Raw genomic sequence first — 112,813 nt, 5'->3', positions numbered from 1 at the left:
TGGAGTCATAGAGATTGGAGTTGAAATACTGGGTACCGTACGCCATGTCGTAGGTCATCAGATTGATGTAGTTCAGATAGGGCGCGATAGCCTTAACGTCTACCCATTCCTGCGGACTTTTGACGTTAGCCCCGACGGCGATGGTCAGCAGTTTTTCTTTACCCAACGCCTGATGCAGTTCGCTCAGTAGGGAGGTGAAATTGGCTCTGTCAGTGGGCTGGCTTTCCACCAATCCCCAGGCACCGTTAACCGGGTATTCCCAATCCAGATCGATACCATCTAGCTGATACTTGGCAATCACCTCCTGCACCGAACGAATAAACACCGCCCGGCTTTCCGGTGTGGCTGCCGCGCCGGAGAACCCACGAGCTCCCCATCCGCCAACGGACAGCAAAACCTTCAGCGCCGGATTTTGCAGGCGCAATTCGGGTAATAGCTTTAAGTCTGCTTCGACTTTAGGGGAGAGATAGATTTGGTGTAGGCGGGAGGGATCTTTCAGTGCCGGGTTGGTTTCCTCTTTTTCAGCGTTATAAATCAGGCCAAAAGAGTAGTTGAGGTGGGTGATCTGGCTGACGTCAAGCTGGTTGATATCACCGCCCGGCCCGGCGGTTACGTCGCCACCGCCGTTGAAGTAGCCGACAGAGAGATAAGGTGCCGCGTGAGCCATGCCCACGCCAGCCACACCGAGTTGCACCGCTACCAGCAAGGGTAGCAGTTTACGGGTTAAAGCCATGTTGTCTCCTTTGGTCAGCAAGGCCGACCTGAACCGCCTGGGGCGGTATCAATAAAGCCGGGCTCGGTAGGCCCCGGATGCGTATAACTTATTGATGCCTATGCATCAGAAGCCATAACAGCAAAAGAGACGGGAGGGGACAAGGTGAGCGCGCAGAAGAATGGTGAGAATGTGAGCAGCGTCGAAAATAAAGCGGTTGGCAGAGGATATGGGGCGCTGAGGTCAAGCAGCCCCAAAAACCGTTAGCGTTGAGTAAACTGTGACAGTGTAACTAACTGTGCGCCAGCCGACTGCATTTCTGCCAACGCCTGCTCGCTGTCATCGGGGCTTAAATTGACACCGCGGCAGCCATCGATGATGACCTGGGTCTGATAACCTAAACGCAAGGCATCTAACACGCTGAACTTGACGCAATAATCGGTGGCCAGCCCCATCACGGCGAGATGAGTGATGCCTCGTTCCTTCAGCCAGCCATCGAGCGCCGTTTGTGCCCGGTGGCCATTATCAAAGAAAGCACTATAGCTATCGATATCCGGGTTCTCGCCCTTACGGAATATCGCTGCGATGGGTTGCTTATCAAGCTGAGGATGAAGTTCTGCGCCAGGGGTACCCTGAACGCAGTGCTCCGGCCACCAAACCTGAGGCAGGCCTTCCAGTTCTCCAAGCGTACCAATCTGCGCGTTGGAGTTAATCGCAAAACTGCGATGATCCGCCGGGTGCCAGTCCTGGCTGGCAATCACCGTTTCGTTACGGGCCAGGCTGGCTGCGATAGCCTGATTGGCGACGTCAATGGTGGCATCACCTTCTGCCACGCCTAAGGCGCCGCCGGGGCAAAAGTCGTTTTGTAAATCAATCAGCAACAGAGCAGTTTTCATCAGAGTTCCCACTTCGGATTAGCCCGCAGCGCTTAATTCGCCACGCAGGTCTTGTTGCATCAGGCTGCGGATCTCTTCTGAGGTTAACGGCTGGCTCAACAGGTAATGCAGCTTGGTCAGCGCGGCTTCCACCGTCATATCAAAACCGCTGATGACGCCGGCATGAGCCAGGGCATTACCGGTCGCATAGCCCTCCATATTGACCCGGCCAGAGATACATTGTGTCAGGTTGACCACTACGATGCCACGCTCGGAGGCATCACGCAATTCATCCACCAGTTCGGCCTTTTGGGGCGCGTTACCGACGCCGTAAGAGCGCAGGATCAAGGCTTTGACCGGTTGCAGCAGGAAGTTACGCACCACGGCACCGGAAATTCCCGGATAAATCGTCACCACGCCGATGGGCTGTGGCGTGATGCTATGCACGATCAATTCTCCGTTGCACACCGGAGAGGCGATGCCGGTCTGGCGACGTATGTGGATACCTGCTTCCAGCAAGGGAGGTAGATTGGGGGAGGCAAAAGCATCAAAGCCGTCGGCATGTGCCTTGGTGGTGCGGTTGCCACGAAACAGCTTGTTGTTGAAAAACAGGCTGACCTCGTTCACCGGGTGATTGGCGGCCAGATAGAGGGCATTCAACAGATTGGTTTGGCCGTCGGAGCGCAATTCTGCCAGCGGGATTTGCGACCCGGTGACGATCACCGGCTTATCCAGGTTCTCCAGCATGAAAGACAGGGCTGAAGCGGTAAACGCCATGGTGTCGGTGCCGTGCAGAATAACAAAGCCGTCATAGCGAGAGTAATTCTGTTTGATGTCGTCGGCGATATGCTGCCAGTCTTCGGGGGTCATATCCGAAGAGTCGATCAACGGGGCATATTCATGAATGGTGAAATCCGGCATCTCTGGGCGATGGAACTCGGGCATCAGTGCCAACTGGCGCTGTAGGTGGCCGGAAACCGGGATGTATCCCTGTTCGGAACGCTGCATACCGATAGTGCCGCCGGTATAGGCGACGTAAATGGATTTCTTTTGCATGGCTTCGATCTTGTGGCTGTCAGATAGGCTGAATTATAGGGAGATAGCAGGAGAAAAAAAGCCCGGCGGATGCCGGGCTAGAGATTTATTTGTTAACGGACCTCTCCGCAAGTCAGGCATATGGCATAACGATGCTGCGGATCGTTCAGGTTATTAAACAGGCCAGGCTGTTCTTTCACCGCCAGCGCCACCGATGCCAACGGGGCTGGCAGCATTGACTGGATCGCCTCAGGCAGCATGGCGTGGATAGAAACGCCAAACTGGCTGAGCAGCATATCCGTCATACTAGGGGCATCGATAAACCAGTTGAGTTGCCACTGTGGCAGCTTGGCCAGCTCTGCCGCTTTCTTCACGGCGTCGTCAAAGTCGCCCAGTTGGTCGATCAGGCCATTTTTCTTGGCGTCGCTACCGATCCAGACGTGACCTTGAGCAATTTGATCGACCTGCTCTGGCGTCATCTTCCGGGCGGTTGCCACCAGGTCGATGAAGTTTTTATAACCGTTCTCGATGTTCAACTGCATCATCTGTGAGAATTCTGGCGGCAGTGCTTTGGTCACGGCCAGGTCGGCCAGTGGTGACGTCGCGACGCCGTCGGTATGTACCCCAACGCTGTCCAAGGTGTTCTCATAGGTGTTGATCACACCGAAGATACCGATGGAGCCGGTGAGGGTGCTCGGGCTGGCAATGATGTAATCTGCCGGGGTCGACACCCAGTAACCGCCAGACGCGGCCATTCCACCCATGGAAACCACTACGGGTTTACCTGCGGCGCGAACCGCTGCCAACTCGGAACGGATCACTTCTGAAGCGCTGACGCTACCGCCAGGGCTATTGACGCGTAGGATAACGGCTTTGATTTTCGGATCCAGACGCGCCTGACGCAGTTGTGAGGCCGTGGTGTCGCCACCGACCGATCCTGGCGTCTGCGGGCCATCCATGATCGCGCCATTGACAAAGATGACGGCGATCTCACCGCCCTGAACCGGTGACGGCTGCGGCTGGTAATCGTAGATGCTGACCGCATTGAAATCATTGCTCTGCTTGTCCCAACCGAAGGTTTTCACCAACTGTGTTTCTATCGCAGTGCGAGAGGCCAGCTCATCGACCAGTTTGCTGTTCAGGGCGAACTGCGCGGTGTCGCCACCCGTCGCCTTTAAACCACTGAGAATATCTGCTGCGCCTGGGAACAACTGATCTGGCGTAAGTTGACGGTTAGCCGCCACCGTATCCAGATAGTTTTGCCACAGCCCGCCAACCCAGCGGCTATCGGCTTCCCGCGCAGCCGGTGACATATCATCACGGATCAGCGGTTCTACGGCCGATTTATAGGTGCCCACGCGGAAAATATTGGTGGTGACCTTCAGCTTCTCCAACAGGGATTTGTAATAAAGGTTGTTGGTGGCGAAACCATGCAGATCGACGGCACCCTGTGGTGACAGGTAGATCTTGTTGGCGTAGCTGGCCAGATAGTATTGCGTTTGGTTATAACTGTCGCCGATGGCAAAGATCGGTTTACCACTGTCGCGGAACTCACGCAGTGCCTTGCCGATGTATTGCAGGGAAGGCTGATCCGCCCCGGCAAAATCATTCAGCTGCAACACCATACCGGTGATGTTTTTATCCTCTTTGGCCTTGCGAATGGTATCCACCACGTCAAACAGTGAGTTTTCCTGCAGACGGTTGCTGGAGGCGCCCAACAGTTCGCGTCCCCACTGACGAACCCGGTTGTTTACCGAAGGTTGATCGACCACCACGCCGCTGAGATCGACCAGCAGTGCGCCATGCGGTGTTACTGCCGAAGAATTGCCTTGGAGTGAAAGATAAATACCGACCCCGACCAGGATCAAGAAAATCAGGAACAAGTTCAGGATAAGTTCCCTGACGAAATTCAGCAGACGCCATGTCCATCTGAAAATACCAGCAATAATTCGCCCCAATGTGCGCATGTGCTCTCCAACAAGAGTCTAGAATGTTCCGCTATCCTAATGAGCGGCCGAAGAAATGTCAGCTTTAAATCATCTGCCATTTATCCCCCTGCAGCCTGAGTGGCAACGGGTATAGACAGTATTACAGAGGCTGTAACTCTATGTAGAGCTATGTTAACGTGATTTAAACGAAAATTGTTATCAGGAGTTAATGATGGATGCTCTGGATCTTTTACTCAATCGCCGTTCTGCGTCATGCCTGACCGCACCGGCACCCGCAGGTGAAGTGCGTCAGAATATCATCAACGCCGGGCTGCGCGCGCCGGATCACGGTACGTTACAGCCGTGGCGTTTTATCCTGATCGAGGATCAGGGTCTGCAACGTTTCAGTGAATTGCTGCAAGCCGCCGCCAGACAAGATGAACTGGATGAGAGTGCGGTAGAAAAGGCCAAACAGGCACCTTTTCGTGCGCCATTGATTATCACGGTGGTTGCTCATTGCAGTGAAAATCCGAAAGTGCCGCGCTGGGAGCAGGTTGTCTCTGCCGGTTGCGCGGTGCAGGCGATGCAAATGGCGGCTTTGGCGCAGGGCTTTAATGGCATCTGGCGCAGCGGTGCCTGGACAGAGCATCCGTTGGTGCGCGAAGCCTTCGCCTGCCGCGAGCAGGACGAGATCGTCGGTTTCCTCTATCTAGGCACGCCGCAGTTAAAAGGTGCCACTAAAGTGGTCGCTCCGGACAGTACGCCTTTCGTCCGCTACTTCTGATCCGCCATGCGGGAGCTCGCCGAGAATGCGCGATAACCCGCAGTTTTGTACTGTTTCTGAGCAGGTCGCACGCATAATGCCAACCTGCTCTTATCAATCCCCTCGGCAAGCGCTACCCTATATCCCATTGTGATATCCTTACGTTCGTTTGTTACCCAGAGGGAGTGGACTATGACATCGCCGGCCATTCGTTTGACCCAGTACAGCCACGGCGCTGGCTGCGGCTGTAAAATCTCACCCAAAGTGCTTGAAACGATACTGCACAGCGAGCAGGAAAAGTTTATCGATCCCCATCTGCTGGTGGGTAATGAAACGCGTGATGATGCCGCAGTGTATGACATCGGTAACGGCGTGGGCATTATCAGCACCACTGATTTCTTTATGCCGATCGTCGACGATCCGTTTGATTTTGGCCGTATTGCGGCAGCCAACGCCATCAGCGACGTGTATGCGATGGGCGGTAAACCGATCATGGCCATCGCTATTCTTGGCTGGCCGATTGCCAAGCTGCCCGCAGAGGTTGCCCAACAGGTGATCGACGGTGGCCGCTATGCTTGCCAGCAGGCGGGGATTGCATTGGCGGGTGGCCATTCTATTGATGCCCCAGAGCCGATTTTTGGCTTGGCGGTAACCGGCATCGTCAAAACCGAGCTGGTGAAGAAAAACAGTGCGGCGCAGGCAGGCACCAAGCTATTCCTGACCAAACCGCTGGGCATTGGCGTGCTGACCACCGCAGAGAAGAAAAGCAAACTGCTGGCCGAACACCAAGGCTTGGCTACTGAGGTCATGTGCCAGTTGAACAAGCCTGGGGCAGACTTTGCCGAAGTGGCAGGCGTAACGGCGATGACCGATGTTACCGGCTTTGGCCTGCTTGGCCACCTTAGCGAGATGTGCCAGGGCTCCGATCTGCAGGCAACCGTATGGTTCGAATGCGTGCCGAAACTGCCGGATGTTGAACGTTATATCAGCGAAGGCTGCGTACCGGGCGGTACCGGACGTAACTTTGAAAGCTATGGTCACCTGGTTGGCGCCATGAGCGATCTGCAACGTCAATTGCTGTGCGATCCGCAAACCTCCGGCGGTTTGCTGCTGGCAGTATTGCCGGAAGCCGAAGCCGAAGTGCAGGCGATAGCGGCCCGTCATGGCATCACGCTGAACGCGATTGGTGAATTGCAGGCCGCACAGGCGGGTAAACCACTGATCGAGGTTGTCTAGTGTCAACGGTGCAGACTCGACAGGATACGCAAGACTACCAGCGCCTTTTTCTACAGGATGTGCCGCTGATTGACGTGCGCGCGCCGATAGAGTTTACGCAGGGGGCATTCCCCTGTTCAGTTAATCTGCCGTTGATGAGCGACAGTGAACGTCAGGCGGTGGGCACCTGCTACAAGCAGCATGGTCAACAAGCTGCGATCGCTCTTGGGCACAGCCTGGTCAATGGTAAACTGCGTGAGCAGCGCACGCAGGCCTGGATCGAACAGTGTGCCCGGCAGCCAGAAGGTTATATCTACTGTTTCCGCGGTGGTCTACGCTCGCAATTGGTGCAACAGTGGCTGAGAGAGGCTGGTGTTGACTATCCACGCGTGGTAGGCGGTTATAAGGCGCTGCGCAATTTTTTGCTCGGTGCGCTTGAGGCCGCCGCTGCGTTGCCTATGCTGATCGTTGGCGGTAACACCGGTTGTGGCAAGACGCTGCTGATTAATGAATTGGCGGCCGGTATCGATCTGGAAGGGATCGCTCATCATCGCGGTTCGTCTTTTGGCCGTACTCTGGTGAAACAGCCCACCCAAATCAATTTTGAGAATCAGCTGGCTACGTGCATGTTGAAGAAACAGCACGGTGGCTGCCGCCATTGGGTGCTGGAGGATGAAAGCCGGATCATCGGTTCGAATAATCTCCCATTAGGGCTGTTCAATGGTATGCAACAGGCTGCCCTGGTGGTGATTGACGATCCGTTTGATGTGAGAGTGGCACGCCTGCAAGATGAGTATATCGACCGGATGCGCATTGCCTTTGAGCAAGCCTATGGCGAGCAAGACGGCTGGCGGCAATATGATGAATATTTGCACCATGGCCTGTTTGCCATCCGCCGCCGCCTGGGACTGGAACTGTTCCAGCAGTTGACGCTGCGTCTCGAATCGGCGCTGCAGGTACAACGGCTCACAGGCCAAAGCGAAGCGCATCAACAATGGCTGGTGCCGCTGCTGCAACACTATTACGATCCGATGTATCGCTACCAATTAGAGAAGAAAACCCAACGTGTGATCTTTCGCGGTAATTACGCGCAAGTCAGAGAGTTCCTGATGACGTATAGCCAGAATAACGGTGAATAATGCGACTGTTTATAGCCGAAAAACCGAGTTTGGCCCGCGCCATTGCTGATGTCTTACCCAAGCCCCATCGTCGGGGTGACGGCTTTATTGCCTGTGGCAGCAACGATGTGGTGACCTGGTGCGTTGGGCACCTGTTAGAACAGGCCCAGCCGGATGCTTACGACAGCCGTTACGCGCGCTGGTCGTTGGCCGACTTACCGATAATCCCGCAGAAGTGGTTGTTGCAGCCGCGCCCTTCGGTCAGCAAGCAGCTGAACGCGATCAAAAAGCTGCTGGCAGAAGCCGACGAAGTGATCCACGCGGGTGACCCGGATCGGGAAGGGCAGTTGCTGGTGGATGAGGTGCTGGATTATCTGGCATTGACTCAGGAGAAGCGCCAGAACGTGCGGCGTTGCCTGATCAACGATCTCAACCCACAGGCGGTGGAGCGTGCAGTACAGCGTCTGCGTGATAACCGTGACTTTATCCCGCTGTGCGTTTCCGCGTTGGCGCGTGCGCGTGCCGACTGGCTTTACGGCATCAACATGACCCGGGCTTATACGCTGCTAGGGCGTAACGCGGGCTACGACGGCGTGCTGTCGGTTGGGCGGGTACAGACGCCGGTACTGGGGCTGGTGGTGCGTCGCGATGAAGAGATCGAAAACTTCGTTTCGAAAGACTTCTTTGAGGTGAAAGCGCATATCGTCACGCCGAAGGAAGAACGCTTTGTCGCCCTGTGGCAGCCGAGTGAATCTTGTGAGCCTTATCAGGATGAGGAGGGGCGTTTACTGCACCGGCCGTTGGCCGAACACGTGGTTAAACGCATCGAAGGCGCACCGGCGCTGGTCACCTCGTATAATGATAAACGGGAATCAGATACCGCTCCGCTGCCGTTTTCCCTTTCAACGCTGCAGATTGAAGCGTCGAAACGCTTTAACCTCAGCGCCCAGCAGGTGTTGGACGTTTGCCAACGGCTGTATGAAACCCACAAGCTGATCACTTACCCGCGTTCTGACTGCCGTTATCTGCCAGAGGAACACTTTGCAGGGCGTCATGCCGTGTTGAACGCCATCAGCGTACATCAGCCGGATCTCTATCCACAGGAAATAATCGATAGTGAACGCCGTAACCGCTGTTGGGACGATAAAAAGGTTGATGCGCACCACGCGATTATTCCCACGGCGCGTGCCAGCAAGGCCAGCCTGAGCCAGGATGAACAAAACGTTTACAGTTTGGTGGCCCGGCAGTATCTGATGCAGTTTTGCCCGGATGCGATGTTCCGCAAGTGCGTCATCGAGCTGGATATCGCTGGCGGCAAGTTTATCGCCAAGGCACGTTTCCTGGCCGAAGCGGGCTGGCGCACCTTGCTGGGCAGTAAAGAGCGTGATGAGGAAAACGAAGGTGCACCGCTGCCTGTTGTCGCCAAAGACGATGAATTACTGTGCGAGCGTGGCGAAGTGGTAGAACGCCAGACTCAACCGCCACGGCCTTTTACGGATGCCAGCCTGTTGTCGGCCATGACCGGGATTGCGCGTTTTGTGCAGGATAAAGCGCTAAAGAAAATCCTGCGAGCGACCGATGGTTTAGGGACAGAGGCAACGCGCGCAGGCATTATCGAGCTGCTCTTCAAGCGGGCGTTCCTCTACAAGAAAGGGCGCTATATTCACTCCAGCGAAACCGGGCGGGCACTGATCCATTCATTGCCAGACCTGGCGGCACGCCCTGATATGACGGCGCAGTGGGAGTCTACGTTGACGCAAATCAGCGAAAAATCCTGCCGTTATCAGGACTTTATGCAACCGCTGGAAGGCACGCTGCAACAGCTGATCTATCAGGCTAAGCAGAGCCGGGCCAGTATAGCGTTTCGTGGCTTGTCGCCTGCACCGTCAGCCGGGGCGAAAAAGCGTAAAAAAAGTGCCGGAAAGGCACGGGAGAAAAGTGAATGAGCCGCATATCCTTGTTGATCGGTTGTTTGGCATTGTTTTCCACCGGCGTATTGGCCAATCGCGGTAACGTCGATGTCGTCGTACCGGTGTCTCCAGAAATATGGGGTACCGCACGTACCACGACAACGCCGCCGCCCTGCAACCGTTGCTGCATTTATCAGAATCAAAACTATTCTGAAGGTGCGCTGCTGAAAGTGGGTGACGAGATGATGCAGTGCGCACGCGACCCTAACGTCACGGGCACCAATCCGTTAATCTGGATCCGCCTCAAGCGGTGATTGCAGAGTGTGTAGGGGCACTGGCTGCCCCTAGTCGGATAGTAAGCGGATATAGCTTTCCAACAAGGGAATATCGGCGGGGGCTAGCGGGTAGTTTCTGGCCTGTTCGGGAGTAACCCAAGCAAATGCGCTATGGCAATGTAGCTGTAATTCCCCGCTAAAGGAAACAACCTGCCAAGCATGTAGCCGAATAATCCTCTCCTTTTGCGGCCACTGATTGCTGGCCACAAAACTCCCCACTTTGGCGATAATGCCCAACTCTTCCCTCAGTTCACGGGCGAGCGCCTGGGGCTGGCTCTCAGCCATTTCGACCTTACCGCCGGGAAACTCCCATAGGCCAGCCTGATCGCTGCTGCTATCGCGTTGAGCGAGCAGGATCTTGCCGTCTTGTTCGATAATGGCGGCAACGACATCAATGATTTTCATAGCTTGGATTCTATATCGCCCCGACGTGCATCGGGGCAGGGGGATTACAGTGCAAACTCGGCCCAGACAGGAGCATGGTCTGAGGGTTTTTCCATACCACGGATCTGATAATCAATGCCGGTGGCGGTACAGCGCGCAGCCAATGAGGTGTTAGCCAACAGTAGATCGATACGCAGACCACGGTTTTCATCGAAACCTCGCGAACGATAGTCAAACCACGAGAACTCATCGTTACGCTCAGGGTTGGCATGCCGGTAGGTATCTACCAGACCCCAGTCCAGCAGGCGGCCCATCCACTCACGCTCTTCCGGCAGGAAGGAGCATTTGCCGGTGCGCAACCAACGTTTGCGGCTCTCTTCACCAATACCGATGTCCAGATCGGTTGGACTGATGTTCATATCGCCCATGATCAATACCTGCGACTCTGCCGGCAGTTGTTGCAGATAATTTTGCAGGTCTTGATAAAAGCGGGTTTTGGCTGGGAATTTGATCGGGTGGTCGCGGCTTTCTCCTTGCGGGAAGTAACCATTAATCACCGTCAATGTGCCTTGTGGCGTTGCCAGGTCGGCCATGATGATACGACGCTGCGCATCTTCTTCATCAGTAGGAAAACCGCGGCGTACGGCAAGAGGTTCATCTTTAGTCAGCAACGCCACGCCGTAATGGCCTTTCTGCCCATGATAGAACACGTGATAGCCGTGTTGGCTGACTTCTTCCAGCGGGAACATATCGTCGTGGACTTTGGTTTCCTGCAGGCCGATCACATCCGGCTGATGCTGCTCGATAATTGCTGCCAACTGATGCGGACGTGCACGCAGTCCATTGATATTAAAAGAAACAAACTTCATGAGCGCTGCCGTTTTTATCCGAAAAAATGTGTTCAGATAGTAGCAGAGTTTGGCCGAAAATGTAACGCGGACCAGCGGCGGTATGCCGCTGGTGGCCAGGGATTATTTCGCCCAGCGGTCGTAATTCTGCGGTTGATAGTCATCAAACTGCTGGATTAAGGCTGCCGGAGAATCGCTGATATGCAGGGTCTTGAGATAATCATGTCGCATAAAGCCTTGATCGGCGACGTGCTGTAAAAACTGGCTTAGCGGGTGGTAAAAACCGTTAACATCCAGCAGCCCGACCGGCTTGCTGTGGTAACCGATTTGCCCCCAGGTCCAGATTTCGAACAGCTCTTCCAGCGTACCGATACCGCCAGGCAGGGCAATAAAGCCGTCGGCCAGTTCAGCCATCCGCGCTTTACGGGTGTGCATGTCAGGGACGATTTCCAATTCGGTCAGGCCACGGTGTGCCGTTTCGGCCTCGACCAATCGCTGGGGAATGATGCCTATTGCTTCGCCACCGGCCTCTAGCACCGCGTCCGCTACCACACCCATTAACCCTTTTTTACCACCGCCATACACCAGACGCCGCCCTTGGGTGGCAAGCAGATGACCTAATTGGCGGGCATGTTCGACATAGGCTGGATTATTACCCTCGCTGGCACCACAAAAGATACAAATGTTGTTACGCATGACTTTCCCTTGCTGCTTTTAACGAAGCCAGTGGTATAGCGAATTGTAGGGTTTAGTTCAAGGGGAATTGGTATTGCGATGGTGGTGGGAAGGATGGCTTCTTACAGTCGAAACTAGTTGTCTGAGTAAGAGTGCTTTATACCGCGACACCCAAGCTTGAGACAGGAGGGAGTCATTGCAGGTTAGCCGACCGTTGAGCGCATGGATGCGCGATTGCGAGCCCCCAGGGACGGGTTTACGGCGTGTCGGCGTTCTGCATGACTTCCACCTGTAGCATAATAAGGAGCAGCTATTTGGTTCGGTGGTGCATGATGATTTGACGGAAATATTTAGTCTGTGAGGGGTATACAAGGATGGTGGTGGGGAGGATGACCGCGCAAGCGCGTTGTCCACTGCGTGGACTCGAACCTTGGTCGAAGCTTCTCATCCTTCCCTGCTCAGGGCTGTATGGTAATGAGATGATGATTTAAAACTGGGGAGGTATATAAAGAGATGGTGGTGGGGGAAGGATTCGAACCTTCGAAGTCTGTGACGGCAGATTTACAGTCTGCTCCCTTTGGCCGCTCGGGAACCCCACCATGGTATTCATGGTTGCTAATTTTGAACAGAAAGTTGGCAAATTCTCTCTGGCACTACTGAAACAACTTTACTTTGAGTGATTCATGAGGCTTCAGATTTCTCTGTTTGCTCATTGCCATAAAATAATGGTGGTGGGGGAAGGATTCGAACCTTCGAAGTCTGTGACGGCAGATTTACAGTCTGCTCCCTTTGGCCGCTCGGGAACCCCACCATGATATTCATGGTTGCTAATTTTTAACAGAAAGTTGGCAAACCCTTTCTGGTAGAACTGAAACTCTTTCCTTTGCTTGCGAAACGTCTGTCTCGGTAAGCGGGGCGCATCATATCAAATGAAGCGCTTGTGTAAAGCATTGAAATGCAGAAAATGAATTGTTTGTCGCTTTTTTATTCTCAGCGGTGCTTCCGTGAACGAAAGACACCGCTTTGTTAACCAATTACAGGATCACCGTGCGGTTACCGTAGACGAACACGCGTTGAGCCAGTACACGATACAGTGCGCGGCTAAGCACGTTTTTCTCCACGTCACGCCCGGCACGCATCATATCTTCTGCCGAATAGGTGTGATCGACATGAATAACGTCCTGCATAATGATTGGGCCTTCATCCAGGCTGTCGTTCACATAGTGCGCCGTTGCCCCGATGATCTTCACGCCACGCTCATAAGCCTGGTGATAAGGGCGTGCACCGATAAAGGCTGGCAGGAACGAATGGTGAATATTGATCACCTGGTTTGGGTAATGCTGAACAAAAGCCGGGGTCAGCACGCGCATATACTTGGCCAAGACTACGTAATCAGGCTGATATTGGTCGATCTGCGCGATCATCTGTTGATCATGTTGCTCACGCGTCAGCCCTTCGTGGCTGACCAGATGGAACGGAATGTCAAAGCGTTCAACCAGCGTCTGCAACGTGGTGTGGTTGCCAATGACGGCGGCAATCTCAACGTCCAGGCCGCCATAGGCGCTTTTCATCAGCAGATCGCCCAGGCAGTGGGCTTCTTTGGTGACCAGCACCACAATACGGCGGCGGCCTGCGCTGTGCAGTTCGCGCTCCGAACCCTCTGGTAACGCGCCGTCCAGATCGGCCAACAGCGTCGTATCATTGAAGATCCCTTCCAGCTCGGTACGCATAAAGAAGCGACCGGTGAGGTGATCGACAAACTCATTGTTCTGCACAATGTTCAATTCGTGCTTGTAACAAATGTTGGTGATCTTGGCGATCAGCCCTTTGGCATCGGGGCAGATGGTGCGTAAAATTTTTCTTTGTACGTTTTGCTGTGGCATGAGTGTGTCGATTCCGTCTGATTCTGAACCCGCAGGCTTATTGCCCGCAGCACTTTTTATATTTTTTGCCTGAACCGCAGGGGCAAACGGCATTTCTGCCCGGTTGAGGTTTGGTTCCGTCGATATAGTACCAGCGTTGTTCAAGGCGAAGGAAGCGGGAACGCTCATGCATGGCACTCTCGCTTTCTCCATCGCGCGAACGGGCGATGAATTCCACGAACCCTTCATCGGCGCTATTGCCAGCGGTTTCCGCTACCACCGTCAGCCCAAGCCATTCGGTATCGCCAAAGCTGCTGCTGATGGCGCTGCGCCACTCTTCGGGGTTGCAGTCTGGGTGCCAGGTCGCAATTAGATAATCCACATCCCGTTTTACATAGGCGGAATATCTCGAACGCATTAATATGCCCGGCGACATAGCGTATTGAGTACCTGTTATATAGGGCGCACAGCAAGCGCTGTAGTCCTGCCCGCTGCCGCAGGGGCATAGCTCAGTCAAAATAACGCCTCTCAGTAGTTAGCTCGCACGATGTATAGCCGCGGCTAAAATCAATTTAACGCATATGTTACCTAACATCATTCGTTGATGACAATGTACCCTGCGATTGGGTTGAGTGAATTCACCGAGCAAAGGATAGGCAAAGCATGCGGAAAGTTAAAATCGGGTTGGCATTAGGGGCCGGTGCCGCCAAGGGGTGGGCGCATATCGGCGTGATTAACGCACTGCGTAAGCTGGGTATCGAAGCCGATATTGTTGCAGGATGTTCCGTGGGAGCACTGGTTGGGGCGGCGTTTGCCAGCCATCGGTTGCCAGCGATGGAGAAGTGGGTACGATCATTCAGCTACTGGGACGTAATCAGACTGATGGATCTGTCCTGGCAGCGCGGTGGTTTATTACGCGGCGAACGCGTGTTTAACGTCGTTGGCCAAATACTGAAAATTAACGACTTTACCGACTGCTCATTGAAATTCGGTGCGGTGACCACCAACCTCAGTACCGGCCGTGAGCTGTGGATGACCAAAGGGGATATCCACCAGGCCATTCGTGCCTCCTGCAGCATGCCGGGTTTGTTGGCACCGGTCTGGTTTGACGGATATTGGTTGGTGGATGGTGCCTTGGTCAACCCGGTTCCTATTTCATTGGCTAGGGCGATGGGGGCAGACATCGTGATTGCCGTGGATTTGCAACATGACGCGCACCTGATGCAGCAGGATCTGTTTTCGGTACGCAATGATGCTGGCGAGCAGAGTGAAACAAGCATTAGCGATGCCAATAACTGGCGCGACCGCCTGCGGGAACGCATGAATAAAATGATGTTGAAGAAAACCACCTTCACCCCCACGGCGATGGAAATCATGAGCACCTCGATTCAGATGCTGGAGAATCGAGTGAAGCGAACCCGTATGGCCAGTGACCCGCCGGACGTACTGATCCAGCCGTATTGCCCACAGATATCTACCCTGGATTTCCATCGCGCCAGCGAGGCGATAGAGGCGGGCCGCTTGGCAGTCGAAAAACAGATAGATGTTTTGGCACCATTGATAAAAAATAAATGATTACCATTTGTTAGGGTGGAATGATGCTATTGGGCGTGTTTTCGACAGGCACAAGTGCTCATTATGAGCCACTATTACAACATCAAAAGGGAAGAGGCTGGGTCGATGGCATTACCACTGATAAGCAAGCGCATCTTAATCGTTGAGGACGAACAGGTTTTCCGTTCTGTGCTTGTAGGTTATCTTGCATCCTTGGGAGCACAAACCAGCGAGGCGGCCAATGGCCTTGTGGCGTTGAGTGCGGTTGAAGAGTTCGCTCCCGATCTCATCCTGTGCGATCTCGCCATGCCGGAAATGGACGGCATCGAGTTTGTTGAGCATCTGCGCTTGCAAGGGATAAAGATCCCGGTATTGGTGATCTCGGCGACCGATAAAATGGCGGATATCGCCAAGGTGCTGCGGCTCGGCGTTCAGGATGTGCTGCTGAAACCGTTGAGCGATCTCAATCGGCTGCGCGAAGCGGTACTGGCTTGCCTCTATCCTAATATGTTTACTTCGCAGGCGATCGAAGAGGCTGAGCTGTTTCAGGATTGGCAGGCATTAAGCCAAAACCCCTCCGAGGCCGTGAGATTACTCAAGCAGTTACAGCCACCCGTGCAGCAGTCTATTGCCGGTTGCCGTATTAATTATCGGCAATTAACCACCAGCGAAAATCCGGGGTTGGTGCTGGATATCGCGGCGCTATCGGATAAAGACCTGGCGTTTTATTGCCTGGATGTCACCCGTGCGGGAGATAATGGCGTGATGGCTGCCTTGCTGTTGCGTGCTTTATTCAACGGCTTACTACAAGATCATTTAGCCAATCAACAGCATCGCCTGCCGCAAATGTCTGCATTGTTAAAACAAGTTAACCAATTATTGCGCCAAGGCAAGTTGGAAGGCCAATTTCCGCTGTTGGTGGGCTATTATCATGCCGAATATAAGAATCTGGTGCTGGCCTCTGCCGGTTTGCATGCCAATGTAAATACAGGGGATAACCTGATTCAATTAAGTAATGGCGTCCCCTTGGGCACGCTTGGCACCACTTACATGAATCAAATAAGCCAACGCTGTGATGCCTGGCAGTGCCAAGTCTGGGGGAGCGGCGGTCGGTTACGTCTGATGCTGAGTGCTGAATAAATCATCAATGGAACTCCAGCAATTGCCTCTGCCTATTCTCCATTAACGTCGTTTCCATAGGTAGTTGTCTTAATTTATTGCTATTTGAGCTTGGGGTAATACTCAGCGGATTTAAGCTGGTATACTTTGCGGGTTTTTCGTATGGCGGAGTAAGTGCGCAATTTGAGAGCGAAAAGAGAGCTACTTAGAAAGATCGTCAGGACTTCAGTAGCCATTTGCGGGTGATAAGCTCGTTGGTGAGCTCTTTGACCTATAGCGTGTCGAGACGAAAAGACCACCCAACACGGGTAAAGAATTGTTGGTTTGGCTGCGGCCTAGGGCGGCGGACAAACAGAAGTAGCTTGATAACTTTTTGTTAAATTTGAAAATTAGGACTTCCCGATGAAAGTAACCGTTTTCGGTATTGGCTATGTTGGCCTGGTACAGGCAGCCGTGTTGGCTGACGTGGGTCATGATGTCATGTGTATCGACATCGATGAACAGAAGGTCGAAAACCTCAAACAAGGCAATATTCCGATCTTTGAACCGGGCCTGACCTCGTTGGTACAGCAAAACTATGAAGCCGGTCGTCTACATTTCACTACCGATGCAAAAGCCGGTGTTGCTCATGGCGCTATCCAGTTTATCGCCGTGGGAACGCCACCGGACGAAGATGGTTCTGCCGATCTGAAATATGTCACCGCCGTGGCACGCACCATCGCCGAACATATGACAGACCGCAAAGTGGTGATCGATAAGTCAACCGTACCGGTAGGTACCGCTGATAAAGTTCGTGAAGTGATGACCGAAACGCTGCGCAAGCGCGGCAGCGACTTGGCGTTTGATGTCGTCTCCAACCCAGAGTTCCTCAAGGAAGGGGCAGCTGTTGCCGATTGTATGCGCCCTGAGCGTATCGTGCTGGGCACCGACAACAAAGACGTCATTGAGCCGTTGCGTGAGCTGTATGAGCCGTTCAACCGTAATCACGACCGCATGATCCTGATGGATATCCGTAGCGCAGAACTGACCAAATATGCCGCCAACTGCATGCTGGCGACCAAAATCAGCTTTATGAACGAAATCTCCAATCTGGCAGAGATGCTGGGTGCGGACATTGAAAAAGTGCGTCAGGGGATCGGTTCGGATTCACGTATTGGCTATCACTTCATTTATCCAGGCTGTGGCTACGGCGGCTCCTGCTTCCCGAAAGACGTTCAGGCGTTAATTCGCACCGCAGAGCACATCGGTTATCAACCGAAATTGTTGCAGGCGGTAGAGCAGGTGAACAACCAGCAGAAATATAAGCTGACCCAGTTCATCAAGCATCATTTTGCTGATGATATAAAAGGGAAAACCTTCGCGCTGTGGGGCCTGGCGTTTAAACCTAATACTGACGATATGCGTGAAGCTTCCAGCCGCGTGCTGATGGAAACCTTGTGGGAGTTAGGCGCCAGCGTGCAAGCCTATGACCCGGAAGCCATGGCTGAAGCGCAGCGTATCTATGGGCAACGTGCCGATCTGAAACTGATGGGTACCAAGGAGGCGGCGTTACAGGGAGCCGATGCGTTGGTGATCTGTACCGAATGGCAGAATTTCCGTGCTCCGGATTTTGATGCGATTAAGTCAGCCTTGAAGCAGCCTGTCATTTTTGATGGCCGTAACCTGTATGATCCAGAACGTCTGCAAGCTCGCGGCTTTACTTATTATGGTATTGGTCGCGGCGCATCGATTAAGCCGGTCATCTAAGAGGTGAGCATGAAATTCCTGGTAACAGGTACTGCAGGGTTTGTTGGTTATCACGTAACGGAGCGCCTGCTAGCCATGGGGCATCAGGTTGTCGGTATCGACAACCTGAATGATTATTACGCTGTCAGCCTGAAACAGGCACGGCTCGACATGCTGGCTAATCAGCCAGCATTTCAGTTTATCAAACTGGATTTGGCCGATCGCAATGGAATTGCCGAGCTGTTCGCTGAACATCAGTTTGAGCGGGTCATTCACCTCGGCGCCCAGGCCGGGGTGCGTTATTCGCTGGATCACCCCTTGGCTTATGCGGATTCCAACCTGATTGGCCATTTGAACATTCTTGAAGGGTGTCGGCATAATAAGGTTGGGCATTTGCTGTACGCGTCCTCCAGTTCGGTTTATGGCCTGAATCGCAAGCTACCGTTTTCGACGGATGACTCTGTCGATCACCCAATATCCCTGTATGCTGCGACGAAAAAAGCCAATGAGCTTATGTCGCACAGCTATTCGCATTTATATGGTCTGCCAACCACTGGCCTGCGCTTTTTCACCGTATATGGCCCTTGGGGGCGTCCTGACATGGCGCTGTTTAAATTCACCAAGGCGATATTGGCCGGTGAGAGCATTGATGTATATAACCACGGTGAGATGCATCGTGATTTTACTTACATTGATGATATTGCCGAGGCGGTAGTGCGCTTGCAGGCCATTGTTCCTCAACCCAATGCCAATTGGACGGTGGAACAAGGGTCTCCAGCCAGCAGTTCTGCGCCTTACCATGTCTATAATATCGGCAATAGTAGCCCTATTAAGTTAATGGAATATATTCATGCCCTGGAGGCTGCGTTAGGTATCACGGCGCGCAAAAATATGCTGCCGATGCAGCCTGGTGACGTTTTGGATACCAGCGCGGATACCGAGGAGCTGTACCAGACTATCGCGTTTAAACCTGAGACTAGCGTTGATGAAGGGGTTAAACGGTTTGTTGATTGGTATCGGGCGTTTTATAACGTTCAGTAACCGAACGATAGAAGGGTAGAATAAAGGGGCTTTGGCCCCTTTTTCTTTTCCTGTACATGAGAATTTTGCTAGTCAACCGGAATAACGCGTGTGAAGGTCAGGGGGATTACCGTGGCTGCAAAGCAAAAAGGCTCCCATAGGGAGCCTTTTGAAGGTAACTAAAATGCTATTACAGCAGGAAATCGTCCAGAGATTTGCCTTGCTCTTCGATAGCTTTTTTAATCACGGCTGGAGTACGGCCCTGGCCAGTCCAGGTTTTCATTTCGCCGTTTTCGTCTTTATACTGGTATTTAGCTGGGCGTGCAGCACGCTTTGCTTTACCAGCGGCTTTGGTAGCAGCCATAGTTTGCAGCAGTTCGTTTGGATCAATACCGTCTGCAATCAGCATTTCGCGGTATTGTTGCAGTTTACGAGTGCGCTCTTCAATTTCTGCTTGAGCCTGGCTGTCTTCTTCGCGGCGTTCGTTAACAACAACTTCCAGCTTCTCCAGCATCTCTTCCAGTGTTTCCAGGCTGCATTCTCTTGCCTGTGCACGTAGAGTACGGATGTTGTTCAAAATCTTCAATGCTTCGCTCATTGTTCTAGCTCTCAAATTATATTGGTGGGGGGGCGTGACGATAATAATAGAGTGCTCCTTTCTTTTCTGCAATAGCCAAATTGAAAGAGTGACTAAATTTATCTTTAAAAAACCGATATTGAGAACTGTCCGACTAATAACATAGGGGGATCAGGCTTTAATCCCCCCTGGTTTTTATGCCAAATTGTCCAACCGGATGGCATAATCGCCGAGCTTAAAGTCATTTTGGTCCGCTCGTCATAATTATGCTCTATAACAGTATCGGGAAGGATTTGTGTCCATAATCACTTCCCCAAAAGGACTAGTACTGTAAAGAATGGGGGTATAGCGGTAAACAGCCTGACAGGAGAGAGTAAGTTGTTAAGCGTTCCAATTAACCGGGTAGTCATCGCTCAAAACACATTTAATTGCATTGTTGGCGGGAGGGACTGGGCAGGCTGTTTGCTCGCTGGCAGGACATATCCGTTTGAGCATTAATGAATTTAGTTAATCATTAACAAAAATTAATTGTGCTTGATAAACCACAGTAATCTGTAAATAGATGTAAAAGTGTCCGTTGCGCGTGTAAAATGTTTCACATGAAACTTGGCTTATGGCTATTTTCTTAGGTCAAGATAATGTCAGCCCGCTTGCTGAGTCTGACCAGGGTCTATGCTACACTGTCAACCTGCACCTTCCGACAGTATATACCCGTCGTCTTTCAGGCCGCAGCGTTGTTAACCGCAACAGAGACTCATCAACCGGGGGCGAATATATTCTCCCTTATTGGCAAGGGCGCAGTGAAGCGCGCCAGCTAGACCAGATGATGAGTCAGCGGGGGGCTCAGCTACAACCAGAAAGTCTTAGGGTATATATTTTAAACCATTGGAGTCGCGGCCACATGGCTCAGCTTTATTTTTATTATTCCGCTATGAACGCGGGGAAATCGACGGCACTGTTACAATCTTCATATAATTATCAAGAACGTGGTATGCGCACGCTGGTGTTCACCGCGGAAATCGACCACCGCTTCGGCGTGGGCAAAGTGAGTTCGCGGATTGGGTTGTCGTCGCAGGCACAGCTTTATAATAACGCCACCCAGCTGTATGCCATGATTAATCAGGAACATCAGCAGCAGCCCGTGCATTGCGTGCTGGTGGATGAGAGCCAGTTTCTGACCAAAGAGCAGGTTGAAGAACTTTGCGAGGTGGTCGACCAACTGGATATTCCTGTGCTGTGTTATGGCTTACGTACGGATTTTCTTGGGGAACTGTTTGTTGGCAGCCATCATCTGCTTGCCTGGGCCGATAAACTGGTCGAACTGAAGACCATTTGTCATTGCGGGCGTAAGGCCAATATGGTGCTACGCCTGGGGGACGATGGCAAGGCGATGCATATGGGGGAGCAGGTGGTGATCGGGGGTAACGAAAGCTATGTTTCGGTATGCCGCAAACACTACAAGGAAGCGATCAAGACCCCAGAGTGATATTGCGCCAGAAGCGCCGCAGAAGGCCTATGCGGCGTTTTTGAATGCCGACCTGTGGGGTAGGGTAGTATCGTTGTCAAAATCGTGTGGTGCTCATTGGGAACAATTTGTCTCACGCATAAAAAAACCCGCCTTTCGGCGGGTTTTGACCATTCAGAGAACGGTTATTTCTTGGACTTTTTTTCCGCTTTGGCTGCAACTGGTGCCGCAACTACCGCCTCTTCTTCAGTCGCTTCGCTGAATTCGCGACCGTAGAAGGTATCCATCAAGATTTGCTTGAGTTCGGCAATCAGCGGATAACGTGGGTTAGCACCGGTACATTGGTCATCAAACGCATCTTCAGACAGTTTGTCGACCTTGGCCAGGAAGTCGGCTTCCTGTACGCCAGCTTCGCGGATCGAGGTTGGAATACCCAGCTCTGCCTTGATTTCGTCCAGCCATTTCAGCAGTTTTTCGATCTTCTGCGCGGTACGGTCACCGGCAGCGCTCAGGCCGAGGTGGTCTGCGATTTCCGCGTAGCGACGACGAGCCTGAGGGCGGTCATACTGGCTGAAGGCGGTCTGCTTGGTCGGGTTGTCGTTGGCGTTATAACGAATAACGTTAGAGATCAACATGGCGTTAGCCAGGCCGTGCGGGATGTGGAACTCAGAACCCAGTTTGTGGGCCATTGAGTGACAGACACCCAGGAAGGCGTTGGCAAACGCGATACCGGCGATGGTAGCGGCGTTGTGTACACGCTCACGAGCAACCGGGTTTTTCGCCCCTTCGTGATAGCTGGCTGGCAGATATTCTTTCAGCAGTTTCAGCGCTTGCAGCGCCTGGCCGTCGGAATATTCGTTAGCCAGTACGGAAACGTAGGCTTCCAGGGCGTGAGTGACCGCATCCAGCCCGCCGAAGGCGCACAGGGATTTAGGCATGTTCATCACCAGGTTGGCATCGACAATCGCCATGTCCGGGGTCAGAGCATAGTCAGCCAGTGGGTATTTCTGGCCGGTGGCGTCATCGGTTACTACCGCAAACGGCGTGACTTCTGAACCGGTACCTGAAGTGGTTGTGACGGCGATCATTTTCGCTTTCACGCCCATTTTCGGGAACTTGTAGATACGCTTACGGATGTCCATAAAGCGCAGCGCCAGATCTTCGAAGTGGGTTTCAGGATGTTCGTACAGCACCCACATGATTTTCGCGGCGTCCATTGGTGAACCACCACCCAGCGCGATGATCACGTCTGGTTTGAAGGAGTTCATCTGCTCGGCACCTTTACGTACGATGCTCAGCGTTGGGTCAGCTTCAACCTCAAAGAACACTTCAGTTTCAATACCGTGCGATTTCAGAACCTTGGTGATCTGATCGGCATAGCCGTTATTGAACAGGTAGCGGTCGGTAACGATGAAGGCACGTTTTGCCCCGTCGGTAGCCACTTCTTCCAGCGCGATTGGCAGTGAGCCACGGCGGAAGTAGATTGATTTCGGAAGTTTGTGCCACAACATGTTTTCTGCTCGCTTCGCTACAGTTTTCTTGTTGATCAAATGTTTTGGACCGACGTTTTCAGAGATGGAGTTACCCCCCCAGGAACCGCAGCCCAACGTCAGTGACGGAGCGAGTTTAAAGTTGTACAGGTCACCGATACCCCCCTGAGAAGCCGGGGTGTTGATCAGAATACGTGCGGTTTTCATTTTGTCGCCAAAATATTCCACGCGTGCAGTCTGGTTGTCTTGATCGGTGTACAGACAAGAGGTGTGACCGATACCGCCCATGGCGACCAGTTTCTCGGCTTTGCTGACGGCGTCTTCAAAGTCCTTGGCCCGGTACATCGCCAGGGTAGGTGACAGTTTTTCGTGAGCAAACGGCTCAGATTCGTCAACCAGTTTCACTTCACCAATCAGGATTTTGGTGTTGGCTGGCACTTTGATACCGGCCATTTCAGCGATTTTTGGTGCAGACTGGCCAACGATAGCGGCGTTGAGGCCACCGTTTTTCAGGATGATGTCCTGAACGGCTTTCAGCTCTTTGCCCTGCAGCATGTAGCCGCCGTGGGAAGCGAAGCGTGCGCGCACTGCATCGTATGCGGAATCCACCACAATCACGGACTGTTCAGACGCACAGATCACACCGCTGTCGAAGGTTTTTGACATCAGGATAGAAGCAACAACGCGTTTGATGTCGGCAGTTTCATCGACGACAACTGGAGTGTTACCGGCACCAACACCGATAGCGGGTTTACCAGAGCTGTAAGCGGCTTTAACCATGCCTGGGCCACCGGTTGCCAGGATCAGGTTGATGTCTGGGTGATGCATCAGCTGATTGGACAGTTCCACCGTTGGCTGGTCGATCCAACCGACGATGTCTTTCGGCGCGCCAGCAGCAATGGCAGCCTGCAACACGATATCAGCGGCTTTGTTGGTGGCGTTCTTGGCACGTGGGTGCGGAGAGAAGATAATGCCGTTACGGGTTTTCAGGCTGATCAGCGCTTTGAAGATCGCGGTAGAAGTTGGGTTGGTGGTTGGCACGATACCGCAAATCAGGCCAATTGGCTCTGCAATGGTGATGGTACCGAAAGTGTCGTCTTCGGAGAGGATCCCGCAGGTTTTTTCGTCTTTATAGGCGTTATAGATGTATTCGGAAGCGAAGTGGTTTTTGATGACTTTGTCTTCAACGATACCCATGCCTGATTCTTCAACGGCCATTTTAGCCAGAGGAATACGGGCATCTGCGGCGGCGAGGGCAGCGGCGCGGAAGATCTTATCAACTTGCTCTTGTGAGAAGTTGGCATACTCGCGCTGGGCTTTTTTGACACGTGCAACTAGCTCGTTCAATTCAGCGACATTCGTTACAGCCATGATGCTCTCCTGATAAATGTTAAACTCTTTCAGTAAATAAGCCGTTCGAGGAACTAGTATAGACATCTGTCAGGAAGGCGTCTGTTAGATCATGAGACTTTTCCCGCAGTTAGCGACCCATACTGCTGATTTACTTAAAGAGCTTTACCAAGTGCAAGTTGGTAGTAGGCAAGCGAGACGGAAATCGGTATCCATACCTCGTACTCCCTTTTGACTACGACTAAGAGCTTAACTATTCCTGAGTAGATATTTCGTGATGTACATCATAAAAATCGCAAGCTGACACCTTTCAGCTGGTGTTTGTTGAGAGTAATTATCAACAAGGTGCTTGACGATGACGCGATGATACTTGATAACAGCATGCAACACACAAAGCATTAACAATAGCGAATTGTTTTGTAACATTCTGTTGGGGTAGGGAAAAATGCTGGTCGAGTGGATGGATTAGCTGGCGCAATTCCATTACATTAGCGCGCATCGGCAGTGTCTCTTTATACAGCTATTTATGCGGAGTTTTTCGTGGGCCAATCTCTGTTGGATTTTTCCGGCTACATCAAGTTCTTTGTCGGCCTGTTTGCGCTGGTCAACCCGGTAGGTATTCTGCCGGTGTTTATCAGTATGACCAGCTATCAGGCCGAGGTCGGGCGTAACAAAACCAACCTGACGGCTAACCTGTCGGTGGCGATTATTTTGTGGACCTCGCTGTTCCTGGGCGAGGGTATATTGCGTATGTTTGGTATCTCCATCGATTCTTTCCGTATTGCTGGTGGCATTCTGGTGGTGACCATCGCCATGTCGATGATCAGCGGCAAGCTGGGTGAAGACAAACAGAACAAGCAGGAAAAGTCAGAGAGCGCGATCCGTGAAAGCATCGGGGTTGTTCCCTTGGCTCTGCCGCTGATGGCCGGGCCGGGTGCTATCAGTTCCACCATTGTCTGGAGCTCTCGTTACCACAGCTGGCAGAACCTGTTAGGTTTTACCGTGGCGATCGCCTTGTTCGCTTTCTGTTGTTGGCTATTGTTCCGGGCAGCTCCGCTGCTGGTGCGTCTGCTGGGGCAAACCGGCATCAACGTCATTACCCGTATCATGGGGTTATTGTTGATGGCGCTGGGGATCGAATTTATTGTCACCGGCATCAAAGCCATTTTTCCTGGGTTGTTATAACCTTAATAAAGCCGCGGATAATCCTGTTTGCGGCTTAAGTTATTTTTAATTTTTCAAATTATCCCAGCTGATGCATTATTAAAGTGCATCAGCTGCCTGCTTTTTATTCTATTGCCCCACCCTGTGGCACAAATCTCACTTTATCGGTTGATAAAGCACCAAGATGTTATTTTCTCCACTTTTAAAAACCGCGTGACGGGGTTTTTGTCTCCCTATGGGTAAAATTGTTGTTAATTTAATCACATCATTCTGTAGGGCTTGTCTCCGTTTCACACAGGTGTTATTAGTGATTAACCACGGATAGGCAGGTGTTTATTCTCTGAACGGCATTTTTGTTAACTGAATGTTTCTTTTGAGTGGTTTTTTTCATCCGTGAAGAAAAGGTTAAAAATGAAGCTGTTACTTATCCAGTAAAATCATGGTGTTAATCGGTTTTCGGGCAGGTAGGAAGGCTAGGTGTCTGTAGGGCCATGGGATAATAAAAGAGAAATGCTTAACATTTCTGTAAAAATTATTAGCTATGAATTTTTGCTTCTGCTAATTTCCGAGCAACTCGTTGGAAAGAAAAATCTTATCTTTGGCGCGCCAAGTAGGAATGATTTTTGCTGGTATCCGTATATTTAGCCCGCTTGATAACTATTTCACAATTATTGCTTAGCCGTGAAAAGGAGCCTGTAGTATGCCGCAAACCACGAAGCATCAACCGTTGGCCGTTATCATCGCCGCCGTGTTGGGGATGAGCGCCAGCCAAAACCTGCAGGCCGTTGAGGTTCCGGCCGGGGTGCAATTGGCACCACTGCAGCGCATGGTGATCAACAACGGTTCAGAAGTCGCTTCATTGGATCCGCATAAGGTCGAAGGAACGCCTGAAAGCAATATTATCCTCAACCTGCTTGAAGGGTTGGTCAGCACCGATGCCAATGGTCATCTGGCCCCTGCAGTGGCGGAAAACTGGGAAAATACCGATTACCAGACGTGGACCTTCCACCTGCGTCCAGGGGCGGTATGGAGTGATGGCTCTCCGGTGACCGCACAGGATTTCGTATACAGCTGGCAGCGGCTGGCGGATCCCAAGACCGGTTCCCCTTATGCCAGCTATCTGCAATACGCCCGAATTGAGAATATTGACGCTATTCTTGCCGGTAAAAAACCGCCTGAATCGCTTGGCGTAAGCGCCATTGATGATAAAACGTTGAGGGTGACGCTCAGCGAGCCGGTGCCCTATTTTGTCAGCATGCTGTCCCATACCTCAATGAAACCGGTGAAACAGTCCGTGGTTGAGAAATTTGGCGATAAGTGGACACTGCCACAAAACTACGTGGGCAACGGGGCATATCGCTTATCCGAGTGGGTCGTCAATGAACACATCATGCTCGAACGCAGCCCGAGCTACTGGAATAACAGCAAGACGGTAATCGAGCAGGCCACGTTCCTGCCGTTGTCTTCAGAAGTCAGCGATATTAACCGCTACCGCAGCGGTGAAATCGATATTACCAATAGTGCCATCCCGCCGAATCTGTATGCCAAAATGAAGCGTGAGATCCCGGAACAGTTGCACGTTAACCCTTACCTGTGCACCTTCTATTACGAGATCAACAATCAGCGTGCGCCGTTTACCGACGAGCGCGTACGTGCGGCAGTCAAGTTGACGCTGGATCGCGACATTATTGCCAACAAGATCATGGGCCAGGGCCAAATCCCGGCCTACAGCTTTACGCCAACCTTTACCGAGGGGGGCAACTTCAGCCAGCCAGAATGGGCTGGGTGGACGCAGGAAAAACGCAACGAAGAAGCGAAGAAACTGCTGGCGCAGGCCGGGTTCACCGCTGAGAAACCGCTCAAGTTTACCTTGTTGTACAACACCTCCGATCAAAATAAACAGCAGGCCATCGCTGCTGCCTCAATGTGGAAGAAGAACCTCGGCGCACAGGTCACATTGCAAAATCAGGAATGGAAAACCTCGCTGCAGAGCCGCCATGAAGGGCAGTTTGATGTGGCTCGTGCCACCTGGTGCGGCGATTACAATGAACCGAGCGCGTTTCTGAATATGCTGCTTTCCAACAGCAGCAATAACACCTTCTTCTATAAAAGCCCGGCGTTCGATGCGCTGATGGCCAGCACCCTGCAAGCACCGGACGCCGCTGCACGAGGGGCGATTTATCAGCAGGCGGAGACCTTGCTGGACAAAGATTCTGCGTTGGTCCCGGTTTATTATCGGGTCAGTGCGCGGCTGGTCAAACCTACGGTTGGCGGTTTCACCGGCAAAGATCCGCAAGACTATATCGATCTGAAAAACTTTTACATCATCAAACAGTAATGAAGGGTGTTACCGGCGGTGATAGCAGCCGGTAATACACAGGAAAGGCAGCGTCGTTTCGTTCCACGACGTCCAGCCAAAGCAACCCCCGGTTAACGGGCAACGCAGCTCCCACGACGGAGTTGTGATAATAAAAACTGGAGTTTAACCACATGACCAACATCACGAAGAAGTCCCTGCTGGCAGCAGGCATTATTGCGGCGCTAGGCTTGACGGTGGCAGGAACTGCTTTTGCGGCCGATGTGCCAGCGGGCGTTCAGCTGGCAGACAAGCAGGAAATCGTCAAGAACAACGGTTCCGAAGTACAATCCCTTGACCCGCACAAGATCGAAGGCGTGCCTGAAAACAACGTCACTCGCGATCTGATTGAAGGTCTGGCAAATAACAGCCTGGACGGTTCAGTGGTGCCGGGTGTCGCAGAAAGCTGGGATAACAAAGATTTTAAAGTGTGGACCTTCCACCTGCGTAAAGACGCCAAATGGTCGAACGGTGAGCCGGTAACGGCACAAGATTTCGTGTATAGCTGGCAGCGTTTGGTTGACCCGAAAACCGCCTCACCTTATGCCAGCTATCTGCAATATGCTCATGTAGAAAACGTGGATGACATCATCGCGGGTAAGAAAGACAAATCGACGTTGGGCGTCAAGGCCATCGACGATCATACCTTCCAGGTAACGCTGACCGAGCCGGTGCCGTATCTGGTAGAAATGACTCCGCACTACGCCATGAAGCCGGTGAATAAAGAAGCGGTAGAGAAGTTTGGTGAGAAGTGGACCTTGCCACAGAACTACGTCAGCAACGGCGCGTACAAGCTGAAAGACTGGGTAGTTAACGAACGTATCGTGCTGGAACGTAACCCGCAATACTGGGATAACGCCAAAACCGTCATTAATAAAGTCACCTTCTTGCCGATCGCGTCAGAAGTCACCGACGTCAACCGCTATCGCACCGGCGAAATCGACATGACCTATAACAACATGCCGATCGAACTGTTCCAGAAGCTGAAGAAAGAGATCCCGAACGAAGTGCACGTCGATCCTTACCTGTGTACTTATTACTACGAAATCAACAACCAGAAAGCCCCGTTCACCGATGCTCGCGTACGTGAAGCGCTGAAGCTGGGGATGGATCGCGATATCATCGTCAACAAGGTGAAGAACCAGGGCGACCTGCCAGCTTACAGCTTTACTCCTCCTTACACCGATGGTGCCAAGTTGACCCCGCCAGAATGGTTTGGCTGGACGCAGGAAAAGCGTAACGAAGAAGCCAAGAAGCTGCTGGCCGAAGCCGGTTATGGCCCTGGTAAACCGCTGACCTTCTCACTGTTGTACAACACCTCCGATCTGCACAAGAAACTGGCCATTGCCGCTGCGTCTATCTGGAAGAAAAACCTGGGCGTGGACGTGAAGTTGGTGAACCAGGAGTGGAAAACCTTCCTGGATACACGCCATCAGGGCACCTATGACGTGTCACGTGCTGGCTGGTGTGCGGACTACAACGAACCAAGCTCCTTCCTGAACATGATGCTGTCCGACAGCAGCAGTAACACCCCGCACTATAAGAGCGCAGAATTCGACAAGCTGATGGGCAACGTCTTGACGGCGAAAACCAAAGAAGAGCGTGCCGATCTGTATCAGAAAGCCGAAGTTCAGCTGGATAAAGACTCTGCCATCGTTCCGCTTTATTACTATGTGAATGCTCGCCTGGTGAAACCTTACGTGGGTGGTTACTCAGGCAAAGATCCACTGGATAACGTTTACGACAAAAACCTGTACATCATCAAACATTGATGCGGCAAGGGCTGGCGGCACAGGTCGCCGGCCCATTTCAAGACAATAAGCCGTTATCAGGCTGAAGCACAGGGCTAGGGCAATGCTTAAATTTATCTTTCGTCGCCTGTTAGAGGCGATCCCGACACTATTTATACTTATTACCATCTCTTTCTTTATGATGCGCCTCGCACCCGGCAGCCCGTTTACCGGTGAGCGTGCGCTGCCACCCGAAGTGTTGGCCAACATTGAAGCCAAATATCACCTTAACGATCCGATCTGGAAACAATACGGACACTATTTGGTGCAGCTGTCGCAGGGCGATTTTGGCCCTTCATTCAAATACAAAGATTATTCGGTTAATGACCTGGTCAAGGCTTCGTTTCCCGTTTCAGCCAAACTGGGTTTTGCCGCTTTTGTTCTGGCGGTGGTGCTGGGGGTGAGCGCTGGGGTTATTGCCGCGTTGAATCAGAATACCAAGTGGGACTATACGGTGATGGGGTTCGCCATGACCGGTGTGGTGATCCCCAGCTTTGTCGTGGCCCCTTTACTGGTGCTGATTTTCGCCATTACCTTGAAGTGGTTGCCCGGTGGAGGCTGGAACGGTGGGGCGCTGAAGTTCATGATCCTGCCGATGGTGGCGCTGTCTTTGGCCTATATCGCCAGCATCGCGCGTATCACCCGTGGCTCGATGATTGAGGTGCTGCACTCCAACTTTATCCGTACCGCCCGTGCCAAAGGTTTGCCGATGCGCCGCATCATTCTGCGTCACGCATTAAAACCCGCGCTGCTGCCGGTGCTGTCGTATATGGGGCCAGCGTTTGTTGGGATTATCACCGGTTCGATGGTGATTGAGACTATTTACGGCCTGCCAGGAATTGGTCAACTGTTCGTTAACGGTGCATTGAACCGTGACTATTCGCTGGTGTTGAGCCTGACCATTCTGGTCGGCGGCTTGACCATCCTGTTTAACGCGATCGTCGACGTGCTATATGCCGTGATCGATCCGAAAATCCGTTACTAAGCTGGAGCACGCAAGATGTTGACGAAAAAGAACAGCGAAGCTCTGGAAAACTTCAGCGAACAGCTGGAAGTTGAAGGGCGCAGTCTTTGGCAGGACGCTCGCCGCCGCTTTATGCACAACCGTGCGGCGGTGACCAGCCTGTTTGTGTTAGCGCTGATCACCCTGTTTGTGATCTGTGCCCCCTGGCTGTCGCAGTTTGCTTATGATGACACCGATTGGGCCATGATGTCTGCCGCGCCTAACCTGGAGTCCGGGCACTATTTCGGTACCGATTCCTCAGGGCGTGACCTGCTGGTGCGCGTGGCCATTGGTGGGCGTATCTCGCTGATGGTGGGGGTTGCTGCGGCGCTGGTGGCCGTGGTATTGGGCACCTTGTACGGTTCACTTTCTGGCTATCTGGGCGGCAAGACCGACTCGGTGATGATGCGTTTGCTGGAGATCCTGAACTCCTTCCCGTTTATGTTCTTTGTGATCCTGCTGGTGACCTTCTTTGGGCAAAACATCCTGCTGATCTTTGTGGCGATCGGCATGGTGTCGTGGCTGGATATGGCGCGTATTGTGCGCGGGCAGACGCTCAGCCTGAAACGTAAAGAGTTTATCGAAGCAGCGCTGGTGTGCGGCGTATCGACTCGCAATATCGTCCTGCGGCATATCGTGCCAAATGTACTGGGCGTGGTGGTGGTATACGCCTCGCTGCTGGTGCCGAGCATGATCCTGTTTGAATCCTTCCTCAGCTTCCTGGGGCTAGGTACTCAGGAGCCGTTGAGCAGTTGGGGCGCATTGTTGAGCGATGGCGCCAACTCAATGGAAGTATCACCGTGGTTGCTGCTGTTCCCAGCCTGTTTCCTGGTTATCACTCTGTTTTGTTTCAACTTTATCGGCGATGGCCTGCGTGATGCCCTCGACCCGAAAGATCGTTAAGGAGTGCAACCATGAGCATTAATTCTCAACCACAAGACGGACTGCTGCTGGACGTCAAAGATCTGCGTGTGACGTTCGGTACGCCAGACGGCGATGTTACCGCGGTGAACGATCTCAATTTCGATCTGCGCGCGGGTGAAACCCTGGGCATCGTCGGGGAGTCGGGTTCCGGCAAGTCACAGACGGCATTTGCGTTGATGGGCCTGCTGGCCAGCAATGGCCGCATCGGTGGCTCGGCAAAATTCAACGGCCGTGAAATTCTCAACCTGCCAGAAAGCCAGCTCAACAAGCTGCGGGCCGAAGAGATCTCGATGATCTTCCAGGACCCGATGACTTCATTGAACCCTTATATGCGGGTTGGTGAGCAGCTGATGGAAGTGCTGATGCTGCATAAAAAAATGAGCAAAAGCGAGGCGTTTGAAGAATCGGTACGCATGCTGGATGCGGTCAAAATGCCGGAAGCCCGTAAGCGTATGCGGATGTATCCGCATGAGTTCTCCGGCGGGATGCGCCAGCGCGTGATGATCGCCATGGCGTTACTGTGTCGGCCAAAACTGCTGATTGCCGATGAGCCAACCACCGCGCTGGACGTTACCGTGCAGGCACAGATCATGACGCTGCTTAACGAACTGAAGCGTGAGTTCAATACGGCGATCATCATGATCACCCATGATTTGGGCGTGGTTGCCGGGATCTGTAACAAGGTTTTGGTGATGTATGCTGGCCGCACCATGGAATACGGTAGCGCCCGCGATGTGTTTTATCATCCGAGCCACCCATATTCTATCGGGCTGCTTAACGCGGTGCCGCGTCTGGATGCTGAAGGTGAAGCGTTGATGACCATCCCCGGTAATCCGCCGAACCTGCTGCGTTTGCCGAAAGGCTGTCCGTTCCAGCCGCGTTGTCCGCATGCGATGGAGCAGTGCGCGAGTGCTCCGCCATTGGAGCAGTTTGGTGAGGGGCGCCTGCGCGCCTGTTTCAAGCCGGTGGAGGCGTTGGTATGACCGCAACCGATAAAAGAGTGCTGCTGGAAGTCGCAGACCTGAAAGTTCACTTCGATATTCATGATGACAAGCAGTGGTTCTGGCAGGCACCGAAAACCCTGAAGGCGGTTGACGGTGTCACCGTGCGCCTGTTTGAAGGCGAAACGCTAGGGGTGGTAGGGGAGTCAGGCTGCGGTAAATCCACCTTCGCACGGGCAATTATCGGCCTGGTGAAGGCGACCAGTGGCCGCGTTGCCTGGTTGGGCAAAGATCTGCTGGGCATGAGCGATGCCGACTGGCGCAAGACGCGCAGCGATATTCAGATGATTTTCCAGGATCCGTTGGCCTCGCTGAACCCGCGTATGACCATCGGTGAGATCATCGCCGAACCGCTGCGTACCTATAATCCGAAAATGCCGCGTCAGGAAGTGAAGGATAAGGTCAAAGCGATGATGTTGAAGGTGGGCCTGCTGCCGAACCTGATCAACCGTTATCCGCATGAATTCTCCGGCGGGCAGTGCCAGCGTATTGGCATCGCCCGCGCCTTGATCCTAGAGCCGAAACTGGTGATTTGTGATGAGCCGGTCTCCGCCCTGGACGTGTCTATCCAGGCACAGGTGGTGAATCTGCTGCAGCAGTTGCAGCGTGAGATGGGGTTATCGCTAATCTTTATCGCCCACGATCTGGCGGTGGTTAAACACATTTCCGATCGGGTGCTGGTGATGTATCTGGGCCATGCGGTGGAGTTGGGAACCTATGATGAGGTCTATCATAACCCGCAGCATCCTTACACCAAGGCACTGATGTCGGCGGTTCCGGTGCCGGATCCTGACAAGGAGAAGGAAAAGCAGATCCAACTGCTGGAAGGGGAACTGCCATCACCGATCAATCCGCCTTCGGGCTGTGTGTTCCGCACCCGTTGTCCGATTGCCGGGCCGGAGTGCGCTAAAACTCGCCCATTGCTGGAAGGCAGCTTCCGTCATGCGGTATCGTGCTTGAAAGTCGATCCGTTGTAATGTATTGATTAATAATAAAAAACCTGCCATTTGGCAGGTTTTTTTGTACCGTTCACCGGCTTATTCTTTCCACAAAATGTGGCACAGCTTGTTATCTTTCTCGCGGCAGATCAGCACGCGGGCAAAGACATCGTTGATAGGCTCGCCATCGCTGTCCGCCAGGCCGATCACCACCTCGGCAAAGAAGTCCGGATTCAGATCGTAATCCACGTGTTCCTGCCAGTCTTCTGCCGGATCGTACAGCTCGGCACCGCCGCGCTCTTCAAACTGTAAATTGAACAGCAGAATATCCGCGGGATCCAGATTGTCGCCTGCCAGCTCAAGGAAGATGTCGTAGGCTTGTTCCAGCGTTTCATCTTCGGTAAGGCGATTATTCAAGTCCATATAAAAATCCTGATAACAAATGATTTGAGGCTATTAAACCATGCTCGTTGCCGCTTTTACAGCAACGGGCTGAAAAAGTAAAACAGGCGTTCGACCAGACGGTGCCAGTACGGGCGCTTCAACCATTGCTCGGCATCCAGCAGCTGCGAGCGGGCGATGTAATCATCTTGCACACAGGCCAGATCGGCACCAAAGCCGCTGTCGTCAATCACCAGGGTGATCTCAAAGTTCAGCCACAGGCTGCGCATATCCAGATTGACCGTGCCGACCAGGCTGAGCTGGCCATCGACCAACACGCTCTTGGTGTGCAACAGCCCGCCTTCAAACTGATAAATCTTCACGCCCGCTTCCAGCAGCTCTGAGAAGAAGGCACGGCTGGCCCAGCGCACCATCATTGAATCGTTGTCGCGTGGAACGATAATGCTGACGTCAACGCCACGCAGCGCAGCCGTGCAGATGGCATGCAGCAGATCGTCGCTTGGTACCAGGTAGGGAGTGGTCATGATCAACTGCTCACGCGCGGAATAGACCGCCGTCAACAGCGCCTGATGGATCATCTCTTCCGGGAATCCCGGGCCAGAGGCAATAACCTGGATGGTGTGGCCGCTTTCCTGCTCAAACGGCATGATATTCACGTCTGGTGGCGGTGGCAAAATGCGTTTGCCGGTCTCAATCTCCCAGTCACAGGCGTAAACGATACCCATCGTGGTTGCCACCGGGCCTTCCATGCGTGCCATCAGGTCGATCCATTGACCAACCCCGGCATCTTGCTTGAAGAAGCGTGGATCGACCATATTCATACTGCCGGTGTAGGCGATGTAATTGTCGATCAGCACCACTTTGCGATGTTGCCTCAGGTCCATACGCCGCAGGAATACGCGGAACAGGTTCACCTTGAGTGACTCAACCACCTCAATACCGGCGTTACGCATCATGCTGGGATAAGGGCTGCGGAAGAACTGTACGCTGCCAGCCGAGTCCAGCATCAAACGGCAATGTACGCCACGGCGTGCGGCGGCCATCAATGATTCGGCGACCTGATCGACCAGCCCACCTGGCTGCCAGATGTAAAACACCATCTCGATATTATGGCGTGCCAGTTCGATATCCCGCACCAGGGCATTCATCGTTGAATCGGTGGTCGTCAGCAACTGTAGCTGGTTGCCTTTGACGCCATCAATCCCTTGGCGGTGGTGGCAAAGCTGGAACAGCGGGCGGGCCACTTCACTGTACTCGGTAGCAAAAATCCGGCTGCTTCCTTTAAGCTCATTCAGCCAGCGAGCGGTTGAGGGCCACATGGCTTTGGCTCTCTCTGCGCGGCGCTTGCCCAGGTGCAGTTCGCCAAAGGATAAATAAGCGACGATACCGACCAAGGGCAGAATATAGATCACCAGCAGCCAGGCCATGGCCGAAGGCACGGTGCGTCGTTTCATCAGAATACGCAATGTGACCCCGGCGATAAGCAGCCAGTAGCCAAACACCAAAAGCCAACTAATTACGGTATAAAAGGTTGTCATAAAGGCAAAAATTTCCGTTGGTAAGCCACCAATAATGAGTGTACGCACAGAACAACAAAGGTGAAACCTTTTCTCGGTAGTTAAGTTACATAAAAATGATTGACCAAAGGAACTTGCTGAAAATAAAAACCGTACTTTTTGTCGTCTCTGATAGAGCTAATGTGGTGAAAGGGCGACTTGGATCGTACGTTGAAAGGGATATAATGCCCGCGGTTGGCATTGATGGGTAACGTAAAATGAGACGCAGTAGAAATGAAGTGGGCCGCTGGAGGATGTTACGGCAGAGCCAGCGGCGCAGGCACCGTTGGTTAGAGCGCCAGTCGTGCAGTAATCGGCATATCATTCGTGTTCGCCGTCGTTTGGACGATCAACACCGCAGAGCCTTATTGTTCGTTGTGGCTTACGAGTGGTAAAACAAGAACAGCCCGTTATGGGCTGTTCTGCTATTGGCTGGACCTGGGTTATTTACCCAGATAGGCGTTCAACATCCACACCTGTTTTTCCTGCTCTTTGATGTAATCGCTCATCAGCGAAGAGGTACCCTCGTCACCGGCCTCTGCGGCCAGCGTCAGCAGTTCGCGCTGCTGTTGCAACAAAATGGCGTAACCTTCCAGCAAGCCGCGCAGGGTGCCTTTATCGTCGGTGACATTGGTGTCTTCCTTGATATCCGCCGTTTTCAGATAGTCACTGAAGGCGTGGCGAGGCTGTGAACCCAGAGTCAGAATACGCTCTGCCAGTTCATCCACCTTGGTCAGCAGGTCATTGTAGGTTTCTTCAAACTTGACGTGCAGTTCAAAGAAGTGCGGGCCGGAAATATTCCAATGGTAGCCGCGCACGTTCATGTACAGCACCTGGTAGTTAGCCAGTAGGGCGTTCAGTGCTTCAGAGAGTTTTGCTGATTGTTTGGTGTCCAGGCCGATATGAGTCTTGGTCGCTTTCTTTGCCGTTGCCATAATAATCTTCTCCTGATTATTTGTTTCGATTATCTAGATTGATATCCATACAAAACAGGTTAACCGCATCTATCATAAGGTTAAAGTTGCTACTAAGCATCAATTCAATCGTTCAAACCAATTTACCCGTCATCTTTCAAGCTGCTTACATTCATCAATTGGCTAATCGGGTAGGGGCGCTGCATGCTGCGCCCACTTAACCTCATCGATTAAATTACACCTGCGCCCTTTTGCGCAAAGCAAATTTTAGCACACCGGCGCTCAGGCTGGTGAGCAATGCGGCGGCGATCAGCACGGCAATAAAGGCCTGATCAAAGGCGCCTCTAGCCAGCTGGATCAGCCTTTCTGCGCTGTCTGCGCCCATATTTCCGGCTAACCGTAGCGCCTCATCAATGCTGTCATATGCGAGATCGCCTGCAGGAAGATTGGCAGGCAATATCAGGCTGTGACTATAGACCGCCGTCATCAACCCGCCCAGCAGCGTGACGCCTAACACGCCACCCAACTCCCACGAGACGTCTTCAATGGCGGCGACCATGCCCGCCTTGTCTTCCGGGGCGTTGAGCATAATGGCCGTTGAGGCGGCTGTGATGGCACCGCCGAGGCCAAAGCCCACCACAAACAGGCAGACCAACTGCATAATGACGTTGCCTTGATACCACAGCGCGACACCCGCAATGCCTAAGGCGGTGAGAATAAAGCCGCCAACCAACATGGAGCGCTCGCCATAACGCGGTAGCAAGGCCCCAGCCAACGGGCCAGCCAGAGCCGAGGCTACCGGAATGGGTAAAATAAACAACGCGGCCAGCAGCGGCGTCATGCCTAGCACCAACTGTAACCGCTGGCTTAACACCAGCTCGACCCCTATCAGCGCGATCATTGAAACGATCGCCACACCGACACCGCTGGCAAACAGCCGATTGCGGAACAGTGAGAAATCGATCATGGGGTATTGCGACCGCTGCTGACGGCGGACAAACAGCGTCAGGAACAGCGTACCGAGCGCCGCCGCAATGGCGAAGTCACTCAGGGAGAACGCGGGTTTGCTCAGCTCTTTCAGCGCATAGATCGACGCCACCAGGCCGAACATGATCTGTAGCGAACTGATAAAGTCGCAGGGGCGTTGACTGTCTCCACCGCAACGAGGGATCAGATAGACCGCCAGCGGCAGAACCAGCATCACCACCGGCACGTTGATCAGAAATACCGAGCCCCACCAGAAATAGGACAGCAGAACGCCGCCTACCACCGGGCCAAGTGCGGCGGCGCCGGAGGCCACGGCGGCCCAGATGCCAATCGCCAGCGCACGTTCACGCTCATCGGTAAAGACGTGGCGCACAATGGATAGCGTGGCTGGCATCATCATCGCAGCCCCGATGGCCAGGAAAGCCCGTGACGCAATGAGCAGCTCGGCACTGGGGGAGAACGCGGCGCACAGTGAGGCCAAGGCAAAGACCGGCAAACCGGCGATAAACATTTTCTTGTGGCCAAGACGGTCGCTTAACATGCCAGCGCCGGGCAGCAGGCCAGCAACCACCAACGGGTAGGCGTTAACGATCCACAGCTTTTGTGAGGCTGTGGCATCCAATGCCTGGGTCAGGCGCGGCAACGCGGTGTAAAGCACCGTCATATCGGTAATGATTAAAAATAGCGCACTGGAGATCATTGCCAGGATCAGCCAGCGGTTTTGGGCGTGCATAAAGAGTATCCTAGTAAACCGATGACGCGGCTGCGTCACCTTACGGTAACCACCCGGTAGTACCGGTGGTATACTGCTATAATATAAATCCATACGTACGTATTGAAAAGGGGCTTTCTCAATGGGGCGTCAACGGAGTATCGATCGTGACAAGGTGCTGGATACCGCAGAAGAGATTGTGGCGACCCAAGGTGCGGCAGGGTTGACCATCGATTCGGTGGCTAAAGCCATGGGGATCTCCAAGGGGGGAGTGCAATATTGCTTTGGTAGCAAAGATGCGCTCATCGATGCGATGTTTGACCGTTGGGGTAAGGTTTATGAGCAGGTTTTTGACGATATTGCGGGCAGCGATCCGGACCCATTAACCATTGTCCAGGCGCATATGCAGGCTACCCGCAGTTCCGATCAGGCTTCCAGCGCCAAGGCGGCCGGGTTGATGGCGACGTTAATTCAGACGCCAGAACACCTGGACAGTACGCGAGAATGGTATCGCAGCCGCATAGCAGGTTTGGATCTGACTACCGAGGCGGGGAGAAAGGCGCGATTGGCCTTCCTGGCCACCGAGGGAGCCTTCATGCTGCGCTTCTTCGGCTTTATGGATATCACTCAGCAGGAATGGGAAGCGATGTTTACCGATCTGCAAAAGTGGGTTCTTAACGATACGGCTCGCAATGGTTGACCTATTGCAGTGATAGATGGCGGTCACCTCGCTCGGCGAGTATGTTTAGCGAATAAAGATATTCCCTCGAAGAACCCACTTTTAGCCAGCCACCTCCGTGCTGGCTTTTTTTTGCTTAAAATACCTGCTTGAAGGGCTAAACATCTGTTTTACCTGCATTCCCTCCTATTATCCTATCATTACCCTTTATGCCTTGTTGTGTAAGGCATGAGCGGACTTTTAAACTCCTTAAGCACCCAATTCTTTACCCTTGTTTTATCCTCAAGGCCCGAATTTTGTGTACACTGATGTGTACATAATATCGCGGCGGGTCCCCTATGCTAACCGACACCAAACTTAGAAAGGCTTTGGGCAAGAAAAGAGACACTATTGAAGTAATTGCCGATGCGCATGGGCTTAATGCGCGGATCAGCCAGGCGGGCAAAGTTACGTTCTTCTACCGGTACCGGTGGTTATCTAAGCCGGTGCAGATCACTGTGGGTGAATACCCGCAGATGACAATAGCCCAAGCGCGTGAGCGACGCCAGGTGATGCGCAGTTGGCTCACCGAAGGCTATGACCCCCGCGAAAAAGTGAAGCTGGAACGGCTCTCCCGAAGCGACTCACCAACTGTGGATAACGCGTTTGATTACTGGATTGAGAAATACTGTAAGGCTAACAACTCCGTAAAAATCGATTATTACCAGTTGGTGTATGCAAAGCACGTTCAGCCCAAACTGGGCAATCTCCGGATCGAGGCCACCGGCCGCATGCACTGGCTTGAAGTACTGGACGGGATAGAGAGCAGTGTAATGGCCAACTACATGACCTCGTTGTGTAAACGCGCCTTCAAGTTCTGCGTAAACCGTGGGTACATCGAAGCCAACCCGCTGGAAGGCCTGGAACCTAAAGACGTCGGGATTGCCCCATCGCGTCGTAAACGCTACTTATCAGACCGAGAAATGAAACAGGTTTGGAGTTGGCTGGACGACCACATGACGGACGAACCCCGGCTGATGATCAGATTTATGATGCTGACAGGGTGCAGAACGGCAGAGATCAGGTGTGCTAAGTGGGAGTGGTTTGATTTTGAGGACAACACCTGGACAGTGCCGAAAGAGGAATACAAAACTGGTGTGGCTGTTCGGCGTGCGCTACCGGCAGCGGCAAAAGCGCTGTTGCTCGAGCACAAAGAGAAGGTAAACACGCGATATGTCGCAACCTCCCAACGCACCACACCTGGCAAAGAGTTTGATAGACCAGTGAGTAACCAGGTTGCGGCTAACTATGCCAAGTCGATTTTTGAAGGGGCGGGGATGGAACGGTGGAGCATGCACGATTTGCGCCGAACCCTGGCGACTAAACTATCGGAGCAGGGTTGCCCGCCGCACGTGGTCGAGAAAATACTCGGCCACGCTATGGCGGGTGTCATGGCGCATTACAATCTGCATGATTATATGGACGATCAGCGCAAATGGCTGTCTGTGTGGGAGGACTACGTTAAGAAGGTGACAATGTAACTTATTTTTGGCTGCTGGCTTCTTCCCAATCCATCACAACGGAAAGACGCCATCGGTTTGGTACACCAGGGATGGTGGGCGCCGGAAAGGGCAGCTTAAACCCCTTTGGCATTTTCTCTGGGTCACGCCACTTCCATAACGTTTTCTCTGATATTTTATAGCGGGCCAGAACGTCCCGCGTAAAGATAATTGGATTCTCGCCCATCACATGCCTCTCTTCTTCATTGCCTCGAGCAGGATGTCCTGCACTTCACGTTTAGATTCCCGCCGTTCCATCACCATCTCGTCGATCGTGTCGGTAGCGATTATGTGGTGTATCCACACCGGCCGGTTGTGGCCCGCTTGTATTTGCCGGGTTGGGCCGATGCGCTCAATAATTTGCTGGTACTGCTCCAGATCCCACCAATGGGAGAAGAACACCAAAATGTTGCCACCATCCTGTAGATTCAGGCCGTGGCCTGCACTGGCGGGGTGGGCGAACAACACCGGGATCTTGCCCGCGTTCCAGTCGCGTATTGTCTGCGGGTCCTGGTCAAGGTGGCGGCCTTTCGGGAACGCCTTCAACAGTCTGGCCAGGTCGCTTTTGAAGTGGTAAGCAACCAGCACCGGCATACCGCCGGATTCGTTCAGAATGCTGTCGAGCGCCTGTAGCTTCCCGTCGTGTATTTCCTGCCAATTCCCTACATCATCTGTGTAGATAGCACCGCTGGCGATCTGCAAACACTTCACTGTTTTGGCCGCCGCGTTCAGCGCTTCGATATCGTTGCCGTCCAGCTCCAGGAACATTTCCTTTTCCATGCCGTCATACTGCTGGCGAGCCTTGGGCGGCAGGTCAACGCGGATCACGTTGTGGATAGGCTTTTCAATGTCGAACCAGTCGGCAGCGTCCAGGGAGATTGTCACGTCGGCCAACGCCGTCTGCATCTGTTCTTGTGCGTGCGGCCACGGCTCCAGCTTTGACCATTGTTGACCAGGGAACTGAATGCTGTTGAACCAGCGCGAAGTAAACGCACCGAACGTGCGCCCCAGCCGATCTCCACGGTCAACGAACCAGGCTTGCCCCCAGAGATCGATAAGGCCGTTCGGCGCTGGCGTACCGGTAAGATTTACCCAGCGGTGTATGTGCTTGTGCGCCACCTTTGCCAGTGCCGCAGCGCGCTTACCGCCTTGGCGTAACCGGAATGACTTCAACCGAGTACTTTCGTCAGCTATCACAGTGCCGAAGGGCCAGCGGTCGCCGAGTTGCTCAACCAACCACACCAGGTTGTCGTAATTGGTCGTGTACACGCTCGCGTTGCCGTTCTGCAATGCGGCCAACCGCTCTTTGACTGTGCCGACGATAGGCTGCATTTCGATATTGCGTAGATGGCCCCATTTGTCGGCTTCATCCGGCCAGGTGGAACGCGCCACGCGTAGGGGGGCCAGCACCAGCACCGGTTGTGTCTCTTCACCGGCGCAGAACAGCGCCTCTAGGCTGCTGAGCGTGCCCACCGTCTTGCCCATACCCATACCCGCCCAGACGTTAGAGCGGGGGATCTGCAGTGAATGGTCAATAATGAGATTTTGGTAAGGGCGGGGGGTGAAAACTTTACGGATTGGTGTCATATTTGCGCCCCTTAATTATAAATATTTAAGGGTGATGGGATGCTATCTCTGTATTGTGGTAAGGCTACGCAAGCTTGGTGGGAGTCGCAGTTAGTGGGTACGGTTTCAGGTCTGGTTTTAGGCATTGTGGGTACCTGTCTTACTCAGTACTTGGCGCATAGATATACAACGAAATTAGAAGCAAACAGGGCTAGGCTACTGTTTGTTAACAGCTATTTCATTAAAGACATCCTAGGATTTATTGACAAGGAGGTTTATAACTTCCAACAGATACATGCTAAGTACTACGAGTTAAAAGAGGGGGAAGAGCTCGAGGATGATTTAAGCCATCGGCAACAGGCTGCCGCCGTTCTTTCCTCAATAGCTATGTTCAGGGATAAAAAACTTAGCGATAACTTTAATGCACTTTTAGAGCAGAGAAATAAAGTTATGACTTCGCACATAGTAAATGTGCACCTTAAAGGGGCCGATAAACTGGGCCCAGCTCAACTGATGGCAACAGTGGAAGAGGGTATCCAACTGGCAGCGTCGCTAAAGATTCGTATATCAGAGCTTTGTTCCTTAGAAAGCAAGTGACGGCCGCTATTTGTTGGCCCACTCTGCAATCGCGATCAGCGTCAGCCCAAATGCGCCTAGCCAGAAGCTGGCGCAGAATGCAAAAACGGCGCACCAGATGGCACGCCGCGACCAGTTCAACAGGTTTAAACTCTTCACAATATTCCCTCCAGATCCTTACTATCCAACACCACCACTTTGAAGCCCAGAGCGCGCAGCCGGTTGTGTTCACGCACCTGATCAGCGCGGGGTAGTTCGCCAGGAGCTTTGCATTCAACAAAAACTACTCGACCACCGGGGAGTAACACAAGGCGATCAGGAACCGCTTTACGCCCTGGTGACGTGAATTTGTATGCGGTGCCGCCAGCGGCCTTAACTTTCTTCACCAGGTTGTTTTCAACGGTACTTTCGCGGATGTAGGTCACATTTACCCCCCGCAACTGCACAGGCCAAACATGGCTAGAGATATAGGTGAAGGATCTTCTGGGTGAGAAATGCTGTCAGTGTGATAGAGAGCTTTGCGGTAAATCACTAAATACTCGCCATCCCCGTAGACTCTGTGCAATCTCCCCGTGCGGACAGATAGGCGTGTACTTCGCGAGCTAAAGGTTTTTATGGTGAAGTCACATTTTTCGCCAACCTTAATTTTTTTCGGTTCACCTGCGTAGCCGTTGCATTTTTCGCAGCGTTGCATAGCTTTTAGTCCTTACGATAGTGATAAGCCTCGAACCCGCCAGCGTTGAGCGGTAGGCCATCGGCCCATGCGGGGTTAGTCGCGAGCAGGGTGCTCAGAGCCTCGTGGGAATAGTTGGGGGTGTCTGGCGCTTCGGTGATCACCTCATCGTGCACTGTGAGAACGATGTCATAACCGGCGTTCTCTACGCGGGGCATATTACCGGCCAGCACATCACGGGCGCCCGCCTGGGTAACGTTTTCCGCCAGTTTCCCTCCGTAGGTTTTGAGTCGCTGCCATTTACGCGAATACGGGTTAACACCCATGTAGGTGATCTTGCCGTCAACGATGGCCGCGCCCGGGTAGCAGACAACGCGCCCGGATGGCAACGCAATTCGCAACCAGGAACCATCCTTGCGCACTTTCAGACGGCGACAGTTGAACTGCTTACCCGGTTGCATGATCGCCCGGCGGACAGCGTTTTCTATGTCAGACCAGAACGACACTGTTTCGGGGTGCGCGTTGCGCCACAGCCGCTTTAACGAATCGCAGCAGATAAACACACGCTCGGACAGGCCGTAGGTTTTCCGCTGCCGAACTGATGCACGCCACCAACTTTGTGCCTCGTGCTGAATGGCGATCGGGATGTTAGGCAGCGCGGCATCGGCCAGATCTTCTAAATCCAACCCGTAGACCAGGGCGAACGTCACGAAGGCCGCGACACCACCGCCAAAACCGAGGCCCAGCTCCATCACCTTGCCGATCTGGCGCATGGCCTTATCGACATCTTCAGGCGACATGTTGAAAGCGCGGGCGTAGGCCAGCTTGTAGAGGTCGTGGCCCTCGCGTTTGAAGTCTTTGCCGTCTTCCTCTAGGATCCGATTACCGTCAGCGTCGAGAATGAACGTGTCGTAATTGCGGAACGCCTGCAGCTTCCATTCCTCACCGGCGAGCCAGACGAGGAACCGGCCTTCAATGTTCGACAGGTCACTGACAACCAGCTTTTTGCCCTCGGGCGCTTTGATGCAACCACGCAGCGCGGAGCTGGTTAGCTCCATGATATCGAACAGGAGATCGGCAACGCCAAGTTTAAGCGCCTCGATACCTTGGTCGATTTGTTCCTGCTTCATCGTAGGACGAGGCAGGTTTTGCGGTTGGAATAAGCGCCCGGCCCAGCGGCCCGTCCTGCTAGCGCCGCAGAACTGCAATGTTCCCCGCAGGCGGCCGTCGCTACTGACACCCTTCATCAGCGCCTTGTACTTGCTGGTGCTGGTTGTGCAGGATGCCAGGCGGATGGTCAGCAGTTCGCGAAGTGGTTCGGGCAGGTCAGGATCGCTGATGCGTCGCTCGAGTGTGCTTTTTTGCATGTCTGGCAGATCCACGCCAAAGGCTGCGAGGATGTGCTTTAGCATGGCGTCGCGCTGCGTTGCCGCTTGCACTTCGCCATCGGTCATGTCCTGCGTACGTTTTGCCAATAGCTTTTGTTCGTCACCTACAGCAATGATCGCGGCTTCGGCCAGGTCGATGTCCATGCAAACACCGCGATCGTTGATACGCTGATCCCGGTGCCAAAGGGCCAATTCATCGCCTTTATAGTTCCACTCCGGCAGTAATGCATCGACAGCCCGCATGGCATGGATATCTAACCCGGCGTATTCAACAAACCGTTGCCATTCAGCCGGGTGTGTTTTGCGGGTTGCGCGGCGCAGCTTGCTGTTCTTTGGCCGTGGTTTGCAGAAAAGCTGGATCAGTTGCTTACCGGCCTTGTCTTTTGCCTGGTCGGTATCGACTTTCAGTACTTCACACAGGGAGCCCAGCGCCCCTGGGAGCCCGTGCGCCAGCGCCTTAACCATCGTGTCACGCCAGCGCTCAACACCCCCTGCAACAATCCCAGGTAGTTGGCGCTGTAGCGCATGGCGCAGCATAGTACGGTCAAAGTGACTGTTATGCGCGTAAATCAGCACGTTCTCATCGCCGAGGGCAGTGAGCAGCAGAGCTGGAAGGTTCTGGTCTTCGGTGAAGTCGTGAACGCTTACAGAGCCGTCGTCAATCGCCCAGGCAAACAGCATTATCTCGACGCCTTCAGCGTAGGCGTGGGTGCCGTTCTTGATAGGGGTCTCGCAGAAGATTTCGAGGTCGAGCCAGAGTTTTTGCATTGGGTAGGGGCCTCATATTAGTGCTTTGGGCAGCAGGCGATCGCCCACTCTCCAAAGCACCCGGCGCTAGGCCGGGTGAGGGGGTTACTTAACTTGGATGAAAGGAGTGCCTGCGCCGCTGGTCATGTACTGCGGCAGTGTGCCGTTCCATTTGCCAATGGCTTCCAGTTGCAGCACTTCGGGGTTTTTGCGAAGGGCTTCGGCACGTAGCGAGATTGCATCGGCCTCTGCTTTGGCTTTCACGGTGATGGCTTCGGCTTCTGCCTTGGCGCGCAGAACGTTGGAGTCAGCCTCCCCACGCGCGGCCTCTATGGTTTTCTGCGCTTCAGCCTTGGTCTGGGCGATCTCGTTCTCACGCAGCAGGGTTTTCTGCGTGGCTTCGATCTTGGCGTTGATGGAGTCGGTAACCTGTTGCGGATACTTTAGGTCATCGGTCCAACTGAGTTTCACTATCACAATGCCGATCGGATCCAGCTTGGTTTTTACGGCCTTGGTCACGTTATCCAATAGCGTGGTGCGGCCTTCGCCAGCCAGGGTGCCGATGTCCATTGCGCCAGAGTCTTTGATCAGCGCATCTGCAATGTTCTGCCGGATGTTTACGCTGGTGATCTCTTCAACCCCTTTGCGATAGGTTTGGAACACCTTCGACACTTTAGATTGGTCGACGTAATACTCCACGCCTACTTTGGCCGAAACACTCATCGAGTCTTTGGTCTGGAAGTTGAAAGGCTGCTCATAAACGTGCAGCTGGTTGAAGGTCGGAAACTGGTAAATCTCTTCGTTCCACGTCAGCCAATATTTACCGACGCCAACCTCTTGCTGCTGAACACCCTTGGTGTCGCCGTATAAATCAACCTTTACACCAACGTAACCAGCGGGGACCGTGGCGCGTTCGCAACCGGTTAATGCAATCGCAGACAGTGCCAAGACGCACGCCATAATGATTTTCTTCATCGCTTCAATTTCCTTGTGATGGGCAGATATAAAAGCCGATAGGCCAGATAGATAATGACAACCGGGAATGCTGACCCCAGCAAAAAGCCAAACAGCACAGCGGGGGTAAAACTTGCTGATATCAAGGCAGGTACCACGTAGCCGTAAACAGCTGTGAAGATTGCCAGGATCAGCAATACCGAAAAATACAGTCGCATGTGGAGAACTCCGCCCCCGACGCGCGGCCAGGGGAGTGGGTTAAACGAAATCTTCTGCGGTGGTGCCTTCGCTGATGTCGTCGAAGTCTTCTTCGGAGGCCACGCCGCCACCTGCAAACGCATCGCCATCGCGTAGGAACTGGACGCCGCCCAGGGAAGCGTTGATGCGTTTGCCGAAGTTGTTGTCCTGCGCCCAGACGTCAATCACTGCGTTAACGTAGCAACCGGCATAAGGGCGGCCGTCGGCCTGTACCAGCACCGAGTTGTCACGGTCAACCACACGCGGGCGCGCTTTGTTGGAGGCGGACACGAATTTGTTACCGGGGTAGCCTTCGTATTCGGCCTTTTCATCACCATCGTGAAGGCAAATTTTCAGAGTAGAGCGCAGCGTCTTCATTACCGCATCGGCTTTCGCTCCCCATTTTTCCTTGGCCACCGCCTCGATGGCCTTTTCCAGTTCAGCGACCGCTGGGTGGTTAGGCTCGAAGATGAATGCTGCGGAGAAACGTGGGTCACCCTCACCGTTAACGGCTTTAGGTTCGAACAGAGCAGGGAAAGCCAGACGGACGTTGTTTAATTTCACTTTCATAGGGTCACCTCTTAGATAAATTCAGCAGCTGCCTCGGCGGCATCTACGTCGTCAAAGTCGTTTTCGTGATTGATGATCAGCGCGGGGCGCGGATCGGATTCTGGAGCGACGGCGGGTTTGCCATCTGCGCGGGTGATGAGGGCTTCTACCTTCGGCCAGCGGCGAGGGCTGGCTTTCTTGATAAGCTTTTCTGCCTTGGTTGGGCTGATCAGCTTGAAGTCGAAAACCTCCTCGTTTTTGTAGCGGAACTGGTCTTTCAGAAGCGCTTTGGCTCCCTCTTCGTCCTTCCACGCCCGGTTGCCTAACTTGCCTTCCACTAACTTGAACCCAGGGACCGGATGACCTGCGTTCAGTTCGCTACTGGCTCTGGCGCGCACCGCTTTACACCAGTCCTCGATAAAGTCGAGCTGGCTGTAGACTTCGGCCAGGTGGGAGTTATCGCAGACGGCGATCCGCTCTCTCGCGCCTGAGATTTGCGGTGCGATTGGTCGGTCAAGATCGACAAAATCATCGGCGACAGTGTTCAGGTGGTATTGCTCGGCCGCCTTGCAGAAGCCTTTGGCTTTACACCACCGGCATTGCTTCTCACCAGGGTTAAACACATCGGCCGGCAGGGTGTCGACGCCTTCACATTCAGCAATGGCCGCAACGGTAATTGCTGCGGCAGCTGCTTCACGCGCTTGCTCACCGAACGCTCGCAGATCGTCAACACTGACTGCCCACTCAGATTCGTGGTTGAGGCGTGGCTGATGGATGAAAACGCTGACGGTGTCGAAGTCCTGCAACGCGCCGAACTGCTCCAGCGCGCCGAGGGCATACAGTTGCAACTGCTTGTTGTTCTCCGCATCCACCTTCACGCCGCGCCCAAACTTCAGGTCGTGAACCTGCAACTCGGTGCCTGCGATGATGACGGCGTCAGCGGTACCGAACTGGTCAGGAACGCCAACGACATCGGAGAAATCAACGCGCTGCTCAACCAGCAGATCGTTGCCTTCGGCCAGAGCCCAAACGGTATCAACATACCGCTGGACGCCTTCGGCCATATCTTCGGTGACCTGCGGGCCTGGGTCAGTTGCTGACAGATGCGAAAGGGGGTAGGTGCCAATGTAGTCGGCAGCCCGCTGGCCGCCCACCATTTCGGTACCGTTATCCTTGTGCGTTTCGGTCAGGTAAGGGTTAAGGCGGTTGCGAAGAACACATTCCGCCAGGGCGTGGGCGGCGGTGCCTTCGAGGGCGAATTCTGAGCCCTCATCGACCAGCCCGGCTTCGAGCGCCAGGCTACCGCTGCAGTTCATCCACTTTTCAGCTCCCGATGGAGAGAGCCTTGCGTGTTGATCAGGCATTGCTACGCCTCCAGTGATTCGGCCAACTGCTCCAGCGCTGCCACAACATCCGGCAGTTTATCGTCGGGGCATTCGGTCAGTTTTTTCAGGCCAAACAGGTCGAGGGTTTTGCGCAGGTCGGCGGGTGCTTTCGCGGCGATCTTCTGAAGGATTAACTGCTTTCCTTTAGCATGCAGCGCAGCCACATCGATGGTGCCTTCGACGACGGTAGATTTCTCTTCGGCCTTCTTAGGAGCCTTCGGTTTGACCTTGGCGCGCTTATCGACAGGGGTGTTCAACAGCAGGGTGGCGTATTCGCGGCGCTCGGTGATGCCTGGCAGCGCATCCCAGTGCTCTACCATCTGCAACGCCAGTTCGAACACGCCAGCGCCGTGCAGCTTGGCCGCCAGGTCAACGCCTTTCAGCGCCATTGTCAGCGCCATTGTCAGCGCGTCTACCTGCTCGTTGCGTTCTTTACCGGTTGCGGTATTCGCAACATGTTCTGCGGCGGCAAGCTGTTCAAAGGTTGGTGTGCGACCTGCTTCGCCTTCCAGCACGGCCAGCGCGATGGCGTTCGGCAGCGGCAGTTCTTCGAGGGTGATCGGCTTGGTGGTGGCTTTGTGGGCCTCTTCCTGCAGTTGCAAGTATTCCACCTTGGTGATTTCGGTGTAGCCCTTTTCGATATGCGCTGCCAACGTGGATTCGCTATCAACAATGCACGGCGGGCCATCCTCCAGGCGGATATAGAACGGCCCCTTACGGGTTTTGGTTTCACCAGTTGCCGCTTTGCCAACGGTTGAGCCTTCGGCCTTTGGTTGGTGCGGGGTGTCGGCAGAGAAGGCTTTGCCGCTGGTCATGGCCGCCAGTAATTGGGTGAGCAGTGTGTTCTGCTCGGCGACCAGTTTGTTGTTTAATTCAAGATTTGATTCCAGGCTCATGTGTTATTCCTCAATTTCTACGAACTGGCCGTTTGCGTTCAGGGTGTACCAGGTGTCTGGCTTGATATCGTTCTCGCCGACCTTACTGGCACGTATGTGGAGCAGCTTTCCTTCTTCATCGCGGTAACAAAGAACGATCGCGCTGTTTGCGGATGCTCTGGCTTTCCCCTCGATACCGAAGGCCGCCGCCACCGATTCAGATCCGCTAACTTCGGCAGCGGACTGGTAGCCGGTGTTGCTGGCAGCGGAGCGGTTGCCGGTGTTGCTGGCAGCGGAGCGGTTGCCGGTGTTGCTGGCAGCGGACTGGTAGCCGGTGTTGCTGGCAGCGGAGCGGTTGCCGGTGTTGCTGGCAGCGGAGTAGTCGCCGGTGTTGCTGGCAGCGGAGTAGTCGCCGGTGTTGCTGGCAGCGGAGCGGTTGCCGGTGTTGCTGGCAGCGGAGCGGTTGCCGGTGTTGCTGGCAGCGGAGTAGTCGCCGGTGTTGCTGGCAGCGGAGTAGTCGCCGGTGTTGCTGGCAGCGGAGCGGTTGCCGGTGTTGCTGGCAGCGGAGCGGTTGCCGGTGTTGCTGGCAGCGGACTGGTAGCCGGTGTTGCTGGCAGCGGAGCGGTTGCCGGTGTTGCTGGCAGCGGAGTAGTCGCCGGTGTTGCTGGCAGCGGAGTAGTCGCCGGTGTTGCTGGCAGCGGAGTAGTCGCCGGTGTTGCTGGCAGCGGAGTAGTCGCCGGTGTTGCTGGCAGCGGAGTAGTCGCCGGTGTTGCTGGCAGCGGAGTAGTCGCCGGTGTTGCTGGCAGCGGAGTAGTCGCCGGTGTTGCTGGCAGCGGAGCGGTTGCCGGTGTTCGTCTGCTCGAGTGTCTTATCCACTCGGCTCCAAATCCACTCAATGGCGCGGGTCACCAGCTGGTGCACGGAAATTTCAGCCGAGATTGTGATTTTGGCGCTGGCGATTTTGCTGTCGCCACCATCCTCGCGGCTGACCTCACCCTCGGCCACTGTCTCGGCGTAGCGGCTTTCAGCAGGTGGGTAATAGCTGAAGCAGTCGAGCGGGTACTCACAGGAATGGAAGCCAGCGGCGCAGGCCTCTACTTTTCCCTGGTGCTCGTAGGTTTTGCCAATTTCGAACTGGAAGCCGCGGCAAGTGAGGTCCGTCTTGAAGCCTTTGAACGTTGTGATCTGCATTCTGTTATCTCGCTATATAAAGGACAAAAAAGGCAACGCACAGCAAACCCAGCGGGAACATCAGGCCGTGTGTTTTCGAGGTGTGGAAATCCGCACCGGTAAGGCGATACCGGTGTTGCATCTGCTTAAGAGAGTTCATTAGGGGTTACTCCTTTTACTATCGGGGAGCGCACGCGCCGCCAGCGGGCGAGGCATAGCGGTTGGCCGCATGCGCTCCCCGATAGAAAAAGGCCCCAGTGGACTGGGGCAAGTGGTACAAGCAAGGAATGGAGCGAGGGTTTAGCTCATGGTGAAACCCAGGTACCAAGCGATTCCTAGGGTTGCCAAATACAGTGTGAAGGTGATTTGTACTAGTCTGCGGCGACTTACTTTCATGGGGTTAACTCCTGCGAAAGTTATTGGTTACGTTGGCTCGGCATACGGGCGGCCAGCTCGTCGCGGCTGTCGCAGCTGAACATCTGGATGACATCGGCAAGGCTGGTCTTCTGCCGGTACATCACCAGGTCAGTGCCGCAGCGGTTTGGCATCTTGCGCACCTCGTCGGAGGTTAGAAGTTCCCAGAACTGGGCGGCTAACTCCGGCTCGTCTTTGGCGGCCAAGGCAATCTTCTGAATGGACTTCTTCACGCAAAATACGCAGTTCCCCAAGTGCTCGGCGATCTGCAGGTCGAAAGGCTGTTGCCGCCACCAATCCAGAACCTCAAATTTCCCTACATACGAAATCTCGGAAAGGTAGTTGAGGCCTTTGTTGACGTTGCTCTCTACCTTGGCCACGCAGCTTTCCAGCAGAGCCACAGGAACGTCGAAATCTTGGGAGAGGGCGATCTCTGCCCATTCCTTTGAGACAAAGCGCATTGCGCAGGCGGCCTGCGTGTAGGCTTCCTGTGTTTGCATCGGGTGCATCCCGGCTTTGAGCATGGCCTTGTGTAACTTGCCACCCCATAAGCGGGCAGGCTCGTCGGCGCGGATGCCGATCCAGGCTTGATAGTTCTTGCGGCCGTAGTGGTCGTCACAGTATTTAGTGAACGGCCCTAGCTTCATGCGGTCGGTGCAGAACTCGCCACTGACATACGGTGTGCCGTACTTCTTCAGCATGTCGCGCCACGGCGTCAGGTCGGGGCCGATTTCATCTAGGCTTATCACCCGGTAGCCGTTGGCCTTGCCCAGTTCGGGGTTAATGACGACCCGCAGACACACCAGGTCAATGCCCCAGTGCTCTACGATGTCGCGGATAAACTGATAGGTGGCCGGATGTTCGGCGCCCGTGTCCATGAAAATGAATTTGGTGTTCGGGTCCTTCTGGCGCATCGAGTCCGCAAGGTAGCCCGACGTGCGACCGCCCGATAAACTCACAACGTTGTACATAAGGACCTACTGCATGAGTTGGTTTAGGCTGTTAGTGCCTTGATGGCTGCCATTGCCCTATTGGGGTTAACGCTGCAATCCTCACGGACATTCTTACGAAGGGATGCCGCCCGAATGCCTAAGCGTTTTGCGTGCTGTTCAACAAGCTCGTCGCTGATCTGCTTAAAGGCTTCCAGTGCTGCGGCCTTGCGTTCGTTGAAGCTCAATGTATTAGCCTTGTGCGCCTCAGCCCTCATCGCTTTCTGGTCTGCGAGATAGGCGTCGAGTTCTTTGTGAAAGTCACCGCCACCGCGCTTATTCAGCGGTAGGTTTAACAAACCGTGGTCTAGAGACATTGCGTGTTACTCCTTTAGTGGTCTTGCCGAAACCCTCGCGCTAGGCAAGGGCAGCGGTAAGTTCACTGCGTTATCGGTTACATGATCTTTTCCTCTTGGTTGAGAAAGAGCGGGTCCAGTCGGTCACCCTCTGAAGGTGGCTGTTCGGTGATTGCATCGCTCACCAAGGGGCGTTTAACTTTCTGTTTTGAATTCCGTAAAATTCAATAATGGATTTATAACCAAACATGAATACCTTGTCAATTCAATTTTGAATTTGAACATGCAAAAAATTACCGCCTAAACTTGGCGGCAATCTTTAGCCCTTTAAATGTCAGTACGTTCCGTGTAATGAAGGCTTTGCTATACCGGCCACATACTGAATGCGTTCGACATCGTTGATAGGGAATCTAAGGGGAGGGTGTTCCTCGTTTACGGACATGACCAGCACCGCGCCGTCACGTTCATAGAGGAAGGTCTTGATCATCACTTGCTCGTCTTTGGTTACCAAGAGGACTTCATCGCCTGGTAGATACCCGTGGTTAGGCTCGATGACAACATACTCGCCATCTTTAATGCGGGGCTTCATTGAATCGCCCGTGCAGCGGAGTGCAAAGGCTTCGGGATCTGCTGATGGCCAGTTGACAAATCCATCGCCGTTATCGAGCGATACCCAATGTCCTTGGCTGCCTAGCTGGGCGCTCCCCATTACAGGGATCTTGGTAAATGCCACATCTTCGGCCTGACCGACGACGTTACCGTTGTTTGTTGCTGCCACGCGCAAATCCTTTTCCACCAAATCAGAAACCGTAATTTTGAAGTGATCGGCAACACGCTTGAGCAGGGTGTATTTAGGGTCTTGGTTTTCTCCTGACATCAACCTGTGGAACGTTGGCTGAGGGATGCGTATGAGTTTTGCCAAGTCTGCGACCGTAGCAATACCGTTCTTTTGCATGAGGTGGTTGATGTTGGAAATGGCCTGATCTGTTGTGTGGTGCATGGCTATACCTTTAGCTCGTTTAAGTTATGGCCGATTATTCTATAGTGAATATTCTACACTGGCATTGAATTCAAATCTGAATTAGAGTTAAATCCATAGTTGAATTCAAAAGCAGTGAGGAAATCACCCATGCAACCCCTTACACCCAAAGAAATAGTGCAATCACTTGTCGAGTTAGGCCTCACGCAACTAGATATCCGTCGTGAGACTGGCATCAGCCAAGCTTCTATAAGCCGAATCCTAACGGGCAAACTTGCCGATCCTCGAGTTTCAGTAGCTCAGGCACTTCGTGATCTCCATAACAAAGTGAAAGAAAAATCGCTCGAAGAAAAGGCGTAGCCCATGCCCAAACAACAAAATTGGGGCGCTGCGCCTGACGATTGGCTTCATTTTTCGTTTGTGCTTGGCCTGACCCCTGATCTGCTGCCGGTGGTATCGCGCCCTGATGCGCCGATCTCACCGACCAGCAAACTGAAGACTACAGGCAAGACGCCGAGCCATTACAACGGCATGCGCCAGGTCGCTGGTATCAAAGACTGGACATCGCACACCGGTACCGATGGCGAGGTGGCCCGATGGTCGAAAGAACCTGATTACGGCATCCTGCTGCAGACGCGTACTGTCCGCGCCCTGGATGTAGACGTGTCCGATCAGGACCTGGCCAACGATGTGCTGGCCGCTGTCACCAGCGTTATTGGCTCACTGCCAAAGCGTATGCGCAGCAACAGCCCTAAATTCCTGCTGGCGTTCCAGCTGGATGGCCAACACTCCAAACGCATCCTGCGCACTGCCCACGGCAATATCGAGTTCCTGGCCAACGGTCAGCAGTTCGTTGCCCTCGGTACCCATCCGAGCGGTGCACGGTACGAATGGGAAGGCGGTCTGCCTGACGACATCCCAACGCTGACCACTGACGACTTCAACATGCTGTGGCAACTGCTCGAGCAGCGCTTTGCTATAGCAGAAAGCATCATCGAGAAGGAAGGGCGCACGCGCGACCGTTCTGGCCGCGATGCGGGCGCCACAGACGAGACGGCTGATTATCTGGATGCTCACGACTGGACACTGGAGTGGGGCAGCGCTGGCGAGCGTTACATACGTTGCCCGTTCGAAGATGGCCACAGCAGTGTGAGCAACGACAACACCGCAACAGCTTACTTCCCGGCTGGGACCGGTGGTTTTGAACAAGGCCATTTCCGTTGTCTGCACGCCAGCTGCGCCCACCGCAATGATGGTGATTACCTGAATGCCATCGGCGTACGGGATAACGACTTCGACGTGGTACCGCTCGAGCCTGCCGAAAAGCCACCGCTGCCTGCGTTCGTCCGCAACGAAAAGACGGGGATGATCAAGGCCACTATCGACAACGCTGCCAAGGCGGTGATGCGTGCTGACTTCTGTGGCGTGCAGATACGCTTCGACCAGTTCCGCGACGAGATCATGTTCGCCCCTGATAACAGCGATCAGTGGCAGGCCTTTGGCGATGCGGATTACTCACGTTTGCGCATTACCCTGGAGCGCCGCAGTTTTGAGGCGGTGGGCAAGGAGCTGATCCGCGACGTGGTGATGCTGGCCGCCGACGAGCAGCCGTTCGATAGCGCCGTTACCTGGCTGGAGTCGCTCAAGTGGGACGGGGTGCCGCGCGTCGATACCTTCTTCCAACATTACTTTGGCGTTGAGCCTTCGGCATACTGCCGTGCGGTGTCCCTTTACACCTGGACAGCGCTGGCCGGCAGGGTGCTGACCCCTGGCTGCAAAGCGGACATGGTGCCTATTCTCGTCGGCCCGCAGGGCTGTGGTAAGTCCACCGGGGTGGCTGCGCTGTCGCCCGATCCGTCCTTCTTCACCGAGATATCGTTCGCAGAGAAAGACGATGACCTGGCGCGCAAGATGCGTGGTCGCCTCGTGGCCGAGATAGGCGAGTTACGTGGTCTGCACACCAAAGAGCTGGAATCCATCAAGGCCTTTATCACCCGTACGCACGAGAACTGGATCCCCAAGTATCGGGAGTTTGCTACCCAGTTCCCGCGCCGCCTGGTGTTCATCGGTACCACCAATCAGGACGAATTCCTTGCTGACGACACCGGTAACCGGCGGTGGTTGCCGCTGCGCGTCGGTCAAGTGCAGGTAGATCAGCTAAAAAAGGATGTTTTACAGCTGTGGGCGGAGGCCAGAGAGGTGTTTAAACGCCTTGGTGGCGTCCAGTTCCACGATGCGGAGACACTCGGCGTAGCGGAGCATGAGCAGCACACTATCAAGGATGCATGGCTCGAAATCGTCGAGAGCTGGCTTGACGCCCCCGACATGATGACTGATGAAATCCCACGAACCCGCGATTTTTTACGTGCAGCGGACGTTCTGCGCGATGCAATCGGCCTCGACCCTAGGAGCATTGGGAAGCGCGAAGAAATGCGAATCAGTAATGTTTTGCAAAATTGCGGCTACAAAAAGGCTCGCATGTCGGTGGAAGGCAAGCAGCAACGTGTGTTTTTGGCAGATAAGACAACCTGCTGACAACCTCAAACAGTAGGTTGTCTGGTTTTAACTTATTGAATATTTGAATTAAAGACAACCTAGACAACCTAGACAACCTTATTACTAGAAACCCCATATATATATATAAGTCGTTCAGAGGAAAGGTAAGGAAGTTGGTTGTCTAGGTTGGCTGAGGTTGTCTAGGCACTGAACCTGTAATTTTTTGCAGGTTACGAATAACAAAGAGCAGTCCGCAGCGCGTGCCACAGATAACCGGCACACCCCGGCGGGCTGAATTGCAAAAAAGATTATGTTTGATGAGGTCGCGACGAATGCGCAGAAATATGCAACTTGTACTTGAACGATGGGGCCGCTGGGCGGTCAGTGAAGAAAAATGCACATCGGTCGATTGGCCTTCCATGTCTGTGACACCTGCACAGGTTCCTGTCGGTGGTGGCCAGTCATGTAGCGATGACGATGGGCTGATGATCGACGGCTGCATCGCCAGGCTGAAGGCTGTACGCCAGGAGGAAGAGATCTTGATGTTAGGCCTACGCTACATAGCCCGCAGTTCTCAGCGTGACATAGCGGCCGCTGTGGGCCTTCCTCGGGCTGCTGTTGAACGCCACCTGCAATCGGCGACCAACTTTGTCGAGGGCTGTTTGGCTGCGCTTGATGTGCCGCTCGATATGGATCCGGAGGTGGCCGAGATAAAAATAGTTGTGGCTAGCCAGAAACCTATGCTATACCTGTAGCGTGCAAGAGTTGTATTTGCACTGACCTCATTCACAAGGCCTCGCTAATCGCGGGGCTTTGCTGTTTCTAGAGGCCACAACGGACAGGGCATTCAGCAGCCACCGGTCCCAGAACGGTAGTTGTGATGGTAACGCATCAGAGTGCTCTTTCTGTTGTGGTGAATGCGCAGGCTGATGCGCAGGTGCGGCTGTTTAATCAGTGAGAATTGGAATACGTGCCACCGTCCAACGCCGGAGATCAGCACCGGCCACCACAACAGCAAAACCGCCACAAATAGCCGTTCCAGCCAATAAAACGGCTATGCAAAACACACCCTGTTTTATGCATGGTTTATGCAGTCCGATTTGCACCACATCGGCCAGAAGATTGCAGGAAACGCAGCGTTGGACGTGATTGCACAGCGAGTGCCGATCCGTCGGTGCGCAAAACGGCCATTATGTTAAAAAGTCCTCAGAATCCCCAATTTTCAATGCGAAGCGCCATCCACTTAATCAACGTACCCCGAACACCGTAGGGGGTGTGGTCGGTACCTTGACGGGTGGCGCTCCGCATTGAAAATAACACTCATGGCCCTGGCTTAATCGCTGGGGCTTTTTGCATTTAGCCCATCGCCAAAACAGTCAACCACTGCAAACACATTCTATCGCCGAGTGACTACGGCGATGCGGCTAACCGATTTTACAACAGCGCACACCCCGGCCGTCGGGAGGTGGAGATTATGAAGATGGACGACAGATACAGCAACGCGACATACAGCAGTGCTGGTCTTGCCGCCTTCTTTGCCAGCTTATCACTGCAAGATTGGGGATTTATTATCGGCGTGGCGTTCAGTATTGCGCTCGGTATCCTGACTTATCGGCTGAATCGGCGAGAGCAAATGAAGCGGACCAGAATACTGCAAGAAATCAGCGATAAGACAAACCCAATCAACCCATCAGCCACCGTGCAAGTTATTGCCGAACTGGGCGTCAAGGCCCCGAAGGAGATTTAACATGCGCGAAGGATTGCTGAGAAAGCTATCGCCCTATATGGCCAGCGGTGCCCTTGTAATTGCGGGGCTGATGCTGGGCGGGAAAGATGGGTTAGAAGGCCGTGAGTATGTTCCCTACCGTGATGTCGTCGGTGTCTTGACTGTATGCGATGGCCACACCGGCGGAGACATCACACCCGGCAGGCGCTACACAGACAAAGAGTGCGATGCTTTGCTGAATGCCGATCTGCGGGCGGTAGCCGCTGGCGTCGATCCCTATATCCGTTCGGACATCAGTAACACGCAGCGCGCGGCGATCTACTCATTTGCCTACAACGTTGGTGTGACTGCGTTCCGCAACTCAACGATGCTGAAGAAAATTAACGCAGGTGACCAGAAGGGCGCTTGTGCTGAGCTCCACCGGTGGACTTACGCCGGGGGTAAGCAATGGAAAGGCTTGATGAACCGCAGAGCCATTGAGCATGAGGTTTGCACCTGGGGGCCGCAATGAACAAAGCGGCCATTGCGATTGTCGCCGTGGTGCTCAGCCTACTTGCGTATTTCGCTATCAGCAACCAGGGGCTGCGCCATGAGCGTGACGATTTGCAGAAAGCCAACGGTCAGTTGACCGGCCAGATCGAATGGCAGAACAGCACACAACGTGCAGTGGCCGCCATCGATGAGAATCGCACCAGGGAATTGAACGATGCGAAGAATCAGATCGCTGATCTGCAGCGTGATGTTGCCGCTGGCACTCGCAAGCTGCGCGTTACCGCCACGTGCCCAACCGGCACCACCGCCAGCGTGGCTGATGGCACCAGCCCCAGACTTACAGACGCCGCTCAACGGGATTATTTCCGTCTCAGAGAGCGAATCGAAATAGCACGCAGCCAGATAGCTGGTTTGCAGGACTACATCCGCAACGTGTGCTTAACCCCTACGAGGATCAACCAATGACCGAACAGGCCATCGAACAAGCAATTCAGGCTGCTGGCAAAACAGCACCGCGCATTACCCCGCAGCACATTGAAAGCGTCATCGTCAGCGAGCACTACTTCACCGCTGCGGACGGCGTGGCAGGTGTACACGCTCCAACTGCCGAGCGCTATCCCGCTGAGACCACTCCACAGCTGGAACTGCTTACCTTCTGTGTCCTGGTGCTGCGCAATGGCTTCACGGTAACCGGTGAGAGCGCCTGCGCCAGCCCTGAAAACTTCGACCCAGTGATCGGCAAGCAGATTGCACGCGAGAATGCGCGCAACAAGATCTGGCAGTTGGAAGGCTATCTGCTGAAACAAAAGCTTAGTGAAAGTTAAGAGCATTACAGAAGCCATTCGCTGAGTGGCTTCGATAATGACACCGGCGCGGCCCTGTGGCCGTCTTATCAATCAGGGACGCCGTTCTGACATGGATTATGTCGTACCACACAGGAGGCCCCCGCGTGGAAATTACCGAAATGACTGAACTACAGGCAATGAACCTGGATATTTTCAAACTGGTGCTCAGCGACACAGCGGCCGCAGAGAAGGCGATCACCTTCATCGCTGGCGACAAGCTGCGTTATGAGCTGTTCAAAGATGCCTACGCTCGCGTCCAGAGCGAAACTGGCGTTGTAGCGCGTACCGAGAAGGCGATCCGCCTGGCCGAAGAAGCGCAGGATCTGTTCCAAGTTAAATGAGGTGCTGAATGTCTAACCCATGGCCTGCCTTCACTGGCAATAACGAAATCGTCAACGCTGTTGCAATCTCCACTATTCGCCAGTTGACCAATGGTTATGGCGATATCACCCCAACAGGCGGATTTACCGTCGTATCTGTGACTGACACCTTCATGCGCCAATGGTCGCCTGTAGTTGGCGGTTACCTGGTGCAACGCGCAGGTGCGCCGCTGTTCTACATGGCGAAGACAGCTTTCGAAGCCGTGTACACACAGCAGGGTACAGGAACCGCCTGGGCAGATATCAGTGGCAAACCGTCTACCTTTGCCCCGACTATCGGCACCACAGCGACCACCGCAATGGCGGGCAACAAGACGCCAACGACAACAGACCGTGGTGGCGTTCTCCAGCAGTCGGCGATCACTGCGCTTACCGATTCGTCTGGTGGCACCTCAGGTGGCAATACGGTAGCGGTAATCCCAGCTGCAACCGCAGCGACGACGGACGCAACCGCGGCCTCTCTTACTTCTACCAACGCGGCGATCACCGCCATCAAAAACGATGTAGCCACGCTGGCCGCCAAAGTAAACGCATCACTGGCCGCCACCAAAGCAGCAGGTGTTACCGCGTAAACCCCAGGTGAAACATGGCAAAGAAACTCAACCCACGGAAAGAGCTCTTTTGCCGCGAATACATCATCGATCTGAAAGCAGCACCGGCAGCAGAGCGGGCAGGGTATAGCCAACGCTCTGCCTGCAACATCGGTCCGCGCTTGATGACTGAACCGGAAGTCCTCGCACGCATTGACGAACTGAAGCGCGAACGACTCGCGCAGCTTGGCGTTGATGCCAATTACGTGCTGTTGCGTCTGGTTGAGATCGACCAGATGGACGCGGCAGACATCTTTAATCCCGATGGCAGCATCAAACCGATCGCCGAGTGGCCGCCAGTGTGGCGTCGCTACCTCAGCGGCTTTGACCTGTCGGAAATGTTCGAAGGCCGAGGCGAAGACCGCGAAATGGTTGGCTTCCTCAAGAAGATCAAATGGCCTGACAAAGTCCGCAACCTTGAGCTGATTGGCAAACACATCAGCGTGCAGGCCTTCAAAGACAAAGTGGAAACGGAAGATGTCACCCCGGTGAAAGCCGATCGGGATTCTCGCCGTTCGCGTATTCAGGAGTTACTTGCCCGTGGTAGAAGCAGCGATAAATCTTGACGACCTGACCGACGAGGAGCAGGCCGAACTGCTCAACTTGTTGGAAGAGGAAGACGAGTATCGCCGCACTCACTCCCTGTTCTTTTACTCCCCTTACGATAAGCAACGCGAGTTTCTGGACGCTGGCAGCGAGTACACCGAGCGCACCTTCATGGCCGGTAACCAGTTGGGTAAATCCTTCACTGGCGGGGCCGAGGTATCGTTCCACCTGACAGGGCGCTACCCGGGCACCGCAGGTTACCCCGAAGATGGCGCGTATGAGGGTGATTGGCAGGGGCGACGCTTCAATGAGCCAGTGGTCTTCTGGGTTGGTGGTGAGACCAACGAAACGGTAACAAAGACCACTCAGCGTATTCTCTGCGGCCGTATCGAAGAGAATGACGAGCCAGGCTACGGCCTGATCCCGAAAGAAGACATTATCAGCTGGAAGAAATCTCCATTCTTCCCGAACCTGGTTGACCATCTGCTTGTCCGCCACCACTCGGCGAACGGCGTCGAAGATGGCATGTCAATCTGCTATTTCAAACCCTATTCGCAGGGCCGTGCGCGCTGGCAAGGTGACACAATTCACGGTGTCTGGTTCGACGAAGAACCACCCTACAGCATCTATTCGGAAGGGCTGACCCGTACAAACAAATACGGTCAGTTCTCCCTGCTGACGTTTACCCCACTGATGGGGATGTCAAACGTTGTTATCAAGTTCCTGAAGAATCCGAGCAAGTCGCAAAAAGTCGTCACCATGACGATTGCCGACGCTAAGCATTATTCGGATGAGGAACGCGAGCGGATCATCGCTTCATACCCAGAGCACGAACGCGACGCCCGAGCGAAGGGCATCCCGACCATGGGCAGCGGTCGCATATTCCAGATCCCCGAAGAAACTATCAAGTGTCAGCCATTCGAGTGTCCAGATCACTTCTATGTCATCAACGGCATGGACTTCGGTTGGGACCACCCGCAGGCACATGTCCAGCTGTGGTGGGATAAAGACGCAGACATCATCTACGTCGCTAGGGTTTGGAAGAAGAGCGAGAAGAAGGCGGTGGAAGCCTGGAGCGCGGTCAAGACCTGGAACAAAGGCATTCCTGTGGCGTGGCCTCCTGATGGTCTACAGCACGAAAAAGGCGGCGGCAAGCAGCTTAAGGTGCAATACGCCGAGGCTGGTTTCGCCATGCTGAAAGACCATGCTACCTGGACAGATGGCGGGGTATCGGTCGAAGCCGGCCTGCAGGAAATGCGCGACCGGATGGAAGAGGGCAAATGGAAGGTGTTCAACACCTGCGAGCCATTCTTCGATGAGTTCCGCCTCTATCACCGCGATGACAACGGCCAGATCGTCAAGCTGAACGACGACATTCTTTCCGCTGCTAGATACGGCTACATGATGCGCCGTTTTGCGAAAACCATGCGCGATATCAGAAAGCCTAAAGAGAAGAAAATCCCAGCGCCAATACGGCCTATTTCACGTCCCACGAGGTAGATGATGGCTGACAACGACAAGCAGCAGGACAGGCTGCAAACAATCCTGTGCACGTTTGACAGGGATTGGATGTCTAGCGACGAAGCCAGAACCGAAGCGACCAACGACCTGTATTTTTCGCGAGTGTCGCAGTGGGATGACTGGCTATCAAATTACACAACATTGCAGTATCGCGGGCAGTTTGATGTTGTCCGCCCGATAGTGCGCAAGCTGGTTGCAGAAATGCGCCAAAACCCGATCGACGTGCTTTACCGGCCTAAAGATGGCGCTGATCCGGATGCGGCAGACACCCTTATGGGGATGTACCGCACCGACATGCGGCACAACTCAGCCAAGATCGCCGTCAACGTGGCCGTGCGCGAACAAATCGAGGCTGGTGTGGGCCATTGGCGCTTAGTAACCGAGCACGAAGACCAGGACCCAACCAGCAATAACCAGATTATCCGCCGGGTGCCGATCCACGAATCCAACTCCCATGTGGTATGGGACAGCAACGCCAAGCAGATGGACAAGAGCGATGCGTGGCACGTCACCCTGATCAGTGCCTTAAGCATTGGCGGGTGGGAGAAGTTTGCAGAGGATAACGGCTTCGACCCTGATGTTATTCCCGACTTCCAAAGTCCTGACGCCAATTGGATATTTCCTTGGCTGACCAAAGACGTGGTGTACATCGGTGAATATTACGAGGTCGAAGAGAAGAAAGAGACCGTGTTTATCTATCAGGATCCCCTGACAGGCGAACCGGTGAGCTACTTCAAGCGCGATATCAAAGACGTGATCGACGACCTGGCCGAACGTGGAATGCAGAAGGTTGCAGAGCGCAAGGTAAAGCGCCGCCGCGTCTATAAGTCGATTATCACATCCTCAGCCATCCTGAAAGACCGTGAACTAATCGCGGGCGAGCACCTGCCAATCGTGCCTGTGTACGGCGAGTGGGGCTTTGCGGGGGATAAAGAGGTTTACGAAGGCGTGGTGCGGCTTTGCAAAGATGCGCAGCGCCTTCGCAACTTCATTCTTTCTGCCGGCGCCGACACTGTCGCCAAATCGCCAACGAAGAAGCCATTCTTCTGGCCAGAACAGATCGCCGGGTACGAGCACATGTATAGCGGGGTAGATGATTACCCTTACTACCTGATGAACCGTACCGACGAGAACAACGGCGATCTGCCCGCGCAGCCTATTGCGTACATGGAAAACCCCGAGATGGCACAGGCTAACGTGCTTATGCTCCAGGCGGCCACCGATGCAGTTAATCAGGTGTCCAACCTGGGCGTAAGCGCTGATGCTGTCAACGGCAACCAGGTGGCTTTTGACACCGTCAATCAGCTGAACATGCGCGCTGACCTGGAAACCTATGTGTTTCAAGACAACCTTGCCACGGCCATGCGCCGCGATGGTGAGATCTACGCCGCGATGGTCAACGACATCTACGACGTGCCGCGCACGGTGATGCTCACCATGCCCGATGGCAGCGAGAAAGAAGTCGAATTGCTATCCCAGGTGGTGGACTACCAAAACGGCCAGGTGGTCACTCTCAACGACATTCGCGGCCGGTATGAAACCTATACCGACGTGGGGCCATCCTTCCAGTCGATGAAGGCGCAGAACAGGGCAGAGATTAAGGAGTTGCTCGGGGACATCCCCGTAGAAGCCCCTGAGTGGAAAATGCTCCTGCTTCAATACTTCACGCTGCTCGATGGCAAAGGCGTCGAGATGATGCGCGAATACGCCAACAAACAGCTGGTGCTGATGGGCCTGAAGAAACCTGAAACGCCAGAGGAAGAACAGGCGCTGCAGGAAGCCCAACAGCAGCAACAGAATCAGCAGGATCCGAACAATCTTATCGCGCAGGCGCAGATGGTTGCAGCACAGGCCGAAGTGCAGAAGGCGCAGAACGAGACCATTCAGATCCAGGCTAGAGCCCAGAACGACACCGTTCAAAACCAGATTAAAGCATTTACCGCACAACAGGATGCAATGGAATCCCAAGCCAACACCGTCTGGAAGCTTGCTCAGGCTCGCAACATAGACGACAAGGCCGTGATGGATGCCATCAAACTGCTGAGCGAGGTTGCCTCCAAGCAACAACAAAACATCCCCACCGGCAATACCGCCGAGATCCCTCGAACCATGTGAGAGAGTTAAACACCATGAGCGAAACCACCGAAATTCAGGCAACTGAAGAATTAGACCTGTCCGGCTCACAAGCAGCGGCATCTGCTGTCGAGTTACCTGTCGAGAATGCCAACGACGGCTCAGGCCAGGATGAAGGCTTCGATATTGTCCTGAAGGACGATGAGAAACCCAAGCAGGATCATGAAACCAATAAACAGTTTGCTGCCCGTCGTGTAGAGCGTAAACGCCAGCGCGAACTGGAGCAGCAAATGGCCGCAGTGCAGCGCGGCGAGGTTCCTGAAAACCTGCGGGTTACTCCCGAGTTACCAAAGCAGCCAGAGTATAACGACTTCCTATCCGACGAGGCCTTGGCCAAGTACGGGTTTGATAGTTCGGTTGCCCTGGCTGCTTTCAACGCTGCCCAGTCTGATTGGCAGATGAAATCTCTGGACGCCCGCAGCAATGCAGTAGCGGCGCAGAGCCTTAAAACTCAGGAGTTCACCCAACAATCACAACAGGCTGTTGAGGCTGCGCGTAAGCACTATGACGCCGCGGATAAATTGAACCTGCCTGATTACCAGGAAAAAGAGGAAGTGTTCCGCAGTGTCGTCCCTCCGGGTGTCGATATGCAGATCATGCGCCTATTCCCTGAGAAGTCGGCGGCAGTGATGTATCACCTGGGAGCGAACCCAGAGAAAGCCCGCCGAATTTTGGCCCTCGACAGTCAGTCTGCACTGATCGAACTCACTCGATTGGCAGACAGTTTAACTCTCAAACCGCGTGGTAAGCAGCTTTCCAACGCCCCGGCAGCAGATGAGCCCCTCCAGGGCCACGCAGCCGCCGCAAACCTCAGCGCGCTTCAAAAGCAGATGGAAGCGGCATCGCTAAAAGGCGATGTGGACACTTACCGCAAGTTAAAACAAAAGCTTAAGGAATCTCGATAATGACTCTTAAAGAAGGCCAACTGGTCACCTTCGCCATCGATGAAATCATCGAAACCGTTGAGAACATGACGCCGATGGCGCAGAAGGTGAATAAGTACACCCCGCCAGGTGCATCGATGCAGCGTTCTGGTAACACCGTTTGGATGCCCGTAGAGCAGGAAGCCCCGACGCAATCCGGTTGGGATCTGACTGGCAAAGAAACTGGCGTGTTGGAACTGGCCGTGAAGTGCAACATGGGCGTTCCTGATAACGACTTTTTCCAACTGCGTGCGGATGATCTGCGTGATGAGCGCGCCTACCGCAACCGTATCAAAGCTTCTGCCCTGAAGCTTGCCAACAACGTGGAATCAGCGATCGCGCAGCAGGCTGTCGATATGGGCTCGTTGGTTGTCACCAACCCTCAGCCGATCGGTACCACTGCCGGTAGTGGTTGGGATTTTGTGGCGGATGCTGAAGCGTTGATGTTCTCCCGCGAACTCAACCGTAGTGCAGGCCTGTCCTACTTCTTCAACCCGAACGACTATAAGCGCGCTGGTCATGACCTTATTAACCGCGATATGTTCGGCCGGATCCCTGAAGAGGCTTACAAGAACGGTACCATTCAGCGTCAGGTTGCAGGTTTTGATGACATCATGCGTTCCCCGAAACTGCCAACGCTGGCGGCATCTACTGCCACAGGGCTGACCGTAGCTGGTGCGCAGAAGTTCAAGCCAGAAGCTGGCACCACCGATGCCGACGGCAACCCGGAAAACATCGATAACCGCATCGCAGTGGTAAAGTTGAGTGCGGGCACAGGGCTGAAACGTGGCGATAAGATTTCTTTCGCTGGCATTAAATTCTTGTCTCAAATGGCCAAGAACGTGCTGACGCAAGACGCCACCTTTACCGTCGTTGCGGTCAACGGTGCGAACGTGACGATCTCACCTAAGCCTGTTGCACTGGATGACACCACGCTGCTGGCTGAAGAACGAGCGTACGCCAACGTTAACACCTCTTTGGCTAACCTGATGGCGGTCAACATCCTGAACGTCAAAACGGCGACAGCCAACGTGTTCTGGGCAGATGATTCTATCCGCCTGGTATCACAACCGCTGCCAGTTACGCACGAGCTGTTCGCAGGCATGAAAACCCAGTCGTTCAACATCCCGGGTGTGGGTATCAACGGTATTTTCGCAACGCAGGGCGATATCTCAACCCTGACGGGCAAGTGCCGTGTTGCGCTGTGGTATGCAGCGTGTGCGGTGCGTCCAGAAGCGATCGGCGTCGGTCTGTCTAATCAGACCGCTTAACCAACTGAAAAGGGGCTTCGGTCCCTTTTTCTATTGAGGTGATTCATGGGACAGATGATTTACAGACACGGTGGCGAAACGCTGGTGTGGGGCTTGAAGGTTGAAACTAAGGTCGTAGAGCCTGAAGAGCTGGACGAGCACCTGGCGGACGGTTGGCTTGATCATCCTTCGCAGTTGTTTGAAAAGCTTGCAGAGCCAGAGCCAGAGCCAGAGCCAGAGCCAGAGCCAGAGCCAGAGCCAGAGCCAGAGCCAGAGCCAGAACCAGAACCAGAGCCAGAGCCAGAGCCAGAGCCAGAACCAGAGCCTAAAGCGACCAAACCTCGCGGCGGTAAGAAGACTGCCCAGGCAAGCGCTGAAGACTTCGTATAACCCGGGTAGGCGGTGACCAATGAACATCACGACCAAAGGCGATCTGGTACTTGCCGCTTTGCGGAAAATTGGCATCGCTTCAAACGCCACGCTGACAGACGTCGAACCCCAGTCTGTTGAAGACGGGGTGAATGATCTCGAAATGATGATGGCCGAGTGGTTCCAGAATGGTAATGGTATCGACGCCGGGTACGTTTTTACGCCAGACGACACCCCAGTTGATCCTGGTGACCTCCATGGGATGAAAACCAGTTCACTCAGCGCGGTGACCCACAATCTGGCAGTGCGTATTGCGCCAGATTACGAGGTTGAGCCCCCCATCAAAGTGGTCAACACCGCACGTTACGGCAAAGAGTTGCTCGTCAAGGTTTCAGCGGCCGCCAAGGCCAAGAAGGCTAAGCAGGGAGTGGGTTATCCAAACCGCATGCCTGTCGGCTCCGGTAACCGTATTCCGACCCTTAATAACATGAATTACTTTCATCGCAGAGGAGTAGAGGAAGATGCCGACGACTCAACTTCCCCTGATTAAGGGTATCGGGAAAGATTACCGCAATACGGATTATGTGGATCTGCTGCCCGTCAACATGCTCGCAGTACCTAAAGAGGTGCTGAATGCTGCCGGGTATTTGCGGTCTTTCCCCGGAGTTGCAAAGCGTTCAGATGTTGCGGGCATTTCCCGCGGTGCGCAGTACAACACCGTGCAGAATGCGGTCTACCGAGCACTGGGCGGCAAGTTGTATAACGCCAGTGGCGAACGTGGAGACGTGGCGGGCACTTCTCGCGTGAGCATGGCCCACAGTGATACCAGCCAGGCGGTGGCCGCTAACGGCGTCATGACGCTGTATCGCTACGATGGCACAAACAAGACACTACAGAACTGGCCAGAGCAGATCGGGGATGTCACTTACACCCAATATGACATCGGTAGCGTCAGAGACATTTGCAGGGCCCGCGGGCGTTATGTGTGGGTGAAGGACGGTTCGCAGCTTTTTGGTGTAACGGATCTTGATGATGAATCGCACCCTGATCAATTCCGTCCGTTCTACCGTGCAGAATCTCAACCTGACGGCATCATTGGCTGCGGGGTGTGGCGCGATTTCGTTGTCATGTTCGGTAGCGCCACGATTGAGTATTTTGCCCTAACCGGTACCTCTGATGCAAAGGCGGCTCTTTATGTCGCACAGCCATCGTACATGGTGCAAAAGGGTATTGCGGGCACCTACTGCAAAACCGTGTTTATGGACTCTTTTGCATTCATCAGCCACCAGGCTACAGGGGCTCCGTCCATCTATGTGATAAACGGCGGGCGGACAGAACCTATCGCCACGGCAACGGTGGAAAAGGTTTTGCGCAGTTATACCGCGGATGAACTGGCCGCTGGTGTGCTTGAAACAGTCCGGTTTGATTCGCATGAACTGCTGATCGTGCATTTACCGAGGCACGTGATGTGCTATGACGCTTCGGCATCGCAGAACGGGCCTCAGTGGTGCATTTTGAAAACTGGTTTGGCGGATGATGTCCACCGCGCTATCGACTTCATGTTCGAAGGTAACCAGATCAGCGTTGGCGACAAAACCGAGCCCGTAACCGGTGTGCTGAAATTCGACTCTTCAGCGCAATACGATCGGCAAGCCGAACACCTTCTCTACACCCCGATGTTCAAGGCTGACAACTCCCGGATCTTCGATTTCACGCTCGAGGCCACCACCGGCGTCAGCCAGTTCGCTGAAAGGCTGTTTATCTCTGCCACTGCCGATGGCTCTAACTATGGCCGTGAGCAGATGATCGACTCCAACGAGCCATTTGTTTATGACAAGCGCGTTCTTTGGCGGCGAGTCGGACGTGTGCGCAAGAACATCGGTTTTAAAGTGCGGGTGATCACCCGGTCGCCAGTCACATTGAGCGACTGCTCGGTGAGGGTTGAATAATGGCGGATGACAACCTCAACGTGCCTGTCGAAATACAGGCGACGCGTATCGACGCGACCTTGGTTCCTCAAACGTTCACCCCTGTGTACCGTGATTATGTTGTGAACCAGGGCACCGACTTAGGCAAAGTGGCGGGCAAAGCCAACGAGGCCGGTCAAGGTGCCTGGGATGCTCAGGTCAAGAACGACGAACAGGACCTGGTGCTGGCTGACCACGAAACTCGCATCGAAGCCGCAGAGGCGACGCTGATCAACCATGAGCAGCGTATCACTGCCGCGGAAGCCACCCTCGTCAACCACGAGGAACGCATCACTGCGGCGGAAGCGGAGCTGGTAGATCACGAAACGCGGATCACGGCCGCCGAAGCGGAACTGGCCGAGCACGAAGCCGAGTTAGCAGACCACGAAACGCGGATCACGCAGAACACGACCAACATTTCCGGTCTGACGGTGCGGATGGTCACAGCTGAAAGCAACATCACAGGGCTGCAGACCAACGTCGCCACACTGACAACGCGTGTTACCACGGCAGAGGGGAACATTGTCACCCTGCAAACCAACGTAACTGCGCTGCAAACGCAGGTGACAGCCCATGGCACGCGTTTAACCGCGCTGGAATACAAAACCACGCGCAAGAAGTCAGAGCTTACGTTCACCGGGTTAACGCTCAACATCCCAACCACGGCGACTAACCTGGTCACGTTGCTGAAGGCTTTAACACCCGCCTCGGGCACCTTCGCGCCGTTCTTCGATACCGTAGCCAACAAGATGGTCGTTTTTAACGAAAACAAAACGGTCAACTTTAAGCTGTCGATTATAGGTACCTGGACCGGCGGGACGACAAACCGGTCAATGCAGCTGACATTCTCCGGTGCGGTTCCTGACACTCTCGTTGTCAGCCGAAATGCTGCTACGACGAATGACAATGTGTTAATGGCGACATTCTTCAGTGTTGACCAGGGCGGCTTCCTCGCAACAAACGGCAGCACGATGACCATCCAGTCCAACGGCTCGGCCTTCACGGCAACCACAATCAAGATGATCGCGGAGCAGTAAATGACCCCCATAGACAAAATAACAGGCTCACGCCTTATGCGGCTGTGGGGCGTTCCGTCGTGGCCAGAAATTGAGGCCGATTATCTGCTCTGGAACGGCGTCGGTGTGTTTGTCCTGCTGGATTTTGGCGACCACGTCGATATGCATATGGCGATGAAGAAGGGCGAGCGCCACCGTTGCCGGGAGGCTGTTGCGGATGTACTGGCGCTGATCGGCCCTCGTGAGGTTCACGCTCCGATCCTGGCTGAGTGTCGGCATGTTTGCAACCTGGCGCGCAAGTTCGGGTTTGAGCATGAGCGCACAGAGCGAGTGGAATTTACCGACGGCACTTCGGGTGACGTCATTCTGATGATTAAGAGGTGCTAAATGGGCGGGATCGCAAAAGGTATCGGCAGCATTGTCGGCAGCATCACCGGCGCTAACCAGGCTGCTGAAGCACAAACCAATGCTGCCAACTCGGCCAATGATAATGCCTGGCGCATTTATCAAGACCAGAAAGGGACCATGGCGGATTTCCTTTCTGCGGGAAAGGGCGCGCTTCAAGGCCTAACCGGATTAGCAGGGCAACCGATCGACCGCAATGCATTGCTGGGCGAGTATTACAAAAGCCCTGAATACGCCCAAATGGCTAACCAGGCACGGTATCAGCAACTGGCCAGCGCCGAGGCTACTGGCGGGTTAGGTAGCACAGCTACGTCTAACGGCTTGGCGTTTATCGCCCCACAGCTCGGGCAGAACTACCTAAGCATGAAGACCGACGAACAGCAGAACATGTTTAACCAACTGTTGGGGCTCACAAACGTCGGTTTGACCGCGGGAGGCGCTTCGAACGCTGCAGCGGGGCAGTACGTCAATAACTTTACGCAAAACCAGTCACAAATTGGGGCGGCCAAAGCCGGGAATGCTCTCGCTAACGGGAACATGCTCACGCAGGGCATTGGCTTCTTAGCTGGCTTATTCTGAGGTGAAAAATGGTAGACCCTATCGATTATAGCGGCGGTAATGGCTTCTTACAGGGGCTGCAAACCGCAGGGGCGTATCAGCAGGTACAGCAACAAAGAGCAGCAGCCGAACAAGCCCAACAGCAGCAAGCAGCGTTGCAGCAGTTCCAGAAGGACTGGCAGACGGCTTACTCATCCGGTGATCCGAAGCAGCTTGACGCGCTTGTCGCTAAATATCCAGGGCAGATGGAGACGATCAAGAACGGCCTTGGGTTAAGAGACTCACAGCACCAACAGGCTGTTAATGGAATGGCTAATGATTTAGCTATTGCTCGTCAGATTGGCACCCCTCAGGCATTGGCCCAGGCACTTAGCAAGCACCCTGAAACCCTGCAAAGTATCGGCTCCACTCCACAGGAAGCCATGCAAATGGCTATCGACGACCCGCAAGGGTTTGATGGTCTAGTGCAGGCTGTCAGATTATCTACGATGCCAGCAGAAAAACAGTTTGATGTTAAGGATAAGGCGGCAGCACGTGGTATTTCTCAGCAGAATGCAAACACCTCAGCATTCTCAGCCCAACAAAGCGTAAGGCAGGGTGATGAGCGAATTGCTATTGATCGATACAAGGCTCAAACAGGGAACGATCTGGCAGCGGAAGAACTTAAGCTTAAGGCTACGCTGGGGAAGGCCCAGAACGATACAGCCAGGGCTAATCTTCAACAAAAACTAGACGCGCTTGGGCAGGCAAGAAACGAGAAAATTAACTCAGTAGCGGGTAGCGTGGCCGACTTTGGTAGAGCTGCAACAGTGGGGACCGAACTTGGTGCTTTGGTTAATCAGCATCCGACAGCTGTTAGCCGTGCTCAGGGCGGGACTATCGGATGGGCACCAAACTGGGCTGATGACACTCGGACGCTGGCGTCAAAAACCGACGAATATAATTTAAAGGTTGTTCTACCAGCCTTGCGCGGTACGTTCGGAGGGAACCCTACAGAAGGCGAGCGCTCAGCATTAATGCAATCAAGCAATAACATGAAGAAAGCGACCAGTAATGCTGCATTTTTAAAGGAATTGGACAAGGCGCAAAATACTATCGTTCAAATGCAAAAGCGACAGATTAGCAGCCTAGGCATCCCCGTAACGCGATCGCAAGACGAGTCTACAGATACACAAATGCTTCTTTCGGACCCATCCTTGGTTGAGGAGTATATCCGAGCGCATGGATATCTGCCGGAGGAATACTATAAGTCTCAATTAAATGGTGCTAAGTGATGGCGAAGTTAACTGATAGTCAGACAGATTATGCTACCTCATTGGATACTAAATATGGTTTTCCACAGGGCACCATGGCGGCCCTTGTCGGTATAGAGTCTAGCGGTAAACAGGATGCAACATCAACTAAGGGCGCACGCGGTTACGCTCAGCTTATGCCCTCGGCTATGGTTGACGCAGGGATGAAGGGGGTAGATCCCGCATCATTGTCATTTGAAAAACAGTTGTCGATTGCTGCCAATCATCTAAATAAAGGATTTAAAAAGTTTGATGGTGATATAGGTATGGCGTTGGCTGGCTATAACGCAGGTAATGGCAGGATGGGGGCTGTTCGTGATGGGAGGACTAATATACCGATCGAGACTGCTAATTATGTGCAAAAGTTTTCCGATGCTGGGGTTATCCCTGGGAATAGCGAAGCAGTGCAGTATGCTCAAGCCGTTAAGCGCCCAACTAACAATGAGCTAAAACCGCCAGATTTATCAGGTGTTGATTCTACTATTAATGCTATCGGGGATACTTCATCATGGACTGCTAAGCGACAGCAATTTAGTAATGCCTCCAATGGACAACCAACTGCAAATTCATGGGAACAAAAGCGACAGCAGTTTCTTGCTGCGAACGCTCCAGCAGTTGAAACACCGGCTCCGCAAGATCAAACCGAAACACAGAAAATAGGCTCGGGGCTCGCGGAAACAGGAAAGGCAATGCTCCAGGCGGGTGTGAATGTCGCAAACATTCCAGCTGAGATTTCCGACGCTCTTACCAGCGCAGGCGCGTGGGCTGAAAAGCAGTTAGGCTTGGGTGATGGTGCATTTACGCCATCCCCAAGAATTACTACGCAGGGTCTTGCTTCTGATTTTGGTTTGCAACCAAATTCTTTAACGCCGCAGTCAACCGAAGGTAAGATTTTCGCCGAAGCGCTGCCTTACTTGACTCCTGTATCAGCATCTCGCTTTGGTGCTGCGGCTCCGACGCTGGCAGGCAGAGTTACGCAAGGGGCCTCGCGGTTGCTTGCAGAGAACGCGACTGGCGCACTGGCGGCAAACAGCGGTGAAGATGGAACCATCGGCGGTGTTGCCCAGGATCTAGGTATCGGTGTCGTAGCCGGTGGTGGTGTTAACCTGGCGGCGAAAGGAATTGGCGCGGCGGCGAAAGCCATCGGGAATCGTGGGGTAGAGGCCGCAGGGGGAAACTTGCGAAACGTAGTGACTCAGGGGGCACAATCTTCCGACATGGGCGCTACAGCCAGAACCATAGCAGAGTCTTCCGACGCTTCGCTGTTGTCCCGTAATGTTATTGTGCAAGGCGCGGGCGGCGAATCTGCAAGTGTAACTCCACAGGCGTATCGAGCCGCCGAAGAGGTAAGGCCAAGTCAAAGCACCATTGATGCAGCTAAGCGCCTAGGGATGGAAGAGCAGTTGCTTCCTTCCCACTTCTCTAAAAACCCAACATACCGGGCCATAGAGCAGGGGCTAAAGTCAGTGCCGGCAAGCCAACTCGCGGCGCAGGAGCATGTTGCGATAAACAGCTTAGCTCAAAAAGCTGATGACCTCATTGAAGTTGCGGGCGGAACGTCAAACAAAGTTGGGCTCTCAGATAAGTTTAAAACAGAGTCCATAAAAGCCATTGACGATCTAACCAAGAAATCCGATGCCATCTACGGGGAAATTAGCAGCAAAATACCGGCTAGGGCGCCATCTGTTGCCACAAACACCATATCAATGTTGAAGAGTAAGGCCAAAGATCTGGGTGGCGTTGAGAACCTCTCACCGGCTGAGAAGATGATTTTCTCCAAGCTTGGTAAAAAAGGCAGCACTCCAACCTATGCCCTGCTCGATAACACCCGTAAACAGATCGGCGCTGCAATCAGTAAAAACGAGGGGCCATTCAAAGACCAGACATCAGCCGAACTGAAACAGCTGTATGGCGCGATAACTGATGATCAGAAGGTTGTTGCGGCAGCACATGGGATGGGCGACAAATGGGATGTAGCGAAAGGACTGGTATCACAGCGCAAACAGCTTGAAGACCACATGGTCACTGCCTTGGGTAAGGATCTAGGCGGCACGTTCACATCTCGACTCTCACCAGCCATTCAGGGGCTACGAAAAGGTAATGTTAAGCAGTTCAACACGCTGATTGCAGCAACTCCACCACACATGCGGCAGGAGGTTGTAGCGTCTGCGCTGAATGATGCCTTTACGTTGGGTTCAAGAAAAGAGCAGCAACTCAACATTCCTGGATTTGTAGACTGGTACTCAGGGGCTAAAAGAAGCGGAGCGCTTACAGCGGTGACAAAACATCTACCCGCTGATGCCGCCAAGCGCCTGGACGACATTTATGCAGTCGCTAATGGCATTCGTGTGGCCAAGTCCAGCGAGATATCGACCGGTAGAATTCAGTCGCTTCTCGACCAGTTCGACAAGGACGGTGGCATGATTTCCAAGGTGTATAACGTTGGGAAAAAAGTGGCAGCAGCGGAAGGCGTCAGCTCATCAGTAGGATTACCAGGGGCTGGGGCGGCATCCGTTATCGCTTCAACGCTAGCCGGGAAGAAAACGGCTCGAACGGTAGCTGCGGACCAGCTGATTGCCTCCAGCAAGTTCAGGAATGCAGCTCGACTAATGGCGTCCGGAGACTCCATCAGATTGGCAGCTGCACGAGAGGGGGTTCAGAAGGCTTTAACTCATAGCAGAGAGTACCAACGCTGGGCTGCAACACTCGACGACCCAACAAAACAAGCTATAGCGAAAGTGGGCTTGCTGAATTGGCTCGGCGGTACGCCAGAAGAAAAATAGTAATCAGCCAGGGAGGGCTAAAACTTGTTTAACAACTGGCCACATTGCCATTACCCATATGAACGCCACGATACCCCTTAGCCATCTAATAGATTTTTCACTCTTAACTACAATTCTGCACACGCCATAAATAGCGATTACTATCGCTGTTGTAGCAAGCAGCATTAAAAGAAAGTAACTCATCTCAACCCCCTATTTTTTAGCTTTTCTTTTTACACGGGAAAGCCTTGCCGACCGCCAAGAATGTTAAAAGAACAGATGCTTCGCTCCTGGATTCTGGGTTGTTTATGATGTATTTTTCAACTATGTCAGTGTATTGAACCATGTCAACCCCATCTGGCGGGCATAGTGACCCGATAAGCATCAAGGAATCAGTAACGCCTCGCGAATAACCCCTAATGTAAGTGGCGGAGAAGTCATCCCCCTTTTTGCCTTGCTGAATATTATAAAGAAGATCGTTTCCTGTTTGAAGTTCACGCATATCTGCGCTTACAGAAAATGCTGCTAACAGCAAAGTACCAATAACGAATTTCATCCCAGAGTCCTTACTGATTATTTTTTATCAGCATACATCTGCACGAGCGTTTCGAAAACCATCTTCTTGACGGTTTCAGCCTGCTGATCGGCTATCTGTTCTGCATCGCTCCGGTAGCCTGATACTGGCGACGGCTGCGCAAGGGCATCACGCACGATCTGCACCAGTTCGGCATTGAGAGAGCGGCCATTCAGTGCCGCACGCTGCTTAACCTTATCTTTCAGCTCTTTGGGTAGGCGCAAATTGAATTGCGGGTCTTCTCTAGTCACGGTTGATACCTCACCAATGGGTGGATCGGCATCATATGATCTACTGTTTTTATAAACAATAAGACCACTGTGGTCTGAAAAAACCTTAATACACACCACCGCAAGCCACGCCTTGTGGGGTTTCTGCACGCCTGGAGAAAACTAAATGGCCGATCCTATCGTCGCTAACGTTGTTGTTTCGATGCCGTCACAACTGTTCACCCTCGCGCGGTCGTTTAAAGCTGCTGCCAACGGGAAAATTTATATCGGTAAAACCGATACCGATCCAACAATCCCGGAAAACCAAATTCAGGTTTACCTAGACGGAGAGAATGAAGAGCTGGTGCCAATTGCGCAGCCTATTAACATCAACACCGGCGGGTATCCGGTTTACGGTGGACAGATTGCCAAGTTTTTGACTGTCGAAAACCACGCTATGGCTGTGTACGACGCCTATAATGTTCAGCAGTTCTATTTTCCCAACATCCTGAAGTATGACCCAGACCAGGCTTACTGGCGTTTACGCGAAGAGATTTACGGTAACTTTGGTGCTCCTGACGGGCTTAAGTTTGTCGGACGATGCCCTGATATTGCCACTTTACGCACTATAGTCCCGGTGGATGCAAAGCAGAAAATCGAAGTGATTGAGTATGTTGTGGGGTCAGGACTGGGGGGTGGCTTTTTCGAGGCTGTGCAAGATAGTGTCACAGCGGATGACGGCGGCATGTTTATTCGAGTTAATGCGTCTACCGGCTGGAAGCGCTCAGTAGAGAACTCTATCCTTGTCACACAATTTGGCGCACGGGGCAATGACACTGATGAAACAGCCATCATTCAGCGTGCTATAAATTCCGCAGCACTGAATAAAATTAAGCTTGTTATCGATGCAGGGTTTGTGTTTTCAGCGCACGGCGTCGTTATCGATTCTCGGCATAATGGGATAATCATTGACGGTGCCGGGTGGCTTAAATTCTACGGTAACGGTGGAACCCAGCAAAACAAGCCGGAGAACATCGTTACGGGTGCTGACTACTGCATTTATCTGAATGGGCTTTCAAACGCTGAATTGTCGCTCAAAGTTGACGGTAACTCAGCAACAAAGCGTGATAACGAACAGATCCACTCGATAGGGATGTTCGGCGGTAAAAATATCAGCATGCCGAAATTGCGGTTCAAAAACACTCGCGGCGATGGGCTTTACATCACTCAGTCCAACGGCAACGTTGAATCGGCGATCCCTGAGAATGTGAACATTGATTTTATCGAGTCGATTAACGAAACGTTCGACGGCCGGAACGCAATCTCCGTCATCTCGGTAAACGGTCTGAACATTACGACCATGGTTTCATTGCGCCACGGCGGGATGGTTGGCGGTGTCTACCAACCAGGTGGCTTAGACATTGAGCCGAATTACTACTTCCAGAAGTGCTACAACATCACCGTAAAATCCTATCGTGCGCTTTGCGCGGGTAGCCAGGGTCTGACGATAGCCGGGAAGCAGGCCACTGGAGATTTTGGCGAGTTCTGCGTTAAAAACGTTCACTTCGATAACGTTGATGTAGAGCTTACAGATATCGGAAGGAATCGCGCTGATGTGGTCCTCATTAACGGCGCGAATGATGTATTCGTGAGAGGCTTCGCGAAAACTACCGCGCTATACACTGGCGACTATGTTGGGTTGCATGTTGTTGGTGCAACAGGTGTTGATGCCAATGTAACAACCAGGCGCTGTAAACACGCCGCGTGGCTCGGTTACACCCCGGTGTTGGGGCTACGCAATATGTACTCGTCACGCTATGTAATCAATGCTGATCGCTACCATGATGGGGTTAGCATCGGCTGGGCTGATGGTATCACTGTTGATTTTATTGGTATTAACCCGACCCAGATGGGGGCTGGAGACATGGGGCATCTGCAATATATCGCCAACCCTGGAGAGAGCACCCCGATCCGCCGTACGAAAGTATCCGTGCGTACATCTGGGTTTGAAGGTTTCCTTGAGCGCCTTAACTATGGGATACGGGTTAACCCCTCACAGACTCCTGCGATATATAAAGGGACAAACTACATCATTGATAGCGATCTAACGAACGTTCTGCACGACCCTGCAAATGCTAAAAATCGCATGCTGGGGACTAAAGATATCGTTAAATCGAACATCGACGGTGTAACCCCTTACCCTGGCACGCCGATCGTTGGTACTGATATCTGGGGTGACGGTGATATAGTTTTCGATACTAACGTATCAGTTTCGAAAGTAGTTGGTAGGGTTTATACGTCAACTGGATTCCAGATATTTAGTCAGCTCCCTTGAGTCAGGAACGCGCTTTTATAATGTGTACATAAAAGCGCGTTTTATTTTAAGTAATCGATTAAATATAAAATCAATGCATTGATAAATAACGATATAATCTAATTTTAAAATACCTGCTTGAAGGGTTTCACCGTGACTTCGCCGTATACTCCAGCGTCCACGTACGGGTCTTGTGCTGCCCAGGATTTTGCCGCCTCCAGCGAAGGGAACTCGGCGATCACAGTAGAACCGGTAAATCCAGCCTGGCCTGGATCGTTGCTATCGATAGCCGGGTTAGGGCCAGCGACCACCAACCGGCCTTCATCACGCAGTGCCTGCAGGCGAGCCAGATGGGCGGGGCGAACCGCCATTCGCTGTTCCAGCGTGCCAGGTACGTCTTGTGCGTAGATCAGATAAAGCATATTTCACCTTTAAAATCATTGCCATACAACGGTAATCACAAAGTAGCGCAAAACCTGTGACAAGGGAATGCCAATCCAGATAAAAATTCATTACCGTGTTGAGGATAGCTGCGTGTGCTGCGATTGACGAGTGAGGGAACACATTGGTTAACAATCCGTATGAAAGCTCAATAAAAGGCTAATTAAACGTTAATATCCCTATGAGTTTGCTGGTTTTAGCGCCTAATGATGCCGATTAAAGCGATAGTTTGTCTTTCGTTATTGAATATGATTGCTATTTGCATTTAAACTTGGCGCACCAGAGGAAACAGAATCATTATGCCGCTAAACAAAATGTTCCTTATTCGCCGAATTTCCGTGCCAATTGTCCTCTCCGTTGGTTTGCACAGTGCCCTGGTGGCCGCCTTGCTCTACGCTTCCGTCAACGAAGTGTTGGAGCTGCCGAAGCAGGAAGATGCCCCTATCAGCGTAATGATGGTGAATATGACCGCGCTGGCAGAACCGCCACCGCCGGCTGCGGCGGAACCGGAGCCACAGGTAGAACCTGAGTCTGAGCCAGAACCAATCCCGGAGCCAGAGCCGCCACCGCCGGTACCGGTAGCCATCCCTAAACCGGAGCCGGAGAAACCCAAGCCGAAGCCAAAACCTAAGCCGAAGGTAGAGAAGCCGGTCAAGCGTGAAGTGAAGAAGACCGAACCGCGTGAACCTTCGCCGTTCGACAATCAATCCGAAGCCAAGCCGATCGACAAGGCACCGGCTAAACAGGCACCATCAGCACCTGCGCCGGGAACTTCCCGTGAGTTGGGGCCGAAAGCTCTGAGTATCGGCAAGCCGATGTATCCACCGCGCGCCCGGGCATTGCAGATTGAAGGCAATGTCAAGGTTCAGTTCGATGTCGATAGCGACGGGCGGGTCACAAACGTGCGTATTCTGTCTGCGGAACCACGTAATATGTTCGAACGTGAAGTGAAGCAGGCAATGCGTAAATGGCGTTATGAAGCCAAAGCCGCGCAGAACCTGACGAAGACCATCGTCTTCAAAATGGAAGGTTCGACGGTTGAGTAAGCAATAAAAAAGGTCGCATTTGCGACCTTTTTGCTATCTGACGTAGGCTTACTCACCAACGCGGAAGTTCATCTTACCGTCTGGCAGGGCACGAGGGCTGCCGCCATCATCTACCGCTACATAGGTAAAGACCGCTTCCGTGGCACGGTAGCGCTGGCCGATCGGGGCAGAAGACACCTTCTTGACCCAAACTTCCACATTGATGGTAATGGAGCTGCGGCCACTGCGGATACAGTTAGCATAGCAGCACACCACGTCACCCACAGCGACCGGCTTGAGAAAGGTCATGCCGTCTACCCGCACGGTAACCACGCGCCCTTCGGCAATCTCTTTGGCCAGGATCGCGCCGCCGATGTCCATTTGCGACATCAGCCAGCCGCCAAAGATATCGCCGTTGGCATTGGTATCTGCCGGCATGGCCAGCGTGCGCAGCACCAGCTCACCGCTAGGCAAAGGTCGTTGTTCGGTCATTATTTCTTCTGCTCTTCTGGCATATGACGGTAAATATAGATACCGCTCAACAGGGTGAAGACCAGCGTCAGCACGGTCAGGCCGAATACCTTGAAGTTAACCCAAACGTCCTGCGGCATCCAGAATGCCACATAGATATTGGCCAAGCCGCAGGCCAGGAAGAACAGGGCCCAGGCAATGTTAAGGTGGTTCCAGACGCTGTCCGGCAGGGTCAGCTCTTTACCCAGCATGCGTTGGATCAGCGGCTTTTTCAGGATCAGCTGGCTGATCAGCAGCGCCAGGGCGAACAGGGTGTAGATGACCGTGACCTTCCATTTGATAAACAGGTCGTTGTGAAACACCAGAGTCAAGGTGCCGAATACGGCGACCATGGCAAAGGTGATCAGCGTCATCTTCTCAACCTTGCGATATTTCAGCCAGGTAAAGACCAATGCCAGGGCGGTGGCGACGATCAAGGCACCCGAGGCGACGTAGATATCGTAAAGCTTATAAAAGGCAAAAAAGACAATCAGGGGTAAAAAATCAAGAAACTGCTTCATAAATCAATCCATCATAGGTTCATCGGGCGACTATACCGGATTTGGCGCGCTCTGTGTATCGCACTAAAGGGCAGATTATCGGTGTTCGTCCGGTAGATTGCTGCTGTAAACGCCAGAATTTGCATAAACTTACGATTGTTACCCTCGGTTATTTGCAAGCGCTGGGTGTACCACGCATATTAAGCATAATAATAGCCGCATAATTTACCCTGGAAAATAGCTATGCAGTGGAAGTCTCTGCGGGCGTGGACGCCCGGTTTGACGCATTTGTTAGGATATGAACGCAGTTGGTTGAAGCCGGATATTCGTGCGGGGTTATCGGTCGCAGCGGTAGCTTTACCGGTGGCGATCGCCTATGCCGAATTGGCCGGTGTCAGCCCGGTGGTCGGGCTTTACTCCTGTATTTTACCGATGATCGCCTATGCCATTTTTGGCTCGTCGCGGCAGCTGATTGTTGGGCCGGATGCGGCCACCTGTGCGGTGATCGCCGCCGTGGTGACTCCGCTGGCCGCAGGAAGTATGGAGCTGCACTGGCAGCTCACCATCATGATGACCGCCATGACGGGGGCTTGGTGTCTGCTGGCTAGCCGCTTCCGGCTCGGGGCCTTGGCAGACCTGCTTTCGCGCCCGATCCTCAGCGGATTGCTGAATGGCGTAGCGGTGACCATCATTGTCGATCAGATCGGCAAAGTGCTGGGGTTCGGTACGCCACCGGCGCAGCTGATTGAACGTATTTATGCCTTGCCCGGTAACATTCTGCATAGCGATTGGCCGACGATGGGCATTTCATTGCTTACGCTGACAATGCTGGTGGGGGTTAAAAAATTGCGGCCTAACTGGCCTGCGCCGTTGTTTGCCATCGTGCTGGTCGCCTTCATCACCTGGGCGGCTAATTTGCAGCAGCACGGTATTATTACCGTAGGGGGCTTCAGCGGCATGCTGCCTATCGTCCAGTGGCCGGATTTTCAGCCGGGCTTACTGCGTGACATGGTGATACCGGCGCTCAACCTGGCGGTGGTCAGCTTTGTCAGCATGATGCTAACGGCGCGCAGCTTTGCGGCGAAAAATGGCTACGAGGTCAATGCCGATGCGGAGTTCCGTGCGCTGGGGCTGGTCAACATTGTTTCTGCGCTGTCGCAAGGGTTTGCCATCAGCGGGGCCGATTCGCGTACGGCGGTAAACGATGCCAACGGCGGCAAGAGCCAACTGGTATCAATTATTGCCGCCATCGTCATCGGCATTGTGCTGCTGTTCCTGACTTCTCCGCTGCAATTTATTCCGGTAGCCGGATTAGGCGTGGTGCTGATGTACGCTGCCTGGTCGTTGATCGACATTCGCGGCATCTGGATCCTGCGCAAGCGCAATGCCCAGGCGTTCAGGCTGGCAGCCTTCACCTTCGTCAGCGTGCTGCTGGTGGGGGTGATCAGCGGCATTGGCTTAGCGGTATTGCTTGGCCTGATGCAGTTTCTGCGCACCGTGTTCCGCCCCACGGAGCAACTGCTGGGGGTCAATGAGGAAGGCATGATCCACTCAATGGGCAACAACAACGGGGTGAAGGCGGTGCAGGGCGTGATGATGTACCGCTTTAACTCCCCGCTGACCTATTTTAACGTGGCTTACTTCAAACGGCGCATCCTCAATCTGGTCGACAGTACGCCGTTCCAACCACGTTGGGTGGTAGTGGATGCGGTGGCCAGTTTTACCCATGCGGATATCAGCGTGCTGGCGGCCATTGACGAGTTAAAGCGTGACTTGTTACAGCGTAACGTTAAGCTGGTGTTGGCCGGACGGCGCACCGAGTTAACGCGCTGGTTCCGTATCAATCAGGTGGGGCGTGATAAGGATTTGATCCTGGTGCCCGACCTTTATCTGGCACTCAAGCTGATACAAAGTAAGGAACAGGCCGAACCGGGCACGGCACAGTAAATAAAAAGGGCACGCTAAAAGCGTGCCCTTAAACGTCAACCGACCCTGTTTATCTTTTATCTAAGGACACGCCAGAAGTGGGCGCTGTGTCCCGCAGCAGCATATACAGCCGGAACAGATAAATCAGCAGTAAGGCAGAAACCAGGTTGCTTAATGCAGTCAGAACGATGCTGGCAACGTGTGGCGTCAACACCGACAAGTGGCTGACCATAAACAGCACCAGTAGTTTGGCCGCCAACCACAGCATCATCGCCGGTACGATCACTCGCGCGTTAGCAAAGGCCAGCTTGCAGCTCAGTTTCAGTGAGGCAAACATGCCTTTCCCATCGGCTACGGAAATCACCGGGGCCAACGAGAACGAGATCGCCATGATCACACCGGGCACGACAAACAGCGTCAGGCCAAGCTGGGTCAGCAAGGTGCAGACAAACAGCAGCAGCAGTAAACGCGGCAATAGCGGGGCAGATATCCCGATAGCCCGTAGCGCACTGGTACGCTGGCCTTCAGAAACCAGGCGGATCAGCGTCAACATGCCCCCCACCAGCAGCACGTTACCCACTAAAGCGGAAATCGTCGCGGCGGCGGACACTTTCAACAGCACCATCTGCTGTTCAGGCGTCATTTGCTGAATGATTTCCTGGATCCCCATGCCGGCACCGGCGTTGGAGGCCAGATCACTTTCCGTCGCGGTCAGGATCTTCAACTGCTCAATATCGGGGCTAAATGCCTGATTAAGCAGCACAGAAATGAATGCGGTCAGCAGTGCCAACAGCACAATGCTGGCAACCTGATTACGGAAAAAGTTAAAACTGTCACGGTACAACGTGTTGGCCGTAATTGGCATGCTTGGCATGCAGACTCCTTGGCGTCGGGAACGTAGTTAAATCAGTGGGCGATTGTACCCTGTTCCGCGCCGCTGTGGCACCCCGCGAATGGCACTGTGCTGATTTCTTGGGCGATTATGGTCTCTGACAATGATAATGGCAGGGGAACCGGCAAGGGCGGCAGGCCGTAGCGCTCACGGGCCCGATCGCAGGCTTCATTGCGTAGGCCGTTTTCCCCGGATTGATCGAATTCGCGGCAGGGGCTGGGGCGATTGGGGTAGATCGAACAGGACACCGCCTGACCAATCTCACCTACCAGCGAGGTGCAGCGTGGTGACTTGCTGTTGGTCCCTTGCATACAGCGCAGAAAGGGGCTCAAGGGTTCAGTTAAGGATATAGGTACCACGCCGCCGCCATCTTCCGCTTCGGCCCAATAGAATGATACTCGAAAATAACCGCAGCAGGCGCCGCAGCTGGTGCAGGGATTTTGAATTTCGCTCATCTTGATTGCCACCGACTCCTTACCGGCCCAACCAAAACCAACAGGAATAATGAAATTACGCAGTGGCATTTTTTTTAGCAACTTTTTTCGGTAACAGAAATTCAAACATGCATCATATTTGCAACAAAAGGCGTTTATTGATTCAGATCAATTATCGATTTATTAACACCTTAGGTGGCTTTGTTTTTGGTGGGATTTTAAATTTTTACACTTAAGATGTGATCTCGATGGGATCATAAATACCTGTTAATAGGTATATTCATCGGGACTGTAAACCACACAAATGGAATGGATAATGAAAAAGACAACTCTGGTGGTGTTAGGGGCTCTGATGGCTCCTATGGTAGCAAGCGCGCATCAAGCGGGTGATTTCCTGTTCCGTGCAGGGACTGCAACAGTTCGTCCTAATGCAGGTTCGGACAACGTTTTAGGCCAAGGATCGTTCAACGCCAATAACAACACCCAATTGGGTCTGACTTTTGGCTATATGGTGACGGACAATATCGGCGTCGAGTTACTGGCTGCAACGCCGTTCCGCCATAAAGTTTCTCTGGGTGGCCCAGCGGTCAACGGGGATATTGCAACCGTTCGTCAACTGCCACCAACGCTGATGGCGCAGTACTACTTTGGCGACAAGCAAGACAAGCTGCGTCCATACCTGGGCATCGGTGTGAACTACACCATGTTCTTCGACGAGAAATTCAACGACAACGGCAAGGATGCGGGTTTAAGCAACCTGGATCTGAAAAATTCCTGGGGCGTAGCCGGGCAGGCGGGTCTGGATTACAACCTGGATGAGCACTGGATGTTGAACATGTCGCTTTGGTGGATGAATATCGAAACCAAGGTACGCTTCGACGCTGGCGATCAACATCAGAGTATTGACACTCGTCTGGACCCATTTGTCTTTATGTTTGGTGCAGGCTACCGCTTCTAAGCCAGCAGTAAAGGAGGCGCTGTTCAGCGCCTCCCTCTTCAGTTATTTAATGCGCATATCATTTTCGACAGATTTAACCCCTGCCACGCCGCGAGTCACCTGAACGGCGCGATTGGCATCGGCGCTAGAGCTGACGAAACCGCTTAACTGAACCTTGCCTTTAAAGGTCTCGACGCTAATCTCGGTGGATTTGATGGTTTTATCCGCCAGCAGTGCTGACTTCACCTTGGTAGTGATGACCGTATCGTCAATATAGCCGCCAGTCCCTTCTGATTTTGCCGTTGGAGCACAGGCAGAAACTGCCATCGCCAAAATAGCTGCCATGCACAGCGCCGAAAGGGTTTTAAATAGCTTCATAAATGACTCTCCTTGCAAATGTTATTGTTGAAATTAAACGCTGATTTCAATCAGCTAACGAAATCGTATGCACTGAGCCACTGAATATTTAGCGGCAAATATGATTGTGGGGCAGGTTGCTGGTTTGTTCAAATTGTTTGCAAAAATATCTTTGGCAAGAATGAGGCTAAACAATGTGTTATCACCGGATACTTTCGTAGTATCCGGTGATTGAGAGCGGGAGATTAAACGCGGGTAGCGGCTTTCATTTCACGTACAAACTTGCCCAGCTTGGCCAGCATTTCTGCCGGTTGTGCCTGATTCTGTTCGATGATCTTAACAATTGCCGAACCGGAGATTGCCCCGGCGGCCCCGGCTTGCAACGCATCCTTGACCTGTGAGGGTTCAGAGATGCCAAAGCCTTGCAGCGGCGGTGCCGCATGATACTCGCGCAGCTTATTGACCAGGTGGTGCAGCGGTAACTGCGCCCGGCTTTCCGTCCCGGTTACTCCTGCGCGTGACAGCAGGTAAGTGTAACCCCGGCCGTGGGACGAGATTTCACGCAGTAAATCCTCATCCGCATTTGGTGGGCAGATATAGATTGGCGCGATGCCGTGGCGAGTTGCTGCCGCGCGGAAAGGTGCGGACTCCTCGAAAGGTACGTCCGCGATCAACACCGAATCTACACCGGCCTGCGCACAGCGCTGATAAAATGCGTCAATGCCGCCGTGGAACACCAGGTTGGCGTACATCAGCAGGCCAATCGGAATATCAGGGTGCTTCTGGCGGATTGCCGTCAGCATTTCAAAACAGTGCGTTGGCGTAACGCCAGAAGCGAAAGCACGCAGTGCTGCACTTTGAATGGTTGGGCCATCGGCCAACGGATCCGAGAAGGGGATCCCCAACTCCAAGGCATCTGCACCGTTCTCCACCAGCGTATCGATAATCTGTAACGATAGCGTCGGGTTTGGGTCGCCGAGGGTGACAAACGGCACGAAGGCGCCTTCTTTATTATTTTCCAACCGTTTGAACAGTTGCTGATAACGTTCCATCAGATTTCTCCCCGTGCTTTCAGAATGTCGTGAACGGTAAATATGTCTTTGTCGCCGCGGCCGGACAGGTTAACCACCAGGATCTGTTCTTTCTGCGGCTCTTCACGGATCATTTTCAGCGCGTGTGCGAGGGCATGGGAAGACTCCAACGCCGGGATAATTCCTTCGTGGCGGGAAAGCGCTTTGAAAGCCTCCAGCGCTTCATCATCGGTGATCGACACGTATTCTGCGCGGCCGATGCTGTTCAGATAGGCGTGTTGCGGGCCAACGGAAGGGAAGTCCAAACCGGCGGAAATCGAGTAAGACTCCTCGATCTGGCCTTCAGAGGTTTGCATCATCGGCGATTTCATCCCGAAGTAAATCCCCACCTTGCCATGTTTCAGCGGCGCACCATGCTGGCCGGTTTCGATCCCCAGGCCAGCGGGTTCAACGCCGATCAGGCCAACGCTGTCATCATCGATAAAGTCGGCAAACATGCCGATGGCGTTGGAACCACCGCCAACGCAGGCCAATACGGCATCCGGCAGACGGCCTTCACGCTCCAGCACCTGAGCTTTGGTTTCTTCACCGATCATGCGTTGGAATTCACGCACTATGGTCGGGAACGGGTGTGGGCCTGCGGCAGTGCCCAGCATGTAGTGGGCCTTATCGTAAGAGCCAGACCAGTCGCGCAGCGCTTCGTTACAGGCATCTTTCAGCGTGGAAGAACCGCTGTGCACCGGGATCACTTCAGCCCCCATCAGGCGCATACGGAATACGTTAGGTGACTGGCGTTCAATGTCCTTGGCACCCATGTAGATACGGCATTTCAGACCGAGCAGGGCGCACGCCAGCGCAGAGGCCACACCGTGTTGGCCAGCGCCGGTTTCCGCGATGATCTCGGTTTTGCCCATGCGTTTGGCAAGCAGCGCCTGGCCCAATACCTGGTTGGTCTTATGGGCACCGCCGTGCAGCAGATCTTCACGCTTTAGGTAGAGTTTGGTTTTGCTACCGGCAGTCAGGTTTTTGCACAGCGTCAGTGCCGTTGGGCGGCCCGCATAGTTTTTTAGCAGATCGATAAACTCTGCCTGGAACTCAGGGTCACGCTGGGCGCTGACGAAGGCTTCTTCCAGTTGTTTCAGGGCTGGCATCAAAATTTGCGGCACGTACTGACCGCCAAATTCGCCGAAGTAAGGGTTAAGCAGCGTCATTATTTTTCCCGTTATTATCCGTTAAATGAGGTTCGCAATCAGTAGGCGCGCAGGGTCTGGAACACCGCCGCGAGACGCTCGGCATCTTTGATGCCGGGTTGGCTCTCTACGCCAGAGTTGAAATCGAGGCCCGCACAGCCCAGTTGGGCCGCATCTAGGCAGTTGTCTGCACTCAGGCCGCCAGCCAGCATCACGTTGTCCAGCGTTTGGCCCTGCAACACCGACCAGTCAAAGCGAACTCCGGTACCGCCAGCGCCGTTATCCAGCAGGTAACGATCGACCTGTTGCAGATCCCGAGCAGGCAGGCTGTCTTTTACGCTCAAGGCTTTCCAGATCTGACAGGTGGCAGGCAGCTCGGCGCGCAGGGCGTTAATATAAGCTTGGTCTTCCGCTCCGTGCAGTTGCACCGCATACAGACCAAGGCGCTCAGCAGTTTGCGCTACCGTAGCGATGGGCGCATCACAGAAAACACCCACGTATTTCAACGGCGCTCCGGCGATCACTTCCCTGGCGCGGGCAATGTCCACGTTACGTGGGGAACGGCCAACGAAGATCAGACCGCCGTAGTTGGCACCTGCCTGATAAGCGGCGGCGGCATCTTGCGGCCGGGTCAGGCCACAGACTTTGTTGTCACCGAGGATCACGCGGCGTACCGCGCTGCGCAGGTTGGCCTCCGACATCAATGCGCTACCGATCAGAAAACCGTTGGCATAGCGGCTGAGTTCACGGATCTGGCGATAGTTGTTGATGCCGGACTCGCTGATCACCGTCACGCCATGTGGCACTTTTGGAGCCAGGGTGCGGGTGCGATCCAGATCGATAGACAGATCGCGCAGATCGCGGTTGTTGATGCCAATCACTTTGGCTTCCAGCTGTACCGCACGCTGTAATTCTTCTTCGCTTATCACCTCGGTCAGCACGCCCATATTCAGGCTGTGTGCCACCGCAGCAAGTTGGCGATACTGTTCGTCATCGAGCACTGACAGCATCAACAGAATGGCGTCGGCCTGGTAGTGACGTGCCAGATAGATTTGGTAAGGGTCGATCATAAAGTCCTTACACAGCACCGGCTGGGTCACGGTTTTACTCACCAGCGGCAGAAAATCGAAGCTGCCCTGGAAGTATTGCTCATCGGTCAGCACCGAGATCGCCGAGGCGAAGTCCTTATACACCGAGGCGATTTCCATCGGGTCAAAATTCTCGCGGATCAGCCCCTTGGAAGGAGAGGCTTTTTTGCATTCGAGAATAAATGCCGTTCTGGCGCCTTGTAGCGCATGATAAAAGCTACGCTCGCTTGGCACGATTTCGTTTTGAAAGCTGGCTAATGGCTGTTGTTGCTTACGTGCCGCGACCCACTGCGCCTTGTCACGAACAATCTTGTTGAGCACGGTTTCCTGCATCATTTATCCTCTTGCTGCCAAAGCAGTGACACGCTGGTAAGCCTGCCCACTGTGGATCATTTCCAATGCCTGCTGCGCGTTCTGGCGCAGGTCTTCCTGTCCGAATAGTTTCAGCAACAGTGCGACGTTGGCGGCGACCGCCGCGGCGTGCGCTGGCTCACCTTTACCTTGTAACAACCTTGCCAGAATGTCACGGTTTTCTTCCGGCGACCCTCCCAGCAGGGAGCCCAGCGGGTAGCTGTCCAACCCAAAAGATTTAGGTGTCAGCTGATAACTTTCAATTTCGCCGTCATTCAGCTCGGCGACGTGAGTGGTGGTGTGGATCGCCACTTCATCCATACCGCCACCGTGCACGACGGCGGCGCGCTGATAACCCAATACGCGCAGGGTTTGGGCGATTGGCAGCACCAGCTCCGGGCTGTAGACCCCAATCAACGCCAACGGTGGACGAGCCGGGTTAATCAACGGCCCGAGTACGTTGAACACCGTGCGGGTCTTCAACTGTTGGCGTACCGGCATCGCATGGCGAAAACCGGTGTGATACTGCGGCGCAAACAGGAAACATACGCCCAGTTCATCCAAAGCCTTGCGGGATTCTTCCGCAGGCAGATCCAGACGGATCCCGAAGGCGGCCAACAGATCGGATGAACCGGAACGGCTGGAGACGCTGCGGTTGCCGTGCTTGGCCACCTTGACCCCACAGGCTGCGGCGACAAAAGCGCTGGCCGTGGAGATATTGATGCTGTTGGTGCCGTCACCGCCGGTGCCGACGATATCCGCGAAGGCATAGTCCGGGCGTGGGAACGGTAGAGCATCGGCCAAGAGCGCCTTGGCAGCTCCGGCGATTTCTTCTGGGTGCTCACCGCGGATCTTCATGCTGATCAATGCCGCCGCCAGTTGGCTAGGTTCCAGCTCACCACGCACGATAGCGCTGAATAACTGCTGGCTTTCTTCCTGGCTCATCGACTCCGAGCGATACAGTTTTTCAAGAATAGGTTGCATAGTCGGTTCCCCTTGATTATTTCGCCAACGCCCAGGCCAACGTCTGCTCAAGCAAACGCGCGCCTTGGGTGGTCAGAATGGATTCTGGATGGAATTGGAAACCACATACGCGGTGTTCATCGTGACGCACTGACATCACCATGTCGCCGAAGCGAGCATTGACGGTCAGCCCTTCAGGGATATTGCTGCCGACCAGCGAATGATAGCGGGCGACCGGCAGCGGGTTGGCCATACCGGCAAACATCCCCTGGTTATCGTGAGTAATGGAAGAAGCCTTGCCGTGCAAAATCTCACCGGCCTGGCCAACGTGGCCGCCATAGGCTTCCACAATCGCCTGATGGCCGAGACAGATCCCGATGATTGGCATCTGGCCGCGCAGGCGTTGCAACAGCTCTGGCATACAACCAGCGTCGGCTGGAGTACCAGGGCCTGGGGACAGCATTAAAATAGGCTGCTCCATCTGTTGCAGGCGCGCGATGATGATCTCGGCGGCAATCTGGTTACGGTAAATGACTACCTGATGACCGCTGGCACGCAGTTGATCGACCAGGTTGTAAGTAAAGGAGTCGACGTTGTCGAGCAGTAAGATATCGGCCATTAGAAAATCTCCTTGGCCTGGTGCGCGCTGGCGATGGCACGCAGCACGGCACGTGCCTTGTTACGGGTTTCATCGGCTTCTGCCTGCGGAACGGAGTCCAGCACCACACCGGCACCGGCCTGCACGGTGGCAATACCGTCCTCAACATACGCGGAACGAATGACAATACAGGTATCGAGATCGCCGTGAGCGGTAAAGTAGCCCACGGCACCGCCGTAGCTGCCACGACGGGTGCCTTCAGAGGCGGCAATCAGCTGCATGGCGCGTACTTTCGGGGCGCCGCTCAGCGTGCCCATATTCATACAGGCCTGATAGGCATGCAGCACGTCGAGATCGCCACGCAGCTTGCCGACCACGCGGGAAACCAGGTGCATCACGAATGAGTAACGGTCTACTTTGGTCAGGTCGGCAACGTAGCGGCTGCCAGCCTCACAAATACGGGCCAGATCGTTGCGGGCCAGATCGACCAGCATCAGGTGTTCCGCCAGCTCTTTATGGTCGGTACGCATTTCCAGTTCGATACGGCTGTCGAGATCCAGATCCAGCGAACCGTCGGCGCGGCGTCCGCGAGGACGAGTACCGGCGATCGGGTAAATTTCGATTTGGCGGCTGGTAGCTTCATATTTCAGCGCGCTTTCCGGTGAGGCACCGAACAGCGTGAACTCGTCGTCCTGCATAAAGAACATGTAAGGGCTTGGATTGTTTTCCTTCAGCGTCTGGTAAGCCGCCAGCGGGTTAGGGCAAGGCAGGGAGAAGCGACGAGAAGGCACTACCTGGAAAATCTCACCGTGACGGATCGCCTGCTGCAACTGGCTGACCACCGCGCCGTACTCTTCATCGCTCTGATTGCAGCTTAGCTGCATGTCTTCCAGTTTTTGATGAGGAATGGCGATCGGAGTTTGTTGCAATTGCACCTGAAGCTGTTGGAGACGCTGCTGCAAACGCAGAGTTTCAGCGTGGTCACCGGTAAATACGCTGGCTTGCAAACGGGCCACACCGCGCTGGTGATCCAGCACCAGCAGCGTTTCCGCCAGGTAGAAACAGAAGTCCGGGCAGCGTTGGTCTTGGCGCAGCTCTGGCAGGTCTTCAAACCCGGCCACCAGGTCATAGGCAAACAGGCCACCGAGCAGCATAGCTTCACGCTCATCGGCTGGGGCGTCGACCAGCGTCAGCATCGTGCGCAATGCATCAAACACCGACAGTGAACGCAGGCGTGCATCTTCGTCTTGTACCGTATCAATTGCTGGGAAGGTTAGCTCACGGCCATTAGGCCGAGCCTGGATTTGAACGTCGGCAGGCAAGGTTTCATCCAACAGTGGCAGCAGGGCTGCACCGTTAGCGGTCAACGCCTGAAGGCTGACCTTACGGCCCAAGGCGGTAATGCGCAGGGCACTGTCGACAATCAGCAGGCTTTTCAGGTTTTGCTTGCTGTTGATTTCCGCCGAGTCCAGCAACAGGGTGGCAGGGCGCGCGCCGCACAGCTGATGAAAAATCGCCGTCGGATCGCTGCGGTAACCGGCCTGTGCCGTGAGGAGTTTGAGCTGTGGTTTGATGTTCATCTTCGGTAGTTCCAGTCAAATCTTGTCCATAAAAAAGCCCGCTGTAATGAGCGGGCCTAGGGAATCTGCAGTGTCAGATGACAGGTATGCGTGATTACTCGACCCTTGATTGGGAAGTACGCCACCAGCGAAGAAGAGAAGTGTGCTTAGTCATCATGTTGCTCTCTGTATTTTCATCCAACACGGTTATTGCCGTGAACTTGTGTACTAGTTAACTGGAACGAAGGGGCAATGTCAACTCTCTTTTTGCACAATATGTTAGCGGCCAGCGTGGAATCGTTAATCTGGCGGGAGCGCCATCGGCAGAATAGATTTCCGTCCGGCCAACCATAACGGGTATGATAGAAAGCCAAGCCATCGCAGGATATCCCTTTTGACAGACAGCAGCCCACAATCCTCCGCTTTTACCCTGTACGATCTCCACAGCCACACCACCGCTTCGGACGGTTACTTAACGCCGACTCAACTGGTGCAGCGAGCCGTTGAGATGCGCGTTGGCGTGCTGGCTATTACCGATCACGACACCACCAACGGATTGGCAGAGGCCGCGGCCGCGATAGCCGATCTTGCCTTGCCCTTGCAGTTGGTTAACGGCGTGGAGATTTCTACGCTGTGGGAAAACCATGAGATCCACATTGTTGGGCTGGGGCTCGATATCACCCATCCGGCGCTGTTACAGCTGCTGGTCGAACAGACCGAGCGCCGTAATCTGCGGGCGCAAGAAATCGGCGTTCGGTTAGCAAAAGCGCGCATTCCCGATGCCTATGCCGGAGCGCAACTGCTGGCGGGGGATGGGGCGGTTACCAGAGGGCATTTTGCCCGTTTTCTGGTGCAGCAGGGCATAGCTGGTAACATGGCGCAGGTGTTCAAGAAGTATCTCGCCAAAGGGAAAATCGGCTATGTTCCGCCACAGTGGTGTACAATAGAACAAGCCATTGATGTCATTCATCAATCCGGTGGCCAAGCGGTGATGGCGCATCCGGGCCGTTACGATCTGACGGCAAAATGGCTGAAACGTCTGTTGGCCTATTTTGCCGAACACGGCGGTGATGCGATGGAGGTGGCGCAGTGTCAACAAGCCCCCCATGAGCGTACGGTGTTGGCTAAATATGCGCAGGACTACCAATTATTGGCGTCTCAGGGTTCGGATTTCCATCAGCCCTGTTCGTGGATTGAGTTGGGGCGCAAACTGTGGTTACCCGGCGGTGTTGAACCGGTTTGGCGTGATTGGCCACAGCCCCAACAGAACTTAGTCGATTGATTTAACGCGGGCGTTGTTTTGCGCGTGCATCATTTTCAGGAGTTAGAGATGAGCCAGCTATTTTATATTCACCCGGACAACCCGCAGCCGCGCCTGGTCAATCAGGCCGTAGAGGTGCTGCGCAAGGGTGGCGTGATCGTCTATCCAACAGACTCTGGCTACGCGCTGGGCTGCAAACTTGAAGAGAAGACGGCGTTGGAGCGTATCTGCCGCATTCGCCAGTTGGACGGTAACCACAACTTCACGCTGATGTGCCGCGATTTGTCCGAGCTGTCGACCTATGCCTATGTGGACAATTCGTCGTTTCGCCTGATCAAGAACAATACGCCTGGCAATTACACCTTCATCCTGAAAGCGACCAAAGAAGTGCCTCGTCGCCTGATGAATGACAAGCGTAAAACCATCGGTTTGCGCGTGCCATCCAACCCGATCGCTCTGGCATTGCTGGAAGTGCTCAATGAGCCAATGATGTCGACCACGCTAATGCTGCCAGGCAATGACTTTGCCGAATCCGATCCGGAAGAGATCAGCGAACACCTTGGCAAGCAGGTGGATCTGGTGATCCACGGCGGTTTCCTGGGCCAGCAGCCAACCACGGTTATCGACCTGACAGAATCCTCCCCAGAAGTGATCCGTGAAGGTGCGGGCGATCCAGCGCCTTTCCGCTAAACTGCCGGACGAAGTCAGTGCCAAGGAGGGATAAAGCCTGTATAATAAGCGGTTGGTTTTGACCAAGTGCTAATCTTTGCGGCCGTCTCTCCTTGCTGAGAGTGGCGGCAAAGTCCCCCCGACGCCTGTGAAGGCGACATTAGAGGTTGCTCAATGAGCGAAAAGTTACAGAAAGTATTAGCGAATGCTGGCCATGGCTCGCGTCGTGAAATAGAAACCATGATTGAGGCAGGTCGCATCAGCGTCGACGGCAAGATCGCCAAACTGGGCGACCGCGTTGAAGTGGTCGCCGGGATGAAAATTCGCCTGGACGGTCATGTTGTCTCGATCAAAGAATCCGAAGAAGCGGTTTGCCGCGTGCTGGCTTATTACAAGCCGGAAGGTGAACTCTGTACCCGTAGCGATCCAGAAGGTCGCCCAACGGTCTTCGATCGCCTACCAAAACTGCGTGGTTCTCGCTGGGTAGCGGTAGGGCGTTTGGACGTGAATACCTCAGGCTTGCTGCTGTTTACCACTGACGGTGAACTGGCTAACCGCCTGATGCACCCAAGCCGCGAAGTTGAACGCGAATACGCCGTGCGCGTGTTCGGCCAGATCGACGACGAAAAGCTCAAGCAACTGAGCAAAGGTGTCCAACTGGAAGATGGCCCGGCGGCATTCCGCACCATCACCTTCCAGGGTGGCGAAGGGATCAACCAGTGGTACAACGTCACGCTGACCGAAGGCCGTAACCGTGAGGTGCGTCGCCTGTGGGAAGCCGTTGGCGTGCAGGTAAGCCGCTTGATCCGCGTGCGTTACGGCGATATCGATCTGCCAAAAGGCCTGCCTCGTGGCGGCTATACCGAGCTGGATCTGAAGGCGATCAACTATCTGCGTGAGCTGGTGGAACTGCAGCCGGAAACCGTCAGCAAACTGCCGGTAGAACGCGATCGTCGCCGTGTGAAGGCCAACCAGATCCGCCGTGCGGTAAAACGTCACAGCCAGGTCGCTCCCGGCAGCCGTCGTGGTGCACCAGGCAGCAGCAAACCGGGTAAACCGGCCAAGCCTTCCAAGCGTAGCTAAATTTATCACCGTGGCCTTGCCTTCTGGCTTGGCCACGGGTTATTCAGTTACCAGTCAATACCCTGCTGAGCCTTGATCCCCGCTTCAAACGCGTGCTTCACCGGCCGCATCTCCGTCACGGTATCCGCCAGCTCCAGCAAATCGCGATGACAGCCACGCCCGGTGATAATCACCGTCTGGTGTGCAGGACGCTGCTCAAGGGCTTCCAGCACCTCTGACAGCTCTAAATAGCCGTAGGTGACCATATAGGTCAACTCGTCCATCAGCACTAGATCCAGGCTGCTGTCGGCCAGCATCCGCTTACCGTGTTGCCAGACGGCCTGGCAGGCGGCGGTATCGCTTTCCCGATCCTGGGTTTCCCAGGTAAAGCCGGTTGCCATGACCTGAAATTCCACGCCGTGCTGTTGCAGCAGGTTTTTCTCGCCGTTGGGCCACTGGCCTTTGATAAACTGGATCACTCCGGCCTTCATCCCGTGGCCGACGGCACGAGTGACGGTGCCAAATGCAGCGGTGGTCTTGCCTTTGCCATTGCCGGTAAAGACCAGCAACAGACCGCGGGTTTCCTGCGCGGCGGCAATGCGGGCATCCACCTGTTCTTTCAGCCGTTGCTGGCGTTGTTGGTGACGATCTTCAGCCATGTTAAATGCTTCCTTATTCGGCAGCGCCGGGTTTACGGTTGGGTTGAGCATCGAAGCTCATGCCGGTTTTACGGCGGCTGTCATCGCCCATCAAATACAGATAGAGCGGCATGATATCGGCCGGTGTTTTCAGCTTGTTTTTATCTTCCTGTGGGAATGCAGATGCGCGCATTTTGGTGCGAGTTCCGCCAGGATTGATGCAATTTACCCGCAAGTTTCGGTTTTTATACTCATCGGCCAATACCTGCATCATCCCTTCGGTAGCAAACTTGGAAACGGCATAGGCCCCCCAGCCAGCACGGCCGGTGCGGCCGACGCTGGAGCTGGTGAACACCAACGATCCCGCATTGGATTTCAGCAGCAACGGCAGCAGCGCCTGGGTAAGCATGAAGGTGGCATTCACGTTGACCTGCATCACTTCGTTCCACATGGTCATCGAAAGCTCGGCCATTGGGGCGATGTCGCCCAACAGACCAGCGTTTTGCAATACGCCGTCCAGACGTGGCACCTTGGTGGCCAAGTCTTCCGCCAGGGTTTGGCACTGCTCTGGCGTGGTGTGTAACAAATCCAGCGTTACGATATGCGTCGGGGCGCTGGAGATGGCGGCAATTTCGGCCTGGACGCCCTGCAGTTTGCTTTCCGTGCGGCCAAGCAGCACTAGCTGTGCGCCGTAACGAGCGTAAGTCAGCGCCGCTTCACGGCCAATGCCGTCGCCCGCCCCGGTGACCAGAATAATGCGTTGTTCGAGCAGATCCTGCTTAGGTTGGTAATGCACAATAATTCCTCGCGCCTGTTTGGCGGCTCCCGCGCTATGGCTGGGAGCTTGGGTGGATTGCGGATCGCTGGCAGGAGCAGGGTTGCTCAACCACAATGGCGATCCGCTGCGAATTTTTGTCAGTAATTTAATGAATAATGTCTGTTATATGCCTGAAATGGATCGCATTTTCAATGAGTAACCTACAGAAACGGCATTCTTTTGTAACAAAAACGGTACAATAGCGGCTTGGTTACCGCTGCGGGCAACCCCATAGCACAGAGGTGTGCCGCATGCTCATCAATCTGAATTTTCATTTAGGCGCGACAGCCGTGGTGCCATTTGCTAAAAAGTACGTAGGGGCGCTGCATGCTGCGCCCGCTCAACTAACAAACTGTAAATAAAGGCGGTATCTGTGGAGTTTATATCTGTTTATGGCCTTTTCCTGGCCAAAGTTGCCACGGTGGTGATTGCTATTGCCGCGCTGGCGTTGCTGGCGGTGAGCCTCGGGCAGCGCAAGAGCCAGCAGAAAGGGGAACTACAGCTTACCGACCTGGGTGAGCAATATCGTGAAATGCAGCGGGAAATGCGCCTTGCCCGCATGGGGGCGGCAGAGCAGAAGGCCTGGAGCAAGCAGTTCAAAAAGCAGAACAAGGCCGACGACAAGCTGAAAAAACAGCGTGCCAAGGCCGGTGCGGTAGAGGCCGTCAAACCTTGCCTGTATGTACTGGACTTCAAGGGCAGCATGGATGCCCATGAGGTCAGCTCACTGCGTGAAGAGATCTCTGCCGTGTTGGCAGTAGCTACGGCTAAGGACGAGGTGTTGCTGCGTTTGGAGAGCCCTGGTGGGGTGGTGCACGGCTATGGTCTGGCAGCGTCGCAACTGGAGCGTCTGCGCAAGGGGGGTATCCGCCTGACGGTGGCGGTGGATAAGGTCGCGGCTAGCGGCGGTTACATGATGGCCTGTGTGGCCGACCGCATTGTGGCAGCACCGTTCGCCATCATTGGTTCGATCGGCGTGGTTGCGCAGATCCCCAACTTCCATCGCTTGCTGCAAAAGAGCAATATCGATGTGGAATTGCACACCGCGGGCCAGTTCAAACGCACCTTGACCCTGTTTGGTGAGAATACCGAACAAGGGCGGGAAAAGTTCCGTGAAGATCTCAACGAAACCCACGAGTTGTTCAAACAGTTTGTTCATCAGCAACGCCCTTCATTGGCTATCGAAGAGGTCGCGACCGGTGAGCATTGGTATGGCACTCAGGCAAAAGATAAAGGGCTGGTTGACGCGGTCGGCACCAGTGACGATCTGCTGATTGCCGAGATGGAAAACCATGAAGTGGTGGGGGTACGCTATGCCCGCCGAAAACGCCTGATCGATCGCTTTACCGGCAGTGCGGCAGAGAGTGTCGATCGTCTGCTGTTGCGCTGGTGGCAGCGCGGTGAGAAACCGCTGTTGTAAGCCGGTAAATCGGTGAATGCACGGGGCCTGATGGCCCCGTTTTTAATGGTTAACCCACCAGATGGTATTTCTCGGAAAGCACATGAGCCAGGTGCTTAAACATATTAAATACGGCGGTGGTTTTTGCCGTTGGCAGACCCTCGGGATCTAAAAAGAACTCGCCGCGGAAAACCAACACGCTGCCTTTCTGCTCAACGTCGGTGGCCACCATGCCGTGCATATAATCTTCATGTTGGCGGATGATGTTATTTGCTTCAGTAAGCAGATCTGCTCGTTCGATGGGTTGAGTGTTGTTACGCATTTATTTCTCCTGCTAGCGAAAATTCTGAACGTATTCTAGCGCGGGTTCGCGTTTATCCGCAAACCAGCTAAGGTTTAATTGCCGTCTGGACAGCCAGTGATTTGACCGTCCGTGGCGAAATGAGGTTTTCCGCGCTAATTAAGTTGCGTCGCGTTTGTTATCAGGTAGAGTGTGGGATTTTGCGGCTTCCGGTGGAAGGATTTGTTTACGCTCAACGCAGGTCATAGCTGGCCTGGCTTCTGGGGTTTGGCGTGAACAGGTTAGGCTGGTGAAATGCGTTCAGGTTGACCAGTTAGGCAACCATTAGAAAAAAACAGGTTGATCTCTTGCCAGAGTACCGCAATATAAATAAGAGATACGAATTGCCGCGGTACGGCGAGACAAATGGCTTCTTTTTAGAAGTATTAAATTCAGGTAAAGGTAATTATGGGCAAAGCTCTCGTAATAGTTGAGTCCCCGGCAAAAGCCAAAACTATTAATAAATATTTAGGTAATGACTACGTGGTGAAGTCCAGCGTCGGTCATATCCGTGATTTGCCGACCAGTGGCTCAGCTAGCAAAAAGAGCGCTGAGTCAACCGAAGACAAAACCAAAGACAAAGCCAAAAAGAAAGTCAAGAAAGATGAAAAGACCGCGCTGGTCAATCGCATGGGCGTCGATCCTTACCACGGGTGGGAAGCGCAATATGAGATTTTGCCCGGTAAGGAAAAAGTGGTCGCCGAGTTAAAGTCGTTAGCCGAAAATGCTGACCACATTTACCTCGCAACCGACCTTGACCGCGAAGGGGAAGCCATCGCCTGGCACCTGCGGGAAGTGATCGGTGGGGACGACAAGCGCTTTAGCCGCGTGGTGTTTAACGAAATCACCAAAAACGCGATCCAGCAGGCGTTCCAAGCGCCAGGCGAGCTGAATATCGATCGTGTCAACGCACAGCAGGCGCGTCGCTTTATGGACCGCGTGGTGGGCTACATGGTGTCGCCACTGCTGTGGAAAAAAATTGCTCGTGGCCTGTCCGCTGGCCGGGTGCAGTCCGTTGCGGTTCGGCTGGTGGTGGAGCGTGAACGCGACATCAAGGCGTTCGTACCCGAAGAGTACTGGGAACTGCATGCCGATCTGCTGGCGAAAGGCGAAATCGCGCTGCAGATGGAAGTCACCCACGCCCACGATAAGCCGTTCAAACCGGTTAACCGTGAGCAGACTCATGCCGCGCTTAACCTGCTGGAAAAAGCCCGTTATACGGTGCTGGATCGTGAAGACAAGCCAACCAGCAGCAAACCGGGTGCACCGTTCATCACCTCCACGCTGCAACAGGCTGCCAGTACCCGCCTGAGCTTCGGCGTGAAGAAAACCATGATGATGGCGCAGCGTCTGTATGAAGCCGGTCATATCACCTATATGCGTACCGACTCCACCAACCTGAGCCAGGACGCGGTCAACATGGTGCGTGGTTATATCGGTGACAACTTCGGCGACAAGTACCTGCCGAAGGCGCCTAACCAATACAGCAGCAAAGAAAACTCCCAGGAAGCGCACGAAGCGATCCGTCCTTCCGATGTCAGCGTATTGGCTGAACAGCTGAAAGATATGGAAGCGGATGCGCAGAAACTGTATCAGCTGATCTGGCGTCAGTTTGTCGCCTGTCAGATGACACCAGCGCAATACGACTCCACCACGCTGACGGTGAAAGCGGACGACTTCCTGCTGCGTGCCAAAGGTCGTACGCTGCGTTTCGATGGCTGGACCAAGGTGATGCCTGCGCTGCGTAAGGGCGATGAAGATCGCACCTTGCCGTTTGTGGAAGTGGGCAGCGAGCTGGATCTGCAAAAGCTGATCCCGAGCCAGCACTTTACCAAGCCACCGGCGCGTTACAGTGAAGCTTCACTGGTTAAAGAATTGGAAAAACGCGGGATTGGCCGTCCATCTACTTACGCCTCGATCATCTCGACCATTCAGGATCGTGGCTATGTGAGGGTAGAGAGCCGCCGGTTCTACGCGGAAAAAATGGGTGAGATCGTCACCGACCGCCTGGAAGAAAACTTCCGTGAGCTGATGAATTACGACTTCACCGCGCGCATGGAAAATGGCCTGGACCAGGTCGCCAACAACCAGGCGGAATGGAAAGCGGTGCTGGACGAATTCTTTGCCGAATTCAGTGAGCAGTTGGAAACCGCCGAGAAAGACCCTGAAGAGGGCGGTATGCGCCCGAACCAGATGGTGATGACCAGCATTGACTGTCCGACCTGTGGCCGCAAAATGGGTATCCGCACCGCCAGTACCGGCGTGTTCCTTGGTTGCTCCGGTTATGCGTTGACGCCGAAAGAGCGCTGTAAAACCACCATCAATCTGGTGCCGGAAGCGGAAGTGCTGAACATCCTGGAAGGGGATGATGCAGAAACCAACGCCCTGCGTGCCCGTAAGCGTTGCCAGAAGTGCGGCACCGCGATGGACAGCTACCTGATCGACAACCAGCGCAAGCTGCACGTGTGTGGTAACAACCCGGCCTGTGACGGCTACGAAATCGAGCAAGGCGAATTCCGCCTGAAAGGTTACGACGGTCCGATCGTTGAGTGTGAAAAATGTGGTTCCGAAATGCACCTGAAAATGGGGCGCTTTGGCAAGTACATGGGCTGCACCAACGAAAACTGCAAGAACACCCGTAAGATCCTGCGCAGCGGTGAAGTTGCGCCGCCGAAAGAGGATCCGGTCCCGCTGCCAGAGTTGCCGTGCGAGAAATCGGACGCCTACTTTGTGTTGCGTGATGGGGCGGCAGGCGTGTTCCTGGCGGCCAACACCTTCCCTAAATCGCGCGAAACCCGTGCGCCGTTAGTGGAAGAGTTGCTGCGCTTCAAAGATCGTTTGCCGGAGAAATTGCGCTATCTGGCCGATGCGCCGGTGGCCGATCCGGAAGGCAACAAGACGATGGTGCGCTTCAGCCGTAAAACCAAGCAACAGTATGTCTCATCAGAGAAAGACGGTAAGGCCACCGGCTGGTCCGCATTCTTCGTTGATGGCAAATGGGTTGAAGGCAAGAAGTAACCCGTACGCAAGGCAACAGCAAAAAACCAGCTCACTGAGCTGGTTTTTTATTGGCGTAAATCGGCTGGCGGATCTATTCTTCTCTGCTTTTTCTTATTTTTATCGGCAAGGCTCGGCGTTGATAATCATGCGAAAAGATCGTTATCATCTTGTGAAGCGGCTCTATACTTGGTAGCGCGACATGATATAATGGTTATATAAAAACGTTTTTTATGATTAAAGCTTATTAGCAACGGCGTTTTCATCAGCATCTGGGCGAAATCACTGTGTTTAAGGCTTGTGAGAATTAAGCATACCGGGCAACACCGAGATACCTGGCTGCGGCAAGCCGCAGTGTTTTAACCTAGGATGGTATTCAAATATGAAATTGCAGCAGCTTCGTTACATCGTAGAAGTGGTGAATCATAACCTCAACGTCTCTTCCACGGCTGAGGGTCTCTATACCTCGCAACCGGGTATTAGCAAGCAGGTGAGGATGCTGGAGGATGAGCTCGGCATCCAGATTTTCGCCCGTAGCGGCAAGCACCTTACCCAGGTGACGCCTGCTGGCCAGGAAATTATCCGTATTGCTCGCGAAGTGCTGTCCAAAGTGGAGGCCATCAAGGCCGTTGCCGGGGAACATACTTACCCTGACAAAGGTTCGCTGTATGTGGCAACCACCCATACCCAGGCACGCTACGCCTTGCCCAATGTGATCAAAGGCTTTATCGAGCGTTACCCGCGCGTATCGCTGCATATGCACCAGGGCTCGCCAACGCAGATTGCCGAAGCGGTTTCCAAAGGCTCGGCAGACTTTGCCATCGCTACCGAAGCATTGCATCTGTATGACGATTTAATCATGCTGCCGTGCTACCACTGGAACCGGGCGGTAGTAGTGAAGCCCGATCATCCTTTAGCGGGAAAGAGCCACATCACCATTGAAGAGCTGGCCGAGTATCCTATCGTTACCTATACCTTCGGCTTTACCGGGCGCTCAGAGCTGGATACCGCGTTTAACCGGGCGGGGTTGACGCCGCGCATCGTGTTTACCGCTACCGATGCAGACGTGATCAAGACTTATGTACGCCTGGGGCTGGGTGTTGGCGTGATCGCCAGCATGGCGGTCGATCCGGTGCAGGATCCGGATTTGGTGATGGTGGATGCCCGCGATATCTTTACCTATAGCACCACCAAGATCGGTTTCCGTCGCAGTACCTTCCTGCGCAGCTATATGTACGATTTTATCCAGCGTTTCGCTCCGCATCTGACGCGCGACGTGGTCGATACCGCCGTGGCTTTACGCACCAATGACGAGATCGAAGCCATGTTCAAGGACATCAAACTGCCGACCAAATAGGCCGTTAACTTGAGCCGCATTACACCATTTAAACCGCCGAAGGGCGGTTTTCCATTGTCTGATACCTGCTAACTCATTGACCTACCAGTAGCTTCCCGCCTTTGATTGCTCTTGCCTATCGTTATGATCAATACGTGTTGTTATCAAAACGTTACATGGCGTTTGTGTTATCTTTAAATAACACCTCAGAAATCACCCTGGTTTGACATAATAAAAAATGGAGGAGCTATGTCGTCCGATCTTCGTAAAACGAGTATGGATAAGCTGGTAGCACTGGGTAGTGAGTATCACTATTACAGTTTGCCACTGGCGGCCAGACAGTTAGGGGATATTGACCGGCTGCCGAAATCGATGAAAGTGTTACTGGAAAACCTGTTGCGCCATGTGGATGGTGATACGGTACAGGTTGACGATCTGAAGGCGATCGTAGGCTGGTTGCAAACCGGCCATGCCGATCGCGAAATTGCTTATCGCCCGGCGCGGGTGCTGATGCAGGACTTCACCGGCGTGCCTGCCGTGGTGGATTTGGCGGCAATGCGTGAGGCCGTTCTGCGCCTGGGCGGGAAAGTCGATCAGGTGAATCCGCTATCACCGGTCGATCTGGTTATTGACCACTCGGTCACTGTCGATGAGTTTGGCGACGATGACGCCTTTGGCGAAAACGTGCGTATCGAAATGGAGCGCAACCACGAACGCTACACCTTCCTGCGTTGGGGGCAAAAGGCCTTCAACCGCTTCCGCGTGGTGCCACCCGGCACCGGCATCTGCCATCAGGTGAACCTGGAGTATCTGGGGCAAACCGTTTGGCATACCGAAGAGAATGGCCAACGCATTGCTTACCCCGATACCCTGGTGGGGACCGACTCCCACACCACCATGATTAACGGCCTTGGTATCCTCGGTTGGGGCGTTGGCGGTATTGAGGCCGAAGCTGCCATGTTGGGCCAGCCGGTCTCGATGCTGATCCCGGATGTGGTGGGCTTTAAACTCAGCGGTAAGTTACCTGAAGGGATTACGGCCACCGACCTGGTGCTGACGGTCACCCAAATGCTGCGTAAGCATGGCGTCGTCGGCAAGTTTGTTGAGTTTTATGGTGATGGGCTGGCCGATTTACCGCTGGCGGACCGGGCAACCATTGCCAACATGTCGCCAGAGTTTGGGGCAACCTGTGGCTTCTTCCCGGTGGATGACGTGACGCTGAGCTACCTGCAGTTAAGTGGTCGTAGCGCTGAGCAGATCGCATTGGTGGAAGCCTATGCCAAGGCTCAGGGGATGTGGCGCAATCCAGGCGATGAACCGGTGTTTACCAGCACGCTGTCGCTGGATATGTCGACGGTTGAGGCAAGCCTGGCAGGGCCAAAACGCCCGCAGGATCGCGTCGCGCTACCGCAGGTGCCAACAGCATTCACCGCCGCGACCGAGCTGGAAATTGGCGGTCAGAAAGATAAGCAGGAAGTGAAAAGCTTCACGCTGGGTGGCAAAAGCCTGGAGCTAAATGCTGGCGCGGTGGTGATCGCAGCCATTACCTCCTGTACCAACACCTCCAACCCGAGCGTGATGATGGCCGCTGGCCTGTTGGCCAAAAAGGCCGTTGAAAAGGGTTTGAAGACCAAGCCTTGGGTGAAAACCTCACTGGCACCGGGTTCCAAAGTGGTGACCGAATACTTCGACCGCGCCAAACTGACGCCGTACCTGGAACAATTGGGCTTTAACCTGGTTGGCTATGGTTGTACGACCTGTATTGGTAACTCTGGCCCGTTGCCCGAGCCGATTGAGCAGGCGATCAAGGAAGGGGATCTCACCGTAGGGGCCGTGCTGTCCGGTAACCGTAACTTTGAAGGGCGCATCCATCCGCTGGTAAAAACCAACTGGCTGGCTTCGCCGCCACTGGTGGTTGCCTATGCGCTGGCAGGTAACATGAAGGTTGACCTGACCAAAGATGCGTTGGGCGTAGGTCGCGACGGGAAACCGGTCTATCTGAAGGATATCTGGCCTACCAGCCAGGAGATTGCCCAGGCCGTGGCCGAAGTCAGCACCGAAATGTTCCATAAGGAATATGGTGCAGTGTTTGATGGCGATGCCAGTTGGCAAGCGATCCAGGTGACCGGTTCCGCGACCTACGAATGGCAAGCCGACTCTACCTATATTCGCCATCCGCCATTTTTCAGTACCATGAAGGCGCAACCGGATCCGGTGCAGGACATTCACGGCGCGCGTATTCTGGCAATCCTGGCAGACTCGGTGACCACTGACCATATCTCGCCTGCGGGCAACATCAAGCGTGACAGCCCGGCGGGACGCTACCTGAGCGAACGTGGTGTCGAGGTGAAAGAGTTCAACTCTTACGGTTCGCGCCGCGGTAACCATGAAGTAATGATGCGGGGCACTTTCGCCAACATCCGTATCCGTAACGAAATGGTTCCGGGCGTGGAGGGCGGTTATACCCGCCATCTACCTTCGCAGAATCAGATGGCGATCTATGATGCCGCCATGCAGTATCAGCAGGAGCAGGTACCACTGGCGGTGATTGCGGGTAAAGAGTATGGCTCCGGCTCCAGCCGCGACTGGGCAGCCAAAGGCCCGCGTTTATTGGGGGTGCGAGTGGTGATCGCGGAATCCTTTGAGCGCATCCACCGTTCCAACCTGATCGGTATGGGCATCTTGCCGTTGGAATTTCCGCAGGGTATAACGCGCAAAACGCTGGGTTTGACGGGGGAGGAACTGATCGACGTGAGTGGTTTGCAGGCGTTGCAACCCGGCCAGACGGTACCGGTCAATATCACCTATGCCGATGGTCGGCAGGTGGTGGTGAATACCCGTTGCCGTATTGATACCGGCAATGAGCTGACTTATTACCAGAACGACGGCATCCTGCACTACGTTATCCGTAAAATGCTGTAGAGAGAACAAGGGCGCCAAAAGGCGCCCTTGTTGTTATTTTTTGTCCAGCAAGTGGCCCATTTTAGCGGCCTTGGTGGCCAGATAACGTTCGTTCTTCGGGTTACGGCCGACGATCAACGGCACGCGCTCGGAGATATTAATGCCCGCTTCGCTCAGGATCTCGACCTTCTTCGGGTTATTGGTCAGTAGGCGCACCGCATCCACCCCCAGCAGTTTGAACATATCGGCGCACAGGGTGAAGTCTCGCTCATCGGCGGCAAAGCCTAGCTGATGGTTGGCTTCCACCGTGTCCGCTCCTTTATCCTGCAAAGCATAGGCGCGTATCTTGTTCAACAGACCGATATTACGGCCTTCCTGGCGGTGATACAGCAGAATGCCACGGCCTTCCTCGGCGATCTGTTCCAACGCGGCTTCCAGTTGAAAACCGCAGTCACAGCGCAGGCTGAACAGCGCATCACCGGTCAGACATTCGGAATGAACCCGTGAGAGGACCGGTGTTTCGCCGGTAATATCGCCGAAAACCAGTGCCAGATGATCGTGCCCGGTGGCCAGTTCTTCGAACCCCACCATCAGAAAATCACCCCATGGTGTTGGCAGTTTGGCTTCCGCCACACGTTTAAGCTGCATGTCACTCTCCAAAAACACTACCTGTCAAATCGCTGCGTGCATCCTACGACTGGAACAGGGGACTGACCAGCATTAAAACAGACGGCGACGATCGCTTTTTCATTCATTACCGGCTATTTTGCCATAACTTGTGGACGAACGGTGCTCAGCAAAGCAGCATACGGCGTTTTACCGCCCCTATTGCTACAATAGGTCAGTTATCTATCTAATTTCTCTTGTTTTGCTGAGTTATCAAGATTGTTACACTGCGGGTTAACCACAGTGGAAGGATAATGGGATGTTAAAGATAGCAAAACGCACGGCGGGTGGAGCGATTGTGCTGATGTTGTTGCCGCTGGCGGTCTGGTTGTTTGGCTGGCACTGGCAACCCGGCGGTAATGACGGTCTGTTAAAAGCGCTGTTCTGGGTAACGGAAACCGTCACTGCGCCCTGGGGTATTCTCACCAGCCTGATCCTGTCGGCCTGGTTTCTGTGGTGTCTACGCTTTCGGCTGAAAGCGGCGGTAGGGCTGTTCATCCTGTTGTCTGCGGCAATCGGGATTGGGCAGGCGATCAAATCTTCCATCAAAGAGCAGGTACAGGCACCGCGGCCGTTTGTCGTATGGCTGGAGTCGACCCATCAGATTGACGAAAAATACTTCTACTCGCTGGACAGGAAGCAGCGTAGCGCGCTGGTCAAAGAGCAGTTGCTGGACCAGGCGCTGGTACCTGAATGGTTGAGTAAACACTGGCAGTTTGAAACCGGCTTCTCGTTCCCTTCAGGGCACACGATGTTTGCCGCTATGTGGGCATTGCTGGGGGTTGGGCTGTTGTGGCCGCGGCGGCATTATAAAACCGTAGCGGTGTTGATGATTTGGGCATTTGGCGTGATGGCGAGCCGCCTGATGCTCGGCATGCATTGGCCGCGGGATCTGGCGATGGCGATTGTCATTAGCTGGTTGCTGGTTACCCTGGCCAGTTGGTTGACTCAGCGTTGGTTTGGGCCACTCACCATTCCACCGCAGGAGCAGCAGGAAATCGGCGAGCGGGAAGGCGAGCAGTAATTTCGCAGGAGAGGTGATGAAAGCGTAGTGTGACGTTGTCACTAATGGCGGCTCCAACCCGGGGCCGCATCAACTCGGGTTTTTACCCTGCATTGCAATCTGTCCTTTCGCCCCCATATCTTATCAAACTCGTGATTTTGAGAAGCTTTCTCATTAATTTGCTCAGGCGCTGCATTTGTTGCTGAATATCCCAGCAGATCTGCGGTTTTATCGTCTGCCAGGGTTTCCCTGCTACGACGGGAAATGCTAACTTAAGTCATAGGGACGCCACTTAGCGGCAATTACCCGTGGGCGGCAAACCCTGTATTGGGTTCCGGTTTGTGGCCTTGAGGGTAGAGTTCATCCGATTCACTCGGCATTGCGGGAAAGAATGTGAAATATTTACTGATTTTTTTACTGGTTCTGGTGATTTTCGTGGCTTCAGTCACGCTGGGCGCGCATAACGACCAGGTGGTGACGTTTAACTATTTGGTTGCTCAGGGCGAATATCCGGTATCAACCCTGTTGGCCACCCTGTTTGGTGCTGGCTTTGTGCTGGGTTGGATTATTTGTGGGTTATTTTATCTGCGCACACGCATCGCTCTTGGGCGTGCAGAGCGGAAAATCAAAAGGCTGGAACTGCAGCTCGAAGCACCTGTCGAGCCGGCATCGTTGCCCGCAGTCAGCAAGGAATAATCTGTTATGTTAGAGCTGCTGTTTCTGTTGCTGCCTGTAGCTGCCGCGTACGGTTGGTACATGGGGCGCAGAAGTGCTCAGCAGGATAAACAACAGGAAGCCAACCGCCTGTCGCGTGAATACGTGGCTGGGGTTAACTTCCTGCTTTCCAACCAGCAGGATAAAGCGGTCGATCTGTTTCTCGACATGTTGAAAGAGGACAGCAATACCGTTGAAGCTCACCTTACGTTGGGCAATCTGTTCCGCTCTCGTGGTGAAGTCGATCGCGCCATCCGCATCCATCAGGCCTTGATGGAAAGCGCTTCTTTAACCTTCGAACAGCGTCTGCTGGCGATACAGCAACTGGGGCGTGACTATATGGCCGCCGGGTTGTATGACCGCGCCGAGGACATGTTCAGCCAGTTGATCAATGAAGAAGACTTCCGAGTTTCCGCGCTGCAGCAATTACTGGTGATCCACCAGGCCACCAGCGACTGGCAGAAAGCCATCGAAGTGGCAGAGAAGTTGGTCAAGCTGGGTAAGGAAAAGCAACGCGTCGAGATCGCGCATTTTTATTGTGAGCTGGCCCTGCAGGCGATGGGCAGTGACGATCTGGACAAGGCGATGGGCCTGCTCAAGCGCGCGGCCTCGGCGGATAAACAGTGCGCCCGTGTGTCGATCATGGTTGGGCGTATCTTCATGGCGCAAGAGGAGTATGCCAAGGCGGTAGAAACCCTGACGCGCGTATTGGATCAAGATAAAGAGCTGGTCAGCGAAGCGTTACCTATGCTGCAGGAGTGCTACCAGCATTTGCCTCAACAAGAGCAAGACTGGGCGGACTTTCTCAAACGTTGTGTGGCGGAGAATACCGGAGCCACGGCAGAATTGATGCTGGCGGAAGTGATCGAGCAACGGGAAGGGAGCGATGTGGTACAGGTGTACATCAATCGCCAGCTGCAGCGCCATCCGACCATGCGCGTGTTTTATCGCCTGATGGATTATCATCTGGCTGATGCAGAAGACGGTCGCGCCAAAGAAAGCCTGCTGTTGCTACGGGATATGGTAGGCGAGCAGATCCGTACCAAACCGCGCTATCGCTGCCACAAATGCGGTTTTACCGCCCATTCACTTTACTGGCATTGTCCTTCGTGCCGGGCCTGGTCTTCGGTTAAACCGATACGCGGGCTGGACGGGCAATAAAACAGCTTGTTAGCTAGGGGCGCTGCACATGCGGCGCCCGCCAAGATTGTCCGGGTTACTTTTTCTTGCCGCTTTTCGCGCCGCCTTTCAGCAGTTGACGCAGCTTCTTCAGCTCTTTCTGGCTAAGAGGTTGTTCAATCTCCTCTTCGGTGCCCTGATTATCGATATCGTCATGATGCAGCGGAGCCGCTTTCTTACTGGCTTTGGCAGGGACTTCGAAGCTATGTTCCAGCCGTTGGCAAACCTCTGCACTCAATGAAAGCTGGTTCTCCAAGGCAATCGCCTTGATTTGCTCTTTCAGTGCCAGAGGGATCTTGATGGTTAGTGTCGATATCTCGCTCATTTTGCTGCCTTTTACGCGGGAGGTTACCATCAAGCTAAGTCAGCCGTGCAGATCTGTCCAGTGTGTAATAAAAATTTAATAATTTTGTAACATAAATGGGCTACACCAATGCGCTACGCTTTCCTCATTTTTTTGGCCGAGATACTATGAGCCATGACTGAACCCGATCTCAATTTACTTATCGCCCTTGATGCGCTGCTCGCTGAAGTCAGCGTGGCTGGTGCTGCGCGTCGTCTTGGTTTAAGCGCTTCTGCCATGAGCCGCACGCTCACCCGGCTACGCACCGTTACCGAAGATCCCTTGTTGGTGCGTGCCGGCCGCCACATGGTGCTAACGCCTTATGCCGAGGAGCTGCGGGAACGTACGCAAAATGCCGTATTTGCGGCGCGTTCGGTGCTGCGCCCATCCGCCACAGAATTGAACCTGGCCACGCTGGAACGCACCTTTAACATTCGTGCCAATGAGGGGTTTGTGGAGGCATTTGGAGCTTCACTGATTGCGGCAGCCGCCAAGGCTGCGCCTTTGGTGCGCCTGCGTTTTTCGCCCAAGCCAGAGAAAACCTCAAAGCCTCTGCGTGAAGGTCTGGTTGATCTTGAGATTGGTGTTTTGGGGACCATGGGGCCGGAAATACGCGTGCAGGCGCTGTTTAGGGATCGCTTCGTTGGTGTGGTAAGAGCGGGGCATCCGCTGGCGCGGGAACCAGAGGTGAAGGCCAGCCAGTATGCCGCGTTGGGCCATGTTGTCGCTTCCCGGCGTGAGCGTACCTACGGGCCGGTAGACGAAGCATTGGCTGAACTAGGTTTGCGGCGCAACATTGCCGCCGTGGTACCGAGTTTCCCGGCAGCCTTGGCCGTCGCTCAGGAGTCCGATCTGGTGGCGTTGGTGCCTGCCTCATTCCTTATCAATCAACCAGTGACCAATATTGATGGGGGCGTAGCGACACTCTGGGCTTTTGAACTGCCGGTTACGACCAGACTGATTACGATATCGCAGCTGTGGCACCCACGTGCCGAGGCGGATCCGGCTCATCGTTGGTTGCGGCAATTGGTACTGAATGTCTGTCGCAAGTTGGTACCAGAATAAAAACAGGTGGGCTGTGGTGTCGAAGGGGATGGGCGCCTTATGCAGCGCCCGTTCAGATAATCTAGAGGGTGACTCGAACTTATTTATAGATGATCGCGTTGCCATGCAGCATGTTGTTACCACCGGCGGCGACAATGCGATAGCTGCTAGCGCCTTGGGCTTTGGCTTTAGCCGCCAGCTTGGCTTCCAGGCTGCTCAGCGTGGTAACACCACCGGCAGATACTACGCCAACTTCAGTCAGGCTCTGTGCCTGTTGCTGGCTGACTGGTTCAGCGGCAACGCTGGCAAATGAGGTTAGGACCAGAACGGTAGCTGCTGCAAAATATTTGATGCCTTTCATGAGTATCTCCAATTTGGTTTTGAGGGTGAAAGTGTTTCCGCTTTCGATGTGTTGAATGATATAGCATTTATAAACGGATGAAATCGGATAGGCTTGAGCATGTTAATCAAATTATTTGATTAAGAATTTACGCTTCTTTACCGCGTTTTACTCACCCTGGGTTAAGGGCGCAAGGCGTTATTGACAGTCGATGACCAACGCTGTGTTAACATTACGTAACGGCAACGGGTTGCGTGACTGGGATTTCCGCTGTCTGGCATGTAGAATGCGGCGGTCAGTTTTGCTGGCGGCTCACTCATCACGTCCATTTCACACAAGGTAGAAGCTATGAAGTCTGAAAATAACTCAAATAACAATGACTTAAAATCATCGCCCATCATCGTGGCATTGGATTACGCCGACCGTTCCGCCGCATTAGCCTTTGCCGACCGTATCGATCCGCAAGATTGCCGGCTAAAAGTGGGTAAAGAGATGTTCACCCTGTTCGGGCCTGAGATCGTGCGCGATCTGCATCAGCGCGGATTTGAGGTGTTCCTCGATTTGAAATTCCACGATATTCCTAACACCACGGCGCATGCCGTAGCCGCTGCGGCGGAGTTGGGCGTATGGATGGTGAACGTACATGCCAGCGGTGGTGCTCGCATGATGAACGCAGCCAAAGAGGCGCTGCTGCCTTATGGCGCGGATGCACCGCTATTGATTGCCGTCACCGTGCTCACCAGCATGGAGGCGGAAGATCTGCGCGCCATTGGTATCGAACTCAGCCCGGCAGAGCAGGCGGAAAGACTGGCTCGCCTGACGCGCGACTGTGGCCTGGACGGTGTGGTCTGTTCTGCGCAGGAAGCTTCACGCCTGAAAGCTGCTTGTGGCGACCAGTTCCAACTGGTTACTCCTGGTATTCGCCCTGAAGGCAGTGCCGCAGGCGATCAACGCCGCGTGATGACACCGGTGCAGGCTCTGGCCGCCGGAGTTGATTATATGGTGATCGGCCGTCCGATTACGCAATCCGCCGATCCCGCGGCAGCGCTCAGCGCTATTCGAGCCTCACTGGTTTAAGGAACCCAGCATGAATGATGATAACAGCCGCCTGGTGTACTCTACCGACAGCGGGCGTATCAAGCAGGAAGAAGCCAAGCCAGAGCGTGTCAAAGGCGATGGCATCGTGCGTATTCAACGCCAGACCAGCGGCAGAAAAGGCAAGGGGGTTTGCCTGATCACCGGTGTCGATCTGGATGATGCGGCACTGGATAAACTGGCTGCCGAACTGAAAAAGAAATGCGGTTGTGGTGGCTCGGTGAAGGATGGTGTGATCGAAATCCAGGGCGACAAACGTGACCTGCTAAAGCAACTGCTGGAAGCCAAGGGCATGAAGGTTAAGCTGGCTGGCGGTTGAGCAGCTAAATGAAATATGCCGCAGTGTGTCACTGCGGCTGCATTCATCGAAATGATAAACGTAAAAATAGACCTGAAAGTTTTTTTCAATTAGACGTCAAAGCGTGAACGCTTTTGTCAGCCTATCGGCAGAGGTATCAGCAAGCCGTGGCTTATTTACTCACCTGGTGACCGATGATGCCACCAACAGCGGCACCGCCGACGGTCCCCAACGCGCTGCCGTTAGTCAGCACCGCACCGCCTACCGCACCTGCACCTGCACCAATCGCCGTGTTGCGGTCACGTTTAGACATATTCGAACAGGCACTCAGCGACAGAGCCAGGGTGATCACCACTGCGGCAGTGGCCAAACGTTGATTAATGATCATAATGAATTCTCCTTAGCATCGGCTATATGGAACTACTTTACTGGCATAGCACAGCTTTAGTATAGGCAGTAATCAGCAAACTGGCCTGAGACTGTCTTCCAGACGACCTTGAAATAAAAAATGGCATTTATTGCACAAGACAGGGCAAATAAAAAATCAGGGCGGTTTTTTCGCCTTGTTTCAGTATAAATCTCTGACGAGGGATAAATAGGGAAATAGTCTTAATTTAGCCTAGGTCGGCAGGCGATTATTCCGAATCCGCCGCCACACATCTTGGTGTATCCAGCAGAAATCTACGTGGTCTTTAGCGATCTATCCCATACCGGCTTGTTGCCCACCTGCTGACAATAGTCGCAGACCAAGCCACAAGGACAAGATCATGCTCAACGAACTAAAACAACAGGTGCTGGAAGCCAACCTTCAACTTCCGCGCCATCATCTGGTGACCTTTACCTGGGGCAATGTCAGCGCCGTAGACCGCCAGCAGGGGCTGATGGTGATCAAACCTTCCGGCGTTGAGTATGATGCCATGACCCGTGAGGATATGGTGGTGGTGGAACTGGAGAGCGGCAAGGTGGTGGAGGGGAGTAAAAAGCCTTCTTCCGATACGGATACCCACCGGGTGCTGTACCTGAACTTTGCTGCAGCGGGTGGGATCGTTCATACCCACTCGCGCCATGCCACCATTTGGGCACAGGCCGGATTAGCCATCCCCGCGTGGGGAACGACACATGCGGACTACTTCTATGGTGATATTCCCTGTACTAGGCTAATGCGCGACGAAGAGATCAACGGCCGTTATGAGTGGGAGACCGGGCAGGTGATCGTCGAAACCTTCAAAGAGCGTGGGTTGGATGCCGCTCAGATACCGGCAGTACTGGTACATTCCCACGGTCCATTTGCCTGGGGCAAAGATGCTGACGGCGCGGTGCATAATGCCGTGGTGTTGGAAGAGTTGGCCTATATGGGGATCTTCTCGCGTCAGTTAGCACCGGGGCTGGGCAATATGCAGCAGAGCCTGTTGGACAAGCACTATCTGCGCAAGCACGGAGCACATGCCTATTACGGGCAGTAATCTCACCACGGGGCCGAACGGCCCCGCAGCCGTTATTCGTTAACCAGATCCAACTTGATACCCTGGCGTTTAAGCAACTGCTGGTAGTCGTTGGCGATACGCGAGTCGGTGATCACCCGCCCAATCTGGCTCATGGGTTCCAATGGATTAGGTTGGATCTGGCCGAATTTTGACGAGTCGGTCAGCACTATGTTCTCTACGCCTTTGGCTAATACCGCATTGACCACGTCGGCACGCATCATATCGCGGCCGGTGAAGCCGGTCTCCGCGTGATAGCCATCCACCCCGATAAACGCCTTGCTGAAGTGCACCTGCTGGATACACATGCGGGTTAACGGGCCGACCACGGTTTCACT

Annotated in this window: 112 protein-coding genes, 2 tRNA genes and 1 other annotated feature (2 of these 115 only partly in view); of the genes, 61 read left to right on the top strand and 53 right to left on the bottom strand. The window is 53.9% G+C overall.

Annotated features, from left to right (window positions below; all coding sequences use genetic code 11):
• From KGP26_RS15645 to sppA, 4 genes are all read right to left on the bottom strand, one after another.
• A protein-coding gene (locus KGP26_RS15645; protein WP_223499890.1) for a glycoside hydrolase family 18 protein crosses the window boundary here: on the bottom strand, positions 1-733 show its 5' portion. The gene continues 548 nt to the left of window position 1, outside the view; the window shows 733 of its 1,281 coding nt (coding positions 1-733); it begins with the start codon at positions 731-733; the stop codon falls past the left edge of the window.
• A 242-nt stretch (positions 734-975) separates the two neighbouring features.
• Complete coding sequence (gene pncA, locus KGP26_RS15640) at positions 976-1,608, bottom strand: bifunctional nicotinamidase/pyrazinamidase (protein WP_021806615.1); 633 nt, start codon at positions 1,606-1,608, stop codon at positions 976-978.
• An 18-nt stretch (positions 1,609-1,626) separates the two neighbouring features.
• The gene (gene ansA, locus KGP26_RS15635) at positions 1,627-2,643 is read right to left on the bottom strand and encodes an asparaginase (protein WP_115158850.1); all 1,017 of its coding nucleotides are present in this window, start codon (positions 2,641-2,643) and stop codon (positions 1,627-1,629) included.
• Positions 2,644-2,735: 92 nt separating this feature from the next.
• A complete protein-coding gene (gene sppA / locus KGP26_RS15630) occupies positions 2,736-4,589 on the bottom strand; it encodes a signal peptide peptidase SppA (RefSeq protein ID WP_218519273.1) in 1,854 nt (617 codons plus the stop codon).
• A 193-nt stretch (positions 4,590-4,782) separates the two neighbouring features.
• Here sppA and KGP26_RS15625 point away from each other — a divergent pair, with 193 nt between their 5' ends.
• From KGP26_RS15625 to KGP26_RS15605, 5 genes are all read left to right on the top strand, one after another.
• The gene (locus KGP26_RS15625) at positions 4,783-5,334 is read left to right on the top strand and encodes an NAD(P)H nitroreductase (RefSeq protein ID WP_223665662.1); all 552 of its coding nucleotides are present in this window, start codon (positions 4,783-4,785) and stop codon (positions 5,332-5,334) included.
• 171 nt (positions 5,335-5,505) lie between these two features.
• A complete protein-coding gene (selD, locus tag KGP26_RS15620; RefSeq protein ID WP_021806611.1) occupies positions 5,506-6,549 on the top strand; it encodes a selenide, water dikinase SelD in 1,044 nt (347 codons plus the stop codon).
• Entirely contained in the window at positions 6,549-7,667 is a 1,119-nt protein-coding gene (mnmH, locus tag KGP26_RS15615) for a tRNA 2-selenouridine(34) synthase MnmH (RefSeq protein WP_115158853.1), read from the top strand. The genes selD and mnmH overlap by 1 nt, the downstream gene beginning before the upstream one ends.
• The gene (locus KGP26_RS15610; protein WP_021806609.1) at positions 7,667-9,592 is read left to right on the top strand and encodes a DNA topoisomerase III; all 1,926 of its coding nucleotides are present in this window, start codon (positions 7,667-7,669) and stop codon (positions 9,590-9,592) included. Before mnmH ends, KGP26_RS15610 begins: the two co-directional genes overlap by 1 nt.
• Positions 9,589-9,870 (top strand): DUF1496 domain-containing protein, encoded by a 282-nt coding sequence (locus KGP26_RS15605; protein WP_021181215.1) that lies wholly within the window; start codon positions 9,589-9,591, stop codon positions 9,868-9,870. The genes KGP26_RS15610 and KGP26_RS15605 overlap by 4 nt, the downstream gene beginning before the upstream one ends.
• Positions 9,871-9,900: 30 nt before the next feature.
• Here the strand turns inward: KGP26_RS15605 and KGP26_RS15600 are convergent, their stop codons facing one another.
• The 7 genes from KGP26_RS15600 to KGP26_RS15570 all read right to left on the bottom strand — a co-directional run bounded on the left by KGP26_RS15600 (position 9,901) and on the right by KGP26_RS15570 (position 14,177).
• A complete protein-coding gene (locus tag KGP26_RS15600) occupies positions 9,901-10,296 on the bottom strand; it encodes a pyrimidine (deoxy)nucleoside triphosphate diphosphatase (protein WP_094981332.1) in 396 nt (131 codons plus the stop codon).
• 44 nt (positions 10,297-10,340) lie between these two features.
• Entirely contained in the window at positions 10,341-11,144 is an 804-nt protein-coding gene (gene xthA / locus KGP26_RS15595) for an exodeoxyribonuclease III (protein WP_021806607.1), read from the bottom strand.
• A gap of 102 nt (positions 11,145-11,246) precedes the next feature.
• Positions 11,247-11,819 carry a TIGR00730 family Rossman fold protein gene (locus KGP26_RS15590; protein WP_179247562.1) on the bottom strand — a complete coding sequence of 191 codons (573 nt, stop codon included), beginning with the start codon at positions 11,817-11,819 and terminating at the stop codon, positions 11,247-11,249.
• Between the two features lie 493 nt (positions 11,820-12,312).
• Positions 12,313-12,397 (bottom strand) — tRNA-Tyr (locus KGP26_RS15585).
• Positions 12,398-12,524: 127 nt separating this feature from the next.
• Positions 12,525-12,609, bottom strand: a tRNA-Tyr gene (locus tag KGP26_RS15580).
• A gap of 223 nt (positions 12,610-12,832) precedes the next feature.
• Positions 12,833-13,681 (bottom strand): formyltetrahydrofolate deformylase, encoded by an 849-nt coding sequence (gene purU / locus KGP26_RS15575; RefSeq protein WP_021181219.1) that lies wholly within the window; start codon positions 13,679-13,681, stop codon positions 12,833-12,835.
• Between the two features lie 37 nt (positions 13,682-13,718).
• Positions 13,719-14,177, bottom strand: a complete 459-nt coding sequence (locus KGP26_RS15570) for a YchJ family protein (RefSeq protein ID WP_059200970.1) — start codon at positions 14,175-14,177, stop codon at positions 13,719-13,721.
• Between the two features lie 146 nt (positions 14,178-14,323).
• Here KGP26_RS15570 and rssA point away from each other — a divergent pair, with 146 nt between their 5' ends.
• From rssA to KGP26_RS15550, 4 genes are all read left to right on the top strand, one after another.
• The gene (gene rssA / locus KGP26_RS15565) at positions 14,324-15,235 is read left to right on the top strand and encodes a patatin-like phospholipase RssA (RefSeq protein WP_024486672.1); all 912 of its coding nucleotides are present in this window, start codon (positions 14,324-14,326) and stop codon (positions 15,233-15,235) included.
• Between the two features lie 105 nt (positions 15,236-15,340).
• Positions 15,341-16,354 (top strand): two-component system response regulator RssB, encoded by a 1,014-nt coding sequence (gene rssB, locus KGP26_RS15560; RefSeq protein WP_037376114.1) that lies wholly within the window; start codon positions 15,341-15,343, stop codon positions 16,352-16,354.
• Between the two features lie 381 nt (positions 16,355-16,735).
• The gene (locus KGP26_RS15555) at positions 16,736-18,079 is read left to right on the top strand and encodes a UDP-glucose/GDP-mannose dehydrogenase family protein (RefSeq protein ID WP_223664258.1); all 1,344 of its coding nucleotides are present in this window, start codon (positions 16,736-16,738) and stop codon (positions 18,077-18,079) included.
• A gap of 9 nt (positions 18,080-18,088) precedes the next feature.
• Positions 18,089-19,099 carry an NAD-dependent epimerase gene (locus KGP26_RS15550; RefSeq protein WP_223664255.1) on the top strand — a complete coding sequence of 337 codons (1,011 nt, stop codon included), beginning with the start codon at positions 18,089-18,091 and terminating at the stop codon, positions 19,097-19,099.
• Between the two features lie 169 nt (positions 19,100-19,268).
• On the opposite strand, the gene hns is transcribed toward KGP26_RS15550, so the two are convergent.
• On the bottom strand, positions 19,269-19,676 hold the full coding sequence (gene hns / locus KGP26_RS15545) for a histone-like nucleoid-structuring protein H-NS (protein ID WP_021181225.1): 408 nt from the start codon (positions 19,674-19,676) through the stop codon (positions 19,269-19,271).
• An 880-nt stretch (positions 19,677-20,556) separates the two neighbouring features.
• Between hns and KGP26_RS15540 the strand changes: the two genes are divergently transcribed.
• Positions 20,557-21,141 carry a thymidine kinase gene (locus KGP26_RS15540; protein ID WP_021806600.1) on the top strand — a complete coding sequence of 195 codons (585 nt, stop codon included), beginning with the start codon at positions 20,557-20,559 and terminating at the stop codon, positions 21,139-21,141.
• Positions 21,142-21,305: 164 nt separating this feature from the next.
• On the opposite strand, the gene adhE is transcribed toward KGP26_RS15540, so the two are convergent.
• Positions 21,306-23,981: a bifunctional acetaldehyde-CoA/alcohol dehydrogenase gene (adhE, locus tag KGP26_RS15535; protein WP_021806599.1), complete on the bottom strand. Its 2,676-nt coding sequence runs from the start codon at positions 23,979-23,981 to the stop codon at positions 21,306-21,308.
• Positions 23,982-24,500: 519 nt separating this feature from the next.
• Between adhE and KGP26_RS15530 the strand changes: the two genes are divergently transcribed.
• From KGP26_RS15530 to oppF, 7 genes are all read left to right on the top strand, one after another.
• Positions 24,501-25,145, top strand: a complete 645-nt coding sequence (locus KGP26_RS15530; protein ID WP_021181228.1) for a YchE family NAAT transporter — start codon at positions 24,501-24,503, stop codon at positions 25,143-25,145.
• Positions 25,146-25,824: 679 nt separating this feature from the next.
• Complete coding sequence (locus tag KGP26_RS15525) at positions 25,825-27,462, top strand: ABC transporter substrate-binding protein (protein ID WP_223499883.1); 1,638 nt, start codon at positions 25,825-25,827, stop codon at positions 27,460-27,462.
• Between the two features lie 152 nt (positions 27,463-27,614).
• A complete protein-coding gene (oppA, locus tag KGP26_RS15520) occupies positions 27,615-29,252 on the top strand; it encodes an oligopeptide ABC transporter substrate-binding protein OppA (protein WP_094981329.1) in 1,638 nt (545 codons plus the stop codon).
• A gap of 82 nt (positions 29,253-29,334) precedes the next feature.
• Positions 29,335-30,255 (top strand): oligopeptide ABC transporter permease OppB, encoded by a 921-nt coding sequence (gene oppB / locus KGP26_RS15515; RefSeq protein ID WP_021181231.1) that lies wholly within the window; start codon positions 29,335-29,337, stop codon positions 30,253-30,255.
• Between the two features lie 15 nt (positions 30,256-30,270).
• Positions 30,271-31,176 carry an oligopeptide ABC transporter permease OppC gene (oppC, locus tag KGP26_RS15510; protein ID WP_021181232.1) on the top strand — a complete coding sequence of 302 codons (906 nt, stop codon included), beginning with the start codon at positions 30,271-30,273 and terminating at the stop codon, positions 31,174-31,176.
• An 11-nt stretch (positions 31,177-31,187) separates the two neighbouring features.
• Positions 31,188-32,180: an ABC transporter ATP-binding protein gene (locus KGP26_RS15505; RefSeq protein WP_021806595.1), complete on the top strand. Its 993-nt coding sequence runs from the start codon at positions 31,188-31,190 to the stop codon at positions 32,178-32,180.
• A complete protein-coding gene (gene oppF, locus KGP26_RS15500) occupies positions 32,177-33,175 on the top strand; it encodes a murein tripeptide/oligopeptide ABC transporter ATP binding protein OppF (RefSeq protein WP_021181234.1) in 999 nt (332 codons plus the stop codon). The genes KGP26_RS15505 and oppF overlap by 4 nt, the downstream gene beginning before the upstream one ends.
• Before the next feature lie 60 nt (positions 33,176-33,235).
• Here the strand turns inward: oppF and KGP26_RS15495 are convergent, their stop codons facing one another.
• On the bottom strand, positions 33,236-33,559 hold the full coding sequence (locus KGP26_RS15495; RefSeq protein WP_021181235.1) for an HI1450 family dsDNA-mimic protein: 324 nt from the start codon (positions 33,557-33,559) through the stop codon (positions 33,236-33,238).
• A gap of 56 nt (positions 33,560-33,615) precedes the next feature.
• The gene (gene cls / locus KGP26_RS15490) at positions 33,616-35,076 is read right to left on the bottom strand and encodes a cardiolipin synthase (protein ID WP_021806594.1); all 1,461 of its coding nucleotides are present in this window, start codon (positions 35,074-35,076) and stop codon (positions 33,616-33,618) included.
• A gap of 236 nt (positions 35,077-35,312) precedes the next feature.
• On the opposite strand from cls, the gene KGP26_RS15485 reads away from it, so the two are divergent.
• Positions 35,313-35,489 carry a YciY family protein gene (locus tag KGP26_RS15485; RefSeq protein WP_004945296.1) on the top strand — a complete coding sequence of 59 codons (177 nt, stop codon included), beginning with the start codon at positions 35,313-35,315 and terminating at the stop codon, positions 35,487-35,489.
• Between the two features lie 48 nt (positions 35,490-35,537).
• Here the strand turns inward: KGP26_RS15485 and KGP26_RS15480 are convergent, their stop codons facing one another.
• Together KGP26_RS15480 and KGP26_RS15475 are read right to left on the bottom strand one after the other, a co-directional pair.
• Entirely contained in the window at positions 35,538-36,029 is a 492-nt protein-coding gene (locus KGP26_RS15480; protein WP_021181236.1) for a Dps family protein, read from the bottom strand.
• A 214-nt stretch (positions 36,030-36,243) separates the two neighbouring features.
• Positions 36,244-37,728 carry an MFS transporter gene (locus KGP26_RS15475; protein WP_021806593.1) on the bottom strand — a complete coding sequence of 495 codons (1,485 nt, stop codon included), beginning with the start codon at positions 37,726-37,728 and terminating at the stop codon, positions 36,244-36,246.
• A 121-nt stretch (positions 37,729-37,849) separates the two neighbouring features.
• Here KGP26_RS15475 and KGP26_RS15470 point away from each other — a divergent pair, with 121 nt between their 5' ends.
• Together KGP26_RS15470 and KGP26_RS15465 are read left to right on the top strand one after the other, a co-directional pair.
• On the top strand, positions 37,850-38,407 hold the full coding sequence (locus KGP26_RS15470; RefSeq protein WP_021806592.1) for a TetR/AcrR family transcriptional regulator: 558 nt from the start codon (positions 37,850-37,852) through the stop codon (positions 38,405-38,407).
• A gap of 317 nt (positions 38,408-38,724) precedes the next feature.
• Entirely contained in the window at positions 38,725-39,906 is a 1,182-nt protein-coding gene (locus tag KGP26_RS15465) for a site-specific integrase (protein ID WP_223664253.1), read from the top strand.
• Between the two features lies 1 nt (position 39,907).
• Here KGP26_RS15465 and KGP26_RS15460 read toward each other — a convergent pair whose 3' ends face one another.
• Positions 39,908-40,111 (bottom strand): AlpA family transcriptional regulator, encoded by a 204-nt coding sequence (locus KGP26_RS15460; protein WP_223664251.1) that lies wholly within the window; start codon positions 40,109-40,111, stop codon positions 39,908-39,910.
• Positions 40,111-41,511, bottom strand: a complete 1,401-nt coding sequence (locus tag KGP26_RS15455; RefSeq protein WP_371824918.1) for an SNF2-related protein — start codon at positions 41,509-41,511, stop codon at positions 40,111-40,113. The genes KGP26_RS15460 and KGP26_RS15455 overlap by 1 nt, the downstream gene beginning before the upstream one ends.
• Before the next feature lie 39 nt (positions 41,512-41,550).
• On the opposite strand from KGP26_RS15455, the gene KGP26_RS15450 reads away from it, so the two are divergent.
• Complete coding sequence (locus tag KGP26_RS15450) at positions 41,551-42,087, top strand: hypothetical protein (protein ID WP_223664249.1); 537 nt, start codon at positions 41,551-41,553, stop codon at positions 42,085-42,087.
• Between the two features lie 6 nt (positions 42,088-42,093).
• Here KGP26_RS15450 and KGP26_RS30315 read toward each other — a convergent pair whose 3' ends face one another.
• The 11 genes from KGP26_RS30315 to KGP26_RS15400 all read right to left on the bottom strand — a co-directional run bounded on the left by KGP26_RS30315 (position 42,094) and on the right by KGP26_RS15400 (position 52,743).
• A complete protein-coding gene (locus KGP26_RS30315; protein WP_256461524.1) occupies positions 42,094-42,225 on the bottom strand; it encodes a hypothetical protein in 132 nt (43 codons plus the stop codon).
• Positions 42,222-42,491, bottom strand: a complete 270-nt coding sequence (locus KGP26_RS15445) for a VRR-NUC domain-containing protein (protein ID WP_223664247.1) — start codon at positions 42,489-42,491, stop codon at positions 42,222-42,224. The genes KGP26_RS30315 and KGP26_RS15445 overlap by 4 nt, the downstream gene beginning before the upstream one ends.
• Before the next feature lie 274 nt (positions 42,492-42,765).
• Positions 42,766-44,895, bottom strand: coding sequence for a DNA polymerase I (locus tag KGP26_RS15440; protein WP_223664245.1), 2,130 nt, complete (start codon positions 44,893-44,895; stop codon positions 42,766-42,768).
• Between the two features lie 84 nt (positions 44,896-44,979).
• Positions 44,980-45,849, bottom strand: a complete 870-nt coding sequence (locus KGP26_RS15435; protein WP_059200962.1) for an SPFH domain-containing protein — start codon at positions 45,847-45,849, stop codon at positions 44,980-44,982.
• Positions 45,850-46,086: 237 nt separating this feature from the next.
• Positions 46,087-46,635 carry a DUF2815 family protein gene (locus KGP26_RS15430; protein ID WP_223664243.1) on the bottom strand — a complete coding sequence of 183 codons (549 nt, stop codon included), beginning with the start codon at positions 46,633-46,635 and terminating at the stop codon, positions 46,087-46,089.
• 11 nt (positions 46,636-46,646) lie between these two features.
• Positions 46,647-47,978: a DUF2800 domain-containing protein gene (locus tag KGP26_RS15425; protein ID WP_223664241.1), complete on the bottom strand. Its 1,332-nt coding sequence runs from the start codon at positions 47,976-47,978 to the stop codon at positions 46,647-46,649.
• 2 nt (positions 47,979-47,980) lie between these two features.
• The gene (locus KGP26_RS15420; RefSeq protein WP_223664239.1) at positions 47,981-48,895 is read right to left on the bottom strand and encodes a hypothetical protein; all 915 of its coding nucleotides are present in this window, start codon (positions 48,893-48,895) and stop codon (positions 47,981-47,983) included.
• 3 nt (positions 48,896-48,898) lie between these two features.
• Positions 48,899-50,065, bottom strand: coding sequence for a hypothetical protein (locus KGP26_RS15415; RefSeq protein ID WP_223664237.1), 1,167 nt, complete (start codon positions 50,063-50,065; stop codon positions 48,899-48,901).
• Positions 50,066-50,460: 395 nt separating this feature from the next.
• Positions 50,461-51,429: a phosphoadenosine phosphosulfate reductase family protein gene (locus tag KGP26_RS15410; protein WP_223664235.1), complete on the bottom strand. Its 969-nt coding sequence runs from the start codon at positions 51,427-51,429 to the stop codon at positions 50,461-50,463.
• 23 nt (positions 51,430-51,452) lie between these two features.
• Complete coding sequence (locus KGP26_RS15405; RefSeq protein WP_223664234.1) at positions 51,453-51,764, bottom strand: hypothetical protein; 312 nt, start codon at positions 51,762-51,764, stop codon at positions 51,453-51,455.
• 313 nt (positions 51,765-52,077) lie between these two features.
• Positions 52,078-52,743 (bottom strand): S24 family peptidase, encoded by a 666-nt coding sequence (locus KGP26_RS15400; protein ID WP_223664233.1) that lies wholly within the window; start codon positions 52,741-52,743, stop codon positions 52,078-52,080.
• 129 nt (positions 52,744-52,872) lie between these two features.
• Between KGP26_RS15400 and KGP26_RS15395 the strand changes: the two genes are divergently transcribed.
• The 3 genes from KGP26_RS15395 to KGP26_RS15385 all read left to right on the top strand — a co-directional run bounded on the left by KGP26_RS15395 (position 52,873) and on the right by KGP26_RS15385 (position 55,973).
• Positions 52,873-53,082 carry a helix-turn-helix transcriptional regulator gene (locus KGP26_RS15395; RefSeq protein WP_223664232.1) on the top strand — a complete coding sequence of 70 codons (210 nt, stop codon included), beginning with the start codon at positions 52,873-52,875 and terminating at the stop codon, positions 53,080-53,082.
• Positions 53,083-53,085: 3 nt separating this feature from the next.
• Complete coding sequence (locus KGP26_RS15390; RefSeq protein ID WP_223664231.1) at positions 53,086-55,257, top strand: VapE domain-containing protein; 2,172 nt, start codon at positions 53,086-53,088, stop codon at positions 55,255-55,257.
• A gap of 305 nt (positions 55,258-55,562) precedes the next feature.
• A complete protein-coding gene (locus tag KGP26_RS15385) occupies positions 55,563-55,973 on the top strand; it encodes an antiterminator Q family protein (RefSeq protein ID WP_245399440.1) in 411 nt (136 codons plus the stop codon).
• 92 nt (positions 55,974-56,065) lie between these two features.
• On the opposite strand, the gene KGP26_RS15380 is transcribed toward KGP26_RS15385, so the two are convergent.
• Positions 56,066-56,245: a hypothetical protein gene (locus KGP26_RS15380; protein ID WP_223664229.1), complete on the bottom strand. Its 180-nt coding sequence runs from the start codon at positions 56,243-56,245 to the stop codon at positions 56,066-56,068.
• Between the two features lie 447 nt (positions 56,246-56,692).
• Between KGP26_RS15380 and KGP26_RS15375 the strand changes: the two genes are divergently transcribed.
• From KGP26_RS15375 to KGP26_RS15280, 19 genes are all read left to right on the top strand, one after another.
• Entirely contained in the window at positions 56,693-56,965 is a 273-nt protein-coding gene (locus KGP26_RS15375) for a phage holin family protein (protein ID WP_223664227.1), read from the top strand.
• Between the two features lies 1 nt (position 56,966).
• Positions 56,967-57,455 carry a lysozyme gene (locus tag KGP26_RS15370; protein WP_223664225.1) on the top strand — a complete coding sequence of 163 codons (489 nt, stop codon included), beginning with the start codon at positions 56,967-56,969 and terminating at the stop codon, positions 57,453-57,455.
• Positions 57,452-57,901 carry a lysis protein gene (locus KGP26_RS30270; protein WP_245399439.1) on the top strand — a complete coding sequence of 150 codons (450 nt, stop codon included), beginning with the start codon at positions 57,452-57,454 and terminating at the stop codon, positions 57,899-57,901. The genes KGP26_RS15370 and KGP26_RS30270 overlap by 4 nt, the downstream gene beginning before the upstream one ends.
• A complete protein-coding gene (locus tag KGP26_RS15355; protein ID WP_223664224.1) occupies positions 57,898-58,260 on the top strand; it encodes a Gp49 family protein in 363 nt (120 codons plus the stop codon). Before KGP26_RS30270 ends, KGP26_RS15355 begins: the two co-directional genes overlap by 4 nt.
• Positions 58,261-58,385: 125 nt before the next feature.
• Positions 58,386-58,622, top strand: a complete 237-nt coding sequence (locus KGP26_RS15350) for a DUF2560 family protein (protein ID WP_223664223.1) — start codon at positions 58,386-58,388, stop codon at positions 58,620-58,622.
• A gap of 8 nt (positions 58,623-58,630) precedes the next feature.
• The gene (locus KGP26_RS15345) at positions 58,631-59,233 is read left to right on the top strand and encodes a hypothetical protein (protein ID WP_223664222.1); all 603 of its coding nucleotides are present in this window, start codon (positions 58,631-58,633) and stop codon (positions 59,231-59,233) included.
• 14 nt (positions 59,234-59,247) lie between these two features.
• Positions 59,248-59,817: a terminase small subunit gene (locus KGP26_RS15340; RefSeq protein ID WP_223664221.1), complete on the top strand. Its 570-nt coding sequence runs from the start codon at positions 59,248-59,250 to the stop codon at positions 59,815-59,817.
• Positions 59,792-61,297 carry a terminase large subunit domain-containing protein gene (locus tag KGP26_RS15335; protein ID WP_223664220.1) on the top strand — a complete coding sequence of 502 codons (1,506 nt, stop codon included), beginning with the start codon at positions 59,792-59,794 and terminating at the stop codon, positions 61,295-61,297. Before KGP26_RS15340 ends, KGP26_RS15335 begins: the two co-directional genes overlap by 26 nt.
• Before the next feature lie 3 nt (positions 61,298-61,300).
• Positions 61,301-63,433 carry a portal protein gene (locus KGP26_RS15330; protein WP_223665659.1) on the top strand — a complete coding sequence of 711 codons (2,133 nt, stop codon included), beginning with the start codon at positions 61,301-61,303 and terminating at the stop codon, positions 63,431-63,433.
• 14 nt (positions 63,434-63,447) lie between these two features.
• A complete protein-coding gene (locus KGP26_RS15325; RefSeq protein WP_223664219.1) occupies positions 63,448-64,356 on the top strand; it encodes a scaffolding protein in 909 nt (302 codons plus the stop codon).
• Positions 64,356-65,645: a P22 phage major capsid protein family protein gene (locus KGP26_RS15320; protein WP_223664217.1), complete on the top strand. Its 1,290-nt coding sequence runs from the start codon at positions 64,356-64,358 to the stop codon at positions 65,643-65,645. The genes KGP26_RS15325 and KGP26_RS15320 overlap by 1 nt, the downstream gene beginning before the upstream one ends.
• Positions 65,646-65,690: 45 nt before the next feature.
• Entirely contained in the window at positions 65,691-66,014 is a 324-nt protein-coding gene (locus tag KGP26_RS15315; RefSeq protein ID WP_223664215.1) for a hypothetical protein, read from the top strand.
• A gap of 19 nt (positions 66,015-66,033) precedes the next feature.
• The gene (locus KGP26_RS15310) at positions 66,034-66,543 is read left to right on the top strand and encodes a packaged DNA stabilization gp4 family protein (protein WP_223664213.1); all 510 of its coding nucleotides are present in this window, start codon (positions 66,034-66,036) and stop codon (positions 66,541-66,543) included.
• Positions 66,515-67,942: a packaged DNA stabilization protein gene (locus KGP26_RS15305; RefSeq protein WP_223664211.1), complete on the top strand. Its 1,428-nt coding sequence runs from the start codon at positions 66,515-66,517 to the stop codon at positions 67,940-67,942. The genes KGP26_RS15310 and KGP26_RS15305 overlap by 29 nt, the downstream gene beginning before the upstream one ends.
• Positions 67,942-68,997, top strand: a complete 1,056-nt coding sequence (locus KGP26_RS15300) for a tail needle knob protein (RefSeq protein WP_223664208.1) — start codon at positions 67,942-67,944, stop codon at positions 68,995-68,997. The genes KGP26_RS15305 and KGP26_RS15300 overlap by 1 nt, the downstream gene beginning before the upstream one ends.
• Positions 68,998-69,363 carry a hypothetical protein gene (locus tag KGP26_RS15295; RefSeq protein ID WP_223664206.1) on the top strand — a complete coding sequence of 122 codons (366 nt, stop codon included), beginning with the start codon at positions 68,998-69,000 and terminating at the stop codon, positions 69,361-69,363. It abuts the gene before it with no gap.
• Complete coding sequence (locus KGP26_RS15290; protein WP_223664205.1) at positions 69,364-69,960, top strand: DNA transfer protein; 597 nt, start codon at positions 69,364-69,366, stop codon at positions 69,958-69,960.
• Positions 69,961-69,968: 8 nt separating this feature from the next.
• Positions 69,969-71,213, top strand: a complete 1,245-nt coding sequence (locus tag KGP26_RS15285) for a phage DNA ejection protein (protein ID WP_223664204.1) — start codon at positions 69,969-69,971, stop codon at positions 71,211-71,213.
• Positions 71,213-74,014: a lytic transglycosylase domain-containing protein gene (locus KGP26_RS15280; protein ID WP_223664203.1), complete on the top strand. Its 2,802-nt coding sequence runs from the start codon at positions 71,213-71,215 to the stop codon at positions 74,012-74,014. Before KGP26_RS15285 ends, KGP26_RS15280 begins: the two co-directional genes overlap by 1 nt.
• Positions 74,015-74,213: 199 nt before the next feature.
• Here the strand turns inward: KGP26_RS15280 and KGP26_RS15275 are convergent, their stop codons facing one another.
• Complete coding sequence (locus KGP26_RS15275) at positions 74,214-74,549, bottom strand: Rap1a/Tai family immunity protein (protein ID WP_223664202.1); 336 nt, start codon at positions 74,547-74,549, stop codon at positions 74,214-74,216.
• Between the two features lie 17 nt (positions 74,550-74,566).
• A complete protein-coding gene (locus KGP26_RS15270; RefSeq protein ID WP_065685420.1) occupies positions 74,567-74,818 on the bottom strand; it encodes an Arc family DNA-binding protein in 252 nt (83 codons plus the stop codon).
• 145 nt (positions 74,819-74,963) lie between these two features.
• Between KGP26_RS15270 and KGP26_RS15265 the strand changes: the two genes are divergently transcribed.
• On the top strand, positions 74,964-77,111 hold the full coding sequence (locus tag KGP26_RS15265) for a phage head-binding domain-containing protein (protein ID WP_223664201.1): 2,148 nt from the start codon (positions 74,964-74,966) through the stop codon (positions 77,109-77,111).
• Between the two features lie 104 nt (positions 77,112-77,215).
• Here the strand turns inward: KGP26_RS15265 and KGP26_RS15260 are convergent, their stop codons facing one another.
• Positions 77,216-77,512, bottom strand: coding sequence for a YciI family protein (locus KGP26_RS15260; RefSeq protein ID WP_021806591.1), 297 nt, complete (start codon positions 77,510-77,512; stop codon positions 77,216-77,218).
• A gap of 318 nt (positions 77,513-77,830) precedes the next feature.
• Between KGP26_RS15260 and tonB the strand changes: the two genes are divergently transcribed.
• The gene (gene tonB, locus KGP26_RS15255) at positions 77,831-78,577 is read left to right on the top strand and encodes a TonB system transport protein TonB (RefSeq protein ID WP_223499882.1); all 747 of its coding nucleotides are present in this window, start codon (positions 77,831-77,833) and stop codon (positions 78,575-78,577) included.
• Positions 78,578-78,625: 48 nt separating this feature from the next.
• On the opposite strand, the gene yciA is transcribed toward tonB, so the two are convergent.
• Together yciA and KGP26_RS15245 are read right to left on the bottom strand one after the other, a co-directional pair.
• A complete protein-coding gene (yciA, locus tag KGP26_RS15250) occupies positions 78,626-79,048 on the bottom strand; it encodes an acyl-CoA thioester hydrolase YciA (RefSeq protein ID WP_021181241.1) in 423 nt (140 codons plus the stop codon).
• Positions 79,048-79,587: a septation protein A gene (locus KGP26_RS15245; protein ID WP_021181242.1), complete on the bottom strand. Its 540-nt coding sequence runs from the start codon at positions 79,585-79,587 to the stop codon at positions 79,048-79,050. Before KGP26_RS15245 ends, yciA begins: the two co-directional genes overlap by 1 nt.
• Positions 79,588-79,809: 222 nt before the next feature.
• Here KGP26_RS15245 and KGP26_RS15240 point away from each other — a divergent pair, with 222 nt between their 5' ends.
• Complete coding sequence (locus tag KGP26_RS15240) at positions 79,810-81,513, top strand: SulP family inorganic anion transporter (RefSeq protein ID WP_059200958.1); 1,704 nt, start codon at positions 79,810-79,812, stop codon at positions 81,511-81,513.
• Positions 81,514-81,562: 49 nt separating this feature from the next.
• On the opposite strand, the gene KGP26_RS15235 is transcribed toward KGP26_RS15240, so the two are convergent.
• Positions 81,563-82,357, bottom strand: a complete 795-nt coding sequence (locus KGP26_RS15235) for a YciC family protein (RefSeq protein ID WP_039996069.1) — start codon at positions 82,355-82,357, stop codon at positions 81,563-81,565.
• Positions 82,358-82,398: 41 nt separating this feature from the next.
• Positions 82,399-82,839: a YkgJ family cysteine cluster protein gene (locus KGP26_RS15230; protein WP_024529249.1), complete on the bottom strand. Its 441-nt coding sequence runs from the start codon at positions 82,837-82,839 to the stop codon at positions 82,399-82,401.
• Positions 82,840-83,134: 295 nt separating this feature from the next.
• Here KGP26_RS15230 and ompW point away from each other — a divergent pair, with 295 nt between their 5' ends.
• Positions 83,135-83,776 carry an outer membrane protein OmpW gene (gene ompW, locus KGP26_RS15225; protein ID WP_021806586.1) on the top strand — a complete coding sequence of 214 codons (642 nt, stop codon included), beginning with the start codon at positions 83,135-83,137 and terminating at the stop codon, positions 83,774-83,776.
• A 42-nt stretch (positions 83,777-83,818) separates the two neighbouring features.
• On the opposite strand, the gene KGP26_RS15220 is transcribed toward ompW, so the two are convergent.
• The 7 genes from KGP26_RS15220 to KGP26_RS15190 form a co-directional block, all read right to left on the bottom strand.
• Positions 83,819-84,133 carry a BON domain-containing protein gene (locus tag KGP26_RS15220; protein ID WP_021806585.1) on the bottom strand — a complete coding sequence of 105 codons (315 nt, stop codon included), beginning with the start codon at positions 84,131-84,133 and terminating at the stop codon, positions 83,819-83,821.
• Between the two features lie 224 nt (positions 84,134-84,357).
• Positions 84,358-85,164 (bottom strand): tryptophan synthase subunit alpha, encoded by an 807-nt coding sequence (gene trpA, locus KGP26_RS15215; protein ID WP_059200957.1) that lies wholly within the window; start codon positions 85,162-85,164, stop codon positions 84,358-84,360.
• The gene (gene trpB / locus KGP26_RS15210) at positions 85,164-86,354 is read right to left on the bottom strand and encodes a tryptophan synthase subunit beta (protein WP_021806583.1); all 1,191 of its coding nucleotides are present in this window, start codon (positions 86,352-86,354) and stop codon (positions 85,164-85,166) included. Before trpB ends, trpA begins: the two co-directional genes overlap by 1 nt.
• 38 nt (positions 86,355-86,392) lie before the next feature.
• Positions 86,393-87,754, bottom strand: coding sequence for a bifunctional indole-3-glycerol-phosphate synthase TrpC/phosphoribosylanthranilate isomerase TrpF (gene trpCF / locus KGP26_RS15205; RefSeq protein WP_172413911.1), 1,362 nt, complete (start codon positions 87,752-87,754; stop codon positions 86,393-86,395).
• A 3-nt stretch (positions 87,755-87,757) separates the two neighbouring features.
• Positions 87,758-88,756, bottom strand: coding sequence for an anthranilate phosphoribosyltransferase (trpD, locus tag KGP26_RS15200; protein WP_021181251.1), 999 nt, complete (start codon positions 88,754-88,756; stop codon positions 87,758-87,760).
• A gap of 16 nt (positions 88,757-88,772) precedes the next feature.
• Entirely contained in the window at positions 88,773-89,354 is a 582-nt protein-coding gene (locus KGP26_RS15195) for a gamma-glutamyl-gamma-aminobutyrate hydrolase family protein (protein WP_059200955.1), read from the bottom strand.
• Positions 89,354-90,913, bottom strand: a complete 1,560-nt coding sequence (locus KGP26_RS15190) for an anthranilate synthase component 1 (RefSeq protein ID WP_209522863.1) — start codon at positions 90,911-90,913, stop codon at positions 89,354-89,356. The genes KGP26_RS15195 and KGP26_RS15190 overlap by 1 nt, the downstream gene beginning before the upstream one ends.
• A 28-nt stretch (positions 90,914-90,941) precedes the next feature.
• Positions 90,942-91,046, bottom strand: a sequence feature (Trp leader region).
• A gap of 240 nt (positions 91,047-91,286) precedes the next feature.
• Here KGP26_RS15190 and KGP26_RS15185 point away from each other — a divergent pair.
• The 3 genes from KGP26_RS15185 to rluB all read left to right on the top strand — a co-directional run bounded on the left by KGP26_RS15185 (position 91,287) and on the right by rluB (position 93,905).
• Complete coding sequence (locus tag KGP26_RS15185; RefSeq protein ID WP_021806579.1) at positions 91,287-92,174, top strand: PHP domain-containing protein; 888 nt, start codon at positions 91,287-91,289, stop codon at positions 92,172-92,174.
• A 48-nt stretch (positions 92,175-92,222) separates the two neighbouring features.
• The gene (locus tag KGP26_RS15180) at positions 92,223-92,843 is read left to right on the top strand and encodes an L-threonylcarbamoyladenylate synthase (protein ID WP_021181255.1); all 621 of its coding nucleotides are present in this window, start codon (positions 92,223-92,225) and stop codon (positions 92,841-92,843) included.
• A 153-nt stretch (positions 92,844-92,996) separates the two neighbouring features.
• A complete protein-coding gene (rluB, locus tag KGP26_RS15175) occupies positions 92,997-93,905 on the top strand; it encodes a 23S rRNA pseudouridine(2605) synthase RluB (protein ID WP_021806578.1) in 909 nt (302 codons plus the stop codon).
• A 47-nt stretch (positions 93,906-93,952) separates the two neighbouring features.
• Here rluB and cobO read toward each other — a convergent pair whose 3' ends face one another.
• A complete protein-coding gene (cobO, locus tag KGP26_RS15170; protein ID WP_021806577.1) occupies positions 93,953-94,543 on the bottom strand; it encodes a cob(I)yrinic acid a,c-diamide adenosyltransferase in 591 nt (196 codons plus the stop codon).
• Between the two features lie 13 nt (positions 94,544-94,556).
• Positions 94,557-95,318 carry a YciK family oxidoreductase gene (locus KGP26_RS15165; protein WP_021806576.1) on the bottom strand — a complete coding sequence of 254 codons (762 nt, stop codon included), beginning with the start codon at positions 95,316-95,318 and terminating at the stop codon, positions 94,557-94,559.
• 394 nt (positions 95,319-95,712) lie between these two features.
• Here KGP26_RS15165 and sohB point away from each other — a divergent pair, with 394 nt between their 5' ends.
• The gene (gene sohB, locus KGP26_RS15160) at positions 95,713-96,759 is read left to right on the top strand and encodes a protease SohB (RefSeq protein ID WP_021806573.1); all 1,047 of its coding nucleotides are present in this window, start codon (positions 95,713-95,715) and stop codon (positions 96,757-96,759) included.
• Positions 96,760-96,808: 49 nt separating this feature from the next.
• On the opposite strand, the gene KGP26_RS15155 is transcribed toward sohB, so the two are convergent.
• Complete coding sequence (locus KGP26_RS15155) at positions 96,809-97,060, bottom strand: YciN family protein (protein WP_021806572.1); 252 nt, start codon at positions 97,058-97,060, stop codon at positions 96,809-96,811.
• Positions 97,061-97,486: 426 nt separating this feature from the next.
• Here KGP26_RS15155 and topA point away from each other — a divergent pair, with 426 nt between their 5' ends.
• The 3 genes from topA (at position 97,487) to acnA (ending at position 104,333) form a co-directional block, all read left to right on the top strand.
• Positions 97,487-100,096 carry a type I DNA topoisomerase gene (gene topA / locus KGP26_RS15150; protein ID WP_021181262.1) on the top strand — a complete coding sequence of 870 codons (2,610 nt, stop codon included), beginning with the start codon at positions 97,487-97,489 and terminating at the stop codon, positions 100,094-100,096.
• 361 nt (positions 100,097-100,457) lie between these two features.
• On the top strand, positions 100,458-101,432 hold the full coding sequence (gene cysB / locus KGP26_RS15145; RefSeq protein WP_021181263.1) for an HTH-type transcriptional regulator CysB: 975 nt from the start codon (positions 100,458-100,460) through the stop codon (positions 101,430-101,432).
• A gap of 228 nt (positions 101,433-101,660) precedes the next feature.
• Positions 101,661-104,333, top strand: a complete 2,673-nt coding sequence (gene acnA / locus KGP26_RS15140; protein ID WP_218519279.1) for an aconitate hydratase AcnA — start codon at positions 101,661-101,663, stop codon at positions 104,331-104,333.
• 33 nt (positions 104,334-104,366) lie between these two features.
• On the opposite strand, the gene ribA is transcribed toward acnA, so the two are convergent.
• Positions 104,367-104,960, bottom strand: coding sequence for a GTP cyclohydrolase II (gene ribA, locus KGP26_RS15135; RefSeq protein ID WP_021182092.1), 594 nt, complete (start codon positions 104,958-104,960; stop codon positions 104,367-104,369).
• Positions 104,961-105,237: 277 nt separating this feature from the next.
• On the opposite strand from ribA, the gene pgpB reads away from it, so the two are divergent.
• The 3 genes from pgpB (at position 105,238) to lapB (ending at position 107,856) form a co-directional block, all read left to right on the top strand.
• Entirely contained in the window at positions 105,238-106,002 is a 765-nt protein-coding gene (gene pgpB / locus KGP26_RS15130; protein ID WP_021182091.1) for a phosphatidylglycerophosphatase B, read from the top strand.
• A gap of 372 nt (positions 106,003-106,374) precedes the next feature.
• The gene (locus tag KGP26_RS15125; protein WP_059200939.1) at positions 106,375-106,677 is read left to right on the top strand and encodes a LapA family protein; all 303 of its coding nucleotides are present in this window, start codon (positions 106,375-106,377) and stop codon (positions 106,675-106,677) included.
• Between the two features lie 6 nt (positions 106,678-106,683).
• Positions 106,684-107,856: a lipopolysaccharide assembly protein LapB gene (gene lapB / locus KGP26_RS15120; protein ID WP_179251656.1), complete on the top strand. Its 1,173-nt coding sequence runs from the start codon at positions 106,684-106,686 to the stop codon at positions 107,854-107,856.
• 55 nt (positions 107,857-107,911) lie between these two features.
• Here lapB and KGP26_RS15115 read toward each other — a convergent pair whose 3' ends face one another.
• Positions 107,912-108,199 carry an Arc family DNA-binding protein gene (locus KGP26_RS15115; RefSeq protein ID WP_021806568.1) on the bottom strand — a complete coding sequence of 96 codons (288 nt, stop codon included), beginning with the start codon at positions 108,197-108,199 and terminating at the stop codon, positions 107,912-107,914.
• Between the two features lie 153 nt (positions 108,200-108,352).
• Here KGP26_RS15115 and KGP26_RS15110 point away from each other — a divergent pair, with 153 nt between their 5' ends.
• Complete coding sequence (locus KGP26_RS15110; protein WP_094981322.1) at positions 108,353-109,282, top strand: LysR family transcriptional regulator; 930 nt, start codon at positions 108,353-108,355, stop codon at positions 109,280-109,282.
• Positions 109,283-109,361: 79 nt separating this feature from the next.
• Here the strand turns inward: KGP26_RS15110 and KGP26_RS15105 are convergent, their stop codons facing one another.
• Positions 109,362-109,622 (bottom strand): YdgH/BhsA/McbA-like domain containing protein, encoded by a 261-nt coding sequence (locus KGP26_RS15105; protein WP_059200936.1) that lies wholly within the window; start codon positions 109,620-109,622, stop codon positions 109,362-109,364.
• Positions 109,623-109,949: 327 nt separating this feature from the next.
• Between KGP26_RS15105 and pyrF the strand changes: the two genes are divergently transcribed.
• Both pyrF and yciH read left to right on the top strand, forming a co-directional pair.
• Positions 109,950-110,678: an orotidine-5'-phosphate decarboxylase gene (gene pyrF / locus KGP26_RS15100; RefSeq protein WP_021182086.1), complete on the top strand. Its 729-nt coding sequence runs from the start codon at positions 109,950-109,952 to the stop codon at positions 110,676-110,678.
• A 10-nt stretch (positions 110,679-110,688) separates the two neighbouring features.
• Positions 110,689-111,015: a stress response translation initiation inhibitor YciH gene (yciH, locus tag KGP26_RS15095; protein WP_021806564.1), complete on the top strand. Its 327-nt coding sequence runs from the start codon at positions 110,689-110,691 to the stop codon at positions 111,013-111,015.
• A 151-nt stretch (positions 111,016-111,166) separates the two neighbouring features.
• On the opposite strand, the gene osmB is transcribed toward yciH, so the two are convergent.
• Entirely contained in the window at positions 111,167-111,385 is a 219-nt protein-coding gene (osmB, locus tag KGP26_RS15090) for an osmotically-inducible lipoprotein OsmB (RefSeq protein WP_037375983.1), read from the bottom strand.
• 376 nt (positions 111,386-111,761) lie between these two features.
• On the opposite strand from osmB, the gene araD reads away from it, so the two are divergent.
• Positions 111,762-112,457 carry an L-ribulose-5-phosphate 4-epimerase gene (araD, locus tag KGP26_RS15085; RefSeq protein WP_059200935.1) on the top strand — a complete coding sequence of 232 codons (696 nt, stop codon included), beginning with the start codon at positions 111,762-111,764 and terminating at the stop codon, positions 112,455-112,457.
• A gap of 32 nt (positions 112,458-112,489) precedes the next feature.
• On the opposite strand, the gene KGP26_RS15080 is transcribed toward araD, so the two are convergent.
• On the bottom strand, positions 112,490-112,813 hold the 3' portion of the coding sequence (locus KGP26_RS15080; protein ID WP_037376111.1) for a DNA-binding transcriptional regulator YciT. 423 nt of this gene lie beyond the right edge of the window; the window shows 324 of its 747 coding nt (coding positions 424-747); its start codon lies beyond the right edge, outside the window; its stop codon occupies positions 112,490-112,492.

It is taken from the genome of Serratia sp. JSRIV002, assembly GCF_019968725.1.
GTDB lineage: Bacteria > Pseudomonadota > Gammaproteobacteria > Enterobacterales > Enterobacteriaceae > Chania > Chania fonticola_B.
Note: the sequence above shows the minus strand (reverse complement) of the source record. Positions and strands in the feature narration are given on the sequence as shown.

What these genes read in the sequence shown, in the direction of transcription:
- pncA (WP_021806615.1), bottom strand. Translation starts at nt 1,608, where the DNA reads ATGAAAACTGCTCTGTTGCTGATTGATTTACAAAACGACTTTTGCCCC.
- ansA (WP_115158850.1), bottom strand. Translation starts at nt 2,643, where the DNA reads ATGCAAAAGAAATCCATTTACGTCGCCTATACCGGCGGCACTATCGGT.
- sppA (WP_218519273.1), bottom strand. Translation starts at nt 4,589, where the DNA reads ATGCGCACATTGGGGCGAATTATTGCTGGTATTTTCAGATGGACATGG.
- KGP26_RS15625 (WP_223665662.1), top strand. Translation starts at nt 4,783, where the DNA reads ATGGATGCTCTGGATCTTTTACTCAATCGCCGTTCTGCGTCATGCCTG.
- selD (WP_021806611.1), top strand. Translation starts at nt 5,506, where the DNA reads ATGACATCGCCGGCCATTCGTTTGACCCAGTACAGCCACGGCGCTGGC.
- KGP26_RS15610 (WP_021806609.1), top strand. Translation starts at nt 7,667, where the DNA reads ATGCGACTGTTTATAGCCGAAAAACCGAGTTTGGCCCGCGCCATTGCT.
- KGP26_RS15605 (WP_021181215.1), top strand. Translation starts at nt 9,589, where the DNA reads ATGAGCCGCATATCCTTGTTGATCGGTTGTTTGGCATTGTTTTCCACC.
- KGP26_RS15600 (WP_094981332.1), bottom strand. Translation starts at nt 10,296, where the DNA reads ATGAAAATCATTGATGTCGTTGCCGCCATTATCGAACAAGACGGCAAG.
- xthA (WP_021806607.1), bottom strand. Translation starts at nt 11,144, where the DNA reads ATGAAGTTTGTTTCTTTTAATATCAATGGACTGCGTGCACGTCCGCAT.
- KGP26_RS15590 (WP_179247562.1), bottom strand. Translation starts at nt 11,819, where the DNA reads ATGCGTAACAACATTTGTATCTTTTGTGGTGCCAGCGAGGGTAATAAT.
- purU (WP_021181219.1), bottom strand. Translation starts at nt 13,681, where the DNA reads ATGCCACAGCAAAACGTACAAAGAAAAATTTTACGCACCATCTGCCCC.
- rssA (WP_024486672.1), top strand. Translation starts at nt 14,324, where the DNA reads ATGCGGAAAGTTAAAATCGGGTTGGCATTAGGGGCCGGTGCCGCCAAG.
- rssB (WP_037376114.1), top strand. Translation starts at nt 15,341, where the DNA reads ATGGCATTACCACTGATAAGCAAGCGCATCTTAATCGTTGAGGACGAA.
- KGP26_RS15555 (WP_223664258.1), top strand. Translation starts at nt 16,736, where the DNA reads ATGAAAGTAACCGTTTTCGGTATTGGCTATGTTGGCCTGGTACAGGCA.
- KGP26_RS15550 (WP_223664255.1), top strand. Translation starts at nt 18,089, where the DNA reads ATGAAATTCCTGGTAACAGGTACTGCAGGGTTTGTTGGTTATCACGTA.
- hns (WP_021181225.1), bottom strand. Translation starts at nt 19,676, where the DNA reads ATGAGCGAAGCATTGAAGATTTTGAACAACATCCGTACTCTACGTGCA.
- KGP26_RS15540 (WP_021806600.1), top strand. Translation starts at nt 20,557, where the DNA reads ATGGCTCAGCTTTATTTTTATTATTCCGCTATGAACGCGGGGAAATCG.
- adhE (WP_021806599.1), bottom strand. Translation starts at nt 23,981, where the DNA reads ATGGCTGTAACGAATGTCGCTGAATTGAACGAGCTAGTTGCACGTGTC.
- KGP26_RS15525 (WP_223499883.1), top strand. Translation starts at nt 25,825, where the DNA reads ATGCCGCAAACCACGAAGCATCAACCGTTGGCCGTTATCATCGCCGCC.
- oppA (WP_094981329.1), top strand. Translation starts at nt 27,615, where the DNA reads ATGACCAACATCACGAAGAAGTCCCTGCTGGCAGCAGGCATTATTGCG.
- oppB (WP_021181231.1), top strand. Translation starts at nt 29,335, where the DNA reads ATGCTTAAATTTATCTTTCGTCGCCTGTTAGAGGCGATCCCGACACTA.
- oppC (WP_021181232.1), top strand. Translation starts at nt 30,271, where the DNA reads ATGTTGACGAAAAAGAACAGCGAAGCTCTGGAAAACTTCAGCGAACAG.
- KGP26_RS15505 (WP_021806595.1), top strand. Translation starts at nt 31,188, where the DNA reads ATGAGCATTAATTCTCAACCACAAGACGGACTGCTGCTGGACGTCAAA.
- oppF (WP_021181234.1), top strand. Translation starts at nt 32,177, where the DNA reads ATGACCGCAACCGATAAAAGAGTGCTGCTGGAAGTCGCAGACCTGAAA.
- KGP26_RS15495 (WP_021181235.1), bottom strand. Translation starts at nt 33,559, where the DNA reads ATGGACTTGAATAATCGCCTTACCGAAGATGAAACGCTGGAACAAGCC.
- cls (WP_021806594.1), bottom strand. Translation starts at nt 35,076, where the DNA reads ATGACAACCTTTTATACCGTAATTAGTTGGCTTTTGGTGTTTGGCTAC.
- KGP26_RS15485 (WP_004945296.1), top strand. Translation starts at nt 35,313, where the DNA reads ATGAGACGCAGTAGAAATGAAGTGGGCCGCTGGAGGATGTTACGGCAG.
- KGP26_RS15480 (WP_021181236.1), bottom strand. Translation starts at nt 36,029, where the DNA reads ATGGCAACGGCAAAGAAAGCGACCAAGACTCATATCGGCCTGGACACC.
- KGP26_RS15475 (WP_021806593.1), bottom strand. Translation starts at nt 37,728, where the DNA reads ATGCACGCCCAAAACCGCTGGCTGATCCTGGCAATGATCTCCAGTGCG.
- KGP26_RS15470 (WP_021806592.1), top strand. Translation starts at nt 37,850, where the DNA reads ATGGGGCGTCAACGGAGTATCGATCGTGACAAGGTGCTGGATACCGCA.
- KGP26_RS15465 (WP_223664253.1), top strand. Translation starts at nt 38,725, where the DNA reads ATGCTAACCGACACCAAACTTAGAAAGGCTTTGGGCAAGAAAAGAGAC.
- KGP26_RS15460 (WP_223664251.1), bottom strand. Translation starts at nt 40,111, where the DNA reads ATGGGCGAGAATCCAATTATCTTTACGCGGGACGTTCTGGCCCGCTAT.
- KGP26_RS15455 (WP_371824918.1), bottom strand. Translation starts at nt 41,511, where the DNA reads ATGACACCAATCCGTAAAGTTTTCACCCCCCGCCCTTACCAAAATCTC.
- KGP26_RS15450 (WP_223664249.1), top strand. Translation starts at nt 41,551, where the DNA reads ATGCTATCTCTGTATTGTGGTAAGGCTACGCAAGCTTGGTGGGAGTCG.
- KGP26_RS15440 (WP_223664245.1), bottom strand. Translation starts at nt 44,895, where the DNA reads ATGCAAAAACTCTGGCTCGACCTCGAAATCTTCTGCGAGACCCCTATC.
- KGP26_RS15435 (WP_059200962.1), bottom strand. Translation starts at nt 45,849, where the DNA reads ATGAAGAAAATCATTATGGCGTGCGTCTTGGCACTGTCTGCGATTGCA.
- KGP26_RS15430 (WP_223664243.1), bottom strand. Translation starts at nt 46,635, where the DNA reads ATGAAAGTGAAATTAAACAACGTCCGTCTGGCTTTCCCTGCTCTGTTC.
- KGP26_RS15425 (WP_223664241.1), bottom strand. Translation starts at nt 47,978, where the DNA reads ATGCCTGATCAACACGCAAGGCTCTCTCCATCGGGAGCTGAAAAGTGG.
- KGP26_RS15420 (WP_223664239.1), bottom strand. Translation starts at nt 48,895, where the DNA reads ATGAGCCTGGAATCAAATCTTGAATTAAACAACAAACTGGTCGCCGAG.
- KGP26_RS15415 (WP_223664237.1), bottom strand. Translation starts at nt 50,065, where the DNA reads ATGCAGATCACAACGTTCAAAGGCTTCAAGACGGACCTCACTTGCCGC.
- KGP26_RS15410 (WP_223664235.1), bottom strand. Translation starts at nt 51,429, where the DNA reads ATGTACAACGTTGTGAGTTTATCGGGCGGTCGCACGTCGGGCTACCTT.
- KGP26_RS15405 (WP_223664234.1), bottom strand. Translation starts at nt 51,764, where the DNA reads ATGTCTCTAGACCACGGTTTGTTAAACCTACCGCTGAATAAGCGCGGT.
- KGP26_RS15400 (WP_223664233.1), bottom strand. Translation starts at nt 52,743, where the DNA reads ATGCACCACACAACAGATCAGGCCATTTCCAACATCAACCACCTCATG.
- KGP26_RS15395 (WP_223664232.1), top strand. Translation starts at nt 52,873, where the DNA reads ATGCAACCCCTTACACCCAAAGAAATAGTGCAATCACTTGTCGAGTTA.
- KGP26_RS15390 (WP_223664231.1), top strand. Translation starts at nt 53,086, where the DNA reads ATGCCCAAACAACAAAATTGGGGCGCTGCGCCTGACGATTGGCTTCAT.
- KGP26_RS15385 (WP_245399440.1), top strand. Translation starts at nt 55,563, where the DNA reads ATGCAACTTGTACTTGAACGATGGGGCCGCTGGGCGGTCAGTGAAGAA.
- KGP26_RS15375 (WP_223664227.1), top strand. Translation starts at nt 56,693, where the DNA reads ATGAAGATGGACGACAGATACAGCAACGCGACATACAGCAGTGCTGGT.
- KGP26_RS15370 (WP_223664225.1), top strand. Translation starts at nt 56,967, where the DNA reads ATGCGCGAAGGATTGCTGAGAAAGCTATCGCCCTATATGGCCAGCGGT.
- KGP26_RS30270 (WP_245399439.1), top strand. Translation starts at nt 57,452, where the DNA reads ATGAACAAAGCGGCCATTGCGATTGTCGCCGTGGTGCTCAGCCTACTT.
- KGP26_RS15355 (WP_223664224.1), top strand. Translation starts at nt 57,898, where the DNA reads ATGACCGAACAGGCCATCGAACAAGCAATTCAGGCTGCTGGCAAAACA.
- KGP26_RS15345 (WP_223664222.1), top strand. Translation starts at nt 58,631, where the DNA reads ATGTCTAACCCATGGCCTGCCTTCACTGGCAATAACGAAATCGTCAAC.
- KGP26_RS15340 (WP_223664221.1), top strand. Translation starts at nt 59,248, where the DNA reads ATGGCAAAGAAACTCAACCCACGGAAAGAGCTCTTTTGCCGCGAATAC.
- KGP26_RS15330 (WP_223665659.1), top strand. Translation starts at nt 61,301, where the DNA reads ATGGCTGACAACGACAAGCAGCAGGACAGGCTGCAAACAATCCTGTGC.
- KGP26_RS15325 (WP_223664219.1), top strand. Translation starts at nt 63,448, where the DNA reads ATGAGCGAAACCACCGAAATTCAGGCAACTGAAGAATTAGACCTGTCC.
- KGP26_RS15320 (WP_223664217.1), top strand. Translation starts at nt 64,356, where the DNA reads ATGACTCTTAAAGAAGGCCAACTGGTCACCTTCGCCATCGATGAAATC.
- KGP26_RS15315 (WP_223664215.1), top strand. Translation starts at nt 65,691, where the DNA reads ATGGGACAGATGATTTACAGACACGGTGGCGAAACGCTGGTGTGGGGC.
- KGP26_RS15310 (WP_223664213.1), top strand. Translation starts at nt 66,034, where the DNA reads ATGAACATCACGACCAAAGGCGATCTGGTACTTGCCGCTTTGCGGAAA.
- KGP26_RS15305 (WP_223664211.1), top strand. Translation starts at nt 66,515, where the DNA reads ATGCCGACGACTCAACTTCCCCTGATTAAGGGTATCGGGAAAGATTAC.
- KGP26_RS15300 (WP_223664208.1), top strand. Translation starts at nt 67,942, where the DNA reads ATGGCGGATGACAACCTCAACGTGCCTGTCGAAATACAGGCGACGCGT.
- KGP26_RS15295 (WP_223664206.1), top strand. Translation starts at nt 68,998, where the DNA reads ATGACCCCCATAGACAAAATAACAGGCTCACGCCTTATGCGGCTGTGG.
- KGP26_RS15290 (WP_223664205.1), top strand. Translation starts at nt 69,364, where the DNA reads ATGGGCGGGATCGCAAAAGGTATCGGCAGCATTGTCGGCAGCATCACC.
- KGP26_RS15285 (WP_223664204.1), top strand. Translation starts at nt 69,969, where the DNA reads ATGGTAGACCCTATCGATTATAGCGGCGGTAATGGCTTCTTACAGGGG.
- KGP26_RS15280 (WP_223664203.1), top strand. Translation starts at nt 71,213, where the DNA reads ATGGCGAAGTTAACTGATAGTCAGACAGATTATGCTACCTCATTGGAT.
- KGP26_RS15275 (WP_223664202.1), bottom strand. Translation starts at nt 74,549, where the DNA reads ATGAAATTCGTTATTGGTACTTTGCTGTTAGCAGCATTTTCTGTAAGC.
- KGP26_RS15265 (WP_223664201.1), top strand. Translation starts at nt 74,964, where the DNA reads ATGGCCGATCCTATCGTCGCTAACGTTGTTGTTTCGATGCCGTCACAA.
- KGP26_RS15260 (WP_021806591.1), bottom strand. Translation starts at nt 77,512, where the DNA reads ATGCTTTATCTGATCTACGCACAAGACGTACCTGGCACGCTGGAACAG.
- tonB (WP_223499882.1), top strand. Translation starts at nt 77,831, where the DNA reads ATGCCGCTAAACAAAATGTTCCTTATTCGCCGAATTTCCGTGCCAATT.
- yciA (WP_021181241.1), bottom strand. Translation starts at nt 79,048, where the DNA reads ATGACCGAACAACGACCTTTGCCTAGCGGTGAGCTGGTGCTGCGCACG.
- KGP26_RS15245 (WP_021181242.1), bottom strand. Translation starts at nt 79,587, where the DNA reads ATGAAGCAGTTTCTTGATTTTTTACCCCTGATTGTCTTTTTTGCCTTT.
- KGP26_RS15240 (WP_059200958.1), top strand. Translation starts at nt 79,810, where the DNA reads ATGCAGTGGAAGTCTCTGCGGGCGTGGACGCCCGGTTTGACGCATTTG.
- KGP26_RS15235 (WP_039996069.1), bottom strand. Translation starts at nt 82,357, where the DNA reads ATGCCAATTACGGCCAACACGTTGTACCGTGACAGTTTTAACTTTTTC.
- KGP26_RS15230 (WP_024529249.1), bottom strand. Translation starts at nt 82,839, where the DNA reads ATGAGCGAAATTCAAAATCCCTGCACCAGCTGCGGCGCCTGCTGCGGT.
- ompW (WP_021806586.1), top strand. Translation starts at nt 83,135, where the DNA reads ATGAAAAAGACAACTCTGGTGGTGTTAGGGGCTCTGATGGCTCCTATG.
- KGP26_RS15220 (WP_021806585.1), bottom strand. Translation starts at nt 84,133, where the DNA reads ATGAAGCTATTTAAAACCCTTTCGGCGCTGTGCATGGCAGCTATTTTG.
- trpA (WP_059200957.1), bottom strand. Translation starts at nt 85,164, where the DNA reads ATGGAACGTTATCAGCAACTGTTCAAACGGTTGGAAAATAATAAAGAA.
- trpB (WP_021806583.1), bottom strand. Translation starts at nt 86,354, where the DNA reads ATGACGCTGCTTAACCCTTACTTCGGCGAATTTGGCGGTCAGTACGTG.
- trpCF (WP_172413911.1), bottom strand. Translation starts at nt 87,754, where the DNA reads ATGCAGGAAACCGTGCTCAACAAGATTGTTCGTGACAAGGCGCAGTGG.
- trpD (WP_021181251.1), bottom strand. Translation starts at nt 88,756, where the DNA reads ATGCAACCTATTCTTGAAAAACTGTATCGCTCGGAGTCGATGAGCCAG.
- KGP26_RS15195 (WP_059200955.1), bottom strand. Translation starts at nt 89,354, where the DNA reads ATGGCCGATATCTTACTGCTCGACAACGTCGACTCCTTTACTTACAAC.
- KGP26_RS15190 (WP_209522863.1), bottom strand. Translation starts at nt 90,913, where the DNA reads ATGAACATCAAACCACAGCTCAAACTCCTCACGGCACAGGCCGGTTAC.
- KGP26_RS15180 (WP_021181255.1), top strand. Translation starts at nt 92,223, where the DNA reads ATGAGCCAGCTATTTTATATTCACCCGGACAACCCGCAGCCGCGCCTG.
- rluB (WP_021806578.1), top strand. Translation starts at nt 92,997, where the DNA reads ATGAGCGAAAAGTTACAGAAAGTATTAGCGAATGCTGGCCATGGCTCG.
- cobO (WP_021806577.1), bottom strand. Translation starts at nt 94,543, where the DNA reads ATGGCTGAAGATCGTCACCAACAACGCCAGCAACGGCTGAAAGAACAG.
- KGP26_RS15155 (WP_021806572.1), bottom strand. Translation starts at nt 97,060, where the DNA reads ATGCGTAACAACACTCAACCCATCGAACGAGCAGATCTGCTTACTGAA.
- topA (WP_021181262.1), top strand. Translation starts at nt 97,487, where the DNA reads ATGGGCAAAGCTCTCGTAATAGTTGAGTCCCCGGCAAAAGCCAAAACT.
- cysB (WP_021181263.1), top strand. Translation starts at nt 100,458, where the DNA reads ATGAAATTGCAGCAGCTTCGTTACATCGTAGAAGTGGTGAATCATAAC.
- acnA (WP_218519279.1), top strand. Translation starts at nt 101,661, where the DNA reads ATGTCGTCCGATCTTCGTAAAACGAGTATGGATAAGCTGGTAGCACTG.
- ribA (WP_021182092.1), bottom strand. Translation starts at nt 104,960, where the DNA reads ATGCAGCTTAAACGTGTGGCGGAAGCCAAACTGCCAACACCATGGGGT.
- pgpB (WP_021182091.1), top strand. Translation starts at nt 105,238, where the DNA reads ATGTTAAAGATAGCAAAACGCACGGCGGGTGGAGCGATTGTGCTGATG.
- lapB (WP_179251656.1), top strand. Translation starts at nt 106,684, where the DNA reads ATGTTAGAGCTGCTGTTTCTGTTGCTGCCTGTAGCTGCCGCGTACGGT.
- KGP26_RS15115 (WP_021806568.1), bottom strand. Translation starts at nt 108,199, where the DNA reads ATGAGCGAGATATCGACACTAACCATCAAGATCCCTCTGGCACTGAAA.
- KGP26_RS15110 (WP_094981322.1), top strand. Translation starts at nt 108,353, where the DNA reads ATGACTGAACCCGATCTCAATTTACTTATCGCCCTTGATGCGCTGCTC.
- KGP26_RS15105 (WP_059200936.1), bottom strand. Translation starts at nt 109,622, where the DNA reads ATGAAAGGCATCAAATATTTTGCAGCAGCTACCGTTCTGGTCCTAACC.
- pyrF (WP_021182086.1), top strand. Translation starts at nt 109,950, where the DNA reads ATGAAGTCTGAAAATAACTCAAATAACAATGACTTAAAATCATCGCCC.
- yciH (WP_021806564.1), top strand. Translation starts at nt 110,689, where the DNA reads ATGAATGATGATAACAGCCGCCTGGTGTACTCTACCGACAGCGGGCGT.
- araD (WP_059200935.1), top strand. Translation starts at nt 111,762, where the DNA reads ATGCTCAACGAACTAAAACAACAGGTGCTGGAAGCCAACCTTCAACTT.